Genomic DNA, 115,343 nt, shown 5'->3' with positions numbered 1-115,343 from the left:
ATTCATTTTACCGGTTGCATTGAATTTTATGATATCATCTGCAGGATTTGGATAGCAAACTATATTTTTTGTTAATTTAACTTCATTTGTTCCTAAAATAGTACTTTCAATATAAACAACATTTTTGAAAGCCGGCCCCCAAACTCCCTGATTATCTTTTACTCTTACATTAAAGATATGAAAACCCATCGGTTGTGCAATTGGGATGTTATTTTGTAAAATATTTTCAACAGCGTTATCAAAGCTACCATCTACTGCTGTTAAAACAGTTGCATTTCCTTCTCCAGGATCTGCATCCCAAAAATATTCTGCATTTGTAAGATTTACCGCTCCTGTGATAGAAGGAGTTCCAGTATGAATTACATTTTTAAAAACGGGTCCCCAAACACCTAGGTTATCTTTTACTCTTACATTAAGAACATGGAACCCTGCAGATGCTGGAATTGTAATGTTATTTTGTAAAATATTTTCAATAGCATTATCAAAACTACCGTCCAAAGCTGTTAGTGGATTTGCACTTCCTTCTCCCGGATCTGTATCCCAAAAATATTCTGCATTATTTACTTTTACTTGTGCCTGAAATAAAAATACAAATAATGAAAGAACAGCTATAAATATTTTTTTGTTCATTGTTTTCATATTTTTATTATTTAGATACTCCTGTTGCTTCTGCTTGAATTGTAGTGGTACCTAAGTAAACTCTTCTTGGTGTGTTTAGGAATGTCACTCTAGGTTTATTTCCAGGGTTACTTGGCCAAAAATTTACCCATGAGTTAGAGCCACCCAAAGGACCTATATCATTTCTTGTGAGATCTAAATCTTGATACTCTTCATCAGATAATCCTGCATTTACAATAGCTCCTCCAGAAACTCCCGTATTTAAATTCATTGTGTAAATACCACTACTGATATTTGCATTTGCAACATCAACACCACTTGCAACATATGGTCCGGTAAATAAATTGTTGTTTACAATAACAGTTGGTTGAGAAGATGCATAGATTTTGTAATCAAAAGAACCTCCAGTTGGATTAACAATAATATTGTTAGCTATATTTATAATACCAGAAGTTACTGCATTGATATCTATTGTTTCATTTATATAACTCGGATTAGTATTACTAGATATAAAACGATTATTCTGAATCAGATTCGCAGATCCTGTTTTAATTGCAGATATTTTAAGAACAGGTTGAATTGAAGTAGGTGATATTGAGGGAGCTACTGCGTAAACAGTACAATCGTTATTATATATTTTCAATGGATAAGAGTTAGTAAAAATTTCCATTGAGTTAAAGGAAACGCCATTAAGATACATGGAATTAGCAATTATTTGAATATCGGATGAAGCTAAAGGTGCTGTATCATCACTTAACTTAAGATTTTCTAAAGTATTTGATATAATTTTACCATGAATAAAGTATAAACTTTTACAACTACTTTGGAATACATTAGCTGTTACATTTTTAGAGTTGTCTAAATCAATGCTTTGATCTACAGTACAATTAATTATATTTACAGTAGCCCTTCCACCAGATAAAGTTACGATTGAGGTAGAAATTGAACTTTGAAAAGCATACATGTTGTTTATTGTAACAACTCTATTCACCGCAGGAACAATAGAAATGTTTCCTTGAACATAATATTTACTAAAATTGATTTCAGAAGCAAAAGTAAGTGATTTATTAATCGTAAGATTCTCTAAATAAGGAACATTTCCTGTTTTAGGTCTGATGATGATACGATCACCGTCATTAGCTGCAGTTATTGCTTCAGATATTGTGGAATAAGCTCCTCCGGCTCCCAAATCACGTACGTAGAGATCTGCAGCTTTCATTTTTCCAAAACTCAATATGCATATCAATGCATATAAAACATAATTAATTTTCATAAGGTTATATTTTTTTTTAATCGTCAGCGAAATTAAATATTTTTTTGAATATTTCATACATACGTACAGTAAATAAATAAATATTTATTTACTAAAATGATAATAAAAGATTTTCTTATTTATCAAAAAAATAATAGTTAGTATTGTTTTTTAATTCTTAAATGCGTAAGATTTTTAGGTGATAGATATTTTTATAAGGTTTATAAACAAAAAAAACTCCCCGAAGGAAGTTTTAAATTATATAATTCGTACTATATTACAAAATCTTTGCAAGTTCTGGATGATTGTTTTTTTTAGCAATATCCTTAGCTGTTTCTCCGTTAGAATTTTTAGCAGATTTGCTAGCTCCTTTTTTCAATAGCATTTTTGCCATATCTGCATTTCCGTGCATTGCCGCATTCATCAGTGGAGTTATTCCGTTGCAAGCTTTGTTTACATCAGCTTTGTTGTTTAACAAGAAATTAGAAATTGCTTTCTTGTTATTCAGAATACTATAAGAAAGCATTGTGTATGATTGATCTTTTACATTCAGACACTTATCAAAGTCAGCTTTTGGAAAAACTGCAGTAAATTTCTCTATATTATCTGACTGTATGGCTTGTCTTTGTATTCTAGAAACCTGCTGTGCAAATAATGTGTTTGCAAGCATAGATATGCTGAAAATCAAAGTTGTGATAATAATCTTTTTCATAAAATTTATTTTTCTAATGAATATACAAATCTAAATATTTTTTTTGATACATTTAATTATTAATCCAATTGATTGCTTTTTCCAAAACTTCGTCTTTGTTGTTTTTGATTCCGTCTATGGTAGGTTTTACTTCTACATCAGGAATAATTCCTATTCTTTGGGTTTCTTTTCCGTCTGGATAGTAAACTCCGATTCCACTAATCATTGTCGAAATATTTCCAGGCAGAACGAAGTCTGAAACGTTGCCGTCTGCTCCTGCTGTCTGTGAACCAAAAACTTTTGAACTTGGAGCCGTTCTGAATGCCATCGTATGGTATTCTGCACTACTTTGAGTAGTTTCATTGATGAGTATGGCAATTTTTCCTTGGTAAGAATTTTTACCGGATCCTGGAATTTTCAAACTTGGTGTAAAAGTAAAAAGCCCCGGTTGAGTATTGTTTGTATTTGAAAACTTAACAAATTCTGTTGTCTCAGGTTTTAAAAGTTTCCCCATTTTTACGGTAACAAAATCTGATGGATAGCTTCTAAAATCAATCACCAAACCCTTTGTGTCTTTTATTTTTTCAAAGACAGCAGGAAGTTCCTCGGCTTTTACACTTCCCATATAAAAATAGGCAACATTATTGTCGAGCATGTTGAAAAATTCTTTTTTCTCTTTCGTGTATTTTAGCTCGGGACCGGTGTAGGTTTTAATAGTTTTTTCTTCTGTTTTTCCATTTCTTGAAAATTTAATGTTAATGGTCTCAGAGTTACTGTTTAAAAGATTGTAAGAAATGTTTCTTAATTGAGTCGGATAATTTGAAGCAGGCGTATATTTTAACCTGTTTTTGATAATATTTTCTACAGTTTCTCCATTGATTTCTGTAATCACATCACCTTTCTGAATTCCGGCTTCTTTGGCAAAATTCTCATTATAGAAATCATTTACGACAGCTTTATTTTCTGCAAAAGTTAGTTTAATAGGGCTGTATCTTTCTCCAAAATATTTTGTAAGCACTTTATTATTTCCCCAAACTCCGGCATGAGTATCATGAATTCTCGCAATAATTTCTAATGAGGCAAGAGTGTATTCTGTTTCGTCTTTTGCATTGATAAATTTGGGAACAAATTCCTTTAAAACATTTTTCCAATCTTCTTCAATGAGATTTTTGTACGGAAAATAATACTGAATCATATTCCAATATCTATAAAGTGAAAGCAGGCGGAAACCTTCATCAGGATAATTCATCTTTTGATAAGGATTTTCATTTTTAAAATCAGGATTCCCTACTTGCCTGAAAAAATCTACATAATAGTTTGCTTGTGGTCTTTTCGCTTCTTTTAATTTTAAAAGTTCTTCAGAAAGTTCTTTTGAAAACCCCGAATTAGTAATCCAGTCTAAATCGGGTTTAAATTTCACATTTTTCGGTTCAGAATTTTTTGCAATTTGGTATTTGCCTAAATTTTTGATCCATTGAAGGATAATTTCGTCCCTTTGATTAGATGAAACGCTTTTTGTCTTTTCGTATATTCTGAAAAGCTCATAATCCCAATTGTGATTTCCTTCTGCGACACTTGGATGATAGTATTTAAGATAACCCCAAATGAGCCCTAGTTTTGTAAGATAATCTACATTTTCGTTATCAAGATTTATATTTGAGATTTTCGAGCCAAGATCAAATTCTTTGTCAAGATCAATTTTGGTTAATTTTTTCTCGAAAATTTTAGCATCTCTAATATCTTTTCCGTCAATCGTGATTTTTAGATTGTCAACCCACATTTTTCCTATACCAGAAAGTAAAGCGCCAAAAACTATCTTCTTGGTATTTTCCGGAGACATATCAACCGTTACTTCATATTTTTTCCAGTCATTTGTTCCTTTTAAATTTACTTTTTCCATGTTGTCAAAAGCAATCTCAGGATCTATTCTTAGCCAAAGACCAGCAAAACCGTCAGAAATATTTTCTGTTTTGATATAACCGGAGAGTGTAATTTTTTTTCCTGCATAATTTTCGGGAAGTGTGTACATTAATGCTTTAAATCCTGAATTTTCTTTTGCATCAAATAAAACCGAAGTTTTTCCTTCTTGTTTTTCTTTTGCATCTGCTGATATTTTTGCAGTGCTGCCTCCAAATGTTGCCCATTGAGAAGGTAGATCGTTTTCAAAATTTTCAAAATTAAGATTTTCAATTTTCTGCTGTGCAAAAGAATTTAAACCTAATATTAATAAGACTAAAATTAAATATTTTTTCATAATTGAAGATTTATTTGAAGGGAGTGAGTGATGTTTTTGAAAGTGTAATTGTACACGTTTTAAGATACTTGTAGTTTTATCAATTGAATTTAAAAGTAAACTGTTGAAGAGTTTTAATCTTTTACGTATTCCAAAAGATCGCCGGGTTGACAATCGAGAATTTTACATATTGCCTCTAATGTTGATAATTTCAAAGCCTTTGCCTTCCCTGTTTTTAAAATAGAAAGATTGGCCTGTGTAATTCCTATTTTCTCTGCAAGTTCCTGAGACTGCATTTTTCTTTTCGCCAACATGACGTCTACGTTGATTATGATTGGCATGGTTTATATTGTTAAATCGTTTTCTGATTGTAAGTTGTAACCTTTTTTAAAGAATTCTACAATGAATAAAATGAGAGCTCCGAAGAATAAAAAAGGGATGGCAGAAAATGCTGTACTGCCAAAATCGTTGATGCGGAAAATGCTTATAACAATCATTGCAACTGTATAAAGAATATTGAGCCAGCCAAACCTTTTCAGCCAGAGAATGGCTTTTAAATTAAATACTTTTTCGTTGCTGATTTCTTTGAAAATATGATAACTGCTGTAAAAAAAAACAATCATAAAAATGCCTCTCACAGTATTGCTGATGTAGGTAGTGAGACTAAAAATACCTGTTATCAAATTCTGAGTAGTAAAGGGAACATAAAATTTGAACTTCATCAAATCATCAAACTTCTTGGTGTAGTGGTTTTTTGCCCAGCCAACATCATTTCCGATGATGTAAAAATCTGATAGCATCGAATGATTGGTTTTAAAATTATAATAAGATGTGGCATAGCCAATTTGTTCGTAAATAAATTGAACTGTCAGAATGGTAAACAACACAAAAAGGAAATAGCTGATGTATTGAGAGATTGAGTTTTTCCCGATAATTTTCATTGTTTTAATATTTTATTATTGCAAATATATAAATATTTATTGTTTTACGATAATTAATTATTTAAATTATTTTATTTGAAATTAAATTTATTGAAATCGTATTTTTAAAGCGATTAATTTTAAGATGAAAAAATATTTAAATTTTCTGAAGAAAGCATTTAGCGAAGAAGAAACCGATTATACCAAAATCAGTATCAGAAGTGCTGTTCTTCTTTTAGCGATTCCGATGATGCTGGAAATGGCCATGGAATCTGTCTTTGCTCTGGTTGATCTTTATTTTGTAGGTCACCTCAAAGAAAGTGGCTTTGCAATACAAACTGTTGGTCTTACAGAGTCTGTGTTGACTATTATTTACTCTATTGCTATCGGAATGAGTATGGCTGCAACCGCAGTTGTGGCAAGAAGAATCGGTGAGAAAAACCCTGAACAGGCTTCCAGAAGTGCGGCTCAGGTGATTTCGGTTTCGTTTGTTGTAACTTCTGTTTTGAGTATATTGGGAGTGATGTATGCAGAAGAAATCTTGATTTTGATGGGTTCAAAACCCGATGCAGCACCTTACGGAAAAGATTTTACGAGAATTATGATGGGAAGCAGTGTGATTATTATGTTGTTATTTTTAATCAACGGAATTTTCAGAGGTGCAGGAAATGCTGCCATCGCTATGAAAAGTTTATGGATTGCCAATATTGCCAACATTATTCTTTGTCCGATTTTGATAAGAGGCTTAGGTCCGATTCCTGCAATGGGTTTAACTGGAGCTGCGGTTGCAACAACTATCGGAAGAAGTACAGGCGTTCTTTATCAGTTGTATCATATTTTTATTGCTGATTCTTTGGTGAGAATCAAAACAATTTATTTTAAACCTGATTTTAAATTGATCATATCCATCGTAAAAATTGCCATGCCGGGAATATTCCAGTTTGTTATCGCCTCATGCAGCTGGATTTTTCTTGCAAAATTGGTCGCAACGACCGGTGGGGAAGACGCTTCCGCAGGTTATCAGACAGCACTTCGGTTAATGATGTTCTTTATGCTTCCAGCTTGGGGATTAAGTAATGCGGCTTCAACTTTAGTCGGACAAAATATGGGTGCCGGTGAAATGATCCGTGCAGAACAGTCTGTCATGAAGACCGTAAAGTATAATGTGATTTTCATGCTTTTGGTGAGTTTGCTGTTTTTAATTCTTGGCGATTTCCTTGTTGGTTTTTTCACTGAGCAGATTGAAATAAAAAATTATGCTAAAAATGCGCTACACATAATGAGCCTCGGTTTTGTTTTTTACGGAATAGGAATGGTCACTATCAATGCTTTCAACGGAGCAGGGGATACTTGGACACCGACTTGGCTCAATTTCTTCGGATTTTGGATGTTTCAGATTCCTTTGGCTTACGTGTTGTCAAAATATTTTGAAATGGGTCCGAAAGGAGTTTTTATTTCAATTCCGGTGGCAGAAACATTCATCACGGTCGTTGCTTTTATCTTATTTAAAAAAGGAAAATGGAAGAATGTGAAAGTTTAACTTATTTAATATGAAATATTTAACTACAAAATCTTTTGACTTCTTATTGTTAATGTGTAACTTGTGAAGAATAATAAATTATAATATTATGGGAAAAGGAGACAGAAAATCAAGAAAAGGGAAAATCATCTTGGGAAGCTACGGAAAGAAAAGACCGAGAAAAGCTTCAAAAGCTTACCCAGCAGCTGCTGAAAAGTCAAAAGACTAAAAATAAAAATGACCGAAGATTATTCTCCGGTCATTTTTTTATGTTTAAAATAAGTTTACTTTCCTCCGAAAAGTCCTCCAAGTAGATCTCCCAATCCACCTTGTTGCTGTTTTTGCTGTTGTCCACCGCCCCCAAGTACACTTCCTAAAATATCATTCAAAGGATTTCCTGAAGATTGTGATTGTCCGCCGCCTAAAACACTTCCAAGAATATCGTTCAAAGGACTAGATTGCTGTTGCTGAGCCTGATTTTGAGCACCTCCCAAAATTCCACCTAAAAGATCACCAAGACCACCTGCTCCCACATTGTTCTGTTGTTTTTCTTTACCAATGTAGCCCATGATTACAGGTGCAAGCATTGCCAAAATAGGTCCGATTTTGTCAATAGAAATTCCTGTATTCTGAGATAATTGGTTTTCTACATTGTTTTTTTGATTTCCGAAAACGTGAGAAAGAATTGATCCGCCTTCGTCTTGTCTGTTGTCAAGTTGTGACGTATCATCTAAAATGCTTCCATCATGATCTTTATCTAATGCGTTGTTTAAAGCTTCCGCTTCTTTCGCATCCTGAGATTTATTTCTAAGGTAAGAAATAACAAGTGGGGTTGCTACCGCCAATAGAGCAATAATCTGATTTTTGCTGATTCCAAATTTGTTTTCAGCTTGTTCAGCTACCTGATTTCCTGTGTTTCCTGTTAAAAGGTCGATTAAATTCATTGTTTTTGTGTTTAAATTTTAAAATTGTTAGAATATCAAAGTTATCAAAATTCTTGAATTAAAAAATTTTAATTTTAAAATTTGAAAAAACATCGTTTAATGATAAAATTAAATGAATGTCCGTAATTAGTAATAACTTGGTTTTTAAAGGTCTGTTTGTTTGTCATTTCGGAGGAATCTCAATATGCTTAAAATAAAGCAGTTTAGATTCCTCCGAAATGACAAAAATGACTGACGATTTGAATGTTGTGATTAAAAACGGACATTCATAAAAATTAATTCTTAAAAATAGGAACATTAGAGCAAGCTTCCCCAAACATTAATGATTTTACAATCGGTTTTAATTGTTCAACTAATTCGATATAAGCATTTTCAGGAATTTCCTTGTCAGAACATCCTTTTACCAAAACTCTTTTCCCTTTCAAATTATCAAAATCATGAGTTTGAATTGCGTTATGCATCAAAAGAACTTCCAGATCTTCTCTATTCCCGAAAACTATTTTTTTGGTAACATCAGTTAATTTTGCAGTGATCAGAAAGTACGCCCAAAGTGGAACAATGGCATCTGCAGAATTGTAGATGTAAACATATTGATCTTTATAATCTTCAGGGTTAATAGCAGCCACCTTTTCACGGAAGTCTTTTTCTTTCAAAATCATTTCCATGAAAAGAAAATCTTTCAAATCAATTCCTTTTCTGATACCTTTCGGAACCAAATCTGTAAGGTCAAAATTGACCAGTCCGCTAGACGCAACTTTATTTTTTATTTCAAATTCTTCTGACATTTTTTATCATTATCTTTGAAGCAAATTTACTCAATTATAATTTGAATTTTGATGTTTGAAACTGTTGTTTCAATAGATAAAATCATTCATCGCATATCAATTATCATTCATGAAATACTACATTATCGCAGGTGAAGCTTCCGGAGATTTGCACGGAAGTAATTTAATGAAATCCTTAAAGCAGAAAGATCCCAACGCAGAATTCAGGTTTTGGGGTGGCGATTTGATGGAAAAACAAGGTGGGACTTTGGTAAAGCATTATCGTGATCTCGCTTTCATGGGTTTTCTTGAGGTTGCAATGAATTTAAAGACAATTTTAAATAATATTAAATTCTGTAAAGCCGATATTAAAAATAATATTCCCGATGTTTTGATTTTGGTTGACTATCCGGGTTTCAATTTAAGAATTGCAAAGTTTGCTAAAGAACTCGGGATTAAAGTTGTTTATTATATTTCGCCCCAACTTTGGGCATGGAAGGAAGGTAGAGTAGAAACCATCAAAAAATATGTAGATGAGATGATGGTGATTCTTCCCTTTGAAGAAGATTTTTATACAAAACATGATGTGAAATCTCATTTTGTAGGGCATCCTTTGCTTGATGCAATTTCGACGTTACAAGATATTGATATTGAATATTTTAAAACAAAAAATAACTTAAACGAAAAAGAAATCATCGCATTGCTTCCAGGTTCCAGAAAACAGGAAGTTGAAAAGATGTTGGAGATTATGCTTTCGGTGAGGCCTTATTTTAAAGATTATCAGTTCGTTATTGCGGGAGCTCCAAGTCTTGAAAAGGATTTTTATCAGAAATATGTGGATGAAAATGTACATTTTGTTTCCAATAAAACCTATGATTTACTAAGATGTTCTAAAGCCGCATTGGTAACCTCCGGAACGGCAACTCTCGAAACGGCATTATTGAATGTTCCGGAAGTGGTTTGCTACCGTGGGAGTAAAATTTCTTATGCAATTGCCAAAAGATTGGTGAAGCATATCAAATATATTTCGCTTGTCAATTTAATCATGGATAAAGAAGTGGTTAAAGAATTGATTCAAAGTGAATTGAATACTAAAAGTCTTGTCGAACAATTAAATTTAATTCTTGAAGGCGACTCAAGAAATTTGATGCTCAAAGAGTACGAAACATTACGTATGAAACTTGGCGGAAAGGGCGCAAGTGACAATGCTGCAGATATTATTCTGAAAATTAAATAAACTTTTTACGAGATAGTTTCATTTTTTTATTACTTTAGTAGTACAAATTGATGAAAATTGAAACGACAGCCATTGCTAATATTAGTCTGCTGCTTTATTCTTGGAATTTTATTTCAGGATTATTTTTCTTTTAAACAAAATTTCATTCTTACTATCGCGATTTTCTGTTTCTTGATTGCGATTTCTACATTCATCAAATCTTTTTTTATCTCAAAATTTAACTCAATTCTTCTTGGATTGTTATTTTTCGGATTGGGAATCTGTTTACATTATTTAAATTTTCCCAATGCTTCTCAAGTTTCATTTCAACCTAATGAAAACATTGTTTTTAAGATTTCTAAAAAATTAAATTCATCAGAGAAAAATAAAAAATACGAAGCAATTGTACAGATTGGAAAAGAAACTTTTAATTCGGTTGTGTTAATTCCAAAAGGGAGTAAAGAGCTTGATTTTGAGCATTATTACAAAGCTAAAGCTTATGTAAGCCAACCTCAATCTCCGCAGTATGATTTTCAGTTTGATTATGCAAAATATCTTCATCGGAAAAACATTTTTTATCAATGTTACATCAATGATGAGGTGAGTTCAGCCATAAGAAATGATTTGTCTTTCGGTGAAAAAATTAGTCAGAAAAGGCTTGAAGTTTTACAGGAAATCAATCATTCTGAAATGTCATCAAAAAGTCAGGAATTTCTCAAGGGAATTATTCTGGCAGATCGCACGGAAATAGATTCGGAAACTTTGCAGGATTTTAATCGTTCGGGATTGGTGCATTTTCTTGCGATTTCTGGGACGCATGTTGTTGTCATTTTCGGGATGCTCTATTTTATTTTAATGAAAATTTTGCCACTAAAATTCAGGAAATCTGTAATCATTTTAAGTCTAGCTTTCATATGGTTTTTTGCTTTGTTTATTGGTTTGGGGAATTCTGTAGTTCGTTCTTGCATTATGCTAACGGTGTATTTTGTTTATATGTTGATTCAGCGAAAACCCGATTTGCTACATTCTTTAGCATTGTCTGCTTTTATTATTTTGATTATTGATACGCAACAGTTTTTTGATGTTGGATTTCAGTTGAGTTTTCTGGCAGTTTTCGGAATTTTCTGGCTCAACCAACCGATTTTGAAATATTTGCCAAGACAAGATAATTATTTAAAAAAGATCATTTTCAATACGGTTTCTATTTCTATTTCTGCGCAATTGGCAACGCTGCCATTGGTTTTATACTACTTTCACCAATTTTCTTTTGTTTCAATCGTTGCTAATTTTTTCATTGTTCCGTTTTCTGAAGTCATTATCATTTTTTCGTTTTTAATGGCAGGTTTAATGGCTTTAGGATTAGATTTCGGCATTATAAATATTGTGTACAATTTCATAATAGATTTACTGTTAAAAATAATTCATTGGTTTGCTGATTTTGAATCTTTGTTTTTTGAAAACATCTCAATGAATTTCGCTGAGGTTTCCGTACTTTTCATTGTTATTTATCTTTTGAAATTCATAATTGTTAAATTTAATGTTAAAAGATTCTCGCAATTTTCTTGGGTAGTTTTATTCTTTTTTATTTTGAGGATTTCGTTTACAATTTATGAGAATCAAAGAGAAGAAATTTTGGTTCATCAATATAGAAAAAGTAATGTCATTTCGGTTAAAAAAGGAAATGTAGTCTGTTTTTGGATTCAACATCTGGATGATGAAAAGAAAATTCGGCAATATATTATTAATCCTTACGTGTCTTCTCGAAGGGTGAAAAGTTTTAAGATTAAACAGCTTCCTGCTTCATCCGAAAAAGTGGTTTTTAATAACAAAGTTTATGATTTAAAATAATATTGATTTTTTAAATTTTTCTCGCATTTTCAATGTATTTCATAGTTATTTAGAAAGATTACAAACTGTCTAATAGTGAGATTTCTCACTTTTTAGTTTTGTTAACATTCCTTAATTTTGTGGAAAATCAAATTTAGACTTAATATGGCAGGTTTAACAAGTTCTACGATAGGTAGGAAATATGCTATGGCACTTTCAGCAATGTTTTTGCTGAGTTTCTTGGTGATACACGTGTCATCAAACATCACATCGATTTTCAGCGTTGATGTTTATAACGAGGTCGCTCATTTTATGGGATACAATCCTCTGGTGCAGTATGCTCTTCAGCCCGTTCTTACAGTGGGAATTCTTTTCCATTTTATTATGGGGTTTATTCTTGAGATAAAGAATAACAAAGCGCGTCCTATAAAATATGCCAACAATAACGGGTCGGCTAATTCTACATGGGTGTCAAGAAACATGATTATTTCAGGTGCTGTTATTTTAGCATTCTTTGCACTACACTTTTATGATTTCTGGTTTCCTGAATTAGATTATAAATTTGTACAAGGCAATACTCCTGATGAAACAAGATATTGGGGAGAGCTTCACCATAAATTTCATGATATTTGGAGAGTTGTACTTTATGTAATTTCATTTGTTCTTTTAGGACTGCATTTGGCTCACGGTTTCCAATCTTCATTTCAATCTGTAGGAGCGAGACATCCAAAGTACACGCCGGTAATCAAAGCGGTTGGTTTTTGGTTTTCGGTAATTGTTCCGCTTGGTTTCATCGTTATCGCAGTTTTTCATTACGTAACTCAATAATTTCAATATACTAATATGAGTAAATTAGATTCAAGAATTCCAGCTGGTCCACTTAAGGATAAATGGAAAAATCATAAAGACCATATGAACCTTGTTGCGCCTAACAACCGTGATAAAATTGATATTATTGTTGTAGGTACGGGTTTGGCAGGAGGTTCTGCAGCAGCTACTTTGGCTGAGCAAGGATATAATGTAAAAGCCTTTTGTTATCAGGATTCACCAAGAAGAGCGCACTCGATTGCGGCTCAGGGAGGTATCAACGCTGCTAAAAATTATCAAGGTGATGGTGACTCTACATACAGATTGTTCTACGATACCATCAAAGGTGGAGATTATAGAGCGAGAGAAGCAAACGTTTACAGATTAGCGGAAGTTTCTGCAAATATTATCGACCAATGTGTTTCTCAGGGAGTTCCTTTCGGGAGAGATTACGGCGGACAATTAGATAATCGTTCGTTTGGTGGGGTTCAGGTTAAAAGAACTTTCTACGCAAAAGGACAAACTGGTCAACAGTTATTATTAGGTGCATATTCTTCATTAAGCCGTCAAATCGGAAAAGGAAGAGTGAAAATGTACAACCGTCACGAAATGCTAGAATTGGTAATCGTTGATGGAAAAGCAAGAGGAATTATCGCTAGAAACCTGGTAACAGGTGAAATCGAGAGACATTCTGCTCACGCAGTGGTTATTGCTTCTGGTGGTTACGGAAACGTATATTTCCTTTCTACCAACGCAATGGGTTCAAATGTTTCTGCAGCTTGGAAGATTCATAAAAAAGGAGCATATTTCGCAAACCCTTGTTATGTGCAGATTCACCCGACTTGTATTCCTGTTCACGGAACACAGCAGTCTAAACTGACTTTGATGTCTGAATCACTAAGAAACTCAGGAAGAATCTGGGTTCCTAAAGATAAAAAAGATTCGGCTGCCATCAGAGAAGGTAAGTTGAGACCTGAAAATATTAAAGAAGAAGATAGAGATTACTATCTTGAAAGAAGATATCCTGCATTCGGAAACTTGGTTCCTCGTGACGTTGCGTCTAGAGCAGGTAAAGAAAGATGTGATGCTGGTTACGGAATCGAAAATAATGAAACTCAAGAAGGTGTTTACTTAGATTTCTCTACAGAAATTATCAAAAAAGGTAAAGAAGCTGCTATTGAAAAGCATATTCAGAATCCTACAGATCAACAAATTTACGATCTTGGAAAAGCTTGGATTGAAGAAAAGTATGGTAACTTATTCGTAATGTATGAAAAGATTACTGCAGATGATCCTTACAAAACTCCAATGAAGATTTATCCTGCCGTTCACTACACAATGGGTGGTGTTTGGGTTGATTATAACTTACAATCTACAATTCCTGGATGTTTCGTAATTGGTGAAGCCAACTTCTCAGATCACGGAGCAAACAGATTGGGAGCTTCCGCATTGATGCAAGGTTTGGCAGACGGATATTTCGTGCTTCCATACACAATTGCAGATTATCTTTCTGCAGACATCAGAACAGGTGCCATTCCTACGAATACTGCTGAATTTGATGAGGCTGAAAAAGAAATTAGAGACAAAGTAAACTTCTTTGTAAATAATAAGGGAACACATTCAGTAGATTATTTCCACAAAAGATTAGGACACATCATGTGGAATAAGGTTGGGATGGGAAGAACTCCTGAAGGTTTAAGAGAGGCGATTGCAGAAATTGATCAAGTGAAAAAAGATTTCTGGAAGGATGTAAAAGTAATGGGAGAAACTGAAGGGATGAACACCGAGCTTGAAAAAGCGTTCAGAGTTGCAGATTTTATCGAATTAGGACAGTTAATGGCGATCGATGCATTACACAGAAACGAATCTTGTGGCGGGCATTTCAGAGAAGATCATTCTACTCCTGAAGGTGAAGCAGAAAGAGATGACGTTAACTTCAAATATGTAGGAGCTTGGGAATATCAGGGTGATGATATTAAGCAAGAAGTTCTGCATAAAGAAGATCTTATCTATGAGAACATCGAAGTTAAAGCGAGAAGTTACAAATAATCTCCAACCTATAAATATAAAATTATGAGTGCAAAAAAAGGCCTTCATCTTACGCTGAAAATTTGGAGACAAAAAAATACAAAAACTAAAGGTCAGTTTGAGACCTACAAAATATCAGATGTTTCTACAGATTCTTCTTTCTTAGAAATGTTAGACATTCTGAACGAAAACTTAATCAACGAAGGAAAAGAACCTATCGCTTTTGACCACGACTGTCGTGAAGGAATCTGCGGTATGTGCTCTCTTTACATCAACGGTAGAGCTCACGGTCCGGATACCGGAATTACAACGTGCCAGCTTCACATGAGAATGTTCAAAGACGGTGAAACAATCGTTATTGAACCTTGGAGAAGTGCTGCGTTCCCTGTTATTAAAGATTTAATGGTAGACAGAAGCGCATTCGACAGAGTAATGGCTGCAGGTGGATTTATTTCGGTAAACACTTCAGGAAATACTTTGGATGCGAATGCAATTCCAATTCCTAAAGAAGATGCAGACAAAGCAATGGATGCTGCAGCTTGTATCGGTTGTGGAGCTTGTGTGGCGACTTGTAAAAATGGTTCTGCAATGTTATTCGTTGGAGCTAAAGTTTCTCAATACGCACTTTTACCTCAAGGTAGAGTAGAAGCAAAACGTAGAGTTCTGAACATGGTGAAAGCTATGGATGAGGAAGGTTTTGGTAACTGTTCAAACACTGGAGCTTGTGAAGTAGAGTGTCCTAAAGGTATTTCTCTTGAGAATATTGCAAGAATGAACAGAGAGTACATGGCTGCTATGGCAGACAGAGGTTAATCTGTTTTAAAAATATATTTAAAATTTCGTCTTCTTCAATGAAGGCGAAATTTTTAGTTAAATCTTTCATAAAATCAATTATTAGATAGCAGTAAGTTTATCGAAAAACTTACTTTTGCTAAATTATTTAAAATCAAAAATGAAAAAATATCTTTTGTTATTTGTCATTGCAATATTTGCAATGTCTTGTTCAAAAAAAGTTGAAGTAAAAGGAAAAATCGCAGGAAGCTCTCCATTAGAAAGAGTAGAATTTGTAGAGGCTTCTGGTGTTGCTACTTTGCCATTAATCAACATGGGCTTAGACAAAGACGGAAATTTCGCAGGAACTTTTGAAGCTCCCAAAAACGGAATGTACGTGATCAACTATGCAGGAAAGCAAAACTTAATCTTCCTTAAAGGCGGACAAACAGTGAACATCTCCGGAAGTGCAGCTACTTTCCCTAATGAGTATGTCGTAACAGGCGATGCTAAAAATGATAATGACTTTTACCAGGCAAGTCAGAAATTTCTTTCTACTTACGGTCAGGGATTAAATATTCAGGAATTATTAGCTGGTGATGAAGCAAAGTACGTAAAGGCTATGCAGAAAATCGAAGCTGATATCAACAAAAATATCGAAGAGAACGTAAAGAAATTCAACCCTGGTAAAGAAGTGGTTGAATGGAAAAAAACTGATGCGAAGGTGGCTATTCTTAATTTATTGGTAAATTATGAAATGACTAAAAAGCAAATGTCTGGAAATCCTTCTTTCAAAATGGGGAAAGTATTTACAGATTATGAAAATAAATTAAAAGAGAACAGTGACGAAATGGTGAAAACAAGCCCTTTCTACAGACAATATCTTTTAACTAAAATGAGCCCTGGTTTCCAAAAATTTGCTGAAGCAAAAAGTAAAGGAAAGACAGATATTACAACGACAGAATTATTTAATGATTATTTGAAGTCTCAGAAAGAAGTTTCTCAGGTTACAAAAGATTATTTGTTGGCATTCGTAATGGCACAGTCTGATATTCACCCACAAACTCCTGCAGCTACGACTGATAAAATCAAAAAAATCATCGAAGAAGATATTAAAGATGCTGGTGTAAAAGCAGATGTTAAAAAAATGCAGTTTACCATCAACGGATTCAAAATCGGTGATGATGCTCCGGAAGCTTCATTAGTAAAAGCAGACGGTTCAGCTTACAAATTGAGCGAGAACAAAGGGAAGCCTTATGTATTAGTTTTCTATGCATCATGGAATCCTTACATTGCAGAAGGTACAATCCCGGTATTGAAAGAAGTAGTGAATTTCTATAAATCTAAAATGAATTTCGTTTTCGTAAATGTTGATGATACAAAAGAACAGTTTACAAAAACAAGCAATGCAATGATGAAAGGAATTCAGGGAACGAATGTTTATGCTGAAGGTGGTCTTAATTCTGACATCGCTAAAAAATACGGAGTTTACGGATTTAAATTGCCAAACTTCATCGTAGTAGATAAAAACGGTAAAATCGCAAGCAGATCTTTTGTTAACTTAGGTGATCAGGATTTGATTACGATCTTAGATAAAGAAACAGGTCTTTCTGCACCAAAGGTTGCTCCTCAACAGCAGATGATGCCTCAAATGAATATGGATCCGTCAGCTCAGCCTGCTCCTCCAGTTCAGGAAGCTCCTCAGCAACCGGCTCAGACAAAATAATAAAACTTACACAATAGAAAAAAACCTTGTCTTCGGATAAGGTTTTTTTTTATTGTATTTTTGCAAAGCAAAAATAAAAAGCTAATCGGTCAATAGCTCAAACATTTAAAGCTAAATTTAAAACTTTGAATGAAAAGCTAATCGTGAAAGCTGCTTACTAAGCCTTTATATAGAAAAAATAGAAAATTTACGGGGATAGAAATAGAAAGCTAGATCCGTAGCGATAGAAATTGATATGAGAAAGAAGAAAGATGTAATTCTTGAAAATATAAAATTGTTTGCCGCAGGCGCAAAAGGTGTTGCCATAGGAAAAACTGAAGAAGGGAAGACTGTATTGGTTTCCGGAGCAATTCCCGGCGATGTGGTGAATGCAAGAGTGAAAAAGTCAAAATCAAAATATTTTGAGGCTGAAGTAAAAGAAATTGTTGAGAAATCACCATTCAGAGTTGAGCCAAAATGTATTCATTTCGGAACTTGTGGAGGCTGCAAATGGCAGAATATGAGCTACGAAAAGCAGCTTGACTTTAAACAAGAAGAAGTTTACAACAACATCAAAAGAATCGGTGGAATTGATGATTTCGAAACCGTTCCTATTTTAGGTGCAGAAGAGCAATATTTCTACAGAAATAAGATGGAATTTTCTTTCTCTAATGCAAGATGGCTGACTCAGTACGAGATCAGTTCTGAAGAAAACTACGGAAGCAGAGATGCCCTTGGTTTCCATATTCCTGGAATGTGGAGCAAGATTTTAGATCTAAAAGAATGCTGGTTGCAGGAAGATCCGTCTAATGCGATTCGTTTGGCCGTAAGAAATTTCGGAATTGAGAACGGATTAGACTTTTTCGATGTTAGAGAGCAGAAAGGTTTTCTAAGAACCTTGATGATGAGACAAAACTCAAAAGGGGAATGGATGGTCTTATTCCAATTGTACAGAGAAGAAAAAGCGAACCGTACAAAACTTTTCGATTATTTATTAGAACAATTCCCACAGATCAAAACTTTGGTTTATGCTATTAATCCCAAACAGAATGATTCTATCTACGATTTAAATGTAGAAATTTATTTTGGTGAAGGATTTTTAATGGAAGAAATGGATGGTCTGAAATTCAAAATTGGTCCGAAATCTTTCTTTCAAACCAATTACAAACAGGCTTTAGAATTATACAGAAAAACACTTGAATTTGCTGACTTAAAAGGTGATGAAGTGGTTTACGATTTATATACAGGAACTGGTACAATTGCACAATACGTTGCCAGAAATGCAAAACATGTGATTGGAATCGAATCGGTACAGGAAGCTATCGACGCAGCCATCGAACATGCCGAATTGAATGGTTTGACGAACACAACTTTCTACTGTGGAGATATGAAAAATGTCTTCAATGACGAGTTTTTAGAAAATCACCCGAAAGCAGATGTGTTAATCACAGATCCTCCAAGAGACGGAATGCACCAAAAAGTGGTTGAACAAATCCTAAAGTTAGCTCCTGAAAAAGTGGTTTATGTAAGCTGTAATTCGGCAACTCAGGCGAGAGATTTAGCTTTAATGAAAGAACATTATACTTTAGTAAAAATTTTGCCGGTAGATATGTTCCCACAGACGCATCATGTTGAGAACATTGCATTGTTGGTTAAGAAATAATTATTTTTAAATTTGAATAGACAAATCAGATATTGATATGATAAAAAACTGTAAAACATTCTTCTTATTAGCAGCTTTGGTATTTTGCCAGCAAAATTTATTTTCTCAGGAAAAACCTAAAGATTCTGCAGCTGTCGCAAAAACCGATACGGCTAAAGTAAAAAAAGACGATAAAAAGAAAAGCCTGATTAAACCATTTAAAGAAATCATTACCGATAAAGCGGTTTCTGATCAGGGAGTTTTTACAGTTCATAAAGTTGACGATAAATATTACTTCGAAATCCCGGATTCGATGCTGAAGAAGGAATTTCTCTTGGTGACAAGACTGACAAAAGCTGCCGCTGGAATGCGTTCCGGAACTTCCGGTTATGCTGGAGATCAGATTGGTCAGCAAGTCATTGCTTTTGAAAAAGGACCAAAAGATAAAATCTTGTTACGTTCAATTTCTCATGTCGATTATGCGAAGGATTCTACGTCGCAGATGTATAATTCGGTGACGAGAAATAATGTGCAGTCTATCATTAAATCTTTTGATGTAAAAGCGTATGGTGTCAAGAAAAATTCGTCTGTCATTGAAGTTACAGATGTTTTAAATTCTGATAATGAACTGACTTCTTTTTCGGTTTGGTCTAAAGATTCTTACAGAGTTGGCGTTTTTCAGAAAGACATGTCATTTGTAAATTTTGTTAAATCTTTCCCGACCAATATTGAAATTAATACTACAAAAACTTTCGCAAGAACTCTGGGAGCACCTGTAACTCCAGCAATTCCGGGAAGACCTACACCGAAGATCAGCGGAAATTATACTGTTGAAATTAATTCTTCATTTGTACTTCTTCCGGAAAACAAAATGCAGGCAAGATATTTTGACCCAAGAGTAGGGTATTTTACAGTTGGTTACACAGATTTCGATCTTGATCCTCAAGGTGTAAAAAAGATTTCTCTGGTTAAAAGATGGCGTTTGGAACCAAAACCACAGGATGTAGATAAATATAATAAAGGAGAATTGGTAGAGCCATCAAAACCGATTGTATTCTACATCGATCCTGCAACTCCGAAAAAATGGGTTCCTTATTTAATACAGGGAGTCAATGATTGGCAGAAAGCTTTCGAAAAAGCAGGATTCAAAAATGCTATTGTAGCAAAAGTTCCGGATCCGAAAATAGATACAGAATGGAGTCTTGAAGATGCTAGATTTTCAGCGATTGTTTATAAACCTTCCGATGTGCCAAATGCTTCAGGACCTTCAATTGCCGATCCGAGAACGGGAGAGATTTTAGAAAGTCACATTAACTGGTATCATAATGTTATGTTGTTGTTGAGAAATTGGTATTTCGTACAGGCATCACCAAATGATCCAAGAGCAAGAAAAATGGAGTTTGATGAAAAACTAATGGGAGAATTGATTCGTTTTGTTTCTTCTCACGAAGTTGGTCACACGTTAGGTTTGAGACATAACTATGGTTCAAGCTCAACTGTTCCTGTTGAAAAGTTAAGAGATAAAAAATGGTTGGAAAAGAACGGTCACACGCCTTCGATTATGGATTATGCAAGATTTAATTATGTTGCACAACCTGAAGATAATATCGGTGATGCAGGAATTTTCCCAAGAATCGGAGATTACGATGATTGGGCAATCGAGTGGGGGTACAAAAGATTCAACCAGTTTAAAACTCCAGATGCAGAAAAAGAATTTCTGAATCAGTGGGTAATTAAAAACCTCAAAAACGAAAGATTGTGGTTCGGAACAGAAACAAATCCTTTTGATCCAAGATCACAAAGTGAACAAGTTGGTGACAATGCAATGATTGCAAGCACTTACGGAATTAAAAACCTTCAGAGAATTGTTGATAATTTAGAAAACTGGACTAAAACTCCAAACGAAGATTATGCAAACCTTGATATGATGTATGATCAGGTGACGAGCCAATTCAGAAGATATTTAGGTCACGTTTCAAAATATATTGGCGGACAAATGGAAACTCCAAAAACTGCAGAACAATCTGGAGCAGTGTATGAAGTTGTTGCTAAAAAAGATCAGAAAGAAGCTATGAAATTTTTAGATCAAAACATTTTCACTACACCACAATGGCTGATAAAAAAAGATATTTTTGAGAAAACAGGTAAAACTCCTGTGAAAACGATTGAAGAAATTCAGAATGGTGTTTTGGGACGAATTTTAAACCCGATGGTTCTTCAGAATATGTATCAAATGGAAGCTGTTGAATCTAATACCTATTCTGTGATTGAATTGCTTTCAGATTTAAATACCTCGATTCTTAAAAATGAGACGGCAGATATTTACAAAAGAAATCTTCAGAGAAATTATATCGATTCATTAATAAAACTCGTTGATAATAGAGCTTCAGACAAATCAGATGTTTCTGCATTGGTAAGAGGAAATTTAAATACTATTAAAAAAGAACTTTCTGCAAAATCAAGTTCAGATCTGGTGAATAAATACCATTACGAAGATTTGGTTTTCCGTATTGAAAAGGCTTTAGATCCAAAATAATTTAAAATGAAAAGATTACTGTCATTCCTTATATTATCTGTCATCATGATCTCCTGTGGTGGAGATGACGACATCTGCGAAAGCGGTGAAGGTACGCCAAGAATGAAAATCATGTTTAAAAATGCCGATAAAATCACAACTTTAGATTCTCTGAAAGTCTATGTAGATTACGGAGTAAGAACAGTGGATTTGGGATGGAGCAGAAATACAGATTCTATTTTAGTTCCTCTTCGTGTTGACGATTCTCCATTCACCGATTTGTATGTAAAAAGGACTAAAAAAGGTGATTCATCAAAAGTACGTGTGAGTTACACGACAAAATCAATTTACGTTTCACCTGGCTGTGGAGCTAAATTGAATTACGAAAATTTAAGCGGACAATTATTAAAAGTAAACCCTGTCATCAAAATAGAATCCGGACAAAACTTTATTGAAAATGAAGACAAAACTAATCTTTACCTCGTTTTTTAGTCTGTTGGGACTGCTTTTTTCTGCGCAGGAAAAAAAGGAAGCCGAAAAAGAAAAATGGAAATACGAACCCAACTTCATGGTTGGGGTAGATGTTCTGAACACCGGAGTTTCATTTTTTTCAGACAGACAATTGTTTCAGGGATTTATTTCATCAAAAATAAAAGGGAATATTCATGCAATCATAGAAGCTGGTTTCGAGAAAAATATCTATCAGAAAAATGGCTATGATGCCACAGCTAATGGGCCGTTTGCAAAAATAGGTGCATTTTATATGTTGGCCAGAGATCCTGAAAATGAATTCAACGGTTTCTATGGCGGTGCAAAAATAGGTGGCTCATTTTATACGCAGGAATATTTTGCAATTCCTATTCGTGGTTTTGGAGGAAGCAGTTCTTCCGTTTCACTGCCTGCATCTTCTCAATCATCTTTCTGGCTAGAAGGAACAATAGGTGGAAGAGTTCAGTTATTTACCTCAAATTTTTTCATCGATGTTAATATGCAACCAAGATATCTGATGGTCACTTCCAAACAAGACGAAGTTGTCCCGATGATTGTTCCCGGCTTTGGCAGAAGCTCTTCTAAATTTAATATGGGTTTTGCTTGGAGTATTGCGTATAAGTTTTAGATAAATTACATATTTTGATGAATTCTTATATTGTTTCATTCTCATATAAATCATTCGTTAAAAAATATTTTTAGGGTAATTTATTACGTTTATAAAGGTGTTATTCGATAAGTAATTTTTGTTGAATATAATTGCCGATTAGAGTTTTAACATAGTTACCGACGTATGTGTATATATTTAATAATGTAAAAGCAGTATATTTGAGAATTAAAAATAATTCAATTATATGAAAAAACTCATTACTGCTTTATTTTGTGGTTTAATAGGAGGTTCTGCTTTTGGGCAGTGGACTCCCACAAAGGCACGTGGTTCAGAGACGGAATTTTCTCTAGTTCAGCATTATAAACTAGATTTAGCCAAAATTCAATCTCAGTTAAAAAATGCTCAAGAATCAGGTTCCAATGCGAAACCGGTTGAGATATCTTTACCGACTTTAAGAGGTAAGATTGAAAAATTTGCTATTTATAGCTTCCCAGTATTGGCAAAAGAATTAGCTGATCAATATCAATTAGGATCTTATGTTGGGGTAGGTATTGATGATCCTTCAAAATTCGTAAGATTTTCTGTAGCACCTAATGATTTTCAGTCAATGATTATCAAAGACGGGAAATACGAATTTATTGATGCTCAAGATGCTGCTAAAACTATTTATGCAGTGCATCCGAAATCTCAAAACCCAAATGGAAAAAGTTTTAGCTGTAGTACTTCTGAAGATCCTGCTTCTGTTAGCCAGCTAGATGCTATAAAAATTTCTGGTCAGTCATTTACTAATCAATCTTCAAATTTTGCTAAAAGTTCTGATAAAAAATACAGAACATTAAGATTGGCAATTTCAGCTACTGGTGAATATACTGCTTTTCATGGTGGTACTTATGCTACGGCATGGGCTGCTATAAATGCTACAATGACTAGGGTAAACGGTGTTTTTGAAAAAGATTTAGCATTACACCTAAATGTTCAAAACTTTCCAGCAATTGTATATCTTAATGCTGCAACTGATCCTTATACTAATAATCTTAATTACCAGCTTCAACAGGTCTTGTCATCAAATGTTGTGGGGAGCGCTAACTATGATATAGGTCACGTATTTAATGCGGCCGGAAATAATGGTAATGCAGGATGTATTGGGTGTGTTTGTATTGCGCCAACTTCTACAGATCCTGCTTTAGATGAATCTTATGGAAAAGGTTCAGCATTTACACAAAGTACAAGCCCTGTAGGAGATACTTTTGATATTGATTTTGTTGCTCACGAAATGGGACATCAATTGGGAGCTAATCATACATATGCTCATGTAATTGAAGGTTCTGGCGTTAATATGGAGCCGGGTTCCGGATCTACTATAATGGGATATGCCGGAATTACTAATGCTAACGTACAAATGAACTCCGACCCATATTTCCATGTGGCAAGTATTGTACAGATTCAGAATAATATGCTTAGTAAGACGTGTGACGTAGAAACAGTTACTGCTAATAATCCTCCTGTAATAGTAGCTCCTCCTGCCTACAGTATCCCAAAAGGTACTGCTTTTGTACTTACTGCTTCGGCTACAGATCCTGAAAATGACCCATTAACTTATACATGGGAAGAATTTGATGATGCGGGCGCTATTGTTAATAATCAAATTACTGGAGGTCCCATTGTTGCTTCCAATTTAGGAAATACAACGTATGGTGCTTCATTTAGGTCTTTTTCTCCAACTACAAGTCCAACACGTTATTTCCCTAAACTGTCATCGGTTTTAAATGGAGTATTAAATAACTCAACTAATCAGTGGGAATCTGTTTCGAATGTTGCGAGATTATCGCGATTTGCTGTAACTGTAAGAGATAATAGCCCGGCAGGTTTAGGTACTCAGCAGCAAACACAATCTGCATTACAGATAATTAACGTTGGCAATGATGGTCCTTTTAAAGTTAATGACCAATTTCAATATGCATATACAAATTCATCAACTCCAATTCTTTGGGATGTAGTAAATACTGCTGCTGCACCATATAATGCAGCTAATGTTAAAATAGATTATACAGTTGATAATGGTACTACTTGGGCTGTATTAGTTGCTTCAACGGCAAATGACGGTACAGAAAGTATTACATTTCCTGTTGCACTCAATAATCAAAATATTAAACTAAGGATTTCTGCAATAAATAATGTCTTTTATGCTGTGAAATCTATATTTGTGACAACGAGTGTTGCATGTGGTGCACCTATAGGTGGAATTAATATTACCAATATTACTGCAAATTCCGCTACTGCTAGTTGGGCTCCTGTAAGCGGGGCAGCCTCATATGTTATCAGGTATAAGAAAACTACTGATGCTACTTGGCAACAAACTACATCTGCTACAAATAGTGTTAACCTTACAGGTCTATTAGCAAGTTCAGTTTTTGAGGTACAAGTTGCTTCGGTGTGTGGTACTCAATCTCCATTCTCTGTGAGTACAAATTTTACAACTCCAGCAACTACGTATTGTACAATTGCAGCTAATAACGAAACACAGTATGAATATATTTCTAATGTAACTCTATCTAAAAATGGTACTCCATTGTTTTCCAATACATCAGGAGCATCTAATTATACAGATTACACAGCAAATATGGCACTTCAGCCTAATCTTGCAATAAATAATTCTTACGGATTATCAATCACGGTAACTGATCCTGATTATGATGCGGCTGTAGTATTTATTGATTTTAATAAAAATGGTGTTTTTGAAAACTCTGAGAGAGTTCTAAACTATCCTGTAGCAGTTCCTACAGCACCAATTACTGGCACCTTCACAGTACCTGCAAATGCAGTATTAGATCAGCCACTCAGAATGAGAGTGATATTGGCATACCTAGGATTATCTAATGCAGGAAACCCTATAGTTTCTACTTATGCTGGTTGTGGAATATTTAATTATGGTGAGGCAGAAGATTACAATGTTGTTGTGAGTAGTGCGTTAGGAACAAATGATTTAAACTTTATAAACAATGGTATTCAGATTTACCCTAACCCGGTAAGTGATATCCTAAATGTTACTAAAGTTTCTGATAAGGCAACTTATAAAATATATAGTGCTGCAGGTCAGCTTGTAGGTAATGGAAATATTAATGCTGGAAAAATTAATGTATCTTCATTAATCAAGGGAGCTTATGTGATATCTATTGAAGATAAAGGAAAAGAAAGTTTCAATTCTAAATTCATCAAGAAATAATAAAGCATCTTATAACTTAATAAATCCTCAGGTTTTCCTGGGGATTTTTTTTATTATGTAATCATATGTTAAATTTAAATGCAGTTGTGATAAAAAAAAGTGTTAAACATATCAACGAATAATAAAAAATGATTAGATTTGTATCTAATATAAAATTATTGTGTCTATGGAGCAAAAGTCTACTTTTTTCATGTTTTCTCGATTTACAGAACATTTAATTCTTAAAACGAGGAGTCTTTACAAAACAATTACATCACTACACTAACTAATTTACTTATGTATAATTTTTTGTGTTCTAATCTATTTAAATTTTTAATAAGATGAAGAAAATTTCTATTTTTTTAGTACTTCTTCTTGGTTTGATGAGTTTAGGCTTTGTATCCAAAGCTTATGCTCAGGCAACGTTGCCTTATAACCAAGATTTTACTGCAGCAAATGACTTTACATTTGTTAACGGAACTCTGCCTAACAAATGGGTTTACGGAACTGCTGCAGGTAATACAGGAGGTTCAATTTATGTGTCCAATGATAATGGTGCGACTAATAATTATACGAACACTGTTACAAGTACTACTTTTGCTTACCGAGAATTTACTATTCCAGCGGGAACAACAATAGCTACTTTAGCTTTTGATTGGAGAGCCTACGGAAATGATTCTACGTGGGACAGAATGAGAGTATACCTAGCACCCTCTACATTTACACCAACTGCAGGTACAGAAATGGCACCTTCAGCTACAATTTTTCAGTTAGGAGCTGATTTTGAAATGCAAACTGCATGGCAAACTTACACTAATACCAATGTGAACCTTACTTCCTTTGCGGGTAGTACGGTGAAGTTAATTTTTCAATGGAAAAATGACGGTATAATTGGTACAAGTCCGGCAGCAGCTGTTGATAATATCAACTTCTTGATCCCAACATGTGTTGTGCCTTCAAACGTAGCTGTAAACGGTGTAGGACAGGATGGAGCTGTTTTAAGCTGGAATTCACCAACTCCAACTCCGGGGAATGGTTTTGCTTACTATTTAACAACAACCAATACACCTCCTAATGCTGGAACACCTCCTACTGCAACAACGACAGGAACATCAGTAAACTTAGCTACAACTTTGACGCCAAATACAACATATTATTGGTGGGTTAAATCAGTATGCTCACCCACTGATAGTAGTCTTTGGGTAGCGGGACCTACGTTTACGACAACTCAGATCCCGGCTATTTTACCATATACTCAACCATTTACTGGACCAAACGATTTTGGTTTTGTTAATGGTACTCAGAATAATAAGTGGCATTATGGTACTGCTGCCGGAAACCCAGCAAATGCTATTTACATTTCGAATGATAACGGGGTTTCAAATACTTACTCTACAAGTACTTCTACAACGAATGTTTCACATGCATATAGAGACTTCGCTATACCAGCAGGTACTCCTGCTACTTCGCCAGCTATTCTTTCATTTGATTGGAAAGCAGTTGGAGAAGGAACAACCACACAATGGGATTATTTTAGAGTATGGATAGTACCATCATCATTTACACCAACTGCGGGTACACAGATTACTGCTGGAGCTAATAGAGTTCAGCTTGGACAGTTTAATCAGCAAAGTACTTGGCAAAACTATCTTAATGCAGCTGTAAATTTAGCACCGTATGCCGGATCATCAATGCGTTTAGTGTTTGAATGGAGAAACGATACAGGTGGAGGAACACAGACTCCTGCTGCAATTGATAATATTAATCTTCAAATTCCTACTTGTAAAGTTCCTACAGCTTTAACTTTAACAAGTGTGGTTGCAAATGGGGCAACAATCAGCTGGACGGCTACAGTTCCTGCACCAGGGATAGGATATGCTTACTATGTAAGTACAACCAATACACCTCCGACTAATGCTACTGTACCTACGGGAACTACAACAGGAACCTCAGTTAACTTGGCGCCAACTTTGGTACCAAATACAACTTATTATTGGTGGGTTAAGTCCGTTTGTTCTGCAACAGATAGTAGTTTATGGATGACAGGTCCTACATTTACAACTACCCAAATACCAGGAACATTACCATACACTCAAAACTTTACAGGACCAAATGATTTTGGATTTGTAAACGGTAATCAGGAAAACAAATGGTATTATGGAGCCGCAGCGGGTAACCCTGCAAACGCTATTTATATTTCAAATGATAATGGTGTTACGAATATTTACTCAACAAGTACTACTACAACGAATGTATCACATGCATATAGAGATTTAGCTGTTCCGGCTGGAACTACTGCTGCTTCACCTGCCATTCTTACTTTCGATTGGAGAGCTTTTGGAGAAGGAACTACATGGGATTATTTAAGAGTTTGGCTAGTACCTGCATCTTTTCAACCAGTAGCAGGAACACAAATTACGGCTGGTACAGGAAGAGTACAGATTGGTCAGTTTAATCAGCAAGCTACATGGCAGAATTATATCAATACAAATGTAAACTTAACTGCTTACGCAGGAGCTACGATGCGTTTGGTATTTGAATGGAGAAATGACACAGGCGGAGGAACTCAACCTCCTGCTGCCGTTGATAATATTAATTTATTAATTCCGACATGTAAAGTACCTACAGCTTTAGCTGTGGCTGGAGTTGTATCCAACGGTGCAACAATCAGCTGGACGGGTACAACACCTGTGCCAGCGCAAGGTTATGCATATTACATAAGCACAACCAATACGCCACCTACCCAGGCAACTGCTCCTACTGGTACTACAACTGCTACAACTGTTAATTTAGCACCAACGTTGGTGCCAAATACAACTTATTATTGGTGGGTTAAAGCAAGATGTTCTGCTACAGATCATAGCCTTTGGATTCCAGGTCCATCATTCTCAACTACACAGATACCGGCTAATTTACCATATATTCAACCTTTTACAGGTCCTAATGATTTCGGTTTTATTAACGGAGCTCAGGTAAACAGATGGCATTATGGTTCAGCTACAGGTAATGCGGCTAACTCTATTTATATCTCTAATGATAATGGAGTAACGAATGCTTACAATACAAGTACGTCGGCTACTGTTGTTTCACATGCATACAGAGATATTGCTATTCCGGCAGGGACTACTATTGCATCATTCTCTTTTGATTGGAAAGCTCAAGGTGAAAGTTCATTTGATTATTTGAGAGTATGGTTAGTGCCATCAAGTTTAATGCCTGTGGCTGGAACTCAGATTACAGCTGGTACAAATAGAGTTCAAATTGGTCAGTACAATCAGCAAGGTACAACTTGGCAAACTTATTCAAATGCTAACTTAAACTTAGCAGCATATGCAGGTCAAGTGATGCGTTTGGTATTTGAGTGGAGAAATGATACTGGCGGAGGAACACAACCTCCTGCAGCTGTTGATAATATTAATATTAAAGTTTGTAGCAATGTTACACCTGTTGTTACGGTAACAGCAGCTTCAATTACTCATAATTCAGCTACAATTACTTGGCCGCAAGATACAGGTGGTGCAGACTATGTTATAAGATACAGACCAGTAGGAACTACACAATGGTTACCAACTGCAGGTCCTATAAACGTGCCGGCGATTCCGGGAGTTACACAATCTTATACTTTTGCTAGTACCTTATCTCCTGTAACTCTTTACGAAGTAGAAGTTGCAGCGGTTTGTAATGGTAATATAGGTTTGTATTCACATAATGAGTTTACAACTAAATGTGACCCTACACCTCCAAATGTAGTAATTTCTAACGTTACTGCTACATCAGCTTTAGTAACATGGAATCCGCTTGTTTTAGCAGCTTCTTATGAATTAAGATGGAGAGTTGTTGGTACTCCTGGTTGGTTCACTCCTACAGGGGGAACACCTCAACCACCATTAAATAGCTATACACTTCCAAATTTAACTTCATTCACAACTTATGAAGTACAAGTTAGAAGCAAATGTAATGCAGCAACTATTGAAAACCCATGGTCAAACCCTCAGGTATTTACTACGGTAAGAGTTTGCGAAATACCTCCTCCAGGATTGACAATTACTACATTAACACCAACAAGTGCTGAAGTAGTATGGGATGCCTTTACAGGTGCTGGAGCTACAGGAAGTTATATCTTAAAATACAGAAAAGTAGGAATTCCAAGTTGGACGACTATTAATGTTAATACAAATACTTACACATTAACTGGATTATTAGAATTAACTAAATATGAAATGCAGGTAGCAAATGTTTGTAGTGGAACGCCGGGTAACTTTACTCCGCCTTACTACTTTACAACACCGACTGTAGTGTATTGTCAGATGACTGCTACTACACCATCAGAATACTTTATTAATAAAGTTACTGTTAAGCCGACAGGTAAACCAGAAATGGTTAATGAAGATCTTACTGGAGGTACTTATTCTGACTTTACTGCAATTCCTGCGAAGTATATTGAATTAATTCAAGGATCAACAGGTAATCAGATTACAGTTGACAAAACTGTAGGTACTTCTCCAACAGGTGTAGCAGTTTGGATTGACTTCAACAGAAACGGATCTTTCGATTTAAATGAAAGAATCATGGCTGATGGACCAAACATTAACCCTTCAGTATCTGCAACATTCAGTGTACCAGCTGATGCATTTGTAAGTATGACAGATTACAAATATGTAAGAATGAGAGTAGCAATGTCGAAAGATGGAATTCCGGTAAACTGCTTGAACTTCCAAAATGGTGAAGTTGAAGATTATACGGTAAGAATCTCTAAACCAGGCGTTGCAAATGCTCTTAACCAAACGGATATTTTAATTTATCCGAATCCGGTAAGCACAGTTTTAAATGTGAAAAATATCAGCAAAAAAGCGAATTATAAAATTTACAGTGCTGCAGGACAAGTAGTATCAAGCGGATTAATCTTAAACAATAAGATTGATGTAAGCAAATTGATCAACGGAGTTTATGTTATCGACATAGAAGACGCTCAAGGTACTGCTCAGAAGAAATTTATTAAAGAATAATTAAATAATAATTTCTAAATACAGAATAAGCTCTCAGCAATGAGAGCTTATTTTTTTTGATAAACTATAGATAATAGGCATAAAAAAACCGCTGATAATTCAACGGTTTTTATTCTTAATGCGTTACTTCTAATTATTCAATTTCAAAAATAATTCTTTCAGTCTGCTCCTTTAGATCATCCAAATTAGTGTTGTTGTAAATAACGTAATCAGCTAATTTTATCTTGTCCTTTTCAGGCATTTGATTATTCATTACGGTTTCCACTTCACGGTAAGTTTTGGAGTCTCTATCCATCACTCTTTTAAGTCTGATATTGTCTTCTGCGGTTACCAATAGTGATTTATAACATTGAAGATTAAGCTTTAATTCAAACAACAATGCGGTTTCTTTAAAAACCAGATATTTGGTCTGTTTGCGTACCCATTCTTCAAAATCTAAACGTACTGCGGGATGAATAATTCCATTCAACTGAAGTAACAACTCTTCATCATTAAAAACTTTACCGGCTACGTATTTCCTATTGTAAATGCCATTTTCATCATAAGAATCTGTGCCTAGAAGTTCTTTGATTTTATTCTTTACACCTTCATTGTCATTTACAATGGTCTTAGCTCTGTCATCAGAATAATAAACCGGAAAACCACAGTCTTCGATGTACTGAGCAACCGTTGTTTTACCGGAGCCGATTCCACCAGTAAGACCTATTATTTTCGAGGCAGAATCAGGCTCTGCTTTTTGAGTTTCTGCAAGTAATTCTTCCATAGTTAATAACCAAAAACTTCATTAAAACTAAAGGTCTCATCTAAACGCACTCCTTTTTCAGTCATTTTAAGGCTGGCCAATTCGTTATGAGCATCATGCTCGAAGAAAAGTAAATAATCATTATCTACACATTGCTTCAAAAATTTGGCTTTTTCTTCAATGGTCAATAATGGTCTTGTATCATAACCCATCACATAAACTTGCGGAATATGTCCTGCGGTAGGAATTAAATCGGCTGCAAAAACAATTGTTTTTTCCTGGTATTGAATCACTGGGAGCATTTGTTTTTCGGTATGACCATCCACAAAAATAACATCCATTTTAAGGTCAGGTGAGAAGCCGTAGTTTCCATTAACTGGAAGTGGTAAAAATCCCAGCTGCCCGCTTTCCTGAATCGGCAAAATGTTCTCCTTTAAAAAGCTTGCCTTTTCTCTTGCGTTTGGCTCCGTTGCCCATTGCCAATGATTTTCATTCGTCCAGAACTGAGCATTTTTAAATGCGGGTCTGTAGCCGGTTTTATCATCATTCCATTCGATGGCACCACCGCAATGGTCGAAATGAAGGTGTGTTAAAAAAACATCAGTGATGTCTTCTTTTACAAAACCGTATTTCTTTAAATTTTTATCTAAACTATCGTCACCCCAAAGAGAATAATGGCCGAAGAATTTGTCATCTTGCTTGTTTCCGAGACCGCAGTCTATCAGAATCAGTTTTTTGCCGTCTTCAATGAGTAAAGAACGAGTCCCCAATTCAATTAAATTTCTTTCGTCTGCCGGATTGGTTTTTTCCCACAGACTTTTCGGGACGACTCCAAACATGGCTCCGCCGTCGAGCTTAAATTTTCCGCATTGGATAGGATATAGTTTCATATTGTTTTGTTATTTAATTTATTTTGATTTTATTCTTTGATGAAATAATTAAAGCGAAATATTTATCTGCGATGATTTATTTTATCAAATGAATTTTCACTTATTAATACTTTTGGAGTAAACACTAAATCGTAAGTTTATATGTATTTATGAATTCAATTGCTTCCCTCATGTTTTCAGGGATTTTCGCATAATTTTTAGTATCATCATCATATATGTGTTCATACCTAAATCCATTTTCAAATAAGAAAAATACAGTTTCCCATTTTTTAACATCATCTTTTTTTGGAGGTCTGAAACGATGTGGGAGTATTCTAATTTCCGATTGACATTTAACACAAAATTTATTCTTAGATTCCCAAGAGGAAATATCTAAACTTAAATTTCTAGCAACTCTACAATTAAAACAAACGAGTTTATGTCCCATTATTTGTAATTAAAATAATTCTCCCGGATTTCTCGGTATCGCAATATTCAAATGTCGATATGCTTTTTCCGTCACTTCACGTCCTCTTGGTGTTCTGATGATAAATCCTTCCTGAATCAAAAATGGTTCATAAACTTCCTCTAAAGTTTCAGGGTTTTCAGCGATAGACGTTGCTAAAGCAGAAATTCCCACAGGTTTCCCTTTGAAATTTTCAATCATCACGCGCATGATTTTATTATCCATTTCATCTAAACCAAACTCGTCTACATTCAAAGAATTCAAAGCGTAAGTCGTAATATTGATTTCAATTTCGCCGTTTCCTTTTATTTCTGCAAAATCACGAACTCTTCTTAACAACGCATTGGCAATTCTTGGTGTACCACGACTTCTTCTTGCAATTTCAATCGCCGCATCTTCATAAATGGTGACACCCAACACACGGGCACTTCTGATAATAATAGTTGAAAGCAATTCAATTGAATAATATTCTAATCTGCTCTGAATCCCGAATCTCGCCAACATCGGTTTTGTCAACATTCCGCTTCTGGTCGTTGCACCAACTAATGTGAAAGGATTTAAGCTAATCTGAACACTTCTTGCATTCGGACCGGTCTCCAGCATGATGTCTATCTTGTAATCTTCCATGGCAGAATAAAGGTATTCTTCTACAATCGGTGAGAGTCTGTGAATTTCATCAATAAAAAGGACATCATTTTCCTCTAAATTGGTTAGTAATCCAGCTAAACTTCCAGGTTTATCCAATACAGGACCCGAAGTAATTTTACAGTTTACTCCCAATTCATTGGCGATAATATTGGATAAAGTTGTTTTTCCTAAACCTGGCGGACCGTGCAGAAGTACGTGATCGAGTGCACCGCCACGATTCTTCGCGGCAGCCACAAAAACTTCAAGATTTTCTAGAGTTTTTCTTTGCCCGGCAAAATCTTTAAAACTCTGCGGACGAATTTTTTCTTCCTGTACGAGTTCGTCATCGGAATAATTTTCCTTATCAGGATGTAAAAAATCTGGCATTAATTCATTTCATTTACCTCAAAGATAACAAATTTAGGTTTAGGCTGAGACTGAGATTAAGGAAAATTTCATGTTGAGTTTAAGGTTTAGTATGAGGTTATAAGTCTGAAGACACGTGATTTAGCAAATTGATATATTTTAAGTAATTTTGAGAGAGAAAATTTAAGCGTTGCGGTTTTGGCCTCAACCTCAAACTTAACCTTAATTTAATGAAATTAATTGGACCTTTCAAGCAGGTGGTTACACTTGCAAATCTTCCTTTAAGAGGAAAACTTTCAGACGAGAAACTTGAAGTCATTGCTGATGGAGGAATTTTAGTTAACGATAACAAAATTCAAAAAGCAGGAAACTTTGAAAATTTAAAATCAGAAAATCAAAATATAGAAATTGAAGCAATTGAAGGTGAACAAATCGTTCTTCCGGCTTTTGTAGATTCTCACACCCATATTTGTTTCGGAGGAAATCGCGCCAATGATTTTGCGATGCGAAATGCAGGGAAAACCTATCTTGAAATTGCCGAAAGCGGCGGAGGAATCTGGAGTTCTGTGCAACATACAAGAAATGCTTCTGCAGAAGAATTATTAAAAACTTTATTAGAAAGAATTGATATTTTAATTTCATTAGGAATCACAACCATTGAAGTGAAAAGCGGATATGGTTTGGATGTAGAAAACGAATTAAAAATGCTTCGAATCATCAAAAAAGCACAAACTCAAACTAAGGCAACATTAGTTCCGACTTGTCTGTCTGCACACCTGAAGCCTAGAGATTTTGAGGGAGACAATAAAGCATATTTAGATTATATTTTAGCTGAAATTTTACCCAAAGTAAAAGAAGAAAACCTTGCTAAAAGAGTTGATATTTTCATTGAAAAATCTGCATTTCAACCTGAAGAAAGTAAAGAGTTTTTGCTTAAAACTAAAGACTTAGGTTTTGAGATTACGGTTCATGCAGACCAATTTACTCCAGGCAGCTCAAGAATTGCTGTCGAAGTTGGAGCTCAATCTGCAGATCATTTAGAGGCGACTATTGATGAAGATATTGACTTTTTAGCTCAATCAAATACTGTAGCAACCGCTTTGCCCGGCGCAAGTTTAGGTTTGGGAGAAAAGTTTACACCAGCAAGAAAATTATTGGATGCTGGCGCAATTTTGGCAATAGCTAGTGACTGGAATCCCGGTTCTGCACCGATGGGGAATTTAATTACTCAGGCATCAATTTTAGCAACGTATGAAAAGCTAACTACCGCTGAAGTTTTGGCGGGAATGACTTTCCGCTCAGCATTTGCGCTTGGTCTGGAAGACAGAGGAAGGTTGGAAAAAGATATGAAAGCAGATTTTATAACCTATAAAACAGATAATTTCCAGAATGTATTGTACAATCAGGGAAGTTTAAAAGCTGAAAGTGTTTTTATTGATGGCATAAAAGTAAAATAAGATGGGAATATTTGATAAAGTTTTCGGAAAGAAAGAAGAAAAGGACGATGCTGAAATTCAAACCTATCAGGATTTCTGGAATTGGTTTTTAACGAAAGAAAAAGAGTTTCATGCGATTGTGAAAAAGCGAACCCATATTGAAACTGATTTTTTTGATTTGATGTCATCTCAACTGCGCAAGATCAATGAAGGTTTTTACTTTCTTGCAGGGATGAGCGACGATGAAACGGTAGAATTGATCATCACTGCAGAAGGAGAAATTAAAAATATAGTTTTTGCAGAAGAAATCATTGCAGCCGCTCCGAAATTAAATCAATGGAAGTTTACGGCGCTAAAACCTGAGATGAATTTAGACAGTGGTATTCGTATGGAAGGTCATGAATTCAATACGGAAAACATTCACTTTTACGCAAATGAAATTGAAGGTTATCCTGACGAGATTGACGTCACTTTTGTGTACGATCATTTTACTGCTGAAAATAAAGATTCTGCCGTAACAGGGGTCTGCATCTTTTTGGATAATTTTTTAGGTGAATTAAATTTTGCAACGCAGATTGATACCTTTAACGTCATTGGAAAAGATGAAGTGAAAAATGAACTCATCCCCATTACGAAACTCAAAGATTATTTGCTGTGGAGAGAAAGAGAATTTACAGAAAAATATAAAAACGTAAAAGATTTTAGTGAAGAAGATGCTTACACAGTTCTCGAAGCATTTTTAAATAACGGATTGCCATTGATTGCCACAATTAATACAACTTCGTTAAAATATGATGCTAAAGCTTCTTATCCATGGATTTCTGTTTTAAAGATTCAGTATAATGGAGAAGAGAATAACGGTCTTCCTCAAAACGAAGATTATGAGAAATTGAATACTATTGAAGAAACTGCTTTTCAAAATTTGAAAAATGAGGAAGGTAATCTCTACATCGGAAGAGAAAGTGCAGATGGGGTGAGAGAAATTTATTTTGCAAGCAAAGACTTCAGGCCTGTATCTAAGATTCTTCAAAAAATAATCAAAGACAACCCTGAATATAAAATGTCACTCGAAATTTATAAAGACAAATACTGGCAAAGTTTCGAACGCTATAATATCAATTAAAATTAAATAAAATTATGATCTGGCAAGGAAGATTAGACGGAGAAGAACCATTGTTTCACAGACTTTTTCAGCGTGTGCAGGAAGCGGAAAATCATGATCTTATTATAACTAATGATTTCGTTTTACATGGTTTTGCGGTGGATGAAGGTGTTAAAAGAAACAAAGGCAGAGTAGGGGCGAAAGATGCACCAGATATTATCAGAAAAAACATGGCCAATTTCCCAGTGATTTTGCCGGATTTTTCGATGCTTGATTTTGGAAATATTACCTGTGAAAACGGAGATTTAGAAAAAGCTCAAAATGCTCTTGCAGAAAATGTTGCTCAGGTTTTGGCTAAAGGAGCGAAGTCTCTTGTATTAGGTGGCGGTCATGAAGTCACTTTTGCTCATTACTCAGGAATTAGAAATGCTTTTCCCGATAAAAAAATTGGAATCATCAATATCGATGCTCATTTTGATAACAGAAGGCCTGAAGAGGGTGTAGGAGCAAGTTCCGGAACTGGATTTTGGCAAATTGCACAGGAAGAAAACAATCACACATTGCATATTGGGATTCAGCGAAATTCAAATACATTAAAATTGTTTGATACCGCTCATCAGTTTGGGATGAAGTATATTTTGGCAGACGAATTGTTTTTTGAAAATCTTCCTTCGGTTTACGAGCGTATTACTGAGTTGATAGAGTCTGTGGATGTGGTTTATCTAACGATTTGCATGGATGTTTTCAATGCCTCGATCGCTCCCGGAGTTTCGGCCGCAGCTTATAACGGATTGTTTACGGATGCAGCATTTATGCATTTTTATAAGCATATTCTAAAGAGTGAAAAACTTATAGCATTAGATGTTGCTGAAGTTAATCCTCAATATGATATTCAGGAAAGAACATCGAGATTAGCAGCGAGTTTGGTGAATGAATGGCTGATGATCTAAATGACAAATTAAGTCAATAGAGATTATCATTTTTTTAATATAGCGAAGGAACATATTTTGTTGCCTTACTCATGCTTTATCCAAAAGCAGAAAATTCATTTTTGAATTTTTTAAATGAAATTACAACATGGAACAATCAATCGAAAGTAAACTCATAAAAGCAGACAAAGCTTTTATAGGGTGGAAGAAAGTATCTTTTGCAGACAGACAAAAACTTATTGCAAAAGCTGCAGAATTATTTAAAGCAAAGTCAGAAGAATTTGGCACCATCATTACCAAAGAAATGAATAAACCCATTTCGCAATCTATCTCAGAAGTAGAAAAATGTGCGTTGATGATGAATTATTATGCAGAAGCTGAAAACGTTTTACAAGCCGAAAAAATAGAATCTGAATATAAAATTTCTGAAATTCATTATGTTCCGAAAGGGGTAATCTTGGGAGTTATGCCGTGGAATTTTCCTTTCTGGCAGGTTTTAAGATTCGCAACACCTGCAATTTTAGCTGGAAATACTGTTGTTCTGAAACATGCTTCAATATGTTTCGGAAGTGGAAATGCGATTGAAAAAATATTTTTGGAAGCTGGTTTTCCGGAAGGTGTTTTTCAGAACTTAGAAGTGGGTCACAAAGAAGTAAAGGAAATTCTTGAACATCCGATAATTAAGGGTGTAAGTCTTACCGGAAGCGAAAAAGCGGGTGCTGAAGTAGCATCAATTGCCGGACAGAAAATCAAAAAATCTTTGCTTGAATTGGGCGGAAGCGATGCTTTCATCGTTTTAGATGATGCGGATTTAGATGAAGCCGCAAAAGTAGGTGCTCTGGCAAGACTTCAAAACTGTGGACAGACGTGTGTTGCAGCAAAAAGATTTATCATTCAAAAAGATATTGAATTTGATTTTTTACCTAAATTTATCGAAGAATATAAAAAATATGTTCCTGCCGATCCGATGAAGGAAGAAACCAAATTAGGCGGTATGGCAAGGCCGGATTTGGCAGACGATTTAGAAAAGCAATATCAAAAAGCTTTAGATAATGGGGCAGAAGCGCTTATTCCTTTAGAGAGAATTTCTGATATAGAATTTAATCCTGGATTAATCAGTGTGAAAGAAGGCAATCCTATTTTACAGGAAGAACTGTTCGGTCCTTTGGGAATGATCATGATTGCTCAGAACGATGATGAAGCTTTAGATATGGCTAACAATATTCCTTTCGGATTATCAAATTCAGTTTGGACACAAAATACAGACCGTCAGCAATTTTTCATCAATGAATTGGAATCAGGAACGGTGAATATCAATAGAATGACGAGTTCTGACCCACGTTTCCCGTTTGGAGGTACAAAGTCTTCAGGATACGGAACGGAGCTTTCTTTATTGGCTTTAAAAGAGTTTGTAACGGCAAAGACTATTTTAGGGAAATAATTGCATAAAAAAACTCTCGAGAAAATCGAGAGTTTTTTATTTATATCAAAAAGATTAAACTGTTGTTAGTCTCAAAGTATTCGTCTTTCCGCCTTCGTAAGATGGGGTAGCGTTGATGTTGATTACAAAATCTCCGGTCTCAATATAACCATGATTGTGTGTCAGCATATTTACCTGAATAATTGTTTCATCAGTAGATTTATGCATATCGTAATGATAAGCACGAACTCCCCAAAGTAAGTTCAGCATCGTGATTACACGCTTGTTGGCACTGTAAACAATGATGTGAGAATTGGGTCTGTGAGCAGAAATCTGGAAAGCAGTATATCCTGAATTGGTTAAAGTGACAATCGCAGAAACGTTGGTACTCTTTGCAATTCTTACTGCAGCAAGACAAACTCTGTTTGTGATAAATCTCTCATCAATACAGTTAAAGTCTTTTTCAATCGGCTCATTTTTATGTTGGTAAAAATTAGTCTGCTCAATATTCTGAACAATTTTCGCCATATTTTCAACAACCTGAATAGGGTATCTACCTACAGAAGTCTCCCCAGAAAGCATTACGGCATCAGCACCATCTAGTACAGAATTGGCAACGTCATTTACTTCCGCTCTTGTTGGTGTCAAACTGTTGATCATCGTTTCCATCATTTGGGTAGCGATAATTACCGGCTTAGAATAGAATCTTGCTTTCTCCACCAAAGTTTTCTGAATCGCAGGGACTTCTTCCATAGGAACTTCTACACCAAGATCTCCACGAGCAACCATTAATCCGTCGCATTCCAATAAGATTTGATCAATATTTTTTACACCTTCAGGCTTTTCAATCTTAGCGATGATTGGTGTTTTAAATTTACCGTTCGGGTGCTTAGACATCAATTCTTTCAAATCGATGATATCTTGTGCGTGACGCACAAAAGAAAGGGCAATCCAGTCAACTTCCATATCCAACATGAAATTGGCATCCAGGATATCCTTTTCAGTCAATGCAGGAAGCGAAACGTTCGTGTTAGGAAGGTTAACTCCTTTTTTAGAGCTCAACGGTCCACCTTGAATTGTTTTAGCTTTTACAGTATCAATTTTATTCGTTTCAAGAACTTCTAAAACCAATTTTCCATCGTCGATCAAGATTCTTTCTCCAACATTCACATCTTGAGGAAATTGCTGATACGTCATATATACTTTCGTAGAATCTCCTTCAATCTTTTCGTTGGTAAACGTCAAAACGTCACCTGGATTTAGGTATGAACCTTCTTTTACAACTCCAACCCTAAGTTTTGGTCCTTGTAAATCGGCTAAAATTCCTACAGAATATCCGTATTCCTTATTAAGCTCTCTGATGGTTTGAATATTAGAACGAACTAAATCGTAATCTGCGTGTGAAAAATTTATTCTAAATACGTCAACACCAGCTTTCATCAATCCTAACATTACTTCCTTTGATGAGGAAGCAGGCCCAAGCGTTGCAATAATTTTTGTCTTCTTTAAATACTTATTCATAATACTGTATTATTTGATAGAGTTCATCCTCAGAACTCAGATTGTAATCTTGAATTGGAAACACAAGATTTTCAGGCAGCAAAATTACGGAAAAATCAGTGAATTGTTCCGGACTATGCAGAATATATTCTACTTCTGTCTGATTATTTAATAAAAATTTAATGTTTTCTTCTTCTGAGAAGAGTTCAGTTTGTAACTTTTTTTGTTTACTGTCTGAAGATTTATTAGAAATAAAAGTGAAGCAAGTCTTTGTAAACTTGTGGTATGCTTCATATCTTGGAAAATAATAATCATAGTAAACGCCGTGAAAAACAAGATCTTTAATTCTTGAAAATTTCAGATCGTTCCCTTGATTTATTTTGAAAAAAAACTCGTGATCGGGTATATTTTTAGCTAATCTTACCAAACCAATGGTAATATCTTCAAATTCTATATCGTCAAGATCATACAGTTTTTGGATTTCCAAGTATATTTTCTTTTTTATTTAAAATATAAAATGCTCTCTGTGCCGATTTTTCTTCGGCTTTCTTTTTGGAAGTTTCGGTAGCGTTGGCGATTTTTTCATCACCTAACCACACGTGACAGCGGAAAACAATACTCTTGTTCACCTGAATTTCTTCACAGGTTTCGTACTTGATGTTGACCTTTTTCTTTTGACTCCATTCCAGCAGAAGACCTTTGTAGCTTACAATTTTGTTTTCAAGCTTATTGATTTCTGACGGCGTAAGAAGTCGCTCCAATACAATTCTTTTGCAGGTATCATATTGAAAATCAAGGTAAACAGCTCCTACTAAAGCTTCAAAGAGATTACCTGAAATATTCTCTCCTAAAGCAGCAGAATTGTTGTTTTTTTGTAAAAGATCGGTAAGTTTTAAATCTTCTCCTAATTTATTCAGATTCTTCCTATTTACAATTTTAGATTTCATCTGTGTCATATATCCTTCGTTACCTTTGGGGTAAGTGCTGAACAAATGACATGAAACAATTGTACCCAAAACAGAATCTCCCAAAAACTCAAGTCTTTCGTAGTTACTGTCTTGATTTTTAGAAGAACTTTTAATAGAAAAAGCTTCGCGGTAAAAGTTAATATTCTGAACGGGTGTGCCTAAAATTTTATTAAGCTCAATGCTCAGGAAATAATCTCTTTCCGTTAATACTTTTTTTCTTTGTTTGAGAAGGAATTTAGAAAAGTATTTCTGTAACTCCATTCAGTAATAATTAGATTTTCTTGAATAGAACGCAAGCGTTGTGCCCACCAAACCCGAAAGTGTTACTCATCGCTACTTTCACATCTTTCTTCACCGCTTTATTGAATGTGAAATCCAATCGGCTGTCGATCTTTTCATCATCTGTAAAGTGATTGATTGTAGGAGGAACAATACCATGAATAATAGCTCCCAAAGCAGCAATAGCTTCAATAACTCCGGCAGCACCCAGAAGGTGACCAGTCATTGATTTTGTAGAATTAATCTGAATGTTGTAGGCGTGCTCACCAAATAATTTAGAAATTGCGCTAGATTCTGCCTGATCTCCTAATGGAGTAGAGGTACCATGCATATTGATGTGGTCTACTTCATCAGCAGTTAATCCTGCATCTTCCAAACAATTTTTCATTACTAAATAAGCTCCCAAACCTTCAGGATGTGGTGCCGTCATGTGATGTGCATCTGCACTCATACCGCCACCTAATAATTCTGCATATATCGTTGCACCACGCTTTACAGCGTGTTCATATTCTTCAAGAATGATTGCTCCTGCACCTTCACCCAATACAAAACCATCTCTGTCTTTGTCAAAAGGTCTTGAAGCTGTTTTCGGATCGTCATTTCTTGTAGAAAGTGCCATCATCGCATTGAAACCACCAACGCCACTTGCTGTAACGGCAGCTTCTGAGCCTCCGCAAACAATAACGTCTGCCTTTCCTAATTGGATCAGCATTTTAGAATCAATCAATGCATTTGCAGATGAAGCACAAGCTGAAACAGTAGTATAATTGGGACCGTGGAAACCATATTCTATTGAAATATGTCCCGGTGTAATGTCCGCAATCATTTTAGGAATGAAAAATGGGTTGAATCTCGGAATATCCGTGTTTGCCCATCCTAAAACCTCAGTTTCAAAAGTTTCTAAACCACCAATTCCGGAACCCCAGATAACTCCGACTCTGTGTTTGTCTACATTGTCTTCCATAATCCTTGAATGAGCAACTGCCTCACGGGCAGCTACCATACCAAGTTGAGTGTTACGATCCATCTTTTTGGCGTCTTTCTTATCGAAATGATCCAGCGGATCGAAGTTTTTCACCTCGCAAGCAAACCTTGTTTTAAAGTTTGTGGCATCAAAAAGAGTCGTCGGAGCGGCTCCGCTCTCACCTTTTAACAGGCTTTCCCAGTATTCATTCGCATTATTACCGATGGGTGTTAAGGCGCCAAAACCGGTTACAACTACTCTTTTTAATTCCATAAACTTTGTAAATTTTCTTTGTTGAAGAATATTATTTATTTACTACTTCTTCAATGTAAGCAATAGCGTGCCCTACAGTAGTAATTTTTTCTGCTTGGTCATCAGGGATCTGAATGTTAAATTCTTTTTCAAATTCCATGATTAACTCAACGGTATCCAAAGAGTCAGCTCCTAAATCATTTGTGAAGCTAGCCTCTGGAGTTACCTCTGTTTCTTCAACGTCAAGCTTATCAGCGATGATAGCTTTTACTCTTGATGCAATGTCTGACATAGTAAATTATTTTTTTAATTGTTAGATTGTGCAAATATATAAAATTCTTTACGATAAAACATTTTTTTAGTCTTTTTTGTCGACCAATACCGCTTATTTTATTGTCTCAGACTTTAGTATTTTAGTTTTCAGGTGTTTATATTTTAAATTAAATCTGATTGTCGGTTTTGATGTTTTATTTTTTTAAATCTCAAAACTTTTTAGTTTAAATTTTTATTAAAATTGCATTGAAAGTGAATTTTTGAGGTCTTACCAATGCGCTGAAGCGACTAAAGTTTTTAAAAGAAATGCAAGGTGTATTACAATATGCTGATCTTGATTACAGGAATTGTATTTAAAAAAGATGCATTAAGTTAGAATTCTATTGTTTTTTAGAAGAGTAGAAGCTGTGAAAATTAATTTCTGGTTATTGTTGATCAGATAGATAATATGCAAAAGGTTTGGAATGAACTTCAGGCATTGGTAAACAAATTCTTGTTTCAACTTATAATCTATCATTAATATGGCATCATGTAACCTTTAAGAACAAAGGTGTTAAAAATGAATTTTAATTTTTCACTTTATAGTTTCAAAGAAAAACACCAACAAAATCTGTTGGTGTTTTTTTCTTTAAATAGTTCTAGTTTAGATTTTTAATCAAGCGGTTTTCTTCCACTAATAATATTGTAAAGTACTACAATAACTGCAATTACTAATAGTACATGAACTAAAGAACTGGTTCCGATTCCTGGTACTACATTCAACATACCTAAAAGCCAAACGATAATACAAATCACTGCGACTAACCATAATAAACTTCTCATAATAATAATTTTTTGGGTGTTATAACTTATGATTAGCATATACTGTGCCTTTTTGGTTGCGGTAGAGAAGTTGTGGTATGTATAAACAAAAAGAGAACTCAAATTATGAGTTCTTTTTTTATTAAGGTTGAGCTTAACAAAGGAATTTTTATAATTTCAATAGTTTAATAATCTTCAAAATTCTAATTCCCGCTTTTATCTTTACTATCATATTGATAGTAAGAGCTTAGGTTGAATATTAAATTCAAATCACCACCACATCATCACAATGAATCGGTTATAAGTAGCCTTTGCAATTATACTTTATTATATTGTGATTAATTTGACATTATTTTCTTTTTGAATTCCTCAAATTCTAAAGATGGTAAACCAATGGCTTTCCTGTTGGCATTGATCTTCTTTTTATCGCTGTTTTCCGCTATCGGAATAATCACATGATATTCTATTGGCCTGTTATTGATCTCATTTCTCCGATCTTCCAACATTACATAATTAAACGGATCGCATGTTCCGTTTCTGATTAATTCGGGCAGTTTCTTTTTAAAGTAATTATAATCTCCGTTATAGGCCATGTGATTAAAAATCTGAGGTAAAAATATTTCCGAATGAGGTTCTCCTTGCAGGTTATAACCGCCAACAATTTTTTCATTGGGAAATCCAACTGTTTCGATGATTTCTTTTAATCTTTGGCTGTGCTGCCAATCGATTTTTTTTATACTTTCGTAGTTTTTTGTATTTCTTATGTCTTGATCTTTCAGTGTCATATTGCCCAACTCATTTCTTAATGGGATGTTAATTTTGCTGACATTTTTTGCTACTATTTTTTCAACTTCTGACTTGTCGATATGAAACTCTTCTAAAAGTTTTGCTATACTTTTATCTCCAAAAATAGCGTCCACGTTGTATGCCTGTTCGTACAGGTAATTTTCAACATCAGTTTTTTCAACTTTTGCTACTTTACTCTTAGAGATCAAATAATCTCTTGATACGTTTACGAACCAACCTTTGACAGGTTTGTATCTCTTCAGCAGGTAATCTAGAATTTTATAAGATTCCTCATAGTTCTTTGTCATAAATAAACTGTCTGCCTTGTAAATCTCGGAGTAATAAGGTATATAATTTAACTCCTTCTGGCTGCTGCTTTTATGGGAAAAGCTTTTATCTCCTGATTTTTGAGAATCTTTTGATCTGCTTCCGCAATTCATCATGAGTAATAAAGTAAGCAGAGTAATAGTGATAGATGGTTTAGAAAAATTCATATGGATTAAATTTAGATCTTTAAATTATCAATAGATCATTAATTATCGCAATGGATAAACGTTTGTATTGACATATAAATATAAATTTTTTAAAAAACTTGATTCTAATTTTTTTAATATTATTTCAAAAATACTCTATTGAATTGCAAAAAGCTTTATTTGAGGGTTTTATTTTGCTTTTTTCGGAACATCTATCAGGTTTATTTTAAATTGAAAACTTGCATTTTAGGGATGTTGATGCTCTAATTTCTGGTAAGGATTTCTGCTGAGGCTACTTCAAATGCTAATATGTAATCATTCAATTATTATTTTACAAAGAAGTTTACGCTTTTGTAAACAACAGAGGTAGCAATTAAACCAGCACCTTAAAAAACAAAACCCTGTAAATCAATTTACAGGGTTTTAAGTGGAGTTGGAGGGATTCGAACCCTCGTCCAAACAAGCAATACATAAGATTTCTACATGCTTATTTTACTATTGATTTTCGTGCCTAAGCAGAGAGCAAACACCCAACTTAAACCTTAGCTTCTGAAATTTTAGAGTCTTGGTCAAAGCTCCCAAAACCTTATTTCTGCATTACTATATCTCAGAATCAAACGCCGCAGAACAGAGCATTTGTGAGACATCTTGCTTCCTTACTATCTTCGGGAAAGCGCTTGAAATCTTACTTTATTCAGATTAAGCTGCAAGAGCGAACTCTTCGTTGCCAGTTAAAAGTTTGTAGCAAGGGATTAAAGAGATCGCACTACGGTTCTCTGCATGCTTACTTACCCATTGATCTTGCTGTCGAAACCAGTCAACCCCATGTTTTAGTAAATGCAAAGATACAATATTTTGTTTAAATTTAATTCATATTCAGCACTGCTTTTTAAAATTGTGAGATTTAATATCAATTTTAAATAAAAATAATTTGTTAATCAAGAAAAAAGTTATATTTTTGCAATCCAAAATGAGATGTAAATTATGTTAATAATACCTGTAAAGGATGGTGAATCCATCGATAGAGCACTTAAAAAATACAAGAGAAAATTTGATAAAACTGGTACAGTTCGTCAATTAAGATCTAGACAAGCTTTTATTAAGCCTTCTGTAACTCTTAGACAATCTAGGCTGAAAGCAGCTTATAAGCAAAGAGGATTAAGCAAGGAAGAACAAGCTTAAGAAATTTTCTTAAACACATACTAAAATCACTTCTTAAATAGTTATATTTGAGGAGTGATTTTTGTTTTATATACATATTATGCGAGAGAAGTTTTTAGACTATCTACAGCTTGAGAAGAGGTATTCGCCTCATACCATTACAAGTTATCGTAAGGATCTTGATGATTTTTTTTCTTTTTATCTTAAAACAGAAGGTTCAGAAAACATTGTCAAGGCCAACAAAAAAACAATCAGAAATTTTATCGTTGAACTCAGTGAGAATGATATTTCAAAGAGAAGTATCAATCGCAAACTGTCTTCGCTCCGTAGTTTTTATCTTTTTCTCTTAAGATTAGGCGAAATTGAAGTTTCTCCTGTGGAGACTGTCACTTCCCTTAAATTTTATGCAGAGAAGCAAATTCCCATGTCAATGGAGGAAATGGAGACGCTTCAGGATAAGATTTTAGTCAATGTTGACGATGTTTTAGAAAAATGCATCGTTGAGGTTTTATATCAGACGGGAATCAGAAAAGCTGAGCTTTGTGGCTTAATATTTGAAAGTGTAGATCTAGAAGGCAAACAGTTGAAGATTTTGGGTAAAGGAAATAAAGAACGTTATGTTCCTATTTCTCCTGACTTAGCAAAACTACTCAAAAGCTATTTCGAAATCAGAAAACCTCACGAAGATTTTAGACAATATTTCTTTGTCAACAAAAAGGGGAAAAAACTGACAGAAAAATTTGTTTATGTAGTGGTTAATAAGTACCTTAGTCTTGTTACTTCGAAGGAAAAAAGAAGTCCGCATATCTTAAGACATAGCTTTGCTACGCATGTTTTAGACAATGGGGCAGAGATATCTAAAGTAAAAGAAATATTAGGGCATTCTAGTCTTGCAAGCACTCAGGTGTACACGAATGCCAATATAGAACAGTTGAAAAAAGTGTTTAATCAAGCTCATCCAAGAGCTGTTAAAAAAGAAGAATTATGAAGATTTCAGTACAAGCAATCGGCTTAACTCCACACGAACCGCTAGAGTCACACGTTGACAAAAAAGTAAGCAAGCTTAATACGTTTTACGACAAGCTTCAGGAATGCAAAGTGTTCTTAAAAGTTGAAAACAATTCAGACAAATCCAATAAGACGACAGAGCTTATTTTGGTCGTTCCGGGTGAAGATATCGTTGTTAAAAAGACAAGTACAAGTTTTGAAGAAAGTTTAGACCAATGTGTTGATGCAGCTAAGAAACTGTTAATCAAGAAAAAAGAATTAGCATAGAAAATAAATTTAAAAAAGTTTCTAAAAAAGTTTGAGATTTCAAAAAAACTGTTCTATATTTGCACTCGCAAAAAGGAACAAGCGTTTTTTGAAATCTTTTTTATTTTGCCTCCGTAGCTCAGCTGGCTAGAGCAGCTGATTTGTAATCAGCAGGTCGTGGGTTCGAGTCCCTCTGGAGGCTCAATTTAATATAAAATATCTGGGGAGATTCCAGAGTGGCTAAATGGGACTGACTGTAACTCAGTTGCTTCGGCTTCGCAGGTTCGAATCCTGCTCTCCCCACATTTTATATTAAAAAAAGTCTTGCAGGTTTAAAAGGTTTTTCTTAGATTTGCAAACCGTTACCAATGATTTTGGAAACAAAATTGCGGAAGTAGCTCAGTTGGTAGAGCGTCAGCCTTCCAAGCTGAATGTCGCGAGTTCGACCCTCGTCTTCCGCTCCATTTCACACCGCATTAGGCGTGATTTTTTTTAACTGCTGATGCAGCACAGAGTAGATTTTCTCTGATAGCCTTCAGTTTTTATTAAATTGCCTCCATAGCTCAGTTGGCTAGAGCAGCTGATTTGTAATCAGCAGGTCGTGGGTTCGAGTCCCTCTGGAGGCTCAATTTAATATAAAATATCTGGGGAGATTCCAGAGTGGCTAAATGGGACTGACTGTAACTCAGTTGCTTCGGCTTCGCAGGTTCGAATCCTGCTCTCCCCACATTTTATATTAAAATAAAACTTGCAAATTCTATAGGGTTTCCCTAAATTTGTACAGCGTTTACCAATAATTTTGGAAACAAAATTGCGGAAGTAGCTCAGTTGGTAGAGCGTCAGCCTTCCAAGCTGAATGTCGCGAGTTCGACCCTCGTCTTCCGCTCAAAAAAATCACTCTTTTACAGCGTGATTTTTTTCTTTTAATGCCGACTTAGCTCAGCGGTAGAGTGCTTCCTTGGTAAGGAAGAGGTCACGGGTTCAAGTCCCGTAGTTGGCTCACTTTTCATCCCGATTTCTTCGGGATTTTTTTTGCTTAAAATTTCATGTCTGGAATCTCAAAAATTTGTAAAAACATAAAATAACATTTATTGCAAATTTTAAAAATATATTTTGGAGATTCAAAAAAACGTTTTATATTTGCACCACCAAAAACAACGATATATTCGGAGTTAATGGAGAGATGGCAGAGTGGTCGATTGCGATAGTCTTGAAAACTATTGACTGTAACAGGTCCGGGGGTTCGAATCCCTCTCTCTCCGCAAGTTGAGAAACTAAAAAATATCAAAAGCCTTTAAATAGTAATATTTAAAGGCTTTTTTGTATTTATGATATATCAAAAAATATCATAATAATACAAATAAAAAGGGATCAGTATCAAAACTTGGGGATTAGGCAAAAAGTTTAGACAATCTGAAAAGAAAAAATGCTTTATCTCTTACGCCTCGAAGTTGTAATCTGAAGTTTTAGGAGTTGCTAACTTTGTTAGGCCCCAATTCTTATACTCTTTAACTTTAAGAGTATGAAAAAGATCAGAAAAAATTACAGTTTAGAGTTTAAGATCCAAGCAGTAGCTTTAAGCGAACAGTGAGGCAATGTATCCTTAGTGGCTTAAGAATTGGGGATTTGCAAAGAAAGTTTAGTCAATTGGAGAAAGCTTCACAAAGAAGGTAAGCTTACGAAGGAAAAAAAAATTCCCTCCGATCCCATAGGAGAAGAGCTTTTGAGACCTCGCAAGGAACTTGAAGAAACAAGGCTAGAAAGTGATGTTTAAAAAAAGGTGGTAGGCATCTTCTCCAAGAGAGACGGGTAAGATATAAATTTATCAAAGAACACGCTAATGTATTTCCTGTCGTGAAGATGTGTGGGGTATTAAAGGTAATCAGGAGTAGCTTCTATCATTGGAAGAAAGGAAAATCTACCAAACGATCAGAAAGAAGAGCTATTTTATCTTCATAGATCTTCAGTATTTATCATTGGAGTCGTGGCAGATATGGAAGTCCGCGAATAACCGAAGAACTGGAAGCAAAGTGAATGAAAGCCTCACGTCCTTTTGTTGCCAAACTGATGAGAGAACGTGACCTGAGAATTATCGTGAAGAAAAAAATTAAGAAAACCACTAACTCTTCTCACTGATAGCCTGTTGTAGAGAATTATCTGAATCAAAATTTTCAGGTTAAAAACAACAAAGAGGTCTGGGTCTCTGATATTAACTATATCCGTACAGGTCAGGGTTGGCTGTATCTCACTACGGTCATTGATCTGTTTGACAGAAAGGTTATAGGTTGGTCATTGAGTGAGACGATGAAGGCTCAGGATACTAGTATTGCCGCCTTGAAAATGGCACGGCCTCACCGTCCTTTACAGGATCATGACAATTTAATTTTCCATTCGGACAGGGGAATACAATATGCGTGCACAGAATTTACTTCAATGGTAGGAAAAAACATTACCCGAAGCATGAGTGGAAAGGGAAATTGCTATGATAATGCTGTAGCGGAGAGTTTTTTAAACTCTGAAAACTGAACTTGTCTATCAAAATTTAATGTCTAATCAATCTAAAAATGTAGCATAAAGAGTATATAAATTTTGTCTCAAAAATAGTTGCAAGTTCATTTCAAGTTGTACTACAAAGACAATCTTGCCTTTTTTGCAAAAAGGGAGAAAAACTTCAGGACTCAGTTTTTTTGATGCAAACCTTTTTAGGGCAATTTTTTAAGGTTTAGAATAAGACTATAAATTTTCCAGCAAAAATTAATTGAAGTAATTAACCGGAAGTTTTTTGCGCAGTGTATTTGACTTTTAAAGATATGATTTGCATATTAAAATGCAAAAAAAATTAGAAAAAAGTAAAAATTAGATTTAGTAATAATGAATTTACACTAAGTTATTTCATGTAATAATGAATTTATGATATTTGTTTGTGAATTATTTACAATTATTTTTTTGAAAATTGAAAAAATGGGTTTTTATGTATTTTGTTAATGTGTTGTAAATCACTTGTTTGTATTCTAAAAACACTTATATTTGTAACGAACACAAATGCAAGATGAAAAAAAATAATACCAATCTACTCCATAATATTGATTCTAAAGTCTATCTCAGTTTAGGGATTCTTTTATTATTAAGTTTACTTGTTTTTTCCTTTCAATATTCAAGACATGTAGATTGTGAAAATGCTAAATATATTATCCACTCAGATGAATTTATGATTAATCGTGTGGTAGAATTCTATGACAATACTGATGGTGCCAAATCTTGGGAATGGGATTTTGGTGACAGTACAGCAGTAGATTTTAGGCAAAGAACACTTCATAAATACAAAAAACCAGGAGATTATATTGTTAAATTGAAAATTAACGGTAATTGTGTTCACGAAAAGCTTATAACCATTTCCAGCATCAGCCAACAAACAGGTTATTTACCTATTATAAAAAGTCCAAATGTTGTTACCGTCGGTGAATTAATTTCATTCGATGCGGATAAAGAAGATGGAGAGTCCTGGGAATGGAGTTTTGGAGAAAACGGTGGAACAGATGCGCTTGATAAAAATCCTTCATACAAATTCAAATCAATTGGTGAAAAAAAGATAACGCTTATTGTAAATGGTGATGTGGAACACACCGCTGTTAAAACGATTTATGTAGCACCGAAAACAATCAAGGCCAAACAGAAAATAGATATGAAGTCTTATGAGTTTGAAAAACCTCACGTTGCCTTTTCTCTTCCTGTAGGTAATGCTCAAAAAGATCCATTGGTGGATATGCTGCAATATATTCCTGTGTCTCCAAAATCTAAATTGAAAAAGGATTCGATTTCTGTCGAAAATAAAGCCCCGGAGATTTCCAACGAGCAACTTCAGTTATTGCTTAATCAGGTTGCAGCCCAGCTCAAAACGAAAGATGATTTCAAGGATTATCTCTGTGGTAGATATGATATTCCTGTCGTTGCAAATGATAAAAAATTAATTCCTTTTGAGCAGTTCTGCCAGTTGATTGCTGGTAAGAAAATAAAAATTACGGCACTAAGAATTAACAAAGACCAAAAAAACTGCATCCAAAACCTGAATATTCAATATAAAGTGAAGAAATATATGGTTTGGATGAAGGAGTAAAAATACAAAAGCTCAAATAACCACTAATGAACCAAGAAGAAATAACCTATAGTCAGGAGGTCACCAAGTCCCTCAATATTGTACAAAAGATAGGTCGGGAAAATCTTAATGCCACTTTTACGGGAGCGCACCTTATAAAAGCTATGCTCAACAGAGATTTGTCTTTATTGAAACATTTAGAAAATCTTGGAATTGATGTTTTTTATCTGGAAGAATGGGCAGAAGTTCGTATAGAAGAATTGCCAAAATCGCCCAACAGATATTCTTGTGAACCTGATGAGATCATTGACGAGATTTTCGCAGAAGCAGACCAGATAAGAGAAATTTTAGGCGAACAGGAAATATCACTTTTCGCTGTAATGACTGCAATCAGTTCTCCTGGTGTGGCCTTTAGCTTTGACCAGATGAAAACCTTTCCTGTAACGAGAAATGAACTGCTAAAAGATGTATCCTTATTTGGAGAAGATAACATGACAAGGACGATAGAAACTGCCAAAAAAACAAGCAAAGGCTTTATTCAAAAATATTGCATCAATACAAAAGATAAAATCGAGAAAAAAAACAAGAAAGAACTCCTTGTTGGAAGAGATACAGAAATCAATAAAATCACTGAGATCCTTTGCAGATACAGCAAACAAAATGTGTTGATCATTGGTGATCACGGTATTGGCAAAACCGCTCTTATAGAAGGTTTTGTACAAAAGGTCTTATTAAAACAAATTCCAGATATCCTCAGTGGATTGGAAGTTTTCGAGCTTGATATGGGTGCTCTCATTGCAGGTGCTTCCTACAAAGGAGAAATCGAAGACCGCATTAAAAATATCGCTCAGGAATTGAAGGCGATTCCAAAATCTGTTTTGATAATAGAAGAGATCCATTCTTTATTTGGTAGTCACGGTTCAGATTCCGGTATTGTAAATCTGTTGAAAAGTGAACTTTCCAATGGCCTTACCTTGATTGCAACTTCTACTATCGAAGAATACACCAAGAAAATTGAAAAAGAACAAGGTCTCGCAGGAATGTTTGAGATTCTGAAACTGGAAGAAAGCACGGATGAAATTCATTTCAGAATGTTGAAGCAGACGTTGGAAGATTATCAGATTCATCATAAGATCGGTATCGATGATCAGACAATGAAGGAAGCCATTCGTCTTTCACAAAGATATATGAAGGAGAAAAGTCTTCCTGCTTCTGCAATTGACCTGATTGACCATACGATGTCTGTTTTAAAAACCGCTGGAGAATCTTTTTTAAAGGAAAGAAATCATCTTGTGACAAGAATCATTCATCTCGAAGACAATACGAATAATTATCTTGAAGACGAACGAAGAATGCATGCCGACTGGCTTATTAAAGATTTGGTTGAAAAAACAAAATACCTCATCAGTACAGCCGATTCCGGCGAAGAAGAAAAAGAACTTCCTGAGTTTAAAGATACTGATGAATTGTTGAGTTTTTCCAGAATTCTGATCGAGAAGACCGAAAAAATTGCGCAGGAAAAAAGAACCCATATTAATGATTTCGATTTGGCTTTAATTATTTCGCAAAAGACAAATATCCCAATTGGTAAACTTAAAGAAGAAGAAAAACAAAGACTCAATGAGATGGAAGGCGTTCTTGCGAAAAGAGTCGTTGGACAAGACCACGCCATTACGATTGTTTCGGAAGCAGTTCTGGAAACCCGTTCAGGATTGACTAAAGCCGGACAGCCGATTGGTTCCTTCTTTTTCCTTGGACCTACAGGAACTGGAAAAACTGAACTTGCGAAATCTTTAGCTGAATTTCTTTTTCAGGATGAAAATGCCATTATCCGTTTCGATATGTCAGAGTTTAAGGAAGAGCATTCTGCTGCGTTGCTATATGGTGCGCCTCCCGGATATGTCGGTTATGAAGAAGGTGGACTTTTGGTGAATAAAATCAGGCAAAAGCCTTATTCTATAGTTCTTTTTGATGAAATTGAAAAAGCTCATGCTTCTGTTTTCGATGTTTTTCTTCAGATTATGGATGAAGGGAAACTTCATGACCGATTGGGGAAAGAAGGAGATTTTTCTAATGCTATTATTCTCTTCACTTCAAATATCGGTTCCGAGTTTATTGTCGAATCTTTCGGAAAAGGAGAAATTCCTCAATCTTCAAAACTATTGGAAATGATGAGCCGGTTTTTCCGTCCCGAATTTTTGGGAAGACTTACAGAAACTATTCCTTTTGCGCCAATCAGTAAGGATAACGCATTGAAAATCTTTGAAATTCATTTAAAGAAAGAGCTTTTAGACCTGGCAAAAGGGCTTAATATTAATTTAAATATTACTCAGGAGGCCAAAGAATATTTGTCAATTGAAGGATATGATATCAAATACGGAGCAAGACCGCTGAAAGGCGTTATCAGAGGAAGATTGAGAAGACCTTTGGCTAAGAAGATAGTTGCTGGTGAATTTAAGGACGGCGATGATATTGAAGTTTCTCTCGTTGAGCAGGAATTGGTTTGGAAGAAAATGTAGAAGGGTATAAAAATATTTATGATGAAACAATTTAGTTATAAACATATTGCATTTTGTTTGTTAGCGGGTCTTGGTATGATTTCCTGCAGCAGTAAAACTTATATCAAGGAAATTCCCTATAACTTTTCTTCAGACTCTTATGAAAATTCAGCTTCTGGGATAAAGGGCAAGGTTGATTCTCAGTACACCAATGTTGATGACAATATTGAAAAACTGAGTGACGAAGAACTCCGGGTTAAAGAAAAATATTCTATCATTATGGAAGTGATGCCAAAGGAAGTTACAAATTATAGCCTTTACTCTTATATTGACAGATGGATTGGAACGCCCTACAAAAAGCAGTCATTAGAAGAAAAATTGGGTGTAGACTGTTCTTATTTTGTTCAGTCATTATACGGTGATGTTTATGGCGAAACCTTCCAAAAAACACCGGACGGGATTTTCCGATCAAAATTGATTCAGCTTTTTACAGGAAGAACTTTTTTGAAAGAAGGTGATATCTTATTCTTTAGATATGATAAAGCGCACCCAATTTCAGATGTTGGAATTTATCTTCATAATGATAGGATTTTGGCTTGTACAGCGACCGGACTCAATATTTATGATTTCAATGACGAGTACTTTCAGCTAAGATATGTGGCAGCTGGAAGATTGAAACCTAAAAACTAATGATGATGGAAAAACTCAATAACCTTTCAAAACAAATCACCTCTCTTAAACACGACATCCGAGCCGAAGTTATCATTAATAACCTCCTTAAAAATAAAGATATAGATGAGGTTCAATATGTAATCTCTAGGCAAGGTCAGTTTTCAAGGGCGTTTCGGTTTGATGTGTTGGATGCTGGGGTAGCCGATTATGATTTGGATACTACTCAGATGCTGAAACTTGAGCTTTCAAGGGATGGCTTTTATGATATGTTGCCTCAAAATTTAATCCATGCGGCAAGGAATGATGCTCCTGAAAAGGATGTGGATGGAATGATTAAAGAATATCAGGTACAAAAAAAACAACAAAAAGCGGCAAGACTTTTTTTTCAGCCTTTTGAGAATGAAATTTTCAGCTATGGTGTAGAGATAGAAGGGTTTGAACAAGATTTTCTTTCTAAGCTGAATGGTTTTTTGGTTCCAGACATGTTCTATGAATTTTGGGGAATCAGTAAAGACCTTCCGCCAATATTGGTGTCAAAATTTATAAGGATTCTTCCTTATGCTTACAAGATAGTTGGAGATGTCAATTTGGCTTGTCAAATACTTTCTTCTTTGATTGAGGAAAAAGTAAGTGTTAACAGCAAAGGTCATCAGAAATATTTGGACGAGGAGCAAAGCATCACATTGGGAGATGTCAGATTGGGGTTGGAGCTCATCACAGGTAACAGTTATGATGATTACTCCAGTCATTTTAATCTTCAGATAGGACCTTTGGTAAATTCTAATTTCTCAGAATATATTCATGACGGTGCTATGAAAAAATTTATTGATCTTTTTTATGAATACTTTTTCCCGATTGAAGTTGAAATAAAAACAACCATTTTGCTTCCCCATGAAAAAGAAAATTTTGAATTCAGTTCACAACAAAACTCAGTATTAGGCTATAACACACGTATATGACACAATTGAAAAAATATTTTATTAATTTATTTGATCCGAAAATATTAGCGGCTATTTTAATTTTTTTAGCTGCCAGTATTATTCTGACAATGGTCTTTTTACAAAAAGTTCCTGATTTTAAACAGAAATATAAAGGAAGGTTTTATACCTATCTTTTTTCTGTAGCTTTTATTTATTCCATCATTGCATTTTTAGGATTTAATAAGCTTTTTCAGGATAATAATCTTTACGAATTTGTTTTTTATCAGCTTTGCTCATTGGTGATTGGGATTATTCATTGCTCGATGTACAGAACTTATTTCAATAAATTCGGAGTAAAAAAAAGCGGTACCGAATATCTATTTGCTTTGGTAACAGTGATGTATTCTGCTATTCCTTTCATCCTTATTTTCACCTTTTTGAATGGTATTGATTTCTCATTTTTAATGTTGGGACATTTTCTTGTATTCTTTATTCCAACGTTTTTAAATGATACTTTCAACAAAGCTATGGCAATTCCTCCCAAAATATATAAGACATGGCAGTTTCCTGAAAACTATAAAGAACTGGCAGGTGTGAGCGATGAAGAAATGAGAGATTTGGTGGTGTTTACATTTTTAATGGATAAAGATCATAATGCTAAAAAGTGTAGTGTTTATCGTGCAAAAGGACCTACAAGGGTTGATTTCGGAAGACTATTCTACAACTTCGTTATAGATTACAATGAGAGGCATTCTGAAGATCAAATAGAAATTGAAGGTTCAAACGGTCTTTACAGCTGGGTTTTCTTTTTGCAGCCCAAATGGTATGAATCAACCAAATATATAGATCCCGATCTTACCCTTTATATGAATGGAATTGAAGAAAATAGTGTGATTTTTTGTATGAGATCTAATGAACTGAAGCTTGCGGAAGATAGAATTGTTAATGAAGTGCCTGATTTCGAATACAATAAAGAAAAAGATAACGAAAGAGTTACAAGCGAATAAATAAAATTTTAAACACAAATATAAAATGAGCAAAGGTTTATTATTAATAGGAATAATTCTTTTAGGTATTGCCGTGTATATGGGATATAATAAATATACATTTCTTGAAAATGCCATTAAAACAAAAGCAATTGTAGTTTCTTATAGAACTACCACAGAAAAAGAAACCAGAAAAAACGGAAATAAAAGAACTACAAAAAATACCACCTATTACTATCCGAAATTTGAATTTAAAGATATACAAAACCGTCTTATACAAGTAGAATCTAATGTGGGACAGGGTAATTCAAAACCCTATTCTATTGGGAGTCAGGTTGAGATTGTATATTCAAAAGAAAATCCGCAGGAAGCCAAAATTAATAGTTTTCTAAATCAATGGTTGTTCACAACAATTGTAGGAGGATTTTCTTTATTGTTTTTAATTATAGCTTTCGCATTTCAACGAAAAAAGTAATAACAACTTGAATAGAAATAAACTTAAGAAGAACAAATAAAGCACCATGATAGAAAAGCTAAACCATTTCCCCGTAAACTGGATAGACGGGATGAAAATTAATAAAAACCATTTTGCTGATGTTCAGGATTTTGTGAGCGACTCTGTGAGAGATGCTACAGGAATTCATACATCAATGATCAACTACGGATTATTGCCGGTAAATGACTCCATCAAATTAAGCTTAATCATTGATAATCATAAACTACTCAGAATAAAAGTTGAAGAATGTCACGCAATCACGCCAAGTGGGTCAAGAATTGACATAGGAGCCGGAAGCTCTGAAGCGATTAATTTATCTATTCCATATCCGGAGGCGGCTTATGAAATAAAAGATAATGAAAATGTTGTTTTAATGGCTTGCCTTTCGGTGAACCATTTTAAAAGAACACCCTTTGGAGAACCTGATCCGGAAGAAAACCCACCAAGATATCCTTATACACAACCAGAATATTCATTAAATCTTGTTCCGGAAAAAGAACTGAAAAATACTTTAGGATTTGGTACAGGTTATCTAACAATTGGAAAAATATTGGTTAATGCAGGCGAATCAAGAATTGATGAAGATTATATTCCGCCTTGTGTAAGTATTACAAGTTCAAAAAAATTGCAGGATTTATATGTGGAAATCGACCGTTTCTACGGGCAAATTGAGTTGTATGCCGTACAAATTGAACAAAAAATTCACGCTAAAAAACAAAGTAATTCTTTAGCAGTGATGATGGGGCTGATGGCGGATAAAACGCTTAATTATCTTGGTCAGGAGATCAACAGATTCAGATGGCTTTCTCCACACACGCCTCCCGCCAATATGTTGCTGTCGGTTGTTGCTTTGGCAAGAGTGCTGAAAAACTTTATTGACGCAAGATCGGGAGCCGGAAAGGAAGAATTACTGAATTATTTTGCCGAATGGTGCAATGTAAGTCAGGGGCATTTTGAAACTATTTTCACAGATGTTATCAATACAGATTACAATCATAATCATATGGATGTAACCATTGCGAAAGTGAAAATATTTATGAAAACGCTTGAAGATCTTTATTCAGTTCTCAACAGACTAGATTACATCGGTAAAAAACGAGACGGAAGCATCTTCGTTTCAGAGAATACTGATGACAGAGATTCTGTGATTCACGCCAAACGAAGCAGAACTTTTCTTGCAGATTAAACATCAATAATAATTTATAAACGATAATTGATGACGCAAAATTGATGAATTATTTTTCATCGATCAACCATCATTTATCAATCATTAATAATACTTATTAATATCTATGGAAGTCCTTAATAAAAAAGAGCGCTCAAGAGCATTTTCGTTTTTCATCTTGTTTTTCGTAATAACCGTTATCGTTTTGTTGATTGCAGTGTTTTTCAATGCTTATTTTCCATTCAAAGAAAACAGCTTGCTGAAAGCTGAAAACTCCAAAATGAAAAGAGAAATGGAAACACAGGATAAGTTTTCTTTCCAGTTGGAGAAGGTAAAGTCTGCTGTAGATTCGATAGGTGTTCCGGGGCAAAATGATTTCTTTAACGAGAAATTATCACTATCCATCCTTGCCGATATGTACAAGCAGCTACCAAAAGATACGCTGAAGAATAAGGTAATGTATAATAACACCATTATGACCTTTAAAGATCTTGTGGATGCTAAAAAACAAATCAAGCAATTGTCTGGAAATCAGATGACAATGGATAGTCTTCAAACTATTAACAAAACATTGAAGGATGAGTATGACAAGATAAGAACAGATCTTGATGTTTGTCGTCAATTGTATCAGGCTCAATAATGGTGAAAATGAGAAATTCAATATTCATTCTTTTTATTTTTCTCTCCGGGATGTTCCGTGTTGATGCTCAGGAAAAAGCTGTTACAGACAGTACAGATTCATCCTATGCAAATGCTGATTGTGGGATTATTCAGACAAAACAGAAATTAGATAAAAAGCCATTTGCGAGTACAACCCCATTGCATCTGAGAGTTAACAATAGCGATTATGTTTATGGAACATTGCAGTTAGGAAAGAGAAAGAATAAAGTCTTTATGTACATCCAGATTTTAGATAAAAATGTATGTGTGAAAAAAGATAAGGTTTTGGATGTTTTTTTCAAAACAGGTGAGGTTGTCACTTACAAAAATGGTTTTTCGTTGAATTGTGATGGTTTTTTTGCGAAACAACTTAGTAAAAAAGAATTTGAAAAACTGAGATTAAATGATATCGATTTGATTAAACTTTATACTTACAAGAAGAACTATGAATTATATGTGAGTGAAGTTCAGAATATCGATATTGATAATCAGTTGGATTGCTTATCTGCCTATAAAATCAAAAAAACTGACGAAGTAAAAATCAAAAAAACGAAAAAAAATGAGCCCGCTTCCGGAACTTAATCTCAATCTTGGAATGTCCAAAAGCTCTTCATCAACAGATGAAAGAGAAGAAATTGTGGTGCGAACCGATTCAGGACTTCGTAAGCATACTATTTCGATGATTATTTCTGATGAGGAAGTGGGAAAAGTACATTTAAAAATCAATAATAAGGAAGTTGAGATTCCTACTTATAAATTGACCGTTACTGATGATAAAACCAATGAAACTGAAGCTTATCAAGTGACAAGAGATACTTTGAATTTTGTAAAAACGACCACTAAAAAAAGTATTTTGTCTTTCTTGGGAATTAAACGTTTTGACAAAACTTCTTTTTTATATGAAAATATAGCGTACGAACCGTTGCGTGAGAATATTGAAAAATTTGATATTTCCAGACATCGAAGTCTTAATCAGGAGAAACTTATTTACCAGCTTTCAGGTAACGGACAGAATATAATGCTTTATTCTGGTAATGTTAATGAATTTGAAAAACAGGATGAAATTACTCAATATTTTATCATTGTCGATAATAATGATGGTCAAAGCTTTATCGGAGATATTCTGTATCGTGAGAAGTTTTTGAAACTGACCCCAAAAGTAGAATTACAAATTATCAGAAGACGGAAAGTGGCGAAAAACTTCGAGTATGATGATAAGGGAAATATTAAGAGAACGATTTATTTTTAGAAATAATGAGAGGAATATACTATAAAATACCAATGGATTTTGAGGCAATCGTCAACAAAAAAGACGCTGAGAAAATCTCTATTGATAATTCCATAAGTCAGCAGATTTTTTTGATTTCGACAACGGCTTTAGGAGAATGTAAGTTTGATGAAACCTTTGGTACAGAGATTTGGGAAATGGATTTTGACCTTCTTAAAACTGACAATAGTTTAAAAGAATTCATCGTGAGTTCTATGAAAAAATCAATTGTAATGCACGAGAAAAGATTGCTTTTGGAAGATGTAGAAGTTTCTGTAAAAGACCATAATCTGGGAACCATTGGAAAGAGAAGAATGAAAAAAAGAGTAGTAATCTCTGTAAAAGGACAGGTTTTGGAAACCAACAGACCTTTTCTTTTTCAGAATTCATTTTTTGTAGGGCCGCTTTCATATTAAAAAACACAAATCACAAAATGAATCAGGAAAGAATAAAAGACAGAATATTAAGAAGAGCAGCAAGACTTTGGGGCTACAATGAGCTGGAAGCAGAAACTTCCTTTGACCCGATTGTGAGCCTGCTTCTTTCTGCAACTGCTTCAGAACTTGAAAAATTAGGTTTTGAGCTGGAAAGTTCACGATCAAGAATCATAGAAAGGATTCTTGAAATTATGTTTCCGGAAGAAGTTTCCGGAGTAATTCCTGCAAGGTCATTGATTCAGGTTTTTCCTCTGGAAAACCAGTCGATAATATCTTTATACAATCATTTTAAAACAAGCAAACGCATTCATAATGTGTTTAACCCAACTGAAAGCGGAAGCAAGGATGTTTTCTTCTGTCCGACTATCGAGGTGAAACTGACCACCGCAAAAGTAGAATACATTGCTTACGGAAATACTCTGAACCAGGTAGAAAGTTTCTTTTTTACAGACAATTTGTCAAAAGGAGACCATCATATTCCGTCCGGAGAAATGTGGGTAGGAATCCGTAACAAAGACAAGTCAGAATTTGAAAACTTGATGTTTTATATTGATATAAATAATAATTATCAGAAAGAATTATTTTTTTATTATCTAAAACAGGCAAAGATTTATTTCGGAGAACGAGAATTTTCATTGCAGGAAGGTTATAATGTAGATCAGGGAAATATTAATCTTGAGAATATCATTACCAAAAACTATTCAGATCTTGAGCATATTTACACAGATGTCAACCAATATTATTCTTCTAATTTTTTCACTTTAAAAGAAAAATTAGCAAATTCTGATAAACCTCAAAATGAAGAGTTGTTTGAAAAGTATTTTAAAAACAATAAACTTTCAGAAGATAAAGATATTATTTGGCTGAAATTTAAATTTTCGGAAGCGGTGGTGAGCGATGTTTTAGAAAATGTGAGCGTTACTCTGAACTGTATTCCAGTTGTGAATGTTCACAATGTAAAATCTTATCACAGAGTTACAGGAAGGCTAAATATCATTCCGATACAGTCTGATGATCATTTTCTGGATCTTGATTACGTTTCAGATGACAGAGGAAGGCGGTTTGATGTGAAAAATTATGAGGCTGAAAATAGTGGAATTTCCGCAGTTTTAAGAAAAGGCGGCGTGTCGAGATTTGACCAGCGTGGCGCTTCAGAACTGTTACAATATCTTTTGGAATTGATAAAAGATGAAAATGCTGCTTTTTCGGGAATCGGCGGAGATTCTGCAAAAGAAACTTTGAGACAGATTAATCAAAATGTTGCTGCTTTGCATCAATTAGCAAAAGAAAAAAGCTTCTCGCAAGCCAATAATCCGTATTTGGTCATCACTTCAGATTCTCAGGATTCAGAAGTTGCCTGTAATGCTTCATATTGGCTGACGCTTGCACAGGAAGGGAACGAGATAAAACCGGCAACTATATTAACTGTAGAAGGCTCAAATGCTCTAGCATTGGACAAAACAGCGGTAATGATAAAACCTTCAACCGGCGGGAGAAAAAGCCTGTCGTCACAAGATAAAATTTTAGAATACAGAAATTCTTTGCTGACCAGAGGCAGAATTGTGACTGTGGCAGACATCAGAATTTTTGGATTAAATCATTTTAAAAGCACGATAAAAGACATACAGGTTTCGAAAGGAACAAAAAAAGAAATCTCTCTGAAGGGAGGATTTAGCAGAACGATTGACATTTTTTTAATCAGAAATCCCGATGAAAAAGATTCAATTAAAGATTCGGAATGGGAATATCTATGCGAAAGTTTTCTGCTGAAACTAAAGAATGCTTCTGCAAATATATATCCCTACAGGATTTTTGAAAAATAAATATCACTTAAAAACTTTAAGATATTAACTAAACACATTTATTAACCCCTTTAAAAAAACACTATGTTAACAAACAAAGGAATTGGTGGCAATGAAGTTCCACTAGACGCAAGCGAGGCGATTTTCGAGATCCCTCAAAACAGAACGCTTTTAGCACAAAAACTGACAGCAGATGATCCTGTAAAACCGGAATTGGTAGAAGGATTGACTACGATTGACAAAGTTTTTGAGCATTTCAAACCAGAAATCAAGGTTGATTTTGAAGATGCTCAGGGATCTGTGAAAATGGAAAATCTAAAATTCAAAAACCTTGGCGATTTCGGTACAAAAGGAATCACAGGTCAAAGTGGATTTTTGAGTGGATTGGAAACTGAAAAAGATCAGTACCAAAAGATCATCAAACAATTGAAAACCAACAAAATTCTTAAAGCAGCTCTTGAAGATCCGGATGCTAAAAAAGGATTGCTGGATACCCTTCAGTCATTGATCAAAGAATTAGAAAGTAATAACACAACTCATAACAACTAAAAACACAAACAATGGCAAAACCAGAAGAATCAGTACAGGCTACATCAGCTCCTGTATTAGAACAAAAAAAGGGAGGTGCATCTTTAGAAAGCAGCCTTAATAAATTAGCACGTTACGGTGGTTTCGATTTGTTGGAAACCTCTATTGAAGGTGTGCAAAATATCAACCCGGACAGAAAAGCAAGAAGAAAAATTTTTCTTACAGAGCTGGCTAAAGAAAAAGAGAGAGAAACGCTTAAGAAAACTCTTGAACTTTGGGCAAGTGTGATCAGTAAAAACGATTCTTTAACCGATATGGTTGCGAACTGTGAAGACCAAAGAAAGTCTTCTGAAGATCTTCTTTCTAAAAACTTATCAAAAGCGGTTGATATCACAAGAGAACTGGAAGCGAACTACAGAACTGCAGCACTTTTCTACAAAAATACAGAATCTGATAAAGTAAAAAATATTACTGTTGTTAATGCTAATTTGGAGCAGTTAAAAGATCTTGATAACACGAGATTTATTGACACTATTCACGCAGAATTATCAGATAACTACGACAGATTAGATCTTAAAAATAACTATGGAATTCTTGTAATTCCGGGGTATTTAGGTTCTAATAAAGTGGTTGAAAAATGGGCAAAACTGGCTCACGAAAATAAAGTGATGTTAGTTACCGATTTTGAACATCTTGATGAACCAGATGATGTAATGGAAATGTTTGATCAGGCTTATTTGACTGGTGGAGACGTCTACAGAGCCAATGTTTTGATGACTTGTAACTGGTTGGTTGGAAGAGGAAGATTCGAAGATATCAACGAAACTGAAGATCTATTTATTCCACCTTCTGCGGCTTTGGCAGGGAAAATTTACCATACATTAATGTCCCAGGTAACTGCAGGTAAAAAGTTTGGAGGAATCAATGAAGTTGATGGTGTTAAATTCGATTTGAAGAAAAGTGAAATTGCCAATCTTGAAAACTTAGGACTTATCCCAATGGTAAATGAGTATGGGAAAGTAATGGCGTTCTCAGGAAAAACATTGTTTAACGGAGATAACTTAGGACTTCAGACGTATTCTGTGGTAAGAGTTTTCGATTATGTGACCAAAGTTTTGATGGATTTCTTAAACAGAAGAGCATTCGAAAACTTCACGGCAGTTACCAGAAAAGAAATTATGAACCAGATTGTTCGTTTCCTTGACGGAATTACAGGTCCTGGTAAACTGATTGAAAATTTTGAAATCAGAAAATTCGAGCAGGATCCTATACAAAAAGGCAGAATTCATCTTGATATTCATATGAAACCTTATTTCCCGGCTAAAAACTTCCTGATTAAAATGGATGGTCACAAAGGTGACGATGGAAATGAGTGGGAAACGGAGTATGAGCAGAAGTAAAAAACTGGATAGCAGATTAGGAATTAGAAAATAGACAAACTGTTTTCGTCATAATTTTAAATTATTTTTTCCTATTTGTTGTTCGTCATTTTGTGATTTGGTAACGCGGGAAATTATTTCCCGCGTTTTTTTATAGGCTTATTTTGGACATAATTAAAAAAAATATTGAATTTATATTTTTCAACGATTTGGAATTATTGAATTTTTATTTTAAATTTTCACTTCTTTATTTTGAGATATATAATTTTGGTTAGATTATTTATAATGGATATGCAAATGAAATTTCCAATATAAGTTAAGCTACATTTTTGTAAATTTTATTTTTATTGTTAAATTCTTCAATAGTTCTATAATTCAGAGTACTGTGCCTTCTTTTTTTATTATACCATATTTCAATATATTCAAAAATCTCAAGTTCTATTTGTTCCCTTGTGATAAGCTTGTTTCCGTAAATCAGTTCTGTTTTCAATGATTTGAAGGAACTTTCAGCTACTTCGTTATCCCAACAATTGCCTTTCCTGCTTATACTCCTTTTTACTCCATAAAATGCAAGAGTATTTGTAAATTTTTTATTTGCATACTGAACATCTATGTCTGAATGAAAAATTAATTTGCTACCTACTTTTCTATTTTTGACAGCCATTTTCCAAGCAGCTAAACTTGTCTCCGTTGTACTCATCCCAGTACTTGAGCTCCAACCAATTACTTTTCGATCAAACAAATCTATAATTGCTGTTAGGTATAAACAACCATCTTTGGTTTGGAGATAAGTGATGTCATAAGCCCCAAGCTTGGGATGGACTGCCAACCAAAAAGTTTCTATTCAGGATGTTCTCTGCAACCAAATAATTGTGTTTTGAATATGTTGTTACTCTAAATTTCCTGCTTAATCTACTTCTTAAACCAAGCTCTTTCATATATTTTGCAACCGTTATTTTGCCGGTTTTAAAAACTGAAGATTCTAATTCTACAGTAATTCTGGGACTTCCATAGCGCTGCTTTGATGCAAAATAAATAGATGTTATTTGTTTTTTTATGTCTTTTTTTCTTCTCTCTCTCTCTCTCTCTCTATTAGAAAGAGGCCTTGCCTTCCATTTATAATAACTACTGTAGCTTACTTTTAAACACTGCACATTTTTTCAATCGGAAATAAAGATTCATGATTCTTAATGAACTTGTATTTCATCGACCGCTCTTGGAAAAATGGCGATTGCTTTTTTCAATATATCGCGCTCAAGCTCTGCATCTCTAAGTCTTTTTTCTAATTCATGAATTTTTTCTTGCTCTGGAGTTTGTTTGAAATTACCCTTTCCTGGAAAACTCATCTCTCCAAACTCCTGATAATCTTTTCTCCATTTGTAAAGCATCGTAACTTCAATACAAAGCTCTCTTGCCAGTTCCAAAATATTAGATCGCTCATAGCTCAATTGAACTGAAGCCGGATCATAGATTTTTCGCCCTTGTTTCATACGTTACAATTAAGGTTTTATGCCTAACTCTAACTGGATGCTAAATTAGTGTATCCATAAAAAACCCTAGATAGAAATATCTGAGGTTTTTTGTTTTTAATCTGATTTGATTTTGACAAACTTTAAAAGTTTAATATTATTTTAATTAATCATAATTTAAAAACTAAAAACATTCAAATCAATAGCTTTAAACTAAGTCTTTCTTTTAACATTTTACTTATTTAAAAGCTTTCTCCAATCTTTCAATTCTCAACCTCATTATTTTTTTCATTAAATTCGTAGTAAATATATCCTTGATGAATATTCTTCTTTTGGAGGACGACCTCATTCTCTCTGCAGAATTGAGTAAGTTTTTGGAGTCAAACCGTTTTACCACCGACAGAATTTATGACGGAGAAACCTTTCTGCGCCAAATAAAAAATAATTCTTATGATCTGTATCTTTTAGATATCAATGTTCCAAAGATAAACGGATTGGATGTCTGTCAAACCATTAGGTCTTTCGATAAAAATACACCTATCATTATCATTTCCGCCTACGGAGATCTTTCAGATAAAAAAGATGCTTTTACAAGGCTGGCTGATGATTATCTGGTAAAACCTTTTCAGTTTGAAGAGTTATTGTTGCGTATGAATTCTTTATTGAGAAGAAAAGTGCCGACTGATAATGCGGATCAGGACATTATCAGAGTTGACGATTTAATTATCAATAAAACCGAACAAAAAGTCTTCAGAGCAGGAAACGAAATTGCTTTGACCTTAAAAGAATTTCAGCTCCTAGTTTATCTGGCAGAAGCGCAAGGAAGGACGGTTTCAAAACAGCAGATTACCGAAAACGTCTGGGAACATAATTTTAATACCAACACCAATACCGTTGAGGTTTACATCAATTTTCTTAGAAAGAAATTAGATAAAGATTTTAAAGTGAAGTTGATTCACACGCGTTCAGGTTTCGGGTATTATTTAAATCCTTTGTAGATGTCTTTAAAAAGGAAAATTGCGCTCACGCTTAGCATCTCGTTTTCATTACTTTTTGGTATTGTTCTCATCATTATTTATGTTTCTTTTAATGATTTCAGAAAGGAGGAGTTTAAAGAAAGGTTTGTCCGTAGATTAGATTTTACAACCAACTTTATTTCTAAGTCTAAAAACTTTGAGAACGAAGCACCCATTTTCTTCAATGAAAATTCAGATAATGTCTTGTTGAATGAAACAATTTTGATTTTTAATGCTAAAAAAGAACTGATTTACAGTACTATAAAAGACAGAAAAGTAACATGGGATAAAAATATTTTACAGGAAGTTGATCAAAAAAAAGCCGTTCACCAAGAAAATACCTATCCTGAAGTATACGCTGCTTTGAAAAACATCAACGGCGAAAATTATTACATTCTCACCAGCGCATTTGATACGAACGGACAGTCGAAATTGGATTATCTAAAATATCTTTTAATTACCGCTTTCATCACTTGTACGCTTCTGATTGGATTTTTCAGCTATTATTTTATGGGCAAATTTCTTCAGCCGTTGGAAGATTTGAACAAAGAAATTTCTGAGGTGACCGCACATAAGCTGACAACACAGATTCCTGTAGAGCAGTCGAATGATGAAATCAGTATTCTTGCGCAGTCTTTTAATACGATGATTGTTCGTCTGAATGATGTTTTTCAGTCACAAAAAGATTTTACGGCAAGTGCATCGCACGAAATCCGAACACCGATTACCAGAATGGCCTTCCAATTGGAAAATTTAATTAAACTCGAACAGCATTCTCCCGACACACTTTCAGCATTGAAGCAAATGTTAAAAGATGTCTATCAGCTTTCAGATTTAACGAACTCTCTTTTGCTGCTCACAAAATTCGATAAAGAAAATATTCAGACGATATATGAGGAAGTACGAATTGATGAAGTTATATTTGAATCTTTCGAGCGTGTTCAAAAAAGTTTTCCCAATCTCAATATGGATTTTTTGATCTCTGAAAATACTTCCGACCAGGCTTTTCTGACGTTAAAAGGAGTACAATCGTTACTCACTATTGTTTTTATCAATTTATTTAAAAATGCTGCTGTCTATTCCGACGATTCTGAAGCGAAAGTTTTAATCACAGAAAATGAATCTCAACTCATCGTAGACGTTGTATCAGCCGGAAATACCATTTCAACGGAAGAGCAACCCAAATTATTTGATGCCTTCATGCGTGGAAATAATTCTCAAAACATCACAGGCTCCGGTCTTGGACTCCGAATTGCTAAAAGAATCCTCGAATATCACAATGCGAAAATAAATTACAACTCGCCTGCTGAATATACCAATAAGTTTACGGTTACTTTTAATAAATAATATTTTTGAACCATTAAGAATTTGAAGTAAGGAAGAATATTAAGCTAAGCTTCCCTTTAAGCAGTGTAGTTGAGAATTCATATAATTCTATGCGATCACTCGTAATTGAAAATAGTTTGTGTTTCTTTGTTAAGTTTACGCCTTTGTATCTCTTAAAAAAAGGTCAATATTTAAAATTCTTTGTTTGGCTTTGCGTCAAATTAAGCAGTATAACAAATAATTTCTAAATCATTCAATTTTAAATTTTTTTTTTGAAAAATACTGTGGGGCAATTTATTAAATAGTCTGCTTTTAAGAAAAAATCTATATGATTTTCTTAAAGAATCATAATCTTTTCACCCTCCTTAATGGTTCAAAATTAATGCTTCAAAAAACGTTTCAAACTCCTCCCAAGATCAATTTAATTTTTTTTTAAGCCTCCTTTAAGGTCGTTTTAATCGAGCAGCTGCACTTTTGTCATCAAAATTGAGAGAATGAACAAAATTGCAGGACTGTTCGTTGTTATTTCTTCGATGATGACAGCGCAACAGCAAATGTCGCTTTTGGATTGCGAAAATGCCTTTCAGCAAAATAATCTTCAGCTTCTTGCCGAACAGTACAACATCAATATGGCTGATGCTGATATTCTGCAGGCTAAAATCTGGGAACTTCCGCAGATGAGTGGTTACATCAATGCATATAATCCCGAGGACAGAAAAGTTTTAGATGCCGGTAAAGCCAAAGGTTTTGAAGTGACACAGCTGATTTACATGGGCGGAAAGAAGAAAAATGAAGTCGCTTTTGCAAAATCCAATAAAGATTTGGCGCAGCTTCAATTTACGCAATTGCTGGTTGAATTAAGAACACAGCTTCATACCAATTACTACAATCTTTATTATGAAAAACTGAAGCTTGAAAATACAAATAAGCAATTGGGATATATGAATGATCTATTGAAAGCTTATAAAGTACAATCTGCTAAAGGAAATGTTTCGTTAAAAGATGAAGTGAGACTGCAAAGCATCGTCATTCAGTTGAATAATGATAAACTGGGAATCAATAAAGACATTTTGGAATTTGAGCAAAACTTAAAAGTTCTTACAGGAATTGCCGAAAATATAGAGCCTCAGATTTCAGATGACGAAGTAAAACAAATTCTTGCTGCGCAACCATTTGGTGATGAATCTGATTTAAAAAGGAAAGCCATCGAAAACAACGCAGATTATTTATTTAATCTAAAACTGATTGATAATTCTAAACTGTATGCTCAATGGCAAAAATCTCTCAATGTTCCGGATCTGAATGTGGGTGCAGAATATGATCAAGCTTCCGGAACTTTTAGAAATGAAGTCAATGTAAAGGTTGGAATTCCGATTCCGCTTTGGAAAGTGAATAAAGGAAATGTGCAGAAAGCTAATTTTGCCATTCAGCAAAATCAGAGAAATGCAGAATTTCAAAAACTGAATCTCGAAACTAAAGTGCAGTCCGCTTTTCAAATGTGGAAAAATCAGTATGAACAGTTGCTAGAAATTAAATCTACCGACCTCGATAATCTCGACTTAGTCTATAACGGAATTCTGAAAAACTTCAGAAACGGAAACGTCAATCTCATCGATTTTACAGATTTTATGGAAAGTTACCGTCAGACTTCGCTTCAGATCTATGATATGAAAAACGAACTGATACAGTCTGCAGAACAACTCAATCAATTGGTACAAACGAAAATCTTCTATTAAAAATGAATAAATTAATATTCCCCATAATTACAGCACTTTTTTTAACGTCTTGTTCAAAAGAGTTACCACCAAAACAAATTCAGACAAAAGGTTTTGAGCTGAGCAATACGATGCTCGAATCCATCACCACAGCAAAAGCTGAATTCAAAAACATAGAAGACACCTACAGTTTTTACGGAAAAATATCTGCAGACAGAAATTCTTACATCGACGTTTATCCTTTGGTCGGCGGAAATGTAATGAGTGTAAATGTTGAATTGGGAGATTATGTAAAGAAAGGTCAGGTTCTCGCCACCATAAGAAGTACAGAGTTGGCAGATGTTCAGAAAGATGTAAGTGATGCTAAAACCGATTTATTGGTTGCTCAAAACAACTTGCGTGTTGCCAAAGAAATGTACGAAGGAAAGCTGACGACCGAAAGAGATGTTTTAGAAGCGAAAAGTCAGTTGCAGAAAGCACAAGATCAAATGCAGAGATCTTCCGCAGTAAGTACGGTTTACAATGTGAAAAGAGGAAATATTTACAGTGTTCTCGCTCCAATCAACGGATATATTGTTCACAAAGACATCAACAAAGACATGCAGCTGAGAAGTGACCGAAGTGAAAATATTTTTGATGTGGCCAATACCACCAACGTGTGGGCAATTATGAATGTCAATGAATCTGATATTGATAAAATTACTCTAGGAATGACCGCACAGGTTTCTACATTGTCATATCCGGATAAAGTTTTTGATGGTAAAATTGATAAAATATTTAAAATCATCGACCCACAGACGAATGCGATGCAGGCGAGAGTGGTTTTAGATAATGCCAACGGATTATTGATTCCGGAGAGTAAAGCGACCATCAAAGTTTCAAAGTCTGAAAATGCTTCAGCGCTTTCCGTTCCCTCAAAAGCAGTCATTTTTGATTATGACAGAAGTTTTGTGGTTGTTTTTAAATCCCGAACAGATGTCAAAGTAAAAGAAATAAAAGTCTTGAAACAACTCGGTGATGTCACTTACATTTCAGAAGGTCTGGCGGAAGGAGAAAATGTAATCACAAATAATCAGTTGTTGATTTACCGTTCACTGAAAAACTAAGATGAACATTAAACATTCAGGGAAATCTTTGATTTTCTTTCTAATGTGCTCTTTTAAGCAAAATAAAGTATAAATCTCTAATTTGACTTATGTGTTTAAATCATTTAAACGATTTTCTTAGTTAAAGTTTTTCAAAATTAAACATTTAGTTATTAATCTGACATCTAAAGCTAACCTCTAATTTCTATCATGAATAAATTCATTAAAAATATCATTTCATTTTCACTCAAAAATAAAGCCTTCACCTTTATTTGGGTAGCGGTTTTGGCGGTTGCGGGTTTTATCAGTTTCAAAAATATGCCGATTGAAGCTTTTCCTGATGTCACCAACACTCAAATCGTCATCATCACCCAATGGAATGGCCGAAGTGCCGAAGAAGTGGAGCGTTTTGTTACGACACCCATTGAGCTGGCGATGAGTCCGGTTCAGAAAAAAACAAGCGTGAGAAGTACCACGATGTTCGGACTTTCTATTGTTAAAATTCTCTTCGATGATGGAGTAGACGATATGTTTGCCAGAAATCAGGTTAACAATCAGCTTCGAAATGTGAGTCTTCCTGATGAGGTTGACCCGGAAGTGCAACCACCTTACGGACCGACCGGAGAAATTTTCAGATATACTTTACAAAGCAAAACCAAAGATTCAAGAGAGTTGCTGACATTACAAAACTGGGTGATCGACCGTGCGCTGAGAGGCGTTCCGGGAGTAGCAGACATCAACGTTTTTGGTGGTCAGGATAAAGTGTTTGAGTTGAGTATTGACCCTAGAGCTTTAGATAAATACAACCTGACACCTCTGCAGGTTTTTGAAGCCGTAACGAAAAGCAATTTAAATGTTGGTGGAGATGTTATTGAGAAAAACGGACAAGCCTACGTTGTTCGGGGAATTGGTTTGGTACAGTCCAATGAAGATATCGGAAATATCACGATTCAAAACGATAGCGGAAACCCGGTTTTGGTTAAAAATGTCGCAGAAGTTCACGAGAGTTCGTTGCCAAGGGTAGGGCAGGCCGGTCTGAATAAACAGGATGATACCGTAGAAGGAATTGTGGTGATGCGAAAAGGTGAAAACCCTCGTGAGGTTTTGGTTGGTGTGAAAGCTAAAATTAATGAGCTGAACGAGAAAATCCTGTCGAAAGATGTAAAAATGGTCACTTTCTACGATCGTGATAATCTGATGGATTTCACCACAGAAACAGTAATGCATAATTTACTGGAAGGAATTATTCTGGTGACGGTTATTGTTTTAATATTCATGGCAGACTGGCGTACAACTTTGATTGTTTCCATCATCATTCCTTTATCCTTATTGTTTGCTTTCTTGTGTTTAAAAATGGCGGGCATGAGTGCTAATTTATTATCACTTGGAGCAGTGGATTTTGGGATTATCATCGATGGAGCCGTCGTCATGGTCGAAGGAATCTTTGTGATGCTCGACCATAAAGCCAAAAAATATGGTCCTGAAAAATTCAACAAAATGGCAAAAGCCGGCTGGATCAAACAGACCGGAACAGGTTTGGGAAAAGCAATTTTCTTTTCAAAATTAATTATCATTACGTCATTAATTCCAATTTTCTCATTTCAGAAGGTGGAAGGGAAGATGTTTTCACCATTGGCATTCACGCTTGGTTTTGCATTGATTGGAGCTTTGATTTTTACGCTGACTTTGGTTCCGGTTCTTACTCATCTGCTTTTAAATAAAAATGTGAGAGAAAAGAACAATCCGTTTGTGAATTTCTGGGACAGAATCGTGCTGAAAGGTTTCAGTTTTACATTTAAACATAAAAAATTCAGTTTAATTGTTGCACTGTCTTTCATGGCAGTCACATTATTTTCTGGGAAATTTTTAGGAACAGAATTCTTACCTCAATTAAATGAAGGTTCATTGTGGATCACTGCAGAAATGCCGATGAGTTCATCTTTAAAAGAATCGTTGAAGACTGCCGATATTCTGAAAAAAGACATCATGGGCGTTCCCGAAGTGACTGATGTTCTGGCGCAAACCGGACGAAGCAATGACGGAACAGATCCCAACGGTTTCGGATTTGTGCAGTTTGCAGTGAATCTTCAGCCAAAAGATCAGTGGAAAAGAAAAATCAATTATGAAGAACTGGTAGAAGAAATTGATAAAAAACTCAGAAATTATCAGGGAATTACTTTCAACTATTCTCAGCCAATTTCTGATAACGTGGCAGAAGCCGTTGCAGGTTTTAAAGCTGAAAATGGAATTAAAATTTATGGTGACAATTTGCAGACGCTTGACCGATTGGCAGATGAGGTTTTAAAATCCATCAAAGATGTAGAAGGTGTAAAAGATGCTGGGATTATTAAAAATATCGGTCAGCCTGAAGTGAGTGTTGTTTTAGATAGAAATAAAATGGCGGCTTACGGCGTAATGCCGGATGATGCCCAGTCCGTTTTGGAAATGGCATTCGGTGGAAAAACGGCTTCAGAAATGTTCGACGGCGAAAGGAAATTCCCAATCAGGCTGCGTTATTCTGAAGAGTACAGAAAAGATGAAAAAGACATTGCTTCACTCATGGTTCCTACGCAGGACGGTGCAAAAATTCCTTTAAAGGAAATCAGTACGATTGTAAAAGATAACGGTGCGGCATTTATTTACAGAGATGATATTAAAAGGTATATCGGAATTAAATTCTCCATCCGTGATCGTGATTTGGGAGGAACAATCGGTGATGCGCAGAAAGAAGTGGCAAAAATTAAAATTCCTGACGGATATTCTGTAGGCTGGACGGGTCAGTTTGAAAACCAGCAAAGAGCTACAAAAAGACTGACAGAGGTCGTTCCTATAAGTATTCTGGGTATTTTCTTCCTTTTATTCATCCTTTTTGGAAATATGAAAGATTCATTGTTGGTGTTGGCGAACGTTCCTTTCGCTTTAATTGGTGGAATTATCGCATTGCATGTAACGAATATGAATTTCGGTATTTCTGCCGGAGTGGGAATGATTGCTCTTTTGGGAATTTGTATTCAAAACGGAGTTATTCTCATCACAGAATTCCATCAGAATGTAAAAGACGGATTAAAAATAGATGAAGCAATCTTTAGTGGAGTTAAATCCAGGACGAGACCTGTAATTATGACAGCATTAATGGCGTCCATCGGACTTTTGCCCGCTGCCTTGTCTACAGGTATCGGTTCAGAATCACAAAAACCTTTGGCGATTGTAATCATTGGCGGATTAATTACGGCAACATTTTTAACCTTATTAATCTTCCCGATTATCTTTTGGGTATTTAATAAAACCAAGAAAACAGAAGTTTTATAGCTTAAAGGCTACTCATTAAAATTAAAAAAATCATTCTTTCATTTATCTTTATAAAGTTGAAGCCCGGAATAGAATAATCTATCTCGGGCTTCTTTATATGAAATCAAGTATGTTTTTAGAATCCTAAACCTACCGTAAATCCTCTTACAGGATTAGGATAAGTACCTAATGATGCAGCAGCTCCGGTTGCAGTATTTACTGTGTAAAGCTTTGTTTCTGTACCAACGGTTGCTAATAAATAAGCTTTTTGGCTCATGCTTCCGATGTCGAAACCATTTGCTTGAGTGATATTGATGCCCAAAGCACCACGATCAACCAAGATCCCTCCATTTGGTGGGTTTTGAAGATATAATCTGTCAGTATTATGGTCAATTACAAACAATTCAGTGGCAGTTGCTCCGGCAAAATTATTTGTATAAGCTGCAGCACTTACAGCTACCGGAGTAGGGGTAAGATTGGTGTCAACAGCCGTAACTGCTCCTGTAACAGGATCTAATCTTAAATTCTGTCCACTATTACTCACCACTCGGATTTTATCAACGGTAGGATTAAAATCAAATCCAAACTCAGTTCCTACAAGAAGAGTAGTTAGCACACCAGTACCCACTTGAGTTGCTGCACCAGTACCTAAATTAATCGTATAAATCCTGCTTGAGTTTCCTAATGCGTACAATTGTCCGTTTAAAGGTCTGAAATCAATTCCAAGAATTCCTTCTCCGGTTTGTAGTCCTGTAATTGCTTTAGTAACAGGCTCTGGTTTATTAGGATCAAAAATTTGTAATGCATTTGAGTTGTCAATTGCGTAAGCAACAGCGTTAGTTGGGATAGCGATATCAACAATTTTTTGAGGCAATGTACCGATGCTTGATGCTTTTCCTGTAGTAAGGTCTACGCTGTATAGGGCATTTTGACTTCCACTTGTAACTGCCATTAAAGCATTTGCGTTATCAGGGCTGATGTCAAATGCTGCCTGACCTGAGAATGTAAAGCCTAAACTTCCTACTTCTACCAAAGTTCCATTATTAGGTGGATCTTGTTTGAATAGTTTTCCTGATGTTACATCAAGATCATATAAAGTAGTTGTTGCAGCACCAGACTTACTGTTGGTGTATGCAATCCCTGCAATTGCAGCTGTCGTTGCGATACTTGTATCAGTAGCTGCTGTAACTCCGTTTTCAGGATTGATACGAAGATTTTGTCCCGTGTTTGATACCAATCTGATACGGTCAACTGTAGGATTGAAGTCAATAGACACAATAGTACCCGAAACAGCAGGAGTAAATGCTGTAGTACTTACCGCTCTGCTTGTTGCAGTAGCTGTATTAATGATATACAATTTACTGTTATTGGATACTGCATAAAGTTCTCCGGTAGCAGGTCTGAAATCGATACTTAATAATTTTTCTCCCGTTGGCAGTCCTGTGATAGGCTTGGTGGAAGTCATTACGTTACTGTTTTTAGCATTAAAAGCTAAAAGGTCGTTATTAGTACTCAAACCGTAGACCATAACGTCTGGTGCAACGGAAGGTGTTTCTGGTGTACTCATATCGTCGTCATCGTCGCAAGAGATGATAGTGACAAAGGCAAATGTAGCCAGACAAATGTTGAATAGTTTTTTCATAAAATTTATTTTAATTGATAGTTTCGTCTAAATATACGAGAGAAAAATAAACTTGGATTTGTAAAGTGTTTTTTTTAATTCATTTTTTTGTTATAAATTTGCAATTCCAATTTAGGGAAAATGGATGTTTGCATTTTTTTTGGTTTGAATACTAATTTTTTTTAACAAAAAGATTTTAGTATTTAAAAAATCATTATATTTGCACACTGAAAATTTGAATAAACAATAAAATAAATAATTTAATATCATGGCAAAGGAAACGTTTAATCGTAACAAACCACACTTGAACATTGGTACTATTGGTCACGTTGACCATGGTAAAACTACACTTACTGCAGCTATTTCTGCTGTATTGGCTAGCAAAGGTCTTGCTGAGAAAAAAGATTTCTCTTCTATTGACTCTGCTCCAGAAGAAAAAGAAAGAGGTATTACTATCAATACTGCTCACATCGAATACGAAACTGAAAAAAGACATTACGCTCACGTTGACTGTCCAGGTCACGCAGATTACGTAAAGAACATGGTAACTGGTGCTGCTCAGATGGACGGTGCTATCGTTGTATGTGCTGCTACAGACGGACCAATGCCTCAAACTAGAGAGCACATCCTTCTATGTCGCCAGGTAAACGTACCTAGAATCGTTGTTTTCATGAACAAAGTTGACATGGTAGACGATGCTGAATTATTAGAGCTAGTTGAAATGGAATTGAGAGACTTATTGTCTACTTACGAATTTGACGGAGATAACTCTCCAGTGATTCAAGGTTCTGCTTTAGGTGCTCTTACAGCTGCTACTGCTGAAGGAGGTGCTAAGACTGATGACCAATGGTTCAAATCTGTTGAGCAATTAATGGATGCTGTTGACGAATGGATCGAGCAACCACCAAGAGATACTGATAAGCCATTCTTGATGCCAATCGAAGACGTATTCTCTATTACAGGTAGAGGTACTGTTGCAACTGGTAGAATCGAAGCTGGTATTATCAACACAGGGGATCCTGTAGATATAATCGGTATGGGTGAAGAAAAGTTGACTTCTACTATTACAGGAGTTGAGATGTTCAGAAAGATCCTAGATAGAGGTGAAGCTGGAGATAACGTAGGTCTATTGTTGAGAGGTATTGAAAAAACTGACATCAAGAGAGGTATGGTTATCGCTAAGAAAGATTCTGTGAAGCCTCACAAGAAATTCAAAGCTTCAGTTTATATCCTTTCTAAAGAAGAAGGTGGACGTCACACTCCATTCCACAACAAATATCGTCCTCAGTTCTACGTAAGAACTACTGACGTTACAGGTGAGATCTTCTTACCAGAAGGTGTAGAAATGGTAATGCCTGGTGATAACTTAGAGATCACTGTAGAATTGTTACAGCCAATCGCTCTTAACGTAGGTCTTAGATTTGCGATCAGAGAAGGAGGTAGAACAGTTGGTTCAGGTCAGGTTACTGAAATCTTAGACTAATCATCTTAATATAATTAAAGTTCCGTAAGGAAACTTACGGAACTTTTAATCTACGGGCATCGTCCAATGGTAGGATACCGGTCTCCAACACCGTTGATCAGGGTTCGAATCCTTGTGCCCGTGCAAAAAGAAAATAATGAGCTTAGTAGAATTTTTAAAAGGTTCTTATCACGAATTTAGACACAAAGTAGAGTGGCCAAAGTGGTCTGACTTACAGTCTTCAACTATTGTTGTTACTGTAGCAACTGTTATTTTGGCATTGTTTACCTTTGGCGTTGATGAATTGTTTTCAAAATCAATCAGCAACATCATCGGAATACTAATCAATACCTTCAACTAATAAAGTATTTTCCCATAATGAGCGAATTGAAATGGTATGTGCTGAAAGCAATCAGCGGACAGGAAAATAAAGTGAAAAACTATATTGAGACAGAAATCAAACGTTTAGGGTTTGAGCAGTATGTTACTCAGGTAGTGATTCCTATGGAAAAGGTTATTCAGCTTAGAAATGGGAAGAAAGTGCCAAAAGAAAGACCATACTATCCTGGTTATCTGATGGTAGAAGCTGAGTTGATGGGAGAAATTCCTCACGTGATCAAAAACATTCCTGGGGTGATTTCTTTCTTGAGTTTAACCAAAGGTGGAGATCCTGTTCCGATGAGAAAATCTGAGGTCAACAGAATGCTTGGAAGAATGGATGAGCTTTCAGAATTTGCTTCAGATGCAGAAATTCCATTCATCGTTGGTGAAAACGTAAAAGTAATCGATGGACCATTCAATGGTTTCAACGGTACAGTAGAGAAAATCTTGGAAGACAAGAAGAAGGTAGAAGTTTCTGTTTTGATCTTCGGAAGAAAAACTCCAATGGAACTAAGCTTTTCGCAGGTAGAAAAAGTATAATACTTTTCAGATATAAAAAAAACCGCTCAGAAATGAGCGGTTTTTTTGCTTTATTATTTTTCACATCCCTCAAAGGATAGTAATGATTTTAAAAAGTATATGAAGTGAAGTGATTTTTAAAATTGATTTTACAAATTTATTTTGTTTTATTAGTTTGTAAATTCTCCATAATCTCTTTTTTTTATTATAATTTTTATTTTTAACTTACTGATAATCATGTTTTTAATCATGAGTGTGCTTGTCTTTTTTATTTTTTGTTATATGTTTGTGATCTAACAATTAAACATATTTTATGAAAAAGAAAAAAGTTATTCTTACTGCCTTTTTAGCATTTATGCTTTTAGATATTATCTCTTGTTTAAAATCATGATGATCAAGAAGTTTCTAATGTCGCTCAGGAAAATTCTCAAACTATGTCATCGGCAAGAATGAGCTCAACTGGAGGATTCTTTACTCCGGGTGGAGAATTAGGTTTAAGTAATTCTCAAATTTCAACAGTCTACGATAAAATTAATGTTAATGATTTTGATAATCTAAGAGGATTAATAATATATACTGTAGGTAACGAAACGGGAGGTGAAGTTAATTTGGATAATCTAAAAGCTGTATCAGTTTTTCATTATCGTGGTGAAAAGCTTGAACATTCATTTTATTCGAAAAATGAAAATGATATATTTGAAAACTTACCTTATTTAACAGCTTTAAGTAATGGAGGTGGTTATGAAGAAGTTAATTTTGCGGTATTTTATTCAAATATATATAAGAAATATAATAACCTTTCTGCTTATACAATTTTGAATACTACTGTTTATGATACCAAACCATTGGCAAATGAAGCTAATCCAAATAGTGATTTTGTTGGGTCAAAAGATTTACTCGAAAGAGAGCAATGGCTATTGGTGAACTTGTTTCGCTAGAATCAACTCCTAATCAAGATACAAAAGAAGCTTTAGGTAAGCTATATAATAATTATGGGAATAGATGTTGTGGTACATTTCCTCCAAAATTAACTATTTCTATCCAAGATATTGCAGAGCCGCCATTTCCTGGTGAAGGACCTGGAGAGAATCCTCCTATGAATCCAGAAGGTCCTTGTCCACTACTTCAAGCAAGATCGAAAGTGATGGAAGAAGGAAGGTCTTATACTTCTAATTTTAATTCACAATTAGCTTATGAAATGAGAGATGGAATTATGCAGGATAGTTTTTTTTGGACTTAAGTATATAGAATACTACTATAACACCAGTTTTCATGGTTGCAATATGGATTATTCGGATGCAATAAAAATTGCTGTTTTAATGCCTAAAATATTTAATTTTTATAATAATTATAAGGGTATGAAAAGTACTGAAATAGGTATTGATAATGATATGAAAGAAGAAGTTTTTTCTTTGATAGAATCTTTACGACAAAAAAATAGCAATAATGCAAATCTTAATATTATATTTGATAATGTAAAGAAAGATGTCGGTTTTTTACATAATAAAACGATTTCTGAAATTAATGAGGTATTATATTAAAACATTTTTGCTTATACTTTTTATCAGTGTAATAATAGAAAATATATTTTCGTCAATTGCTCCATTTTTAGTTGGGGCAATTGGCATTTATTATGTGGTTACGTATCCCATTTGCATCGTTGCTATTCTAATAATACTGCACTTTCTAAATACGTACTTAAGTGGTAAATTAAATTTTATTCTCAGATTATATTGTCTCTATTTTTTCACGATTTTGTTCTACAATATTCTGAACGACTTTTTCCCGTTTCGCTTTGAAGGGTATAAAGACATGGTAGGACTTAGTGTTGAGAAATATTATAAAACTCTTGTGATCTTATATGTTTGTGGAGCTATTAATTCGGGATATTTTTTTTCAAAATACAAATTATTGGTAAGAAGAGATCTTATTTTTATTTTACTATTTTTCATAAGCATTGTCATCATGAAGTTTTTCCAGCTTCAAAATATTATTGATCAGTTAAAACTAATTTCATGAAAGAAAGTATTAATAATTTTTTGAAGGATTTGATTGAGTTTAAGGTTGATGAAAAACTGCTAATTAAACTAACGATCACATTTATTTTGATGACTGTGGTGGGTACATTGTCTCATGAGTTTGGTCATTATGTGGTAGTTGAAATTTTAGGGATGGATGGAGAAATACATTATTCCTATATGAGAACAAAAAAAATGAGAATTATCGCCTTCTATTTAAATGGGAAAGTATATTAATTTCTTTAGGTGGTCCTATTCAGACAATGTTGACAGGTACTTTGGGTTTTCTGTTTTTATATGAATTTAAAAGTGAAATACAAAAAAAAACAAAATTAAGTACAAAACATTGGACAATAATTTTCATGACAATATTTTGGCTTAGACAGACAGCAATTGCTTCTATGGAAATATTTGTTTATATTTTTAAAGGGCGTATTATGCAGAATGGTGACGAAAGCCGTGTTTCTCTAAAATTAGGATTGCCAGTATATACTTTAGATTTTCTAACAGGTTTTGGTGGTTTGGTCATTGTTTCAATCGTAATTTTTAAATTTATTCCACTTAGTCAAAGATTTACTTTTGTTTTATCCGGTTTAGTGGGTGGAGTTTTAGGATATATTCTTTGGATGGAAATTCTAGGACCCAAAATTTTGCCTTAATTTCATATTCTTTCTAAAAATCAATCAATTACTTTTGCTAATTAAAAAATATTTCATAATTTTGCAGTCCGAAAAGTAGGTTTACTTTATGTGAGTGCGGTAACCTGCTGAATAATAAATGCTTCCAAACTCATTAATTATTCAATTTTTAAAAAACAAACAATGGCTAAAAAAGTCTTTAAAATGGTTAAGCTCCAAGTGAAAGGAGGAGCAGCAAACCCATCTCCACCAGTAGGTCCGGCATTAGGTTCTGCAGGTGTGAACATCATGGAGTTTTGTAAACAATTTAACGGAAGAACTCAGGATAAGCCAGGTCAAGTTTTACCTGTAGTTATTACAGTGTACGAAGACAAATCTTTTGAATTCGTTATTAAAACTCCACCTGCAGCAATTCAGTTAATGGATGCAGCTAAAATCAAAGGAGGATCCGGTGAACCAAACAGAAACAAAGTAGGTGCTGTATCTTGGGCGCAAGTTCAAAAAATCGCTGAAGATAAAATGACAGATCTTAACTGTTTTACTTTGGACTCAGCTCTTTCTATGGTTGCAGGTACTGCTAGATCTATGGGATTAAGAGTAACAGGAACTAAACCAACTAACGCTTAAAACTAAGAGAAATGGCAAAATTGACTAAAAAGCAAAAGGAAGCTTTAAGCAAAGTAGAAAAAGGAAGAATTTATAACCTGGAAGAAGGTGCTGCTCTTGTAAAAGAAGTAAACACTGCAAAGTTTGATGCTTCTGTAGATATCGCTGTAAGATTGGGTGTAGACCCTAGAAAAGCTAACCAAATGGTAAGAGGTGTAGTATCTCTTCCTCACGGTACTGGTAAAGATGTTAAAGTTTTGGCTTTAGTAACTCCAGATAAAGAAGCTGAAGCTAAAGCAGCTGGTGCTGATTATGTAGGTCTTGACGAATATTTACAAAAAATAAAAGATGGTTGGACGGATGTTGACGTTATCGTTACTATGCCGGCTGTTATGGGTAAATTAGGACCATTGGGTAGAGTTTTAGGACCAAGAGGTTTGATGCCTAACCCAAAATCAGGTACTGTAACTATGGAAATTGGTAAAGCAGTAACTGAAGTAAAAGCTGGTAAAATTGATTTCAAAGTTGATAAATACGGTATTATCCACGCTGGTATTGGTAAAGTATCTTTCGATGCGGCTAAAATCAAGGAGAATGCTCAGGAATTAATCTCTACTTTGATCAAAATGAAACCAACTGCTGCTAAAGGTACTTATGTGAAGAGCATTTATTTGTCTTCTACAATGAGCCCAGGTATTGCAATTGATAGTAAATCTGTTAACTAATTATAATCCTTAAGACAATGACAAAAGACCAAAAAGTTGTAGCAATACAAGAGATCAAAGATTTGCTTCAGGATGCTAAAGTAGTTTATGTAGCAGATCTAGACGGTTTGAACGCTGCTAAATCTTCTGACTTCAGAAGACAGGCTTTCAAGCAAAATATCAAAGTAAAAGTTGTGAAAAACACACTTTTGCAAAAAGCAATGGAGCAGATTGAAGGAGTAGATTACTCTGAAATGTTCGAAACTTTCAAAGGTAACTCTGCATTAATGATTGCTGAAACGGCTAACGCACCAGCAAAATTAATCAAAGACTTTAGAAAAAAAGAAGAGAAGCCGGCATTGAAGTCAGCTTTTGTACAAGAAACTTTCTATGTTGGTGACAACAATCTTGATGCATTAGTAAGCATTAAGTCTAGAGAAGAAATGATCGGTGAAATCATCGGATTACTTCAGTCTCCAATTCAAAGAGTTGTTTCTGCTCTTCAAAACAAATCTGAAACTACAGAAGCTACAGCTGAAGAAGCTGCTCCTGCAGTAGAAGAAACTCCTGCTGAGGCGGCTCCAGAAGCTCCTGCTGCAGAAAGCACTGAGGAAACTCCAGCTGCTGAATAATTACTCTCAAAAAAATTAAATAAATAATCAACAAAAACATTACAACAATGTCAGATTTAAAAAATTTAGCTGAAACGCTAGTAAACTTAACAGTAAAAGACGTAAATGAATTAGCTACTATCCTTAAGGATGAGTACGGAATCGAGCCAGCTGCTGCTGCTGTAGTAGTTGCTGCAGGTGGTGGTGAAGCAGTAGAAGAAAAAACAGAATTCGACGTAATTCTTAAGTCTGCTGGTGCTTCTAAATTGGCTATCGTTAAATTGGTAAAAGATTTAACTGGTGCTGGTCTTAAAGAAGCTAAAGATATCGTAGATGGAGCTCCTGCTGCAATCAAAACTGGTATCTCTAAAGACGAAGCTGAAGCTCTTAAGAAGCAACTTGAAGAAGCTGGTGCTGAAGTAGAATTGAAATAATTTTCAATTTTTAAATATAAGGAAGCGATAAACTAAGTTTATCGCTTTTTTTTTGTACTATTTCCGGAATTCGCAATAGCTATTAACCAAATTTTGATGATGCAAAATAAATATGAGTAAGAAAATTCTGTTAGTGATACAAACAGAGCTGTATTGATGGTTAACTTCTAACCGTCTTATTGGATTATTTTAAACATAAGAAAATAGCAAAAAGGTTAAATTTTTACCTCTTCTTTTACTCTTCAATTAATAAATTTTAAAGCATAAATTTTTATGTTAAATTTACAATTGTTGATATATATCATTTTTAGAATTTCTTAACATACTGATTTTAAACTAAATCACATAGTTTTTCTATTTTTGCAAATCAGTAGTGGTTTTGAATAGTGGTGATTTACATAAATGTAAAAGTTCTAAGAACTTTGGTAGCGAAAAATTTAGATTTTTGCTGCGTTTTTTTGGTTTCATTATTTTCCTATTTCAACTTCAGTTTTTTAAAGCGCAAGAGCCTTCAAAAGAAGAGCATACAGATACAGCATTCATTTTTGTAGACCGAAATGTAGTTTTATTTTCTAAGGATGAAAGTTTCAACAAAAAACTTATATATAAAGAAGTAGCCTTATCAGAAGAAGGTTTGGGAAAATCACATTCAATTGCACAAAATCCCTCGATTAAAAATAAACGAGCTGTACAATATGATCTTACGGAAGAGATCAGATTGACACAAGAAAAGGTGAAGCAAATCACTCTTAAGAAGGTAAAACAAGAAATTGAAAAATTCGAAAGCAAAAATAAATCTTCTTTAAACAAAGAATTTTACCCACCACAATCTTCAGATAAATTTTCAGGTTCTAAGTTTAATGCTAAAGATTATATTGGTCCCAAACCTTCTAATCAGGATGTTTGTAAACAAGTATGTTTTTCAGAATCTTTTTTTATAAAGAAAGCGTTGGGTTTTCTGCACACCAAAAAATTCTTTTATTATAACAATAAATCTTTTGATGATTGTTTCTCTAATATCTTCTCTGTAAGACCACCTCCTTTTTATTCTTAATGTAACTTATTGTTCAAAAAATACTTGAGCACTTTCTTTTAGAGCAAGTGAAGTATTTATTATTTAACCCGTTGTGTATTTTGTAGACACTTTCAAGTGATCGATAATAAGGCTTTTGTATTTCTTTAGTAAATGAAATGCCATTCTTTATCTTATAAACAGAATTTATTGTAAAGACATTGTTTTTTCTGGTGATAAAAAGCGCTAGGCTATACAGAAAAATTGTGAAAAAGTGTAGATATTAAGCTAACAAAACTGTTTCGCTAATTTTCGAAAGCCAATAATTCAAAATGCACAACAAGCTATTATTTACTTTTTTTAACTAATATATGAAGAATATAATCAAGCTACTGCCCTTGTTATTTATTAGCATGAGCATAAGCGCACAAGTAGGTATTAATACTACTACGCCAAAATCTACACTCGATGTAAATGGAGATATCAATCTTAGAAACGAGCTTAAAGTAGGCGGCACAAAAAGTGTAGCAGGAAATCCCGGAACTGATAATCAGCTTTTAGTCTCGCAGGGAGATAATGCAACACCACAATGGAAAACTTCAAAACTCTCTTTTTATGAACAAGGAGAATATAGAATTACAGGATCTAATGCGATAACAGATGATACAGGCATCAACTTCGGATCAACAAGTATAGGGGATGGAGTTCCTAAAAATGCCATTGGAGAAAACCTTACCACTGCTTGGTCTGTAATTGATGGTTTAACCACGAGCTTAAAGGTGAGCGATCCTACAAACAGGATCAATTTGTATTTTCAAACTGGTGTTGAGATGTCAGATGTAGGAGACAATTCTGATCGTTTTGTACGTTTTGCATGCGGTATATTTTTAGATGACAAGCTTGCCGCATTAAGAGCAGACCAAATAAACGGAATACGATTGAAAGGCCAGAGAAATCAATCTATTTATACTTTAAATTATGTTGTCAATAATATTACTCCAGGTGTTCATACTGCAAAGGTTGCTTGTAGAAGAATTACTTCCAGTACTGCGGGGTATAATCTTTCAATAGGAAGAAGTATCTCTGCTACAAATCAAATCGCGGACAATTTTATGCTAAGATCAATTCTGAAATTTGATATTAGTGAATTGGTTAAAATTATTTATTAAAAATTATGATTACAAAAAAAATAATAGGGCTGCTTATTTTCGCATTGAGTGTTATCACTGTTGAAGCTCAATTAGGTGTAAACACAGAGACACCAAATGCAATTCTAGATGTTCAGGGGAATATTGGCGTTAGAAATAGAATTTATTTAGGAGGAAATAATACAGCTCCAGGTTTATTGGGTGATATAGGTACAGTGCTTGTTTCTCAAGGAGCTGCGAAACCACCAGTTTGGAAGGTTATCAGAAGACCAAATTTTGATCCTTTTCTTTATACAATATTTAATAATTCTGCCTCAGATACAGAAGTTGGTGTTATTATAGGAAATACAAATTCTGGTTATGACCTTAATACTGAAAATCAAACATTGGCAAGTTATGGCGGCACAGTAATTTCGGCACTTACAAAAAACTTTCAGATTGATAATGTTGATAATATTGCTGTACTGAGTTTTGAAACTATTGCTCATCTTCAATCTACGGCAACAAATGCGGGGGTAGATTTTTCTTGCGGAATTTTTGTGGATGATTTATTAAAAGGCGTAAGAGTTTATACTTTGAACCAGCCTACTTCATCACAATATACTTTTTATACTTACAATTTAATTGCTGTGGCAAAGACTCTCACTGTAGGTCCGCACAGTGCCAAGGTCGCTTGCAAAAGAAGAGCAAGCGTAGATTCTTTCACCGGTAATATAGGTATAGGAAGAATGGTCGCCAGCAACTTAAACAATTTTATGACACAGTCTTCATTGATGGTAGAAACGTACGAAAAACCATCGGCAACCAACATTGTACCTGTTTATAATCCATAAATAATGACTAATGAAATATAATATATTTAAAATTTTCATCCTGATGCTTCCTCTGAACTTTTTTTCTCAAAACGGGAAAGTAGGGGTAGCCACTACGAGTCCGCAAGCGACACTAGATGTCAACGGTACTACAAATGTAAATAATGAAATAAATTTGGGAGGCACTGATACTTCTGAAGGTAGTTCTGGTACAGCTGGAAGTATGATTTCTGCCAACGGATTAGCAAATCCTCAATGGAAAAACTTCGACTTACCTAGTGGTTATTTAGATGGTCTGGTTTTATCGGCTGCATATATCAAATCGGCTACTCAGGGAATAACTTTCGTTGGAACAGATAATGCTACAAATTTATCAGTGGGTTATTCAAAAGATACAGCAAAGCCTTCACATTGGAAAGACTTTCCTGAACTTAATCAGACTTTTAAAGTAAATAAACTTGGAAATATTGTTAATATCTCAGTACAGACATTAGCTCAAATAAATTCCGCTGCAACCGGGAGCTTGCTGGCAAGTTATGGTTGTGGTATTTATATTGATGGTGCATTGAAGTTTGTGAGAACAGGCATCGTTACAGGAGCATCAGGTTCATATCGTACTTTAAATCTTAATGCTTCAATACCTAATCTTTCTGTGCAATCTCATACTTTCCAGTTTGCATGTGCAGAGAGAAATATTCCTACAAATATTACTCTGGGAATAGGAACTGCAGTAAATACAGTTACATTGAGCCCGGAAATGGCAGGTACTTCCGTCACCATAAAAGTTCTTGAACCGATACAATAATTTTTTTACAAGTACATTTAATAAATGCTGTTTCAGAAATGGGACAGCATTTTTTTTAGCAAACTTTTTATATTCACTATTTGGTGATATTTAATATTATGTTAAATAGTGATTTTGAGATAATTAGCAAGAGGCAATTGATTAGTAAAATATAATGATTATCTTTGCCCAAACAAATGATATAATTGAAAAAGAAACTAACAAACTTTAGCTGTGCTAAAAAATATCCAAACCTTAACAAGTGTTTTGGATGTTTTTGTGGTTTATTGTTTTTATTATTTTTTTCTTTTAATAGTTTATTAAATGCACAAGTAGGCATTGGGAATACTGCTCAATCGGCAATTATTCTTAAAAACGGAGCTGCGATTTATTCTACAGATGCTAACTTTAATAGGCAAATAAATTCAGACAAAATTTCTTTAAAAAACACAGAAGTTTTCTATGAAAGTGAGAATGGTGATGAAGTAATATTGGTAGCTGCTTCAGAAAAAAGTATTGAATCCGAAAAAAAAGATCTCAAAACTCAGGTAAAAATTGCTGAAAACAACAAGAAAAAAGAAGAGCTAAAAAAGCTTGAAAAGCAGGTATCTGATTATGAATTTCAAAAAGGAAAATTCGAATCAGAGAAAATAAAAACTTTTCCGTCTTCTGAAGAATTCATTTCATCTACTCACGTCAACACAGACTATGTTGTTCCGAGCTACCAACAGCATAAATTATCTAAAATTTATAGTGCAGAAAATCAGTATATAATTAAACTGGCTTTAGATTTTTTATATCCTAAAGAATATACTTATTACAATAACACACCTTTAGATTTCTGTTTTTCTGAAGTCTTTTCTGTAAGGCCTCCGCCATTTTTTATATAATTTTTCTAATCAGGTAATTAAAAAGAGGATTATTTATTTATAATTTCTCTTGTAAAGGCCTGAAATGTTGAATTCTTATATAAAAAAAAATTAAAATGAAAAAAAATATATTCAAGTATGTCCTTGTGCCTGCAATGATTTTGTGTGCATTTGGAATTAACTTTTTTAAAGCTCAGAATTGGACGACAGTCTGGACTGAGAATTTCAACGGACTCCCTTACAGTTCGTCTTACAATAACGGTGTTACAGGATATTGGAATAATAGCGTCAACCCACCACAAAATAGTCAGATTAACGGAACTTTTGAGGCTACACCAGCTAACGGTATTGTAGCAGGAACTACGCAGGTGCCATCTGATGCATCAGGTGGTAGGTTTCTTATGTTTTGGACACAAGGTGGGGTCGCTATACCAGCTTCAGAAAATGTGTTTTTCAAAAAAACGATGACTGTAGTGCCTGGGAAAACATATAGAATAAATTACCGTTTTGCAACATTAGGAGCTGTTCCTGCTACGGCAACAAATAGAGCAAACACCACATTTAAGGTTTCACCACAAGGCAATACGACATCATTTTATACCTCGGGAATGGTTGTTGCAGATGTGAATGCGTGGAAAAATGTTCAGTATGAATTTACTGTTCCTTCGTCAGTTACATCAATAGATATGACTTGGGAAAATACCACAAAATCTACCACAGGAAATGATTTTGCAATGGATGATTTGGTATTACAGGAAGCTGTTGATAGTGATGGGGATGGTATTCCTGATTATATAGATGATGACGATGACAACGATGGTATTTTAGATACTGCTGAATGTGGTGGGGGTGCAATTTACAACTATTCCGGATTTGGGATCAGAACGATATCTGCTACTCAGGCTAATTTGATAGGTTTAACAGGCAATACTTATACTCCTACGACTATAGCAACAAATATTATCCCTGGTAATGATGCCAATCACATGACAACAGATGCTTCGAGAAACAGAGTGTTATTTGCAAATAATATAGGGCAAGGAAGTCTTTTTGCCTATCAGTTTTCAACCAATACCGTTGTAAATGTAGGTTCAGGATTTTTATCAAGTTTGGGTGATGCTTCAGGAGGGGCCGCAATGTATAACAATGATTATTTTATTTACGATGACACAGGAACAACAAGTCAGGGATTATGGCGAGTAACGTTTAATGCAAGCGGAAATGCGAGTACCCTTACCAAAGTTGTTGACCCTATTTCTGGAATAGATTTAGGAGATATTGCGATCAATTCTTCAGGGATGGTTTATCTTATAGCCAGTACAGGTGCTCTGTACAAACTTGACTTAAGCAGTTTAAACTTAAGCATAACTACTCCTTCATCAGCTTGGATTTCTGTTGGAACAACAGGATCAGCATCAGGAACGCAATTGTTTTTTGGTGCTAATGGAGATTTGATAGGGAGCAACAATGGGAATTTAATACGAATAGATCCAAATAATGCAGCTAATTTAGGGACAATATCTACCCTGACTTCTGGATATAGTTGGGGCGATATTTCGGAAGCACCATCGGTTGGGTTCAGCTGTGGTACTGATACTGATAGTGACGGAATTCCCAATAATTTAGACTTAGATTCAGACGGTGATGGCTGTCCGGATGCCAGAGAAGGTGCGGGAAATTTCAACCCTACAGCAACTGCATCAGGAACAATTGCTTCCCAAACTCCCAATATCAACTTTGGAACTGCGGTGAGTGCAACTACAGGTGTGCCAACTGCAGTAGGAGCGGGTCAGCCTGTTGGGCAATCTCAGGATGCATCGAAAAACGACTGTCTGGATTCTGATGGCGATAATCTTCCTGATTGGCAAGATTTAGATGATGATAATGATGGGATTTTAGATACGGTAGAATGTACTCCAACTTATTTAGTGCGACCAGTTACTACATCTTCGGTAACAGCAAATAAACCTATAACTGTTGGTAATGCTCAGCAGATAGCTGATGGAGAGGGTGCTGGGCTATCAGGTGCAGGTCCTTTTCCTAATTGGTATACCAATGTGGCAAACCTTCCCATATCTTTCAGTATGAATATGCAATCTTCCTCTACAATTGATCATATTAAACTATATGGTCCGTGGGGATTCAATGAATGGATTGGGAATTTTACAATTGAATTGTATAATGCGAGTAATACGCTTTTGGGAACTGAGAATTTTGCAGCTCCGGATCAATATACAGGAACTCCTATGTTTAGTTTTACAAAAGAATATACAAATGTGACAAGTGTTCGGTTCACTATTGTTTCCAGCCAGGGTTACAGTACCGTAACGCCACCTCGAGCTTCTCTGAATGAGATTGTATTTTTAGATCTACAGCCACTGACTTGTGATACAGATAACGATGGTATCCCTAATCATTTAGATTTAGATTCAGACGGTGATGGCTGTCCGGATGCCATAGAAGGTGCAGGGAATTTCAACCCTACAACAATTGCATCAGGACCAATTGCTTCCCAAACTCCCAATATCAACTTTGGAACTGCGGTGGATATAAGTACAGGTGTTCCTACAGCAGTAGGTGCGGGTCAGTCTGTTGGCCAATCTCAAGATGCATCGAAAAACGACTGTCTAGATTCTGATGATGATGGTGTTCCTAATTGGCGGGATTTGGATGATGACAATGATGGAATTTTGGACACTTCAGAAGAATGTATCGGATTTAGGGCTCAAAATTCTACTGGAACTTGGAATGGGGATACTGTATCTAATCTAACAGCTATTTTTACAGGAACTTCTCCTCAAACAAATGTTCAAAGTTTAAGTGATTCTCAAGTTAATTATTACATTAATCAAAATGGAGGTCAGCAAAGAGTATCGAAATCTGATAATGTGAGTTTTTCGTTTTCATTTTCAACACCTGTTAAAGCCTCAGAAATAGCATTTTATATAGAAGATTTAGACCCGTCAATTGCTGCAGGAAGCCCTACGGCGCAATATACTTTTTTAATTAATGGTGCGCCTTCTACTTCTTTTGCATCTATGAATATTGGGGGGGCTAGTCCTTATCTTGTTTATAACGCTGCAACAGGTTCAATAAGCCTTTCAAATTCTAGTAATGATCATAGAATTTTATTGAAAGGTATAGGAAACCAATTAGTTTCTTCAATTACTATGACAAGTACTGGCGTAGGATCTGGTGATGCTGTTGCGTATTCGCTATTTGCAAAGAAATCTTGTGATACAGACAATGATAGTATTCCTAATTATTTAGATCTTGATTCCGATAACGACGGTTGTTTAGATGCGATGGAAGGAGATGAGAATGTTACTGTGAATATGTTGGTTAATGCAGCATCGGGTCTTAGTGTGGGAACAGGTTCATCAGCATCCAATCAGAATTTGTGTACTTCCGGAACATGCGTGAACGCTAATGGTGTTCCTACCCAAGTGAATTCCGGAGGAGCGGCCGATATCGGAGGAGATGTTGGTCAGGGAATCGGAGATTCGCAAAACGCATTGATAAGTTCAGGATGTTATTGTTATAAACCTGAAGTAGTGGTTGCGGGAAATCCGAACCCTGTAAAACACGGAATCACTGCGCTTAACAGGGCAAATTCTGGTACTTCAGATTGGCCGATTGTGAGACAGAGTGCATGGACGGTTTTAGAATCTAAAACCAAAGGTTTTGTTCTCAACCGTATGGCATTTGTAGATGAAGATTCTAACACAGCTACACCAACCACGCCACCATTGGCTTCCATTCCTGCTGCGAATTATGTAGAGGGAATGATGGTTTACGATACCGTAGCAAAGTGTTTGAAAATCTACAATGGTACAATCTGGAGCTGTTTCAGTACACAGACTTGTCCGGATTAATTCAATTAAGATTTTAATTAAGTTTAAATTTTAAAAAAAATGAAAAATATATTAAAAATAGCATTTCTCTTCATTACTGCTTCTGCCTCTGCACAGGTGGCAATCGGGAAATCATCACTCACTATCTTGCCTTCACCGGCTCCGGCAGGAACTCCTAATCCTTCAATTTCTCTGGAATTTGGGGATTATATAGTCAATCAGGGAAAAGGTTTTGTATTACCTTGGACGACTGCTGCGATGGATAAAGCTGCTGCTGTGGAAGGGACAGTCATCTACGATACCACAGATTTTATCGTGAAGTACAAAAACGGAACTTCGGCAACAAGCTGGGTGGCTCTCACGAAAAACGAAAGCGCTCCTGCACCGATTAACACTACCCAAGGTGTGGCAGACACGACACTTCAAGACACTTTCAACGGCGTTGCTTTAGTAGATAATCCTACAGCCAAAACAAGCATTGGAACACCGACTTCGGTGCCGGGAATTTTGGTTTTGGAAGACGTTAACAAAGCAATGATTCTCCCAAAAGTGCCAAGCCCGCACCTGAATATCACAAATCCTGAACCTGGAACGATGGTTTATGATACGGTAAAACAGCAATTGGCAGTTTTTAATGGTAAAGTTTGGTCTTTTTGGAAACCATAGATTTACAATAAAATAAGTATGTATTTTAAGTTGCTTCGTAATGGAGCAACTTTTTTTGTTTAAAAATAATTTCACGTAATAATGAAATAAAAGTCGGAATTTGTCGATGATGTGTATCTATTTTACGGATTGTTTTTTCATAATTGTATTTTTTTTAAAATTAAAATTGTGGATAATGTATAGTTGGTATCCATATTCGGGGATTCGTGTTTAATGTGTTTTATTTATATGGTTTTCTTGTGTAATTCTTATCAACAATGCTTTTAGGTTGATAGCGTCCATTGTTTATAGATTTTATTAATTAATCAGAAAATGAGTGTAAGTGTAAAACATTGGAATTTTTTTAAAAATTTTAAGTGTAAAATATCAATTTTTAAATGCGTTGCTGTTGAAAAAATGCGTTTAAAAATTTAATGATATTGTTTTTATACGCTATTCTGATATAATGCTATATCATATGATTTGTTGATATTCATTTAATACAATATTTGTTGATTTATTGCTTACTTTTGCATTTGTAAACTAATATCCTTGCAGAAAACTTTATTATATAACAATACGGTTGCGAAAAATTTGAACTTTATTAAAAGTTTGAATTGTTTTCCAGCGTTATTGTTGATATTGTTATTTTCTTTATCAAATCATGTTTACGCCCAAGAAGCAAATTCTCAGCAACAAATTGCGCCAACGACCATTGTTTTAAAAGATGGTGCAAATTTGTACTCATCAGATGATAATTTTAATAAGCAGATTCTCAGCAATAAAATTATTCTGAAAAACTCTAATGTTTCTTATCAGGAAAATGGAGGCAAAGAACATCTTCTCAAGTTAATTGGCAAACAATCTCAAAAGGAAGAAAAGAAAGATCTTAAGAATCAGTTAAAAATAGCTGAAAATAAAAGACAAAAAGAAGCTTTACAAAAAGTAAAAAAAGAAATAGAAAAATTTGAAAAAAGGGTTCAGATTTTTGTTAAGCATGACTTCAATGGTGCTCCGTCTCCTGATCAGTTTTTTTCTTCAAGCTCAATCGCAAAAAACTATGTAATACCTAGTCAAAGCACTCACGATTTTTCTAAATTCTATATTTCGGCAGACGCTTATGTAATTACTCAGGCTTTAGACTTTTTACATTCTCAAAAATACACCTACTATAATAACAAATCTCTAGATTTTTGTTTCTCTGAGGTCTTTTCTGTGAGACCGCCACCGGTATTAGTTTATTAACATAAATTAAATTTTTTATTAACAAACTTCTCATTTACATAAATGAGAAAGCTAATACATTTTATATGAATTTCAATTTTAAATATTTTAGAAAACACTTATTTGTTTTATTATTTTTTATATCCTGTCATTCTTTTGCACAGACGATTTCTCCTACAAATGGATTGCAGGCTGGAAATGGTGCTGTTCCGTGTTCCGATTGTGTGCCAAATGGTTGGAATGATAATGGAGGTACGCCCGATATTTCAAATAGAACTATTGCAGCGACAACAGGAACAAGCGGCGGTGGTGCAAACTGGACGAGTACAACTAGTAGTACCGATGATTTGACATTGCCTTTTCCTCCTAATTCACATACAACATGGTTGTCTTTAAGAGATTTGGGAGCTGCAGGTACAGAAGAGTCTGTTAATACGACGATTGGTGGATTAACGGTTGGTAGAACTTATGAAGTGGTTGTCTACTCATTAACAGCTGTTACCCGTAACAATGGGAACGGTGGAAAATATGCTGGTACTTATAATGATCAGTTTTTTGTTGATGTAGCAGGTCAGACTTTAACAGCAGGAAATTTAACCCAAAATACTTGGGCTACTTCTAGATTGCGGTTTACCGCTACCCAAGCTTCTCAGTTGATGGTTGTAAGACCAGGAAGTAATGCTGGTACTGGTGGTAATAATGCATATGAGACGGTGCAGGTTTCTGTAACGGTAAATGCGATCAACGCTGTACCAATTGCTGTTGCAGATAATGTTACAACAAATCAGAATACTCCAGTTACAATTAATGTATTCACAAATGACAGTGATCCTGACGGATCTGTAGTTGCCAATACGGTGAGATTTGCTAATAATCAAACCTCTGTTGTGGTGCCTAATCAAGGTACTTGGTCTGTAGATACCACTACAGGTGTTGTGACATTTACTCCTTTGTCTTCTTTCATAGGCACAGCTACAATTCCTTATACAATTAAAGATAATTTTGTTCTTGATGGCGTAAGTAATCCTTCAACTTCACAACCAGCAAATATAAGTGTAACGGTTGTTAGTGCATTTGGATGTACCAATGCGTTGTATCTTGCGCAGTTTAGTACTTTGTATTCTGTTAATACATCAAGTAATCCATTTACTTATCCTCCTGTTGGAAATGCTTCAGGTGATTATAATGCAATAGGTATTCATCCATTGAATGGGCGTATGTACGCAATGCCTAGTACATCTTCTAATAATTTATGGATTATTAATACTGATGGAAGTTCAGTTAATTTAGGTCCTGTGACAGGATTGCCTGCGGGCGCATATAACGCGGGTGAAGTTGATAATTTAGGAAACTATTATGTAAAAGCATCAGGGGCTAATAATACTTTGTACAGAATTAATGTAACAACTTTAGTTGCAACGCCTATTACATTATCGGCAAGTATTTCTGTGGCAGATCTTGCTTTTAGAACTACAAATGGTCTTTTATATACTGTTAGTAATGACACTGGGCAATTGCTGTCTGTTAATCCTACTACCGGAGCTGTTACCGGGATTGGAGCTTCGCCAGGAACTGTTGCTTTTGGGGCATTGTTCGGTTCTAGTACAGGACAGATCTATGGATCAGACAATGCTGGTGGATTTTATCAATTTAATCTTACTACTGGACAAAGAGTTTTGATTTCAGGTTCGCCTGCGAGTGGTTCTAACGACGGAGCACATTGTGTGACATCGCCGATTGCGTTCAGTGCTGATCTCGCAATAACCAAAACAGACAATACAATAACATATGCACCGGGTTCTACAAGGGTATATACAATTGTAGCTCGTAACAATGGGCCTTTTGGGGTTTTGGGAGCAACGGTTTCGGATCCTTTGCCAGCAGGTATTCTTGCTGCTAATGTAAGTTATACTGCAGTTGCTGCAGGAGGTGCGACAACTGCAGTTTCAGGAACACAGACCGGAGCAATCAATGATGTGGTAAATCTGCCAGTAAATGCTACGGTAACTTACACGGTAACGGTAAGTATACCGTTCACTTTCACAGGTGATCTTGTGAATACGGTCACCATTACAGCGCCGGCAAACAGTACAGATTCTAATTTGACTAATAATACCGCTACCGATACGGATACTCAGGAGGTATGTTACAGACCAGGAGTTACAAGCGGAACTGTGTTGAATACAAATCACGGTTTTACTTCTTTAGCAAGAGCGGGTAATGCTGCGCAGGGAAATTGGCCAATGGTAAGAAAAGGAGCTTGGACGGTTTTGGAATCCAGAACTAAAGGTTTTGTTGTAAACAGACTGACAGCACTACAGATTTCACAAATTCCTGCGGCAAATCTTGTAGAAGGAATGATGGTGTACAATATTACGTCAGATTGTCTTCAGGTCAACACAACGGGTACTCCGGCGGGTTGGACTTGTTTTACTACACCGACGTGTCCGTCTAATTAATGTTTAATAAAAAAAAAGAATTAATAATGAAATATTTATTTCTAATCATACTGGCATTTTTGTCAGGAAATGTATATTCTCAAGTAGCGATAGGTAAAGAAAGTGTGTCTTCACCATCTGTTTCACTTGATTTCGGACCGGGGAATCGAGGTATTGTTTTACCGTGGGTAACTTCAGAAGGAAGTGTTACTGGTGTTGTAAACGGTACATTGGTTTATGATCTTACCGATAAAAAAGTGAAGGTAAAATACGCATCAGGCTGGAAGGATCTTACAGTTAATGCAAATGGTACAACGGTAGATCCGTTGAGTACTATAGATGGAGCCTTAATTCAAGGGAGTTCAATAAATGAAAATACTTCTGCTAAAACAGCCATTGGAACAACTTTAACTTCTACGCCAGGGATATTGGTTTTAGAAGATACCGACAAAGCTATGGTTTTGCCTACAGCTGCAAGTCCGCATCTTAATATCAGAAATCCTGCACCCGGCATGATGGTATATGATAACTTCAATAAAGTGTTAGCTGTTTATAACGGAACAGTTTGGTCTTTTTGGGGTAGAGAAAATGTTCCTACTGTAACAACAGGAACCGGAAGAGTATGGATGGATCGTAATTTAGGTGCAACGCAGGTGGCTACAAGTACTACAGATGCTGCTTCATATGGTGACTTATACCAATGGGGACGTTTAGCTGACGCTCATCAAATTCGTACTTCCCCGGTAAGTACTACATTAAGCAGTACAGATGTTCCCGGCAATGGAAATTTTATTACTGCTCCTACTAGTCCTTATGATTGGCGTTCACCACAGAATGTCAATTTATGGCAGGGTGTAAGCGGTGTCAATAATCCATGTCCTAATGGTTTCCGTATTCCTACTTTGGCAGAATTTCAAGCTGAATCAGCGCTTTTTGCCACACAAAATGCAGCAGGTGCATTTAATTCCCCATTGAAATTAACGACGGCTGGCTATAGAGCTTATAATAACGGAGTAATGATTCAAGAAGGTACTACTGGTGTTTATTGGACCAGCACAACAGCGGGTACTAATTCTTCATATGTTCTGTTTAATACATCAAACAGTACTTCTGGCAGTGTTTTTCGAGCGTATGGGTTTTCTATTCGTTGTATAAAAAACTAAAACTTTTACGAATCACCAATATTCTTAAAAGGCTAACTTAAATTTTAAGAAATCCGTCTCACAAATTTTTGTGAGACGGATTTTATTTTATTTACATTCTAAATATAAGAGATGAGAAGAATTTATTTTTATTTATAAATCAATCAGGCAGAAGGATGGATTAGTAAGATGTATAAAAATTAACTTTTTGTTTAAGTTAGATCAATTTATTTAAAGTTAAAAACCGCTGTTTTTTTACAAGGTGATGTTTTTGATTTAAAAAATAATGAATCTTGCTGTACAGGGTAAACTTTCAGCGAATTTGTTATATCAACTCTTTTAAAAAATTAAGAAACTTTTATGATTACATAAGTTACAGAGTAATGCTTAAATTTGTGTAATCGCTTAAAAATTAGTATATTTGCAGTTCTTTTGGCGCTAATAAATATACATACATCAGTAAAACATTGTAAATCAACTCTTTCATAATTTTGAAAGGGATTTCTTGTTGATAGATTATTTACATTTATTCGTCCAAAATAAAAATTTAAAAATATTTTGCATTACGCTGTGAAAAGATATACCAGCGTTGCAGTTAGAAAGATAGAGATGTAATTTAAAGGGAAAAAGGTTCTTACGTGAGCGCCAAAAACACTTTTACCTTTTTACTTTTAACTTGTTTCTTGTCATTCTGATATTTTTTGTAAAATCAAAATATTTTTTTAACCCTTTCTTAAAAGTTTTATGAGTAAAACAACCGCAATTACTAAAGGAAATGAGAGAATTAATTTCTCTACAGCGAAAGGAAAAATCATTACTCCGGATTTCTTAGATATCCAGTTAGAGTCATTTAAAGATTTTTTCCAATTAGACACACTTCCGGAAGACAGAAAGAAAGAAGGTTTGCACAAAACCTTCCAAGAAAACTTTCCAATTACCGATTCTAGAAACCAATTCGTTTTGGAATTCTTAGATTATTTGGTAGATTCACCACGTTACTCAATCGATGAGTGTGTGGAAAGAGGTTTAACGTATTCCGTTCCTCTAAAAGCTAGACTTAAATTATACTGTACAGATCCTGAACATGAAGATTTTCAGACCGTTGTACAAGATGTTTATTTAGGTCCGGTTCCTTATATGACGCCGTCTGGTTCATTTATCATTAATGGTGCAGAGCGTGTTATCGTAACTCAGTTACACAGATCTCCGGGTGTATTCTTCGGACAGACTTACCACGCTAACGGAACAAAATTGTACTATTCAAGAATTATCCCTTTCAAAGGATCTTGGATGGAATTTACTACCGATATCAACAGCGTAATGTACGCGTATATCGACCGTAAGAAAAAATTACCTTTAACTACATTATTAAGAGCTATCGGTTTCGAATCTGATAAAGACATTCTTCAGATCTTTGACCTTGCAGAAGAAGTGAAAGTTTCTAAAGCTGCCCTTAAAAAAGTGGAAGGTAGAACTTTGGCTGCAAGAGTTTTGAACACTTGGTTTGAAGATTTTGTAGACGAAGACACTGGTGAAGTTGTTTCTATCGAAAGAAACGAAATCATCTTAGACAGAGAGACTATTCTTGAAAAAGAACATATTGATCTTATTTTGGATGCTGGTGTGAAGTCTATCTTGATTCACAAAGAAAATTCAAACGAATTCTCTATCATCCAGAATACATTACAAAAAGACCCTACCAACTCTGAAAAAGAAGCGGTAGAATATATTTACCGTCAGTTAAGAAATGCAGATCCACCCGATGAGGAAACTGCAAGAGGAATTATTGAAAAATTATTCTTCTCTGAGCAAAGATATTCACTTGGTGAAGTAGGACGTTACAGACTAAACAAAAAGTTAGGTCTTAATATCCCTACAACTACTGAGGTTCTTACAAAAGAAGATATCATTGCGATTGTAAGACACTTGATCGAATTGGTAAACTCTAAAGCTGAGGTTGATGATATCGACCACTTATCAAACAGAAGAATTAAAACTGTTGGTGAGCAATTAGCAGGACAGTTTGGTGTAGGTCTTTCTAGAATTGCAAGAACGATTAAGGAAAGAATGAACGTTAGAGATAACGAAATCTTTACTCCGCTTGATCTTGTTAATGCGAAGACTTTGACATCAGTTATTAACTCATTCTTTGGTACCAACCAGCTTTCTCAGTTCATGGACCAAACCAACCCTCTATCAGAAATCACGCACAAGCGTAGACTTTCTGCCTTAGGACCTGGTGGTTTATCAAGAGAAAGAGCAGGTTTCGAGGTACGTGACGTTCACCATACTCACTATGGTCGTATCTGTCCTATCGAAACTCCTGAGGGACCAAATATTGGTTTGATTTCATCTTTAGGTATTTATGCTAAAATCAATACTTTAGGTTTCATCGAAACTCCATATAGAAAAGTAGAAGGAAGTACTGTAGATCTACATGCTGATCCTATTTATCTGAATGCAGAAGACGAAGAAGATAAAGTAATTGCTCAGGCAAACGTTGAGTTAGATGATAACGGAGCGTTCTTAACAGATAGAATTATTGCCAGATTAGATGGTGATTATCCAGTTGTTGAGCCTTCTCAGGTTAATTTGATCGACGTTGCACCTAACCAGATTTCCGGTATTTCAGCTTCATTGATTCCATTCTTGGAGCATGATGATGCGAACCGTGCATTGATGGGATCAAGCATGATGCGTCAGGCAGTTCCTTTGTTGAAGCCACAAGCTCCAATCGTAGGTACAGGTCTGGAACAACAAGTTGCGAAAGATTCTAGAATTTTGATCAATGCCGAAGGAAGAGGTACTGTAGAGTACGTAGATGCTGATCAGATTACTATTAAATATGAAAGAAGCGATGACGAAGATTTAGTATCATTCGAATCTGCTACGAAAACATATAAACTGACTAAGTTTAGAAAAACTAACCAGAGTACAACTATTACCCTAAGACCAAACGTAAGAGTAGGTGAGACGGTAGAAAAAGGTCAGGTTCTTTGCGACGGTTATGCAACCGAAAACGGAGAATTGGCTTTGGGTAGAAACTTGGTAGTAGCCTTCATGCCTTGGAAAGGATACAACTTTGAGGATGCAATTGTAATCAACGAAAAAGTTGTACGTGAAGACTGGTTTACTTCAATTCACGTAGATGAGTATTCTCTTGAAGTTCGTGATACCAAATTAGGTATGGAAGAATTGACGGCAGATATTCCAAACGTTTCTGAAGAAGCTACAAAAGATCTTGATGAGAACGGAATGATCAGAATCGGTGCTGAAGTGAAGCCTGGTGATATCATGATTGGTAAGATCACTCCAAAAGGTGAATCTGACCCGACTCCTGAAGAGAAACTTCTTAGAGCAATCTTTGGTGACAAAGCCGGTGATGTAAAAGATGCTTCATTGAAAGCAGATTCTTCATTAAGAGGTGTTGTGATCAACAAGAAATTGTTCTCTAGAAACATTAAAGACAAAAAGAAAAGAACTGAAGAAAAACTTAAGCTTGAAGAGATTGAAAACACTTACAAGGCTAAGTTTGACGAGTTGAGAAATACTTTAATCGAAAAATTAAACACTCTAGTTAGCGGTAAAACTTCTCAGGGAGTTACGAATGATTTAGACGAAGAAATTATCGGTAAAGGAGTGAAATTCACTCACAAATTGTTGACTTCAGTTGAAGACTACGTAAACGTTAGCGGTGCAGATTGGACGGTTGACAACGATAAGAATGAATTGATCAAACAATTGATTCACAACTACAAAATCAAATTCAACGATATTCAAGGAGTTAAAAACCGTGAGAAATTCGCAATTTCTATCGGAGATGAGCTTCCTGCAGGTATCATGAAATTGGCTAAAGTATATATCGCTAAAAAACGTAAACTAAACGTTGGAGATAAAATGGCGGGTCGTCACGGTAACAAGGGTATCGTTTCGAGAATCGTTCGTGAAGAAGATATGCCATTCTTGGAAGACGGAACACCGGTAGATATCGTACTGAATCCACTTGGGGTACCTTCTCGTATGAACATCGGACAGATTTATGAAACAGTTCTTGGATGGGCTGGTCAGAAATTGGGTATGACGTTCGCTACGCCAATCTTTGATGGGGCAACTCTTGATCAGATTACAGAGTATACTGAGAAAGCAGGAGTTCCTAAATTCGGTCACACTCACCTTTATGATGGTGGTACCGGAGAAAGATTTACACAAGCTGCAACTGTAGGTATTATCTATATGTTGAAACTTGGACACATGGTAGATGACAAAATGCACGCACGTTCTATCGGACCTTACTCATTGATTACTCAGCAGCCATTAGGAGGTAAAGCTCAGTTTGGTGGTCAGAGATTCGGAGAGATGGAGGTTTGGGCTCTTGAAGCATTTGGAGCTGCAAATATCTTGAGAGAAATCTTGACTGTGAAGTCGGATGACGTGATTGGTAGAGCAAAAACTTATGAAGCGATTGCAAAAGGGGAAGCAATGCCTGAACCAGGTATTCCGGAATCTTTCAACGTATTACTTCACGAGTTACAAGGTCTTGGATTAGACGTAAGATTGGAAGAGTAAATTAAGATTTAATTGTTAAAAAATTAAAGCATTAATTAAACTCAGAGATAATAAGTGCGAAAGTGATTTTGAAGCTTTCAATCTTTTAATCTTTTAATCAAAAATTAAATTATGTCAAATAAAAATAAATCAAGTAGATTTAATAAAATAACCATCGGTTTAGCTTCACCTGAGTCAATTTTACAAGACTCAAGAGGAGAAGTGCTTAAGCCGGAAACTATCAACTACAGAACGCATAAACCAGAAAGAGACGGTTTGTTCTGTGAAAAAATCTTCGGTCCTATCAAAGATTACGAATGTGCTTGTGGTAAATACAAGAGAATTCGTTACAAAGGGATCGTTTGTGACCGTTGTGGTGTAGAGGTTACGGAGAAAAAAGTACGTAGAGAAAGAATCGGACATATTGGTTTGGTTGTTCCTATTGCGCACATTTGGTATTTCCGTTCTTTACCAAACAAAATCGGTTACCTTTTAGGTATTCCTTCTAAGAAATTAGATATGATCATCTATTACGAGAGATATGTTGTGATTCAGCAAGGTATCGCTAAGAAAGCAGATGGTTCAGATTTTGACGAGAAAGAATTCCTTACAGAAGAAGAATATCTGGATGTTTTGGAAACTCTTCCTCCAGATAATCAATATCTTGATGATGCAGATCCAAACAAATTCCTTGCTAAAATGGGTGCGGAAGCTGTTGAAGAATTGCTGAAAAGAATTGATCTTGATGCATTGTCTTTCGACTTGAGACACAAAGCTCACAACGAAGGTTCTAAGCAAAGAAGAACTGAAGCTCTTAAAAGATTGAACGTAGTAGAAGCATTGAGAGGTGCTAATACAAGAATGATCAACAGACCAGAGTGGATGATTATGCGTGTGCTTCCTGTAATACCACCAGAATTAAGACCATTGGTTCCATTGGATGGAGGACGTTTCGCAACTTCTGACTTAAATGACCTTTACAGAAGAGTAATTATCAGAAATAACCGTTTGAAGAGACTATTGGAGATCAAAGCTCCTGAAGTAATCTTGAGAAACGAGAAGCGTATGCTTCAGGAATCTGTAGATTCATTATTTGATAATACAAGAAAATCTTCTGCTGTAAAATCTGAATCAAACAGACCATTGAAATCACTTTCAGATTCATTGAAAGGTAAGCAAGGTCGTTTCCGTCAGAACTTACTAGGGAAAAGGGTAGATTACTCGGCTCGTTCGGTAATTGTTGTAGGTCCAAACTTACAGCTTCACGAATGTGGTATTCCTAAAGATATGGCTGCGGAATTATACAAACCATTTATCATTAGAAAACTAATTGAAAGAGGGATTGTAAAAACAGTAAAATCTGCAAAGAGAATTATTGATAGAAAAGAACCAGTAGTATATGATATCTTAGAAGGTGTAATGAAAGGTCACCCTGTTTTACTAAACAGAGCGCCTACTTTGCACAGACTGGGTATTCAGGCTTTCCAACCTAAGATGATCGAAGGTAAGGCAATCCAACTACACCCATTGGTAACGACAGCATTTAATGCCGATTTTGATGGTGACCAGATGGCGGTACACTTACCGTTAGGCCCAGAGGCAATTTTGGAAGCTCAGTTATTGATGTTAGGTTCTCAGAATATTTTGAACCCTGCAAACGGTTCTCCAATTACAGTACCATCTCAGGACATGGTTCTTGGTCTTTATTTCATGACCAAAGAATTAAGCTCTACAGATGAGAAAAAAGTTTTAGGAGAAGGTCTTGCATTCTATTCTCCGGAAGAAGCGGAAATCGCTTATGCTGAAGGTAGAGTTTCATTGAACGCTAAAGTAAGATGTAGACTACCGGTAAAAGAAGAAGGTGTAATCACAACTAAATTGATTGAAACTTCTGTTGGTAGAATCTTATTTAACCAGATCGTTCCTAAGCAGTCAGGATATATTAATGAACTTCTTACAAAGAAATCATTAAGAAATGTTATTGGTAAAGTACTTGCCGATACAGATTTCCCTACCACTGTGAAGTTCTTGGATGCAATGAAAGACTTAGGGTATTCAAATGCATTTAAAGGAGGTCTTTCGTTCTCATTAGGTGACATCGTTGTCCCTGTTGAGAAAAAGAAAATGATCGCAACATCTATTGAAACTGTAGACGAAATTAGAGCCAACTATAACATGGGTCTTATTACAGATACAGAAAGATATAATCAGGTAATTGACGTTTGGACAAACACCAACGCAGGATTAACTGAAATGATCATGAGCAGAATGAAAGTTGACCAAGGTGGATTCAATTCTGTATACATGATGCTTGATTCTGGTGCGAGGGGTTCTAAAGAACAGATCCGTCAGTTATCAGGGATGAGAGGTTTGATGGCAAAACCGCAGAAAGCTGGTTCTACCGGTGCGGAAATTATCGAAAACCCGATTCTTGCAAACTTTAAGGAAGGTCTTTCGATCTTAGAATACTTTATCTCTACTCACGGTGCTCGTAAGGGTCTTGCGGATACCGTATTGAAAACTGCCGATGCAGGTTACTTGACTAGAAGATTGGTAGACGTTGCACAAGATGTTATTATTACAGAACAAGACTGTGGAACCCTTAGAGGAACAGAAGTTACTGCACTGAAGAAAAATGACGAAATCGTTGAAAGAATTTCTGAAAGAATCTTAGGTAGAGTATCTCTTCATAATATTTACGATCCGGAAACTGACGAATTAGTAGCAACAGCAGATCAGATTATTGAGGAAGCTTTAGCGAAAAGAATCGAGGAGATGGGTATTGAAGCTGTAGAAGTACGTTCACCATTAACTTGTGAAACTCAAAAAGGAATCTGTGCTAAGTGTTATGGTAGAAACCTGGCAACTGGTAAGAAAATCCACATGGGTGAAGCGGTAGGTGTAATTGCGGCACAGTCAATTGGGGAACCGGGAACTCAGCTTACGTTGAGAACCTTCCACCAAGGGGGTGTATCTACAAACGTATCAGAAAACCCTTCAATCTCTGCAAGAAGAGACGGTATCGTTGAGTTGGATGAGGTAAGAACAATTACTTCTGAAGACGAAAACGGTAACACTGCGGAAGTAGTAGTATCTCGTACAACAGAATTTAGATTGGTTGCTGATAACGAATCTAGAACTCCGTTGATGATTGCTAACGTACCTTATGGATCTCAATTATTAGTTAAATCTGGTGATAAAGTGAAAAAAGGGGATATCATTGCAAAATGGGATCCGTATAACGCGGTAATCATTGCAGAAAATGCTGGTAAGGTAGAGTATGAAGATATCATCCAAGGTATTTCATTCCAATTGGAGATTGATGAGCAAACAGGATTTGAAGAGAAAGTAATCTCTGAATCTAGAAATAAGAAAGCCGTACCTACATTGAAGGTGGTAGATTCTAAAGGAGTTGAGCAGAAAGGTTACAACTTACCGGTAGGAGCCCACTTAATGGTAAATGATGGTGAAAAAATTAAGGCTGGTAAAGTCTTAATCAAAATCCCAAGAAAATCTGCTAAGTCAGGGGATATCACCGGAGGTCTTCCGAGAGTTACAGAATTATTTGAAGCAAGAAACCCTTCAAACCCGGCGGTTGTTACAGAAATCGATGGGGTAGTTTCTTACGGAAAAATCAAGAGAGGTAACCGAGAATTGATCGTTGAGGCAAAAACTGGTGAGAGAAAAATTTATTTAGTTAAATTATCAAACCAGATCTTGGTACAGGAGAATGACTTCGTGAGAGCTGGTTCGCCACTTTCTGACGGTTCAGTTACTCCAGACGATATCTTGAAGATCAAAGGGCCAACTGCGGTTCAGGAATATTTAGTAAATGAAATTCAGGAAGTTTACCGTCTGCAAGGGGTAAAAATCGACGATAAGCACTTCGAAATCATCGTAAGACAGATGATGACAAAAGTATCCATCGTTGACGGAGGTGATACTCAGTTCCTTGAGGCTGCTCTTGAGCACAAATACGATTTCTTAATTGAAAACAACAGAGTATTTGGTCTTAAAGTAGTTACAGACGCTGGTGATTCTAAAGAATTCAAGCCAGGACAGATGATTACTGCAAGAGAACTAAGAGATGAAAACTCTAAGTTGAAACGTGAAGATCAGAAATTAGTTGAAGTAAGAGAAGCACTTCCTGCAACGGCAACGCCCGTATTGCAAGGGATCACAAGAGCGGCTCTACAGACGAAGTCGTTCATGTCTGCAGCATCATTCCAGGAAACTACTAAAGTTCTAAACGAAGCAGCAGTAGCTGGTAAAGTAGATAGCTTGAACGGTCTTAAAGAAAATGTAATTGTAGGACACAGAATTCCTGCAGGTACAGGTCTTAAAGAATACCAGAATGTAATCGTAGGTTCTAAAAAAGAATTCGAAGATTTAAATTAATTTAAAATTTAATGTTCAAGGTTCGAAGATTTAATTTATTTTTGAGCCTTGAATTTTTTAAACATAAAACTTAAACAAAAATAATGGACAACCAAAATCAAAACAACGATCCAAACAACATCAACATTCAATTAAACGAAATGGTAGCTTCAGGGGTATATTGTAACCTTGCTTTAGTAAACCATTCTCCATCAGAATTTGTAGTAGATTTCATCCAGTTAATGCCAGGTGTACAGCAGGCGAATGTTCGTTCAAGAGTAATTCTTGCTCCACTTCACGCTAAGAGAGTTCTTACAGCTCTTCAGCAAAACATCACAAACTACGAGCAGCAGTTCGGAGAAATCAAAGAAGTTGAGCCTTTCGTATTAGGTGGAAACAACGTACAAGCGTAAGATTTTCTCAAATATATAAGAATGCCCCAGCGAAAGTTGGGGCATTTTTTTGTACAAAATATCGTCATGATATTTATTTGGGCGCCTGTTTCCGTCCTCCGTTCCCGCTTTTTTGTTCGTCGTACCTCCTCGCAAAAAGAGCTCCACTCAGGCCGGGGCGCAGTATGTTCATTCTTTTATGTTCATTCAAAATTTTAATGTTATCAAACTTATTTTCATAGTTCAAAAGTGAATTATTAAGAATGATTAAAAATAATAGCCTGATAAAAATAAATGTAAGTAGCAATATTTCAATTTTATACCTTTGTTTTTAGATATCAGATAAAATATATGTTGAAGAATCAATTTATCATTAACAAATTCGGATTTTTGGGTGTTGATTTCTTAAAGGATCTCAACAAACATGGAATCATCAGCAATGTGAAAGCTAAAACTGAACTGTGCCGAGAAGGGCAGAAGAATAAATTTGTTCCGTTTCTCATTAAAGGTTCAATCAGAGTATTTTCATTAAATGACGGTCGGGAGTTGATTTACTATTATGTAAGAGAAAATGATAGCTGTATGATGACGTTTTCCTCTATTTTTTCCGATTATGTAAGCCGTATTTATGCAGTTGCAGAAGAAGATTCTGAGGTTTTATTGATTCCGGTTTCTGTAATGCATGATTGGTTATTGAAGTTTCCTGCAATAAACAAATTATTTTATCAGGAGTACGACAAGCGATTTTCAGATGTCATGAATATGGTGAATGAAGCGGTATTTCACAAGCTTGATAAAAGAATCCTAAGCTATATTAAACAACAGATATTGTTGACGGGTAATAATCCGATTAAGCTTACCCATCGGGAAATTGCTGTCAATCTTGGGACATCAAGAGAAGTAGTGAGCAGAGTGATGAAAAAAATTGAAAATGAAGGGGAAATTTCTCAAAGTAAGCAGGGCATCAGAATAGCACAATCTGAAAATGTTAGTCAATTCTAATAAATTTGTTTTAATAGTTTTATAAAGCCGATTGATAAAAACAATATCGTCGGTGACTTTTGTCACGCACTTTTAAAAATTTTAGTCGATAAGTTTGTTGTATCAATTTTAATTAAAATTATATGACAAAAACTCTATTATTTTTGTCGATGTTTACTTCAGTTCTTGCTTTCTCACAGGAAGATCTGCTGAAAGATATTGACACCATTTCAACAACCAATACAACTTCACCACCAGCTTTCAAAGCACTTCAAATCGTTACCGGACAATCAACAAAACTTACCGCAAAAAATGAGTGGTACGTTGTTATTGCGCATCGTTTTGGAGATGTAAGTGAGGGTTTCAAAAACTTTTTCGGTCTGGATGATGCTTCTACCAAGCTTGGAGTAATTTATGGTGTAACAGACGGAATCTCATTAAGTCTTTCAAGGGAAACCAACATGAAAACTTTTGAATTCGGAGCAAAATACAGGCTTCTAAAACAGAATGATGACGTGCCCGTAGATATTGTAGGATATAATGTGATGGCATTAAACACAGATTTGGATACCGAAACTTATCCGCATCTGAAGTTTGGCGATCGGCTTTCTTATCTTACACAAGCTCTTATTTCAAGAAGGTTTAATGAGAATTTTTCTTTACAGCTGACGCAGTCTTATGTTCATAAAAATCTTTATGAGCCGACCATTGAAAACAACAATCAATTCTTGGCCGGATTAGGAGGACGATACAAAATTTCCAAAAGAATCTCGATCAATGCAGAATATTTTGTGAATTTTGACAATCAGAGTTTTTACAAAAATCCATTATCATTAGGAATGGATATTGAAACAGGAGGTCACGTTTTTCAGCTGTTATTCAGCAATTCTCAACTGAATTCTGATATTGGTTATCTTACTAACGCTACCGGAAAGTGGGAAAAGGGACAGATTTTCTTTGGGTTTAATCTTTACAGAGTATTTTAAAATGAAAAAAATAATTTACATAACCAGTCTTATTCTTTTCATTACCTCTTGTGAAAGCAGAACCTATGAAGAGATTTCTGATAATACGCCAATCGCAGAAACTGTAAGATATCAAACCGACATAAAACCGATTATCGATGCCAACTGTACAGTTTGTCATTCTGCCGGAGGATCAGCTTCTTTTCAGCCATTGACAAATTATAATCAGGTAAAAACGAATATTGACAACATCATTAACCGAATTCAAAGACCCAATGGAGATCCTTTAAAAATGCCTCAAGGCGGTTCTCTTTCTCAAAATCAGATTAATCTTTTCGTAAAATGGAAAGCTGATGGTTTTATTGAAAATTAAAAAAGAATTGAATATGAAAAATGTAGTATTAATCATCATTTCGTTATTGTTCAGTAATCTTGTTTTGGCTCAAAAATACAGCTCCAAAACAGGAAAAGTTACAATTGAAGCGTCAATTCCTATGTTTGAAGATGTTTTTGCTCAGGATGACAATAATATTGTAGTTCTCAATGCCGATACAGGAGAAATGGCTTCTGTTTCGGTAGTAAAAAACTTCAAATTTAAAGTCAAATTGATGGAAGAGCATTTCAATGAAAGCTATGCAGAAACAGCAAAATATCCGAAAACAACTTTCAAAGGAAAGGTTTTGAATTTTGATAAGACAAAACTAAGCGAAAGTCCTCAAAAATTTACCGTTCAGGGAGTTTTAAACTTTCACGGAGTAGACAGAAATATTTCTTCTTCAGCTATGATTTCTGCAAAAGACGGAAAGATTTTTATGAAAGGAAATTTTATTGCTAAATCAGCAGATTTTAAAGTGACCATTCCCAAAATGGTCATGAAAAAAGTCGCTGAAAACGTGAATGTAGAATATTATTATACTCTTGTAAAGCAATGAAAAAATTAATTGTATTCATAATGTTCTTTCTGAGTTTATCTTTCGTATCAGCTCAGGAAAAAGCAAAATCAGTTTTTGATATCGCAAAAAGTGGTACACTTGAAGAACTAAAAGTTTTAATGAAGAAAAATCCCGATGTCATCAATGAGACCAATGAGCAGAAGTATTCTCCTCTTATTTTAGCCTGTTACCGTGGAAATATGGAAGTAGTTGATTTTCTTATAGATAATGTAAAGGATATCAATTACAATTCTCCAATGGGTACTGCGCTGATGGGAGTAGTATTCAAAGGTGATTTGAAATTAGCTCAAAAATTATTAGACAATAAATCTGATATTAATAAAGCAGATTCTCAAGGCACAACCCCTCTTATTTTTGCTGCAAAATTAGGAAATGTTGATATGGTAAAACTTCTTATAAAATATAAGGCAGAAAAAAGTATAATAGATAAAGAAGGAAAAACAGCTTTTGAATATGCTGTATTTTCAAAAAATCAAGAACTTATAAACCAACTAAAAAAATAAAATATGAAAAAAATTGTAATTCTTTCACTCTCATTAATCAGTTTTTTGAACTTTGCTCAACAAAAAACTACAGGAGATATTACATTATCTCCTAATAATGGTGTTATGGCAAATTTCACTTTAGACAATACAACTTCTAAAGTAACTCTTTTGCTTAAAGGTCCTTCTGACAGATGGTTTGGATTGGGAATTGGTGTAAATGCTGGTTTCAGTATGTCTTCAGGTGATGCATTAGTTTACTCTGCGGTAACCTCCCCAATGCTCACAGATAGGAGTTTTACAGGATTGCAACAACCCCCTGTTGACACTGTACAAGATTGGACAATTGTAAGTGATAATGTTGTTGCAGGAATAAGAACTGTAACTTTAACCAGAAACTTAACGACTTCTGATACTAATGATTTTCAACTTCCTTATGCAACAACCAATTCAATAAGTATTGCTGGTGTAAGACCTCCCAGCGCAACTACTACAGTTGCTCCACATGGTGGAACCGCTAATGTAGGATATGCTACTGCTTCTTTTACGGCTGTATTGGGTGTAGATGAATTGAATGCTTTAGAAAAAAACAAAGTAAAGCTTTACCCAAATCCTGCAAAAGAAACCGTAAGTTTCAAAAATGCTGATAAAATAAAATCTATCGACATTTACGAATCTACAGGGAGAAAAGTAAGATCAGTAAAATTAGAAGGCGACAACATCAATGTTGCTGATCTTAAATCCGGAAGTTATTACTTTGAAATCACTTTAAAAGATGGAAGCCTGACCTTCGAAAAATTAATTAAAGAATAAAATGAAGCCACTGAAAAGTGGCTTTTTTTGGATTTGCACAATAATGTTAGTGCGTAAATCTTTTAATTATTTTTTAACTCAACAAACTTTTATGCGATATACATTCAACTTAAATTTGCATAAATTTTTAAAGGATGAAAAAAAGTCTTTCTTTCATATTTCTATTCACAATTCTATCAGTTTTTTCACAAACTAAAATCGACACGGCACAAGTCATCATACCAAACCGCTTCAACAATGCTGAAGCAAAGTCAAAACCTTACGTGATTATGATTTCCGCAGACGGTTTCAGATATGATTATGCTAAAAAATACAATGCCCAAAATCTTTTAAAATATTCAGGTCAGGGAATTCAGGCTAAAGCCATGATTCCGAGTTATCCGAGCATCACTTTTCCTAATCACTGGAGTTTGATTACAGGATTGTATCCTTCGCATCACGGTTTGGTTGATAATTTCTTTTACGATTATAAATTGCAGAAAAATTACGCCATGAACAAAAAAGAAATTGTGGAAGACGGAAGCTGGTACGGTGGAATTCCCTTGTGGGCGTTGGCTGAAAAACAAGGAATCATCAGTGCATCCATGCAGTGGGTAGGTTCTGCTAGTGAAGCTGGCGGGAAAAGACCAACTTATTATTATCCTTACCATGAAAAATTTAAACCTTCTGAAAAAGTAGATAAAGTCATCAATTGGTTGAAACTTCCTGAAGATAAAAGACCGCATTTTATTTCAATGTATTTTCCTGAAGTAGACGGAGCAGGACATCATTTTGGTCCTGAAGCGAAGGAAACTGAAACTGCAGTTCAGTTGGTTGATGCTGCAATTGGAAATTTAGTGGAAAAAGTAAATCGATTGGGTTTAAAAAATGTCAATTTCATTTTCGTTTCAGATCACGGTATGATTCAGGTTGACGGCGGAAATCCTTTAGAAATTCCTGCGATGCTTTTTGATAAAATAAGATTTGATTTTTACAATTCCCAGACTTTATTGAGAGTGTATGTGAAAAATTCTGCGGAAGTAAAAACTGTTTTTAAAGAATTGAAAGCTAATAAAACAAATGACTATGAAGTTTATTTAGATAAAAGATTACCTAAATATCTTCATTTTGCCACGAGAGATGATCAATACAATAGGATAGGGCAGATTCTTTTGATTCCGAAAGCTCCAAAAGTATTTTTAGAAAAAGATCAGAAAACCTCTTTAGGAAAACACGGCTATGATCCAAAATTGGTTCCCGAAATGAAAGCTACATTTTTTGCATGGGGATCTGAGTTTAAAAATAATTTAATCATTGATGAGTTTTCTAATGTCAACGTTTATCCTTTGGTCGCTGAGATATTAGGTTTAAAACCAGAAAATAAAATTGATGGAAAGTTGAAAGTACTAAAAGAAACTTTAAAAAAATAAAAGTCCCAACGAGACGGCCTAACAAAGGATAGGATAAAATCCTATCAAAAATATATAAATAGTATCGGCGGGCCTTTGGCCCGCCGATACTATTTATTCAAACATCAAGAATTAAATCGATCAGCAAACTCTTTCGCAAATTCCTCTAATTTAATCTCACCATAAATATAAGAACCATGCTCAATAAAGTCTTTTTGAACAACTCCAGTCCTGATTCCCAATCCCATTTCCGTGTACAATTCAGCCATTTCCTGTGGAACTCCAGCTTGAAGCATTCCGTTGAGAGATTCTTCATCTTTAAATTCAACCCACGGAAGTTCAGATTTTCCGATTGCATGACCAAAAGCTTTTGCTACATCCGAAGCCGAGCGAAGATCACTCACAATATATCTCACATTTTTATCTTCAGAATTTTTAACTAATTCTTCAGCTGCAGCTTTGGCGATATCAGTAGGATGAACTAATGGAACTTTTGCATTTTCAGGATAATTAGCTCCAATAATTCCCGCATTTTTAATCAAAGGAATATCGTTGAAAAAATTAATGTAAAAATATCCAGCTCTTAAAAAAGTAACAGAAGTATTTTCTAAGTCATTGTAAAACTTTTCAATAAAGTGTAATCCTTTAATTGGACCATTATCTACCGGAGATTCTACACCAATACTGCTTAACATAACAATTCTTTTTACGCCTGCCTGCTTGATGGCCTCAGCATAATTTCTTCCTGCATTGATTGTATTTTCGACAATATTAATTGCACCCATATTCGGAGGAGTCATTAGAAATGTGGCATCTGCTCCTTCAAATGTTTGAACTAAAAAATCTAAATCAGTAATTGAACCAATCGCTGCTTTGGCACCTAAAGCTTCAATTTCGTTTTTCTTATTTTCGTTGCTGCTGACAATCGTAATTTCGTGACCTTCTGTAATTAATTGTTGAGCTAATGGTTTGGCGACGTTCCCTAGAGAACCTGTAATAATAATTTTCATAAGTAAATATTTATTTTTGTTATTGTTATTTCTGAGAACAAAGGTATATTTGTACTTACTTTTATACAAGTACTTACCCTAAAGTATGTAACATGACAGCCATTAAAGAAAGTTCTACCATTCAACAGAATAAAAAATACGCACTTGATCTTTGTCCGGTCACCTACGTGATGGAAAAAATCGGTGGATTCTGGAAACCCATTATTTTATATCATCTTTCCAACGGAGATAAAAGGTACAGCGAACTGAAACGCGCCATTCCTGCAGTAACAGAAAAAATGCTGATTCAACATTTAAAGCAATTGGAAAACGATGGATTGGTAATAAGAACTGCTAAGTCGGTTGTTCCGCCTCACGTTACTTACAATTTGAGCGAATCTGGTAAAGGGTTGATACCTGTCATTCATTCGATGGCAGAATGGGCATTCAAAGAAATGGAGAGAGATAAATTATAAGAATTACAATTCCCCTTCTCTGAAGGGGTGGATTTTTGCAAAAGCAAAAAGACGGGGTGGTTAAAAATACATTTCGGAAATCAATTCAATTAATCAATGTATCTCATATAATCATCAATAGGAATGGGCTTCAGCCCATTTTTAAATGTAAGCCAATCAATTTAGGCTTTAACCAAAAACTAAAAACACTTGTATTCTTCAAAAAAAAGACTCTCCAAAAAATGAAGAGTCTTAGTTTATAAATAATAATTGAAAATTACAGAGACTGCATATCAATCACAAAACGATACCTCACGTCGCTTTTCAGCATTCTTTCGTAAGCCTCATTGATTTCCTGCATTTTGATGATTTCAATTTCAGAAACGATGTTGTGTTCTCCACAGAAATCAAGCATCTCCTGAGTTTCAGCAATACCACCGATGACAGATCCTGCAACAGATTTTCTTCCCATAATCATCGGAACTGTATTGATAATATTTTCCAGACCACCTAAATATCCAACCAGAACATGAGTTCCGTTGATCGTTAAAGTCGAAATGTAAGGATTCACATCGTGGTCATAAGGCACAGTATCGATAATTACATCGAACTTTCCTGCTACAGATTTCATTTCTTCTTTATCTGTAGAAATGACAACATGATCTGCTCCCAATTGTTTTGCATCTTCAGTTTTCCCCGGAGTTCTGGAGAATAAAGTTACTTCAGCGCCTAAACCCTTTGCAAGCTTAATCGCCATGTGGCCCAAACCACCTAAACCAACAACAGCAACTTTAGAATTTGGACCCACATTCCAATGTCTTAAAGGTGACCAGGTTGTAATTCCGGCACAAAGAAGGGGTGCAACGGCTGCTAAATCTAAGTTTTCTGGAATTCTCAACACGTGATCGGCGTCTACAACGACTTTTTGAGAATATCCACCGAAAGTGTGACCTCCTAAATGCTCGTCCTTACCGTTATAAGTTCCTACAAATCCTGTTTGGCAGTATTGTTCAAGATCTTGTTTGCAGCTTTCACAAGTTCCGCAAGAATCTACAATACAACCAACTCCTGCAAGATCTCCAACTTTGAATTTAGAAACTTCACTTCCAACTTTGGTAATTCTTCCTACAATTTCATGTCCGGGAACGGCAGGATATTTTGTTCCGCCCCAATCGTTTCTTGCCGTGTGAAGATCTGAGTGACAAACACCACAGAACAGAATTTCTATTTCTACGTCTTTTGGTGTTGCTTCTCTTCTTTCAATATTCATTTCTTTTAAGTCGGCTTCCTTAGATTCCGTACCGTAAGCTTTTACTGAGTATGTGTTCATTTTTTTAATTTTAAATTATTCTTCTGTATGCAAAAATCGGGACTTTTTCAGAAATATCACTTATATAAATTAATGAATCAGATACCATTTTTACTGATGCTGTTTTAATTTTTATTTAAAGTAAATTTTACAATGATTCGTTATGATAAAAACAAAGTTAAATATCATTGAAAGATTGCTTTTTTCATTTAACAATCTTATTTTTAAATATAAAATTCATTTGGTCAATGAAATCTCAGCAGAATATTGAAACGAATACCTTCCAAACACCATTTGGGAAAATTTTAGCCTTGAAGCAAAACGGAATCATCAAAGCGAAAAACATTCGTTATGCTTATTCTGAAAGGTTTAAAAAACCAATTGCAGTAGAGCCGTCAGATTCTGACATTCTTTTTCCTGAGAAAACTCCGGTTTGTCCGCAAAATATCAGTCCACTTTTAGAAAAGATGATTGGCAAAACCAATTTGGATGATTTTGAAGTAGATGAGTCGCCGCAATTTATTTCGGTTTTCCGTCCTGAAA

Annotated in this window: 100 protein-coding genes, 9 tRNA genes and 1 other RNA gene (2 of these 110 only partly in view); 84 read left to right on the top strand and 26 right to left on the bottom strand. The window is 35.1% G+C overall.

The genetic code is table 11. From position 1 onward, the window contains the following. The 6 genes from LNP04_RS08675 to LNP04_RS08650 all read right to left on the bottom strand — a co-directional run. Positions 1 to 630: the 5' portion of a T9SS type A sorting domain-containing protein gene (locus tag LNP04_RS08675; protein WP_229986094.1), read on the bottom strand. 150 nt of this gene lie to the left of the window's left edge; 630 of the gene's 780 nt are visible here — the first part of the coding sequence; its start codon is at positions 628 to 630; its stop codon lies beyond the left edge, outside the window. Between the two features lie 16 nt (positions 631 to 646). Continuing rightward, complete coding sequence (locus LNP04_RS08670) at positions 647 to 1,948, bottom strand: hypothetical protein (RefSeq protein ID WP_229986093.1); 1,302 nt, start codon at positions 1,946 to 1,948, stop codon at positions 647 to 649. A 199-nt stretch (positions 1,949 to 2,147) separates the two neighbouring features. Then, the gene (locus tag LNP04_RS08665; RefSeq protein WP_229986092.1) at positions 2,148 to 2,582 is read right to left on the bottom strand and encodes an ankyrin repeat domain-containing protein; all 435 of its coding nucleotides are present in this window, start codon (positions 2,580 to 2,582) and stop codon (positions 2,148 to 2,150) included. A gap of 52 nt (positions 2,583 to 2,634) precedes the next feature. Further along, positions 2,635 to 4,815, bottom strand: a complete 2,181-nt coding sequence (locus LNP04_RS08660; protein ID WP_229986091.1) for a S41 family peptidase — start codon at positions 4,813 to 4,815, stop codon at positions 2,635 to 2,637. A 113-nt stretch (positions 4,816 to 4,928) separates the two neighbouring features. Next, positions 4,929 to 5,135 (bottom strand): helix-turn-helix transcriptional regulator, encoded by a 207-nt coding sequence (locus tag LNP04_RS08655; RefSeq protein WP_129535932.1) that lies wholly within the window; start codon positions 5,133 to 5,135, stop codon positions 4,929 to 4,931. A 3-nt stretch (positions 5,136 to 5,138) separates the two neighbouring features. Then, positions 5,139 to 5,735: a DUF2975 domain-containing protein gene (locus tag LNP04_RS08650; RefSeq protein ID WP_229986090.1), complete on the bottom strand. Its 597-nt coding sequence runs from the start codon at positions 5,733 to 5,735 to the stop codon at positions 5,139 to 5,141. A gap of 124 nt (positions 5,736 to 5,859) precedes the next feature. On the opposite strand from LNP04_RS08650, the gene LNP04_RS08645 reads away from it, so the two are divergent. After that, a complete protein-coding gene (locus tag LNP04_RS08645; protein ID WP_229986089.1) occupies positions 5,860 to 7,254 on the top strand; it encodes an MATE family efflux transporter in 1,395 nt (464 codons plus the stop codon). 88 nt (positions 7,255 to 7,342) lie between these two features. Then, the gene (locus LNP04_RS08640; protein WP_229986088.1) at positions 7,343 to 7,462 is read left to right on the top strand and encodes a 30S ribosomal protein THX; all 120 of its coding nucleotides are present in this window, start codon (positions 7,343 to 7,345) and stop codon (positions 7,460 to 7,462) included. 55 nt (positions 7,463 to 7,517) lie between these two features. On the opposite strand, the gene LNP04_RS08635 is transcribed toward LNP04_RS08640, so the two are convergent. Both LNP04_RS08635 and LNP04_RS08630 read right to left on the bottom strand, forming a co-directional pair. Continuing rightward, a complete protein-coding gene (locus LNP04_RS08635; protein WP_129535936.1) occupies positions 7,518 to 8,177 on the bottom strand; it encodes a DUF937 domain-containing protein in 660 nt (219 codons plus the stop codon). A gap of 275 nt (positions 8,178 to 8,452) precedes the next feature. Next, a complete protein-coding gene (locus LNP04_RS08630) occupies positions 8,453 to 8,962 on the bottom strand; it encodes a DUF2480 family protein (RefSeq protein ID WP_229986087.1) in 510 nt (169 codons plus the stop codon). 109 nt (positions 8,963 to 9,071) lie between these two features. On the opposite strand from LNP04_RS08630, the gene lpxB reads away from it, so the two are divergent. From lpxB to LNP04_RS08570, 12 genes are all read left to right on the top strand, one after another. Further along, positions 9,072 to 10,178: a lipid-A-disaccharide synthase gene (gene lpxB, locus LNP04_RS08625; protein ID WP_229986086.1), complete on the top strand. Its 1,107-nt coding sequence runs from the start codon at positions 9,072 to 9,074 to the stop codon at positions 10,176 to 10,178. Positions 10,179 to 10,235: 57 nt separating this feature from the next. After that, positions 10,236 to 12,005 carry a ComEC/Rec2 family competence protein gene (locus LNP04_RS08620; RefSeq protein ID WP_324292115.1) on the top strand — a complete coding sequence of 590 codons (1,770 nt, stop codon included), beginning with the start codon at positions 10,236 to 10,238 and terminating at the stop codon, positions 12,003 to 12,005. Between the two features lie 144 nt (positions 12,006 to 12,149). After that, complete coding sequence (locus tag LNP04_RS08615) at positions 12,150 to 12,812, top strand: succinate dehydrogenase cytochrome b subunit (RefSeq protein WP_229986084.1); 663 nt, start codon at positions 12,150 to 12,152, stop codon at positions 12,810 to 12,812. Between the two features lie 15 nt (positions 12,813 to 12,827). Then, positions 12,828 to 14,840 carry a fumarate reductase/succinate dehydrogenase flavoprotein subunit gene (locus LNP04_RS08610; RefSeq protein WP_229986083.1) on the top strand — a complete coding sequence of 671 codons (2,013 nt, stop codon included), beginning with the start codon at positions 12,828 to 12,830 and terminating at the stop codon, positions 14,838 to 14,840. A gap of 24 nt (positions 14,841 to 14,864) precedes the next feature. Beyond that, positions 14,865 to 15,632: a succinate dehydrogenase/fumarate reductase iron-sulfur subunit gene (locus tag LNP04_RS08605; RefSeq protein ID WP_229986082.1), complete on the top strand. Its 768-nt coding sequence runs from the start codon at positions 14,865 to 14,867 to the stop codon at positions 15,630 to 15,632. Between the two features lie 139 nt (positions 15,633 to 15,771). Continuing rightward, positions 15,772 to 17,316 carry a TlpA disulfide reductase family protein gene (locus LNP04_RS08600; RefSeq protein ID WP_229986081.1) on the top strand — a complete coding sequence of 515 codons (1,545 nt, stop codon included), beginning with the start codon at positions 15,772 to 15,774 and terminating at the stop codon, positions 17,314 to 17,316. Between the two features lie 235 nt (positions 17,317 to 17,551). Continuing rightward, a complete protein-coding gene (rlmD, locus tag LNP04_RS08595) occupies positions 17,552 to 18,958 on the top strand; it encodes a 23S rRNA (uracil(1939)-C(5))-methyltransferase RlmD (RefSeq protein WP_229986080.1) in 1,407 nt (468 codons plus the stop codon). Between the two features lie 37 nt (positions 18,959 to 18,995). Next, on the top strand, positions 18,996 to 21,473 hold the full coding sequence (locus tag LNP04_RS08590; RefSeq protein WP_229986079.1) for a zinc-dependent metalloprotease: 2,478 nt from the start codon (positions 18,996 to 18,998) through the stop codon (positions 21,471 to 21,473). Positions 21,474 to 21,479: 6 nt separating this feature from the next. Continuing rightward, a complete protein-coding gene (locus tag LNP04_RS08585) occupies positions 21,480 to 21,944 on the top strand; it encodes a DUF6452 family protein (RefSeq protein ID WP_229986078.1) in 465 nt (154 codons plus the stop codon). Continuing rightward, on the top strand, positions 21,910 to 22,569 hold the full coding sequence (locus tag LNP04_RS08580) for a DUF6048 family protein (protein ID WP_229986077.1): 660 nt from the start codon (positions 21,910 to 21,912) through the stop codon (positions 22,567 to 22,569). The genes LNP04_RS08585 and LNP04_RS08580 overlap by 35 nt, the downstream gene beginning before the upstream one ends. Before the next feature lie 478 nt (positions 22,570 to 23,047). After that, a complete protein-coding gene (locus LNP04_RS08575; protein WP_229986076.1) occupies positions 23,048 to 25,774 on the top strand; it encodes a reprolysin-like metallopeptidase in 2,727 nt (908 codons plus the stop codon). Positions 25,775 to 26,094: 320 nt separating this feature from the next. Further along, positions 26,095 to 30,759 (top strand): fibronectin type III domain-containing protein, encoded by a 4,665-nt coding sequence (locus LNP04_RS08570; protein WP_229986075.1) that lies wholly within the window; start codon positions 26,095 to 26,097, stop codon positions 30,757 to 30,759. A gap of 133 nt (positions 30,760 to 30,892) precedes the next feature. Here LNP04_RS08570 and coaE read toward each other — a convergent pair whose 3' ends face one another. The 4 genes from coaE to ruvB form a co-directional block, all read right to left on the bottom strand. After that, entirely contained in the window at positions 30,893 to 31,522 is a 630-nt protein-coding gene (gene coaE / locus LNP04_RS08565) for a dephospho-CoA kinase (RefSeq protein WP_229986074.1), read from the bottom strand. 2 nt (positions 31,523 to 31,524) lie between these two features. Continuing rightward, a complete protein-coding gene (locus LNP04_RS08560; protein WP_229986073.1) occupies positions 31,525 to 32,391 on the bottom strand; it encodes an MBL fold metallo-hydrolase in 867 nt (288 codons plus the stop codon). Positions 32,392 to 32,515: 124 nt separating this feature from the next. After that, positions 32,516 to 32,818: a hypothetical protein gene (locus tag LNP04_RS08555; protein ID WP_229986072.1), complete on the bottom strand. Its 303-nt coding sequence runs from the start codon at positions 32,816 to 32,818 to the stop codon at positions 32,516 to 32,518. A 9-nt stretch (positions 32,819 to 32,827) separates the two neighbouring features. Next, positions 32,828 to 33,850, bottom strand: a complete 1,023-nt coding sequence (gene ruvB / locus LNP04_RS08550; RefSeq protein ID WP_047444967.1) for a Holliday junction branch migration DNA helicase RuvB — start codon at positions 33,848 to 33,850, stop codon at positions 32,828 to 32,830. A gap of 209 nt (positions 33,851 to 34,059) precedes the next feature. Between ruvB and hutI the strand changes: the two genes are divergently transcribed. The 4 genes from hutI (at position 34,060) to LNP04_RS08530 (ending at position 38,737) form a co-directional block, all read left to right on the top strand. Further along, the gene (gene hutI / locus LNP04_RS08545) at positions 34,060 to 35,286 is read left to right on the top strand and encodes an imidazolonepropionase (RefSeq protein ID WP_229986071.1); all 1,227 of its coding nucleotides are present in this window, start codon (positions 34,060 to 34,062) and stop codon (positions 35,284 to 35,286) included. A 1-nt stretch (position 35,287) separates the two neighbouring features. Then, positions 35,288 to 36,388, top strand: a complete 1,101-nt coding sequence (locus LNP04_RS08540) for a DUF695 domain-containing protein (RefSeq protein WP_229986070.1) — start codon at positions 35,288 to 35,290, stop codon at positions 36,386 to 36,388. 14 nt (positions 36,389 to 36,402) lie between these two features. After that, positions 36,403 to 37,317, top strand: a complete 915-nt coding sequence (hutG, locus tag LNP04_RS08535; protein ID WP_229986069.1) for a formimidoylglutamase — start codon at positions 36,403 to 36,405, stop codon at positions 37,315 to 37,317. A gap of 127 nt (positions 37,318 to 37,444) precedes the next feature. Beyond that, positions 37,445 to 38,737 carry an aldehyde dehydrogenase family protein gene (locus LNP04_RS08530; RefSeq protein WP_229986068.1) on the top strand — a complete coding sequence of 431 codons (1,293 nt, stop codon included), beginning with the start codon at positions 37,445 to 37,447 and terminating at the stop codon, positions 38,735 to 38,737. A 54-nt stretch (positions 38,738 to 38,791) separates the two neighbouring features. Here LNP04_RS08530 and pyk read toward each other — a convergent pair whose 3' ends face one another. The 8 genes from pyk to ssrA all read right to left on the bottom strand — a co-directional run bounded on the left by pyk (position 38,792) and on the right by ssrA (position 45,837). Further along, positions 38,792 to 40,237 (bottom strand): pyruvate kinase, encoded by a 1,446-nt coding sequence (pyk, locus tag LNP04_RS08525; protein WP_129535957.1) that lies wholly within the window; start codon positions 40,235 to 40,237, stop codon positions 38,792 to 38,794. Further along, positions 40,230 to 40,703 (bottom strand): IPExxxVDY family protein, encoded by a 474-nt coding sequence (locus LNP04_RS08520; RefSeq protein ID WP_229986067.1) that lies wholly within the window; start codon positions 40,701 to 40,703, stop codon positions 40,230 to 40,232. Before LNP04_RS08520 ends, pyk begins: the two co-directional genes overlap by 8 nt. After that, entirely contained in the window at positions 40,681 to 41,445 is a 765-nt protein-coding gene (rnc, locus tag LNP04_RS08515) for a ribonuclease III (RefSeq protein ID WP_129535959.1), read from the bottom strand. The genes LNP04_RS08520 and rnc overlap by 23 nt, the downstream gene beginning before the upstream one ends. A 10-nt stretch (positions 41,446 to 41,455) precedes the next feature. Continuing rightward, the gene (fabF, locus tag LNP04_RS08510) at positions 41,456 to 42,700 is read right to left on the bottom strand and encodes a beta-ketoacyl-ACP synthase II (protein ID WP_129535960.1); all 1,245 of its coding nucleotides are present in this window, start codon (positions 42,698 to 42,700) and stop codon (positions 41,456 to 41,458) included. Positions 42,701 to 42,731: 31 nt separating this feature from the next. Then, on the bottom strand, positions 42,732 to 42,971 hold the full coding sequence (locus LNP04_RS08505; RefSeq protein ID WP_002976354.1) for an acyl carrier protein: 240 nt from the start codon (positions 42,969 to 42,971) through the stop codon (positions 42,732 to 42,734). A 632-nt stretch (positions 42,972 to 43,603) separates the two neighbouring features. Then, a complete protein-coding gene (locus LNP04_RS08500) occupies positions 43,604 to 43,774 on the bottom strand; it encodes a lmo0937 family membrane protein (protein WP_050377453.1) in 171 nt (56 codons plus the stop codon). 317 nt (positions 43,775 to 44,091) lie between these two features. Beyond that, positions 44,092 to 45,033 carry a hypothetical protein gene (locus LNP04_RS08495; RefSeq protein WP_229986066.1) on the bottom strand — a complete coding sequence of 314 codons (942 nt, stop codon included), beginning with the start codon at positions 45,031 to 45,033 and terminating at the stop codon, positions 44,092 to 44,094. 404 nt (positions 45,034 to 45,437) lie between these two features. Further along, positions 45,438 to 45,837, bottom strand: a transfer-messenger RNA (tmRNA) gene (ssrA, locus tag LNP04_RS08490). Positions 45,838 to 45,996: 159 nt separating this feature from the next. Here ssrA and rpsU point away from each other — a divergent pair. The 26 genes from rpsU (at position 45,997) to LNP04_RS08365 (ending at position 64,351) form a co-directional block, all read left to right on the top strand. After that, entirely contained in the window at positions 45,997 to 46,194 is a 198-nt protein-coding gene (gene rpsU / locus LNP04_RS08485; protein WP_034723363.1) for a 30S ribosomal protein S21, read from the top strand. A gap of 79 nt (positions 46,195 to 46,273) precedes the next feature. Continuing rightward, entirely contained in the window at positions 46,274 to 47,161 is an 888-nt protein-coding gene (locus tag LNP04_RS08480; protein ID WP_229986065.1) for a tyrosine-type recombinase/integrase, read from the top strand. Further along, positions 47,158 to 47,448 (top strand): HPF/RaiA family ribosome-associated protein, encoded by a 291-nt coding sequence (locus LNP04_RS08475; RefSeq protein WP_129535964.1) that lies wholly within the window; start codon positions 47,158 to 47,160, stop codon positions 47,446 to 47,448. Before LNP04_RS08480 ends, LNP04_RS08475 begins: the two co-directional genes overlap by 4 nt. Before the next feature lie 107 nt (positions 47,449 to 47,555). Beyond that, positions 47,556 to 47,629, top strand: a tRNA-Thr gene (locus LNP04_RS08470). A 20-nt stretch (positions 47,630 to 47,649) separates the two neighbouring features. Further along, positions 47,650 to 47,730: transfer RNA gene (locus tag LNP04_RS08465), tRNA-Tyr, on the top strand. 85 nt (positions 47,731 to 47,815) lie between these two features. Then, a tRNA-Gly gene (locus LNP04_RS08460) sits at positions 47,816 to 47,891 on the top strand. Positions 47,892 to 47,979: 88 nt separating this feature from the next. Beyond that, positions 47,980 to 48,053, top strand: a tRNA-Thr gene (locus LNP04_RS08455). Between the two features lie 20 nt (positions 48,054 to 48,073). Beyond that, a tRNA-Tyr gene (locus LNP04_RS08450) sits at positions 48,074 to 48,154 on the top strand. An 86-nt stretch (positions 48,155 to 48,240) separates the two neighbouring features. After that, positions 48,241 to 48,313, top strand: a tRNA-Gly gene (locus tag LNP04_RS08445). 42 nt (positions 48,314 to 48,355) lie between these two features. Then, positions 48,356 to 48,427: transfer RNA gene (locus tag LNP04_RS08440), tRNA-Thr, on the top strand. A gap of 177 nt (positions 48,428 to 48,604) precedes the next feature. Beyond that, positions 48,605 to 48,689 (top strand) — tRNA-Ser (locus LNP04_RS08435). 895 nt (positions 48,690 to 49,584) lie between these two features. After that, positions 49,585 to 49,953: a DDE-type integrase/transposase/recombinase gene (locus tag LNP04_RS19575; RefSeq protein ID WP_407928658.1), complete on the top strand. Its 369-nt coding sequence runs from the start codon at positions 49,585 to 49,587 to the stop codon at positions 49,951 to 49,953. 523 nt (positions 49,954 to 50,476) lie between these two features. After that, on the top strand, positions 50,477 to 51,541 hold the full coding sequence (locus tag LNP04_RS08430; protein WP_229986064.1) for a PKD domain-containing protein: 1,065 nt from the start codon (positions 50,477 to 50,479) through the stop codon (positions 51,539 to 51,541). A gap of 26 nt (positions 51,542 to 51,567) precedes the next feature. Continuing rightward, positions 51,568 to 54,039: an AAA family ATPase gene (locus LNP04_RS08425; RefSeq protein WP_229986063.1), complete on the top strand. Its 2,472-nt coding sequence runs from the start codon at positions 51,568 to 51,570 to the stop codon at positions 54,037 to 54,039. Positions 54,040 to 54,057: 18 nt separating this feature from the next. Beyond that, on the top strand, positions 54,058 to 54,708 hold the full coding sequence (locus LNP04_RS08420; RefSeq protein ID WP_324292114.1) for an NlpC/P60 family protein: 651 nt from the start codon (positions 54,058 to 54,060) through the stop codon (positions 54,706 to 54,708). A gap of 5 nt (positions 54,709 to 54,713) precedes the next feature. Continuing rightward, positions 54,714 to 55,649, top strand: a complete 936-nt coding sequence (locus LNP04_RS08415) for a type VI secretion system baseplate subunit TssG (RefSeq protein WP_229986062.1) — start codon at positions 54,714 to 54,716, stop codon at positions 55,647 to 55,649. Beyond that, the gene (locus tag LNP04_RS08410; protein ID WP_229986061.1) at positions 55,646 to 56,617 is read left to right on the top strand and encodes a TssN family type VI secretion system protein; all 972 of its coding nucleotides are present in this window, start codon (positions 55,646 to 55,648) and stop codon (positions 56,615 to 56,617) included. The genes LNP04_RS08415 and LNP04_RS08410 overlap by 4 nt, the downstream gene beginning before the upstream one ends. 25 nt (positions 56,618 to 56,642) lie before the next feature. Beyond that, positions 56,643 to 57,071: a DUF3592 domain-containing protein gene (locus LNP04_RS08405; RefSeq protein ID WP_229986060.1), complete on the top strand. Its 429-nt coding sequence runs from the start codon at positions 56,643 to 56,645 to the stop codon at positions 57,069 to 57,071. Between the two features lie 46 nt (positions 57,072 to 57,117). Next, positions 57,118 to 58,278, top strand: coding sequence for a type VI secretion system baseplate subunit TssK (locus LNP04_RS08400; RefSeq protein ID WP_229986059.1), 1,161 nt, complete (start codon positions 57,118 to 57,120; stop codon positions 58,276 to 58,278). Positions 58,279 to 58,384: 106 nt separating this feature from the next. Continuing rightward, positions 58,385 to 58,897 carry a type VI secretion system TssO gene (tssO, locus tag LNP04_RS08395; protein ID WP_229986058.1) on the top strand — a complete coding sequence of 171 codons (513 nt, stop codon included), beginning with the start codon at positions 58,385 to 58,387 and terminating at the stop codon, positions 58,895 to 58,897. 8 nt (positions 58,898 to 58,905) lie between these two features. Then, the gene (locus LNP04_RS08390) at positions 58,906 to 59,499 is read left to right on the top strand and encodes a hypothetical protein (RefSeq protein ID WP_229986057.1); all 594 of its coding nucleotides are present in this window, start codon (positions 58,906 to 58,908) and stop codon (positions 59,497 to 59,499) included. After that, positions 59,477 to 60,166 carry a hypothetical protein gene (locus LNP04_RS08385; RefSeq protein ID WP_229986056.1) on the top strand — a complete coding sequence of 230 codons (690 nt, stop codon included), beginning with the start codon at positions 59,477 to 59,479 and terminating at the stop codon, positions 60,164 to 60,166. Before LNP04_RS08390 ends, LNP04_RS08385 begins: the two co-directional genes overlap by 23 nt. Before the next feature lie 5 nt (positions 60,167 to 60,171). After that, a complete protein-coding gene (locus tag LNP04_RS08380; protein WP_229986055.1) occupies positions 60,172 to 60,600 on the top strand; it encodes a GPW/gp25 family protein in 429 nt (142 codons plus the stop codon). 17 nt (positions 60,601 to 60,617) lie between these two features. Then, positions 60,618 to 62,444 carry a type VI secretion system baseplate subunit TssF gene (locus LNP04_RS08375; protein WP_229986054.1) on the top strand — a complete coding sequence of 609 codons (1,827 nt, stop codon included), beginning with the start codon at positions 60,618 to 60,620 and terminating at the stop codon, positions 62,442 to 62,444. 63 nt (positions 62,445 to 62,507) lie between these two features. Beyond that, positions 62,508 to 62,972, top strand: a complete 465-nt coding sequence (locus tag LNP04_RS08370; RefSeq protein WP_229986053.1) for a hypothetical protein — start codon at positions 62,508 to 62,510, stop codon at positions 62,970 to 62,972. Between the two features lie 11 nt (positions 62,973 to 62,983). Then, positions 62,984 to 64,351, top strand: a complete 1,368-nt coding sequence (locus LNP04_RS08365; RefSeq protein ID WP_229986052.1) for a DUF5458 family protein — start codon at positions 62,984 to 62,986, stop codon at positions 64,349 to 64,351. A gap of 295 nt (positions 64,352 to 64,646) precedes the next feature. On the opposite strand, the gene LNP04_RS08360 is transcribed toward LNP04_RS08365, so the two are convergent. The 3 genes from LNP04_RS08360 to LNP04_RS08350 are packed head-to-tail and all read right to left on the bottom strand — an operon-like array spanning position 64,647 to position 65,820. Continuing rightward, positions 64,647 to 65,159 (bottom strand): IS3 family transposase, encoded by a 513-nt coding sequence (locus LNP04_RS08360; protein WP_229986051.1) that lies wholly within the window; start codon positions 65,157 to 65,159, stop codon positions 64,647 to 64,649. Continuing rightward, positions 65,128 to 65,484 (bottom strand): IS3 family transposase, encoded by a 357-nt coding sequence (locus tag LNP04_RS08355; RefSeq protein WP_229986050.1) that lies wholly within the window; start codon positions 65,482 to 65,484, stop codon positions 65,128 to 65,130. The genes LNP04_RS08360 and LNP04_RS08355 overlap by 32 nt, the downstream gene beginning before the upstream one ends. A gap of 33 nt (positions 65,485 to 65,517) precedes the next feature. Further along, the gene (locus LNP04_RS08350; protein WP_229986049.1) at positions 65,518 to 65,820 is read right to left on the bottom strand and encodes a transposase; all 303 of its coding nucleotides are present in this window, start codon (positions 65,818 to 65,820) and stop codon (positions 65,518 to 65,520) included. 296 nt (positions 65,821 to 66,116) lie between these two features. On the opposite strand from LNP04_RS08350, the gene LNP04_RS08345 reads away from it, so the two are divergent. The 5 genes from LNP04_RS08345 to LNP04_RS08325 all read left to right on the top strand — a co-directional run bounded on the left by LNP04_RS08345 (position 66,117) and on the right by LNP04_RS08325 (position 74,250). Then, positions 66,117 to 66,797 carry a response regulator transcription factor gene (locus tag LNP04_RS08345; protein ID WP_229986048.1) on the top strand — a complete coding sequence of 227 codons (681 nt, stop codon included), beginning with the start codon at positions 66,117 to 66,119 and terminating at the stop codon, positions 66,795 to 66,797. After that, complete coding sequence (locus LNP04_RS08340) at positions 66,798 to 68,162, top strand: ATP-binding protein (protein WP_229986047.1); 1,365 nt, start codon at positions 66,798 to 66,800, stop codon at positions 68,160 to 68,162. It begins immediately after the preceding gene. Between the two features lie 473 nt (positions 68,163 to 68,635). After that, positions 68,636 to 69,877 carry a TolC family protein gene (locus LNP04_RS08335; RefSeq protein ID WP_229986046.1) on the top strand — a complete coding sequence of 414 codons (1,242 nt, stop codon included), beginning with the start codon at positions 68,636 to 68,638 and terminating at the stop codon, positions 69,875 to 69,877. A 2-nt stretch (positions 69,878 to 69,879) separates the two neighbouring features. Next, positions 69,880 to 70,962, top strand: coding sequence for an efflux RND transporter periplasmic adaptor subunit (locus LNP04_RS08330; RefSeq protein WP_229986045.1), 1,083 nt, complete (start codon positions 69,880 to 69,882; stop codon positions 70,960 to 70,962). Between the two features lie 189 nt (positions 70,963 to 71,151). Then, entirely contained in the window at positions 71,152 to 74,250 is a 3,099-nt protein-coding gene (locus tag LNP04_RS08325) for an efflux RND transporter permease subunit (protein WP_229986044.1), read from the top strand. Positions 74,251 to 74,365: 115 nt separating this feature from the next. Here the strand turns inward: LNP04_RS08325 and LNP04_RS08320 are convergent, their stop codons facing one another. Beyond that, positions 74,366 to 75,871, bottom strand: coding sequence for a DUF4394 domain-containing protein (locus tag LNP04_RS08320; protein WP_229986043.1), 1,506 nt, complete (start codon positions 75,869 to 75,871; stop codon positions 74,366 to 74,368). Positions 75,872 to 76,118: 247 nt separating this feature from the next. Here LNP04_RS08320 and tuf point away from each other — a divergent pair, with 247 nt between their 5' ends. From tuf to LNP04_RS08155, 33 genes are all read left to right on the top strand, one after another. Then, the gene (tuf, locus tag LNP04_RS08315) at positions 76,119 to 77,333 is read left to right on the top strand and encodes an elongation factor Tu (RefSeq protein ID WP_047444879.1); all 1,215 of its coding nucleotides are present in this window, start codon (positions 76,119 to 76,121) and stop codon (positions 77,331 to 77,333) included. Positions 77,334 to 77,385: 52 nt separating this feature from the next. Continuing rightward, a tRNA-Trp gene (locus LNP04_RS08310) sits at positions 77,386 to 77,456 on the top strand. A 13-nt stretch (positions 77,457 to 77,469) separates the two neighbouring features. After that, positions 77,470 to 77,673 (top strand): preprotein translocase subunit SecE, encoded by a 204-nt coding sequence (gene secE, locus LNP04_RS08305; protein WP_052187936.1) that lies wholly within the window; start codon positions 77,470 to 77,472, stop codon positions 77,671 to 77,673. Positions 77,674 to 77,690: 17 nt separating this feature from the next. Further along, entirely contained in the window at positions 77,691 to 78,233 is a 543-nt protein-coding gene (nusG, locus tag LNP04_RS08300) for a transcription termination/antitermination protein NusG (RefSeq protein ID WP_129535972.1), read from the top strand. 413 nt (positions 78,234 to 78,646) lie between these two features. Continuing rightward, positions 78,647 to 79,150 (top strand): hypothetical protein, encoded by a 504-nt coding sequence (locus LNP04_RS08295; protein WP_229986042.1) that lies wholly within the window; start codon positions 78,647 to 78,649, stop codon positions 79,148 to 79,150. After that, complete coding sequence (locus LNP04_RS08290) at positions 79,123 to 79,452, top strand: hypothetical protein (RefSeq protein ID WP_229986041.1); 330 nt, start codon at positions 79,123 to 79,125, stop codon at positions 79,450 to 79,452. The genes LNP04_RS08295 and LNP04_RS08290 overlap by 28 nt, the downstream gene beginning before the upstream one ends. A gap of 43 nt (positions 79,453 to 79,495) precedes the next feature. After that, entirely contained in the window at positions 79,496 to 79,753 is a 258-nt protein-coding gene (locus tag LNP04_RS08285) for a hypothetical protein (RefSeq protein ID WP_229986040.1), read from the top strand. Between the two features lie 474 nt (positions 79,754 to 80,227). Continuing rightward, positions 80,228 to 80,467 carry a hypothetical protein gene (locus LNP04_RS08280; RefSeq protein WP_229986039.1) on the top strand — a complete coding sequence of 80 codons (240 nt, stop codon included), beginning with the start codon at positions 80,228 to 80,230 and terminating at the stop codon, positions 80,465 to 80,467. Between the two features lie 125 nt (positions 80,468 to 80,592). Continuing rightward, on the top strand, positions 80,593 to 80,889 hold the full coding sequence (locus tag LNP04_RS08275) for a hypothetical protein (protein WP_229986038.1): 297 nt from the start codon (positions 80,593 to 80,595) through the stop codon (positions 80,887 to 80,889). Between the two features lie 162 nt (positions 80,890 to 81,051). Beyond that, positions 81,052 to 81,495 (top strand): 50S ribosomal protein L11, encoded by a 444-nt coding sequence (rplK, locus tag LNP04_RS08270; RefSeq protein ID WP_047444876.1) that lies wholly within the window; start codon positions 81,052 to 81,054, stop codon positions 81,493 to 81,495. Positions 81,496 to 81,506: 11 nt separating this feature from the next. Further along, positions 81,507 to 82,199: a 50S ribosomal protein L1 gene (rplA, locus tag LNP04_RS08265; protein ID WP_047444874.1), complete on the top strand. Its 693-nt coding sequence runs from the start codon at positions 81,507 to 81,509 to the stop codon at positions 82,197 to 82,199. A 17-nt stretch (positions 82,200 to 82,216) separates the two neighbouring features. Next, on the top strand, positions 82,217 to 82,810 hold the full coding sequence (gene rplJ, locus LNP04_RS08260; RefSeq protein ID WP_229986037.1) for a 50S ribosomal protein L10: 594 nt from the start codon (positions 82,217 to 82,219) through the stop codon (positions 82,808 to 82,810). Between the two features lie 47 nt (positions 82,811 to 82,857). Beyond that, positions 82,858 to 83,223: a 50S ribosomal protein L7/L12 gene (rplL, locus tag LNP04_RS08255; protein ID WP_229986036.1), complete on the top strand. Its 366-nt coding sequence runs from the start codon at positions 82,858 to 82,860 to the stop codon at positions 83,221 to 83,223. Positions 83,224 to 83,668: 445 nt separating this feature from the next. Continuing rightward, positions 83,669 to 84,277 (top strand): hypothetical protein, encoded by a 609-nt coding sequence (locus LNP04_RS08250; RefSeq protein WP_229986035.1) that lies wholly within the window; start codon positions 83,669 to 83,671, stop codon positions 84,275 to 84,277. A 371-nt stretch (positions 84,278 to 84,648) separates the two neighbouring features. Next, positions 84,649 to 85,404: a hypothetical protein gene (locus LNP04_RS08245; RefSeq protein WP_229986034.1), complete on the top strand. Its 756-nt coding sequence runs from the start codon at positions 84,649 to 84,651 to the stop codon at positions 85,402 to 85,404. Between the two features lie 5 nt (positions 85,405 to 85,409). After that, positions 85,410 to 86,216, top strand: a complete 807-nt coding sequence (locus LNP04_RS08240) for a hypothetical protein (RefSeq protein ID WP_229986033.1) — start codon at positions 85,410 to 85,412, stop codon at positions 86,214 to 86,216. A gap of 10 nt (positions 86,217 to 86,226) precedes the next feature. Further along, entirely contained in the window at positions 86,227 to 87,000 is a 774-nt protein-coding gene (locus tag LNP04_RS08235; RefSeq protein ID WP_229986032.1) for a hypothetical protein, read from the top strand. A 185-nt stretch (positions 87,001 to 87,185) separates the two neighbouring features. Continuing rightward, complete coding sequence (locus LNP04_RS08230; RefSeq protein ID WP_229986031.1) at positions 87,186 to 87,869, top strand: hypothetical protein; 684 nt, start codon at positions 87,186 to 87,188, stop codon at positions 87,867 to 87,869. A gap of 95 nt (positions 87,870 to 87,964) precedes the next feature. Beyond that, positions 87,965 to 91,723: a hypothetical protein gene (locus LNP04_RS08225; protein WP_229986030.1), complete on the top strand. Its 3,759-nt coding sequence runs from the start codon at positions 87,965 to 87,967 to the stop codon at positions 91,721 to 91,723. Between the two features lie 39 nt (positions 91,724 to 91,762). Beyond that, on the top strand, positions 91,763 to 92,368 hold the full coding sequence (locus LNP04_RS08220; protein WP_229986029.1) for a hypothetical protein: 606 nt from the start codon (positions 91,763 to 91,765) through the stop codon (positions 92,366 to 92,368). Positions 92,369 to 92,959: 591 nt separating this feature from the next. After that, on the top strand, positions 92,960 to 93,592 hold the full coding sequence (locus tag LNP04_RS08215) for a hypothetical protein (RefSeq protein WP_229986028.1): 633 nt from the start codon (positions 92,960 to 92,962) through the stop codon (positions 93,590 to 93,592). 65 nt (positions 93,593 to 93,657) lie between these two features. Then, a complete protein-coding gene (locus LNP04_RS08210; protein WP_229986027.1) occupies positions 93,658 to 96,030 on the top strand; it encodes a DUF6923 family protein in 2,373 nt (790 codons plus the stop codon). A gap of 26 nt (positions 96,031 to 96,056) precedes the next feature. Beyond that, on the top strand, positions 96,057 to 97,172 hold the full coding sequence (locus tag LNP04_RS08205) for a fibrobacter succinogenes major paralogous domain-containing protein (protein WP_229986026.1): 1,116 nt from the start codon (positions 96,057 to 96,059) through the stop codon (positions 97,170 to 97,172). Positions 97,173 to 97,895: 723 nt separating this feature from the next. After that, positions 97,896 to 101,717 carry a DNA-directed RNA polymerase subunit beta gene (gene rpoB, locus LNP04_RS08200; protein WP_229986025.1) on the top strand — a complete coding sequence of 1,274 codons (3,822 nt, stop codon included), beginning with the start codon at positions 97,896 to 97,898 and terminating at the stop codon, positions 101,715 to 101,717. 111 nt (positions 101,718 to 101,828) lie between these two features. Further along, on the top strand, positions 101,829 to 106,094 hold the full coding sequence (gene rpoC, locus LNP04_RS08195; RefSeq protein WP_229986024.1) for a DNA-directed RNA polymerase subunit beta': 4,266 nt from the start codon (positions 101,829 to 101,831) through the stop codon (positions 106,092 to 106,094). An 83-nt stretch (positions 106,095 to 106,177) separates the two neighbouring features. Beyond that, positions 106,178 to 106,486, top strand: a complete 309-nt coding sequence (locus tag LNP04_RS08190) for a DUF3467 domain-containing protein (protein WP_047444864.1) — start codon at positions 106,178 to 106,180, stop codon at positions 106,484 to 106,486. Positions 106,487 to 106,816: 330 nt separating this feature from the next. Beyond that, positions 106,817 to 107,467: a Crp/Fnr family transcriptional regulator gene (locus LNP04_RS08185; protein ID WP_229986023.1), complete on the top strand. Its 651-nt coding sequence runs from the start codon at positions 106,817 to 106,819 to the stop codon at positions 107,465 to 107,467. A gap of 122 nt (positions 107,468 to 107,589) precedes the next feature. After that, the gene (locus LNP04_RS08180; RefSeq protein WP_229986022.1) at positions 107,590 to 108,432 is read left to right on the top strand and encodes a DUF5777 family beta-barrel protein; all 843 of its coding nucleotides are present in this window, start codon (positions 107,590 to 107,592) and stop codon (positions 108,430 to 108,432) included. Between the two features lies 1 nt (position 108,433). Next, positions 108,434 to 108,784 carry a hypothetical protein gene (locus LNP04_RS08175; RefSeq protein WP_229986021.1) on the top strand — a complete coding sequence of 117 codons (351 nt, stop codon included), beginning with the start codon at positions 108,434 to 108,436 and terminating at the stop codon, positions 108,782 to 108,784. Positions 108,785 to 108,797: 13 nt separating this feature from the next. Beyond that, positions 108,798 to 109,343, top strand: a complete 546-nt coding sequence (locus LNP04_RS08170) for a YceI family protein (protein ID WP_229986020.1) — start codon at positions 108,798 to 108,800, stop codon at positions 109,341 to 109,343. Further along, positions 109,340 to 109,867, top strand: coding sequence for an ankyrin repeat domain-containing protein (locus LNP04_RS08165; protein WP_229986019.1), 528 nt, complete (start codon positions 109,340 to 109,342; stop codon positions 109,865 to 109,867). Before LNP04_RS08170 ends, LNP04_RS08165 begins: the two co-directional genes overlap by 4 nt. Before the next feature lie 3 nt (positions 109,868 to 109,870). After that, positions 109,871 to 110,659 (top strand): T9SS type A sorting domain-containing protein, encoded by a 789-nt coding sequence (locus tag LNP04_RS08160; RefSeq protein WP_229986018.1) that lies wholly within the window; start codon positions 109,871 to 109,873, stop codon positions 110,657 to 110,659. Between the two features lie 134 nt (positions 110,660 to 110,793). Continuing rightward, entirely contained in the window at positions 110,794 to 112,068 is a 1,275-nt protein-coding gene (locus tag LNP04_RS08155) for an ectonucleotide pyrophosphatase/phosphodiesterase (protein ID WP_229986017.1), read from the top strand. Between the two features lie 104 nt (positions 112,069 to 112,172). On the opposite strand, the gene LNP04_RS08150 is transcribed toward LNP04_RS08155, so the two are convergent. Next, positions 112,173 to 113,057 (bottom strand): NAD(P)H-binding protein, encoded by an 885-nt coding sequence (locus LNP04_RS08150; RefSeq protein WP_229986016.1) that lies wholly within the window; start codon positions 113,055 to 113,057, stop codon positions 112,173 to 112,175. 92 nt (positions 113,058 to 113,149) lie between these two features. Here LNP04_RS08150 and LNP04_RS08145 point away from each other — a divergent pair, with 92 nt between their 5' ends. Next, a complete protein-coding gene (locus tag LNP04_RS08145) occupies positions 113,150 to 113,512 on the top strand; it encodes a helix-turn-helix domain-containing protein (protein ID WP_229986015.1) in 363 nt (120 codons plus the stop codon). A gap of 256 nt (positions 113,513 to 113,768) precedes the next feature. Here the strand turns inward: LNP04_RS08145 and LNP04_RS08140 are convergent, their stop codons facing one another. Then, positions 113,769 to 114,821 (bottom strand): NAD(P)-dependent alcohol dehydrogenase, encoded by a 1,053-nt coding sequence (locus tag LNP04_RS08140; protein WP_229986014.1) that lies wholly within the window; start codon positions 114,819 to 114,821, stop codon positions 113,769 to 113,771. Positions 114,822 to 115,048: 227 nt separating this feature from the next. Here LNP04_RS08140 and LNP04_RS08135 point away from each other — a divergent pair, with 227 nt between their 5' ends. Then, a protein-coding gene (locus LNP04_RS08135) for a carboxylesterase family protein (RefSeq protein ID WP_229986013.1) crosses the window boundary here: on the top strand, positions 115,049 to 115,343 show its 5' end (the start). The gene runs 1,034 nt beyond the window's last position; only the first 295 of its 1,329 coding nucleotides appear in the window; its start codon is at positions 115,049 to 115,051; its stop codon lies off the right edge, out of view.

The sequence above is a fragment of the Chryseobacterium sp. C-71 genome (genome assembly GCF_020911865.1).
Lineage (GTDB): Bacteria > Bacteroidota > Bacteroidia > Flavobacteriales > Weeksellaceae > Chryseobacterium.
This window is presented reverse-complemented; position numbering and strand designations above follow the sequence as displayed.

Excerpts from the sequence above, each read along its gene's own strand:
- tuf (WP_047444879.1), top strand. The coding sequence starts at position 76,119 with ATGGCAAAGGAAACGTTTAATCGTAACAAACCACACTTGAACATTGGT.
- LNP04_RS08635 (WP_129535936.1), bottom strand. The coding sequence starts at position 8,177 with ATGAATTTAATCGACCTTTTAACAGGAAACACAGGAAATCAGGTAGCT.
- LNP04_RS08275 (WP_229986038.1), top strand. The coding sequence starts at position 80,593 with ATGACAATATTTTGGCTTAGACAGACAGCAATTGCTTCTATGGAAATA.
- rlmD (WP_229986080.1), top strand. The coding sequence starts at position 17,552 with ATGAGAAAGAAGAAAGATGTAATTCTTGAAAATATAAAATTGTTTGCC.
- LNP04_RS08345 (WP_229986048.1), top strand. The coding sequence starts at position 66,117 with ATGAATATTCTTCTTTTGGAGGACGACCTCATTCTCTCTGCAGAATTG.
- LNP04_RS08220 (WP_229986029.1), top strand. The coding sequence starts at position 91,763 with ATGAAAAATATATTAAAAATAGCATTTCTCTTCATTACTGCTTCTGCC.
- LNP04_RS08660 (WP_229986091.1), bottom strand. The coding sequence starts at position 4,815 with ATGAAAAAATATTTAATTTTAGTCTTATTAATATTAGGTTTAAATTCT.
- LNP04_RS08555 (WP_229986072.1), bottom strand. The coding sequence starts at position 32,818 with ATGGGACATAAACTCGTTTGTTTTAATTGTAGAGTTGCTAGAAATTTA.
- LNP04_RS08245 (WP_229986034.1), top strand. The coding sequence starts at position 84,649 with ATGAGCATAAGCGCACAAGTAGGTATTAATACTACTACGCCAAAATCT.
- LNP04_RS08540 (WP_229986070.1), top strand. The coding sequence starts at position 35,288 with ATGGGAATATTTGATAAAGTTTTCGGAAAGAAAGAAGAAAAGGACGAT.
- LNP04_RS08615 (WP_229986084.1), top strand. The coding sequence starts at position 12,150 with ATGGCAGGTTTAACAAGTTCTACGATAGGTAGGAAATATGCTATGGCA.
- LNP04_RS08505 (WP_002976354.1), bottom strand. The coding sequence starts at position 42,971 with ATGTCAGACATTGCATCAAGAGTAAAAGCTATCATCGCTGATAAGCTT.
- hutG (WP_229986069.1), top strand. The coding sequence starts at position 36,403 with ATGATCTGGCAAGGAAGATTAGACGGAGAAGAACCATTGTTTCACAGA.
- LNP04_RS08160 (WP_229986018.1), top strand. The coding sequence starts at position 109,871 with ATGAAAAAAATTGTAATTCTTTCACTCTCATTAATCAGTTTTTTGAAC.
- LNP04_RS08330 (WP_229986045.1), top strand. The coding sequence starts at position 69,880 with ATGAATAAATTAATATTCCCCATAATTACAGCACTTTTTTTAACGTCT.
- LNP04_RS08560 (WP_229986073.1), bottom strand. The coding sequence starts at position 32,391 with ATGAAACTATATCCTATCCAATGCGGAAAATTTAAGCTCGACGGCGGA.
- LNP04_RS08185 (WP_229986023.1), top strand. The coding sequence starts at position 106,817 with ATGTTGAAGAATCAATTTATCATTAACAAATTCGGATTTTTGGGTGTT.
- LNP04_RS08180 (WP_229986022.1), top strand. The coding sequence starts at position 107,590 with ATGACAAAAACTCTATTATTTTTGTCGATGTTTACTTCAGTTCTTGCT.
- LNP04_RS08285 (WP_229986040.1), top strand. The coding sequence starts at position 79,496 with ATGGATTATTCGGATGCAATAAAAATTGCTGTTTTAATGCCTAAAATA.
- LNP04_RS08630 (WP_229986087.1), bottom strand. The coding sequence starts at position 8,962 with ATGTCAGAAGAATTTGAAATAAAAAATAAAGTTGCGTCTAGCGGACTG.
- rplL (WP_229986036.1), top strand. The coding sequence starts at position 82,858 with ATGTCAGATTTAAAAAATTTAGCTGAAACGCTAGTAAACTTAACAGTA.
- rplJ (WP_229986037.1), top strand. The coding sequence starts at position 82,217 with ATGACAAAAGACCAAAAAGTTGTAGCAATACAAGAGATCAAAGATTTG.
- LNP04_RS08205 (WP_229986026.1), top strand. The coding sequence starts at position 96,057 with ATGAAATATTTATTTCTAATCATACTGGCATTTTTGTCAGGAAATGTA.
- LNP04_RS08610 (WP_229986083.1), top strand. The coding sequence starts at position 12,828 with ATGAGTAAATTAGATTCAAGAATTCCAGCTGGTCCACTTAAGGATAAA.
- LNP04_RS08475 (WP_129535964.1), top strand. The coding sequence starts at position 47,158 with ATGAAGATTTCAGTACAAGCAATCGGCTTAACTCCACACGAACCGCTA.
- LNP04_RS08650 (WP_229986090.1), bottom strand. The coding sequence starts at position 5,735 with ATGAAAATTATCGGGAAAAACTCAATCTCTCAATACATCAGCTATTTC.
- LNP04_RS08420 (WP_324292114.1), top strand. The coding sequence starts at position 54,058 with ATGATGAAACAATTTAGTTATAAACATATTGCATTTTGTTTGTTAGCG.
- LNP04_RS08350 (WP_229986049.1), bottom strand. The coding sequence starts at position 65,820 with ATGAAACAAGGGCGAAAAATCTATGATCCGGCTTCAGTTCAATTGAGC.
- rpoB (WP_229986025.1), top strand. The coding sequence starts at position 97,896 with ATGAGTAAAACAACCGCAATTACTAAAGGAAATGAGAGAATTAATTTC.
- LNP04_RS08580 (WP_229986077.1), top strand. The coding sequence starts at position 21,910 with ATGAAGACAAAACTAATCTTTACCTCGTTTTTTAGTCTGTTGGGACTG.
- LNP04_RS08570 (WP_229986075.1), top strand. The coding sequence starts at position 26,095 with ATGAAGAAAATTTCTATTTTTTTAGTACTTCTTCTTGGTTTGATGAGT.
- LNP04_RS08370 (WP_229986053.1), top strand. The coding sequence starts at position 62,508 with ATGTTAACAAACAAAGGAATTGGTGGCAATGAAGTTCCACTAGACGCA.
- LNP04_RS08320 (WP_229986043.1), bottom strand. The coding sequence starts at position 75,871 with ATGAAAAAACTATTCAACATTTGTCTGGCTACATTTGCCTTTGTCACT.
- rplK (WP_047444876.1), top strand. The coding sequence starts at position 81,052 with ATGGCTAAAAAAGTCTTTAAAATGGTTAAGCTCCAAGTGAAAGGAGGA.
- secE (WP_052187936.1), top strand. The coding sequence starts at position 77,470 with ATGAGCTTAGTAGAATTTTTAAAAGGTTCTTATCACGAATTTAGACAC.
- LNP04_RS08165 (WP_229986019.1), top strand. The coding sequence starts at position 109,340 with ATGAAAAAATTAATTGTATTCATAATGTTCTTTCTGAGTTTATCTTTC.
- LNP04_RS08380 (WP_229986055.1), top strand. The coding sequence starts at position 60,172 with ATGAGAGGAATATACTATAAAATACCAATGGATTTTGAGGCAATCGTC.
- coaE (WP_229986074.1), bottom strand. The coding sequence starts at position 31,522 with ATGGAAGAATTACTTGCAGAAACTCAAAAAGCAGAGCCTGATTCTGCC.
- hutI (WP_229986071.1), top strand. The coding sequence starts at position 34,060 with ATGAAATTAATTGGACCTTTCAAGCAGGTGGTTACACTTGCAAATCTT.
- LNP04_RS08175 (WP_229986021.1), top strand. The coding sequence starts at position 108,434 with ATGAAAAAAATAATTTACATAACCAGTCTTATTCTTTTCATTACCTCT.
- LNP04_RS08600 (WP_229986081.1), top strand. The coding sequence starts at position 15,772 with ATGAAAAAATATCTTTTGTTATTTGTCATTGCAATATTTGCAATGTCT.
- lpxB (WP_229986086.1), top strand. The coding sequence starts at position 9,072 with ATGAAATACTACATTATCGCAGGTGAAGCTTCCGGAGATTTGCACGGA.
- rpoC (WP_229986024.1), top strand. The coding sequence starts at position 101,829 with ATGTCAAATAAAAATAAATCAAGTAGATTTAATAAAATAACCATCGGT.
- LNP04_RS08405 (WP_229986060.1), top strand. The coding sequence starts at position 56,643 with ATGAGCAAAGGTTTATTATTAATAGGAATAATTCTTTTAGGTATTGCC.
- LNP04_RS08670 (WP_229986093.1), bottom strand. The coding sequence starts at position 1,948 with ATGAAATATTCAAAAAAATATTTAATTTCGCTGACGATTAAAAAAAAA.
- LNP04_RS08170 (WP_229986020.1), top strand. The coding sequence starts at position 108,798 with ATGAAAAATGTAGTATTAATCATCATTTCGTTATTGTTCAGTAATCTT.
- LNP04_RS08295 (WP_229986042.1), top strand. The coding sequence starts at position 78,647 with ATGTCATCGGCAAGAATGAGCTCAACTGGAGGATTCTTTACTCCGGGT.
- LNP04_RS08645 (WP_229986089.1), top strand. The coding sequence starts at position 5,860 with ATGAAAAAATATTTAAATTTTCTGAAGAAAGCATTTAGCGAAGAAGAA.
- LNP04_RS08390 (WP_229986057.1), top strand. The coding sequence starts at position 58,906 with ATGAGAAATTCAATATTCATTCTTTTTATTTTTCTCTCCGGGATGTTC.
- LNP04_RS08365 (WP_229986052.1), top strand. The coding sequence starts at position 62,984 with ATGGCAAAACCAGAAGAATCAGTACAGGCTACATCAGCTCCTGTATTA.
- LNP04_RS08290 (WP_229986041.1), top strand. The coding sequence starts at position 79,123 with ATGGCTATTGGTGAACTTGTTTCGCTAGAATCAACTCCTAATCAAGAT.
- LNP04_RS08605 (WP_229986082.1), top strand. The coding sequence starts at position 14,865 with ATGAGTGCAAAAAAAGGCCTTCATCTTACGCTGAAAATTTGGAGACAA.
- LNP04_RS08155 (WP_229986017.1), top strand. The coding sequence starts at position 110,794 with ATGAAAAAAAGTCTTTCTTTCATATTTCTATTCACAATTCTATCAGTT.
- LNP04_RS08500 (WP_050377453.1), bottom strand. The coding sequence starts at position 43,774 with ATGAGAAGTTTATTATGGTTAGTCGCAGTGATTTGTATTATCGTTTGG.
- LNP04_RS08150 (WP_229986016.1), bottom strand. The coding sequence starts at position 113,057 with ATGAAAATTATTATTACAGGTTCTCTAGGGAACGTCGCCAAACCATTA.
- LNP04_RS08425 (WP_229986063.1), top strand. The coding sequence starts at position 51,568 with ATGAACCAAGAAGAAATAACCTATAGTCAGGAGGTCACCAAGTCCCTC.
- LNP04_RS08280 (WP_229986039.1), top strand. The coding sequence starts at position 80,228 with ATGAAAGAAAGTATTAATAATTTTTTGAAGGATTTGATTGAGTTTAAG.
- LNP04_RS08655 (WP_129535932.1), bottom strand. The coding sequence starts at position 5,135 with ATGCCAATCATAATCAACGTAGACGTCATGTTGGCGAAAAGAAAAATG.
- LNP04_RS08590 (WP_229986079.1), top strand. The coding sequence starts at position 18,996 with ATGATAAAAAACTGTAAAACATTCTTCTTATTAGCAGCTTTGGTATTT.
- nusG (WP_129535972.1), top strand. The coding sequence starts at position 77,691 with ATGAGCGAATTGAAATGGTATGTGCTGAAAGCAATCAGCGGACAGGAA.
- LNP04_RS08495 (WP_229986066.1), bottom strand. The coding sequence starts at position 45,033 with ATGAATTTTTCTAAACCATCTATCACTATTACTCTGCTTACTTTATTA.
- LNP04_RS08335 (WP_229986046.1), top strand. The coding sequence starts at position 68,636 with ATGAACAAAATTGCAGGACTGTTCGTTGTTATTTCTTCGATGATGACA.
- LNP04_RS08210 (WP_229986027.1), top strand. The coding sequence starts at position 93,658 with ATGAATTTCAATTTTAAATATTTTAGAAAACACTTATTTGTTTTATTA.
- LNP04_RS08430 (WP_229986064.1), top strand. The coding sequence starts at position 50,477 with ATGAAAAAAAATAATACCAATCTACTCCATAATATTGATTCTAAAGTC.
- LNP04_RS08415 (WP_229986062.1), top strand. The coding sequence starts at position 54,714 with ATGGAAAAACTCAATAACCTTTCAAAACAAATCACCTCTCTTAAACAC.
- LNP04_RS08410 (WP_229986061.1), top strand. The coding sequence starts at position 55,646 with ATGACACAATTGAAAAAATATTTTATTAATTTATTTGATCCGAAAATA.
- rnc (WP_129535959.1), bottom strand. The coding sequence starts at position 41,445 with ATGGAGTTACAGAAATACTTTTCTAAATTCCTTCTCAAACAAAGAAAA.
- ruvB (WP_047444967.1), bottom strand. The coding sequence starts at position 33,850 with ATGCCAGATTTTTTACATCCTGATAAGGAAAATTATTCCGATGACGAA.
- rplA (WP_047444874.1), top strand. The coding sequence starts at position 81,507 with ATGGCAAAATTGACTAAAAAGCAAAAGGAAGCTTTAAGCAAAGTAGAA.
- LNP04_RS08235 (WP_229986032.1), top strand. The coding sequence starts at position 86,227 with ATGAAATATAATATATTTAAAATTTTCATCCTGATGCTTCCTCTGAAC.
- LNP04_RS08225 (WP_229986030.1), top strand. The coding sequence starts at position 87,965 with ATGAAAAAAAATATATTCAAGTATGTCCTTGTGCCTGCAATGATTTTG.
- LNP04_RS08665 (WP_229986092.1), bottom strand. The coding sequence starts at position 2,582 with ATGAAAAAGATTATTATCACAACTTTGATTTTCAGCATATCTATGCTT.
- LNP04_RS08585 (WP_229986078.1), top strand. The coding sequence starts at position 21,480 with ATGAAAAGATTACTGTCATTCCTTATATTATCTGTCATCATGATCTCC.
- rpsU (WP_034723363.1), top strand. The coding sequence starts at position 45,997 with ATGTTAATAATACCTGTAAAGGATGGTGAATCCATCGATAGAGCACTT.
- LNP04_RS08530 (WP_229986068.1), top strand. The coding sequence starts at position 37,445 with ATGGAACAATCAATCGAAAGTAAACTCATAAAAGCAGACAAAGCTTTT.
- LNP04_RS08140 (WP_229986014.1), bottom strand. The coding sequence starts at position 114,821 with ATGAACACATACTCAGTAAAAGCTTACGGTACGGAATCTAAGGAAGCC.
- LNP04_RS08480 (WP_229986065.1), top strand. The coding sequence starts at position 46,274 with ATGCGAGAGAAGTTTTTAGACTATCTACAGCTTGAGAAGAGGTATTCG.
- LNP04_RS08340 (WP_229986047.1), top strand. The coding sequence starts at position 66,798 with ATGTCTTTAAAAAGGAAAATTGCGCTCACGCTTAGCATCTCGTTTTCA.
- LNP04_RS08640 (WP_229986088.1), top strand. The coding sequence starts at position 7,343 with ATGGGAAAAGGAGACAGAAAATCAAGAAAAGGGAAAATCATCTTGGGA.
- pyk (WP_129535957.1), bottom strand. The coding sequence starts at position 40,237 with ATGAATAAGTATTTAAAGAAGACAAAAATTATTGCAACGCTTGGGCCT.
- fabF (WP_129535960.1), bottom strand. The coding sequence starts at position 42,700 with ATGGAATTAAAAAGAGTAGTTGTAACCGGTTTTGGCGCCTTAACACCC.
- tssO (WP_229986058.1), top strand. The coding sequence starts at position 58,385 with ATGGAAGTCCTTAATAAAAAAGAGCGCTCAAGAGCATTTTCGTTTTTC.
- LNP04_RS08400 (WP_229986059.1), top strand. The coding sequence starts at position 57,118 with ATGATAGAAAAGCTAAACCATTTCCCCGTAAACTGGATAGACGGGATG.
- LNP04_RS08385 (WP_229986056.1), top strand. The coding sequence starts at position 59,477 with ATGAGCCCGCTTCCGGAACTTAATCTCAATCTTGGAATGTCCAAAAGC.
- LNP04_RS08240 (WP_229986033.1), top strand. The coding sequence starts at position 85,410 with ATGATTACAAAAAAAATAATAGGGCTGCTTATTTTCGCATTGAGTGTT.
- LNP04_RS08145 (WP_229986015.1), top strand. The coding sequence starts at position 113,150 with ATGACAGCCATTAAAGAAAGTTCTACCATTCAACAGAATAAAAAATAC.
- LNP04_RS08325 (WP_229986044.1), top strand. The coding sequence starts at position 71,152 with ATGAATAAATTCATTAAAAATATCATTTCATTTTCACTCAAAAATAAA.
- LNP04_RS08190 (WP_047444864.1), top strand. The coding sequence starts at position 106,178 with ATGGACAACCAAAATCAAAACAACGATCCAAACAACATCAACATTCAA.
- LNP04_RS08375 (WP_229986054.1), top strand. The coding sequence starts at position 60,618 with ATGAATCAGGAAAGAATAAAAGACAGAATATTAAGAAGAGCAGCAAGA.